We start from the raw sequence: 113,700 nt of genomic DNA, 5'->3' as shown, positions 1-113,700 counted from the left end.
GCCGGCGCGCTCGACGAGATCGCCGAACTCGACGAGCTGCTGGACTCCCTCGACCAGGACCAGGCCGGCGCCACAGTGGACGACGTCGACGTAGACGCGGTGGCCCGGACCCTGGGCCGCGACGCCGCCGACGACGTGCGCCGCCTGCGCGACCTGGAACGCGAGTTGCGCCGCCAGGGCTGGGTCGACCGGGACGCGGACGGGCTGACGCTCAGCCCGAAGGCGCTGCGCCGGCTCGCCGGCACCGCGCTGCGACGGGTCTTCGCCGACCTGACCGCCGGCCCGCGCGGCCAGCACGACCTGCGTACGGCGGGCGCGGCCGGCGAGGTGAGCGGCAGCTCCCGCCAGTGGGAGTACGGCGACGAGCAGCCGCTGGACGTGGTGCGCACCCTCACCCGCGCGGTCCGCCGGGCCGGTCCCGGCGTGCCGGTGCCGCTCGCGGTCGAGGACTTCGAGGTGGTGGAGACCGAGCGGCGCGCGTCGGCGGCGGTGGTGCTCTGCGTCGACCTGTCGTACTCGATGATCTCGCAGGGGCGCTGGGGGCCGATGAAGCAGACCGCGCTGGCCCTGTCGCACCTGATGGCCACCCGCTTCCCGCAGGACGCGTTGCAGATCATCGGCTTCGGCCGGGAGGCGATGCCGCTGACCCAGCAGGAGTTGGCGGCGGCGGAGCCGGACATGCAGCAGGGCACCAACCTGCAGCACGCGTTGCGGCTGGCCGGCCGGCACCTGCGCCGCCACCCCGGCGCCGAGCCGGTGGTGCTGGTGGTCACCGACGGCGAGCCCACCGCCCACCTGGACCCCGACGACGGCGAGGCGTACTTCAACTGGCCGCCGCTGCCGGAGACGATCCAAGCGACGATCCGGGAGGTGGACCGGCTGACCCGCTACGGCGCGACGCTCAACCTGTTCATGCTCGGCGACGATCCGGGGCTGCGCCGGTTCGTGGACGCCGTGGCCCGGCGGTCGAAGGGCCGCATGTTCACGCCGGACCTCGGCGACCTCGGCGAGTACGTGGTCTCCGACTACCTCCGCGCCCGCCACGGCCGCCGCTGAGGTGTAAGGAGGGGCTCCCTGTTAACGCATTCTGCATAGGAGGGGCCCCCTCCTAACACCGCAGCGCCCGGCCGCGCAGATACGCCAGCCCGCGCCACCCGCCCCGTCCTCCCTGATGCCCTGACGCACTCAGGATGTGCCGGGTGGAACGTCCCCGGTGTCTGCGAGGGCGTCAGGGTGTTCCAGTGACGCTTCGGTGGAACGCCGTGGGTGTCTGCGAGGGCGTGAGACACCCATAGCGTTCCACTCGCGGCGCTTGCCGGGCGTGGGTGGAACGCCATGGGTGTGTGCCGGGCGTTGAGACACCCGTGGTGTTTCAGTCGTGGGGCGGATTGTGGTGGGTGGAACGGGGTGGGTGTCTGCGGGGTCGGGATGTGGCCCGGGGCATTCCGGTTGGGGGGTGATGGAGCGTGCTGGCTGTTGCGGGCGGCTCGCGGGTGCCGGTGCTGCGCCGTCGGGTGTTCCGAATGGGGTGAGGTGTCCGGTTCGGGGGTGGTGGGCGGCACCCTGGCGGTGGAATCGTCGCGGGGTGCGGGGCGTTGTAACCCGGTGAACGACCGAGGAAGGCGAGCGCACCCCCGCGCCGCCACGCCCGGAGGCAGGCCGACCCCGCGAGTCCCCCGACTGCACCCCGCAGCCCGCATCCCCCGTGGTGACGGTCCCGGGAATGACGGTGGCCGCCCGGTCGTTACACACACTCCCGGCACCGCGACGAGGCACCCTCCTGCCCCGCGAGCAAGCCGGATCCCCCGAAGACTTCTTGAGCGCCTGACGGTGCCCGCACCCCGTCCCCCGGGTGCGTCGACCCCCGAATGGAGCCCTCACCATGAACACGATCCTGCGCAAGAGCATCCTCGGTATCGCTGGTCTGGCCTTCACCGGTGGTGTGTTCGCCGGTCCGATCGCCGCCCACGCCGACACCCCCGCCCACGCCGCTGGCAAGCCGGTCGCGGTCGCCACGGTGCAGGGTGAGCAGTCGACCATCAGCCTGAACGACGAGCAGACCGCCAACGTCAAGGCGATCATCGCCGCGACGAAGAAGGCCGGCCTGCCCGAGCGCGCCGCGATCATTTCGATCGCCACCAGCTTGCAGGAGTCGAAGCTGGAGAACCTCGGCCACCTCGGCGACAAGAACGATCACGACTCGCTGGGCCTGTTCCAGCAGCGCCCCTCCTCCGGTTGGGGCACCCCGGAGCAGATCACCGACCCCGAGTACTCCACCCTGTCCTTCCTCAAGGGGCTGAAGCAGGTCGACGGCTGGCAGGACATGCCCCTGACCAAGGCCGCCCAGACCGTGCAGGTCTCCGCCTACCCCGACGCCTACGCCCAGTGGGAGAAGCAGGCCACCGACCTGGTCAACAAGCACTGGACCAAGTAAGCACAACGTGTGAAGGCCGGCACCCGAACGACGGGTGCCGGCCTTTCCGCGTACCCGGAACGGGTGAACCGGGCCGGGTAGCCGTGGTGCGGCCGGCGGCGACCGGGGTTGGATGCGGGCATGGACGAGGTGGACGCCGCCGACCTGCGGCGGGCGTACGACGAACTGCTCGCGGAGGTGGACGCGGGCGGGTTCGGGCCGCCGCCGGAGGGTGAGCTGAGCGCCGAGCAGATCGTCGCGCACCTCGCCGCCAACGACGAGCTGATGAGCGAGGCGACCGAGGCGGTGCTCGCCGGCTCGCCGTTCGCCTACTACGACGTGGACACCGTCCACCGCCCGCAGCTCGACGCGTTGGTCTCCGAGTGCGGCGGGCTGGACGGGCTCGCCACCCTGTTGCGGGCCACCAGTCAGAAGCTCTGCTCGTTGGCCGAGCGGCTCGGCCCGGCCGCCGACACACCGGTGGAGACCGTGCTGCGGGAGGGCCTCGACCTCGACGTGGACGACTCGCTGCCCTGGGGGCGGGCGCTGGACCTGCACGTCCGGGTGCACCTGCCGCTGCACCTGACCCAGCTACGCGCCCTGCGCCGGCAACCCCACCTGGCCTGACGGCACGGGCGCGCGGAAGGTGCGGCGGTAGGCCGTCGGTGCCACGCCCACCCGGGTGTGGAAGTGCTGGCGCAGGGCGGCGGTGGTGCCGAAGCCGGCGTCGCGGGCCACCCGGTCGACGCTCAGGTCGGTGGTCTCCAGCAGCACCCGGGCGTGTTCGGTGCGTTGCTGGAGCAGCCACTGCGCCGGGCTGAGCCCGGTCTCGGAGCGGAAGCGCCGGGTGAACGTGCGGACGCTCATCCGCGCGTGCGCGGCCAGCTCCCGCAGCGTGACGGGTTCGTGCAGGCGCTGCCGGGCCCACTCGCGGGTGGCGGCGGTGCCGGTCTCCGCGACCCGGGGCACCGGGCGTTCGATGTACTGCGCCTGCCCGCCGTCGCGCCACGGCGGCACGACGCAGCGCCGGGCCGCCCGGTTGGCCACCGCGCTGCCGTGGTCGGTGCGGACCACGTGCAGGCAGAGGTCGACACCGGCGGCCACCCCGGCCGAGGTGAGCATCCGGCCGTCGTCGACGAAGAGCACCTCGGGGTCGAGCCGTACGCCGGGGTGCAGCCGGCGGAACCGGGACGCGTACGCCCAGTGGGTGGTGGCGGGTCGGCCGTCGAGCAGGCCGGCGGCGGCGAGCACGAACGCGCCGGTGCAGATGGACATGATCCGGGCGCCCCGGTCGTGGGCGGCGCGCAGCGCGGTCGCCACCTCGTCGGCCACCGTGCCGTCGTCGAGCGGCGGCCCGGCGTGGATGCCGGGGACGATCACCGTGTCGGCGGTCTCCAGCAGGTCGAGCCCGTGGTCGGGGAGCACCTGGAAGCCGGCGGTGCTGCGGATCGGCCGACCGCCGGCGGTGCAGGTGGTCACCGCGTACAGCGGGGTCCGGTCGTCGGTGCGGGCGGCGCCGAGGACCTGGGCCGGGGTGCCGAGGTCGAGGGCGACCACGCCGTCCAGGGCGAGGACGGCGACGCGGTGCGGTACGACGGTCATGGCCCGATTATTGCGTACGATGGCTTTCCGGCCACTCGTCCAACCCCTCCCGGCCGTCCGAGACTCGGTGGGTGAGAAGACTGCATCCGGCCTGGCTCGTCGCCGCGGTCGCCTTCGTGGCGCTGGTCGGCGCCGCCGGCTTCCGCGCCACCCCCGGGGTGCTGCTGCACCCGCTGCACGCCGAGTTCGGCTGGCCGCTCGCCACGATCTCCGCCGCCGTCTCGGTCAACCTGCTGCTCTACGGCGTCACCGCCCCGTTCGCCGCGGCGCTGATGGACCGGTTCGGGATCCGCCGGGTGGTCGCCTGCGCGTTGCTGCTGGTGGCGGCCGGCAGCGGCCTGACCGTGGCGATGACCGAGAGTTGGCAGCTCATCCTCTGCTGGGGCGTGCTGGTCGGGCTGGGCACCGGCTCGATGGCGCTGGCGTTCGTGGCGACCGTCACCGGGCGCTGGTTCGTGCGACGCCGGGGCCTGGTCACCGGCGTGCTCACCGCGGGCGGGGCGGCCGGTCAGCTCGTGTTCCTCCCGCTGCTCGCGGTGCTGGTGCGCGACCACGGCTGGCGTGCGGCGGCGCTCGTCGTCGCCGGGGTCGCGCTGGCGGTCGTACCCCTGGTGGTGTGGTTGTTGCGCGAGCACCCGGCGGACCTGGGCCGGCCGGCCTACGGCGCGACGGCTGTCGTCCCGCCGGCGCGGCCGGAGGGCGGCGCGGCGGCCCGCGCGGTCGGCGCGCTGGCCGCCGCCGCGCGGACCCGGCCGTTCTGGCTGCTCGCGGGCGGCTTCGCGATCTGCGGCGCGACCACGAACGGGCTGGTCGGCACGCACTTCGTGCCGGCCGCGCACGACCACGGCATGCCGGAGACGACCGCCGCCGGCCTGCTCGCGGTGGTCGGGCTCTTCGACATCGCCGGTTCGATCGCCTCCGGCTGGCTCACCGACCGGGTCGACGCGCGGCTGCTGCTCGCCGCCTACTACGCGTTGCGCGGCGCGTCGCTGCTGGTGCTGCCGAGCCTGTTCGCCGGTTCGGCCCGGCCGAGCATGCTGGTCTTCATCGTCTTCTACGGGCTGGACTGGGTGGCGACCGTGCCGCCGACCGTGGCGTTGTGCCGGGAGTGGTTCGGCGCGTCCGGGGCGGTGGTCTTCGGCTGGGTGTTCGCCGCGCACCAGGCGGGCGCCGCGATCGCCGCGACCGGTGCCGGACTGGTCCGCGACCGGCTCGGCGACTACGCGGTGGCCTGGTACGTGGCCGGCGCGCTGTCGGTCGGCGCGGCCGGGCTCTCCCTGCTGCTGCGGCGGCGCGGTGACGCGCCGGCGTTCGCGCTGCCGGTGCCGGCCGCCCGGCGGGCCTGGAGCTATCGGGGCTGACCGGTCAGCCGAGCGCCCACTGCTGCTCGGCGGCGCCGGTGCACGGTGCCTGTTCGAGCTCCCGCCCGGCTTCGGTGCCGGCGTCGTCGACCTGCGCGCACTTGCCGCTGTGCACGGCGACCAGGAGCACCGGGCCGGCGCCGGTCGGGTTGAGCTTCCACTGCTGGTTGGGCTGCCCGTTGCAGGACCACTGGAGCACGTCGGCGCCGTCGTCGCCGCTGGCGGCGTTGACGTCCAGACACTTGCCGCTGGCCGCGTTGACCAGCAGATAGGTGTCGGCGGCGACCGGCGTGACCACCCACTGCTGTTCCGGCCCGCCGGTGCAGTCGGCGAGCGCGGCCTGCGCGCCCTCCGGCTCGTCGCCGGTGACGCCGACGCAGCGCCCGGACGGCACGCCCCGGATCACCTTCGGGGTGGCGACCGGCGCGGCGGGCGTGGTCGGTTCGGCGCTGGGCGTGGGCGACGGCGCGGCAGGCGTCGTCGGCGGCGGGGCCGCGCTCGACTCGCTCTCCGCCGGGGTCGGCACGGCCGCCGCCGGCACCACCTGCCGGTCGGCCCCGCCGCCCAGCACGCCGGTGGCGAAGAAGGCCCCCAGGAGTACGCCGACCAGGGCGACGCCCAGCGCCACGCGCATCAGCGGGTCCCGGGGCAGGCGGACGCCACGGGCGGGGCGGGCCCCGTAGACGGTGCCGGGCGGGGCGGTGTGCGGGTCGGCCATGGGGGCATCCTGACCCACCGGGGCATCCGAGGGCCAGTCGACCCGGCGGGCCGGTGACTCAGTCGACGACCTGGACGTCCTTCCAGAACGCCACCCGGTCACGGACCATCTCCGCGTCGGGCTTCGGCTCCGGGTAGTACCAGACCGCGTCCGCGCTGGTGGCGCCGTCGTGTTCGAGCGTGTAGTAGGAGGCGGTTCCCTTCCACGGGCACACCGTGTGCGTGTCCGAGGAGCGGATCAGGTCCTCGCGCAGGGCGGACCGGGGAAAGTAGTGGTTCCCCTCGACCAGCACGGTGTCGTCGCTCTCCGCGACGACCAGGTCGTTCCAGACGGCTTTCGGCATGTCCTCCACGCTATGCCGGCGGCCGCGCGCCGGCCACCGTGGACATCCCACGAACTGTCGTACCCGGGCGTAAAGTGATCTCATGCGAGCTGTCCGTGATCATGAACGGGCGGTGGACGCGCTCCGGCGGTCCTACGCCGCGGTGCCCGCCGGCGAGACGGTGCGGCTGGCCAAGCAGACCTCGAACCTCTTCCGCCCCCGGTCCGCACCCCGCACCCCGGGCCTGGACGTGAGCGGGCTGACCGGCGTGCTCGCCGTCGACGAGGCGGCCCGCACCGCCGACGTGCAGGGCATGTGCACCTACGAGGATCTGGTCGACGCGACGCTGCCGCACGGGCTGATGCCGCTGGTCGTGCCGCAGTTGCGCACCATCACGCTGGGCGGTGCGGTGACCGGGCTGGGCATCGAGTCCACCTCCTTCCGCAACGGGCTGCCCCACGAGTCGGTGCTGGAGATGGACGTCCTCACCGGCGCGGGGGAGCTGGTCACCACCCGACCCCAGGGCGAGCACGCCGACCTGCACCGGGCGTTCCCCAACTCGCTGGGCAGCCTCGGCTACACCACCCGACTGCGCATCGAGCTGCAACCGGTGGGCCGGCACGTGGCGCTGCGCAACATCCGGTTCACCCGGCTGGAGGAGCTGGTCGACGCGATCGGCGAGGTGGTCGACAAGGGCGCCTACGCGGGTGAGCCGGTCGACGCGATGGACGGGGTGGTGTTCAGCCCCGGTGAGTCCTACCTGGTGCTCGGCGCGTTCACCGACGAGGCCGAGGGCCGCCCGTCCGACTACACCGGGCAGGAGATCTACTACCGCTCGCTGCGCCGCCGCACCCGCGACGTGCTGACCGCGTACGACTATCTCTGGCGGTGGGACACCGACTGGTTCTGGTGCTCGGCGGCGTTCGGGGTGCAGCACCCGGTCGTCCGGCGGCTCTGGCCGCAGCGCTACCGACGCAGCGACGTCTATCACAAGATCGTGCGGCTGGAGCACCGGCACCGGGTGGCCGCCCGGGTCGACAGGTGGCGGGGCCGGCCGGCGCGCGAGCGCGTGGTGCAGGACGTGGAGATCCCGCTGGACCGCACGCCCGAGTTCCTCCGCTGGTTCGCCGGGAACGTGAAGATGAACCCGGTGTGGCTCTGCCCGCTGCGGCTGCGCGAGCCGTCCGGCCCGGGTTCGGCCCGGGCCTGGCCGTTATATCCGCTCCAGCCGGGCGAGACGTATGTGAACATCGGCTTCTGGGGGAGCGTGCCGATCGTGGCGGGCGCGGCCGACGGCGACGTCAACCGGCGGATCGAGCACATGGTGTCGGAGTCGGGCGGGCACAAGTCGCTCTACTCCGACGCGTACTACGACCGGGCCGCGTTCGACCGGCTCTACGGCGGGGAGACCTGGCGCGCCGTGAAGGACCGCTACGACCCGGATCACCGACTCACCGGACTGTACGAGAAGGCGGTATCCCGAGCATGAGTCTGACCGACCGAACACCGGGGGCGGCGAGCGCCTCCGCCGGACCGCCGCCGGCGGGCGGCCGGCGCACCGGACCCACCGTGGCGGACGTGATCCGCGCGGTCACCACCGGCGACCTGCCCGTGCGGGTCACCGGCTACGACGGCAGCGCGGTGGGCCCGGCCGACGCCGGGATCACCCTGTCGATCCGCACCGAGCGGGGCCTGTCCTACCTGCTCACCGCGCCGGGCGACCTGGGCATGGCCCGCGCCTACGTCAGCGGTGACCTGGGGCTGGACGGCGTGCACCCGGGCGACCCGTACGAGGCGTTGCGAGTGCTCAAGGACGAGATGCCGTTGCGGATGCCGCCGGTGGCCGACGCGGTGGCCCTGGTCAAGGGGCTGGGCTGGGAGCGGCTGCGACCGCCGCCGCCCCCGCCGCAGGAGGCGGCGCCGCGCTGGCGGCGGGTGATGACCGGGCTGCGGCACTCGAAGGTCCGGGACAGCAGCGCGATCTCGCACCACTACGACGTGTCGAACGCCTTCTACGAGAAGGTGCTCGGCCCGTCCATGACGTACACCTGCGCGGTCTTCCACAGCCCGGGCGACACGCTGGAGGAGGCGCAGCGGGCCAAGTACGACCTGGTCGCCGGCAAGTTGGCGCTCAAGCCGGGGATGCGGCTGCTGGACGTCGGCTGCGGCTGGGGCGGCATGGTCCGGCACGCGGCCCGGGAGTACGGCGTGCGGGCGCTGGGCGTGACGCTGTCCCGGGAGCAGGCCGAGTGGGCGCAGGCCGCGATCGAGCGGGAAGGGCTGGGCGACCTGGCCGAGGTGCGGCACCTCGACTACCGGGACGCGCCGCGCGAGCAGTTCGACGTGATCTCCTCGATCGGGCTGACCGAGCACATCGGGGTGCGCAACTATCCGGCCTACTTCGGCGCGCTGCGGTCCCGGCTCAAGCCGGGCGGGCGGCTGCTCAACCACTGCATCACCCGCGCCGACAACCGGGCGCCGCACCGCTCCGGCGCGTTCATCGACAGGTACGTCTTCCCGGACGGTGAGCTGGCCGGCCCGGGGCGGCTGATCAGCGAGATCCACGACGCCGGGTTCGAGGTGCACCACGAGGAGAACCTGCGCCAGCACTACGCGCTGACGCTTGCCGGCTGGTGCCGCAACCTGGTCGACAACTGGGACTTCTGCGTCAACGAGGTGGGCGCGGGCACCGCCCGGGTGTGGGGCCTCTACATGGCCGGTTCCCGGATGGCGTTCGAGCGCAACGGCATCCAGTTGCACCAGGTGCTGGCCACGCAGAACGGCCCGGAGGGGGTCAACGGCTATCCGTTGCGTCCCGACTGGACGCCCTGACCCGTACCGACGAGTGGCCGCGCCGACCGCGCGGCCTCTCGTCGTTCCTATTGACAAAGAAGTTTTGTACGTACAAACTTGTTTTTGCCATGAGAGACGTCCTGTACCTGGAAGAGCGCGAGCAGGCCGAAGCCCTGCTCAAGCCGCAACGCATCGAGGTCCTGCGGCAACTCGCCGAGCCCCGCACCTGCACCGAGGTCGCGGCCCGGCTGGAGCAGACGCCGCAGCGCGTCTACTACCACGTCAAGCAACTGGTCGCGGCCGGGCTGGCCGAGCAGGTCGCCGACCGGCGGGTGCGCGGCATCACCGAGGGCATCTACCAGGCCGTCGCCCGGTCCTACTGGCTCTCCCCGAAGCTGGTCGGCCGCATCGGCGGCGGGCGCCGGGTGCGCGACGAGCTGAGCCTGGGCTACCTGCTCGACCTGATGGAGGAGGTCCAGGCCGACATCGCCGCGCTGGACCGCGCCGCACCCGAACTGCCCTCGATCGGGGTGTCCGGCGAGATCCGGGTGCCCGCCGAGCGGCGCCAGGAATTCCTGCACGACCTGCAGTCGACGCTGCGGGACCTGTTCACCCGCTACGGCGGCGCCGAGGGAGACGCCTTCAAACTCGCCGTGGCCTGCTACCCGAAAGGTGACCACCATGAGTGAGCCGCTGACCGTCCGCGCCCGCCTCGCCGCCGACGTGGCGACCGTCCGCCGGGCCCTCACCGACCCGGCCGAGCTGCGCGTGTGGCTGGCCGAACACGCCGAGGTCGACCTGCCTCGGCGCTACGAGTTCTGGGGCCGCTTCACGCCCGAGGGCGACGCGCCGCACCAGCGGCTGCTGCACGTCGACGACAAGTCGCTGCGCTTCGCCTGGACGCTCGACGGGGTGGAGACCACCACCGAGTTCGAGCTGGCGCCCGACGGCGACGCCACGATCCTCACGCTGCGGCAGAGCCACTTCAACTTCGAGGAGGCGATGAGCGGCAGCACCATCCGCGGCGCGCTCCAGACCTACTGGGCGCTGTGCGTCGCCAACCTCAACGCCCACCTGGAGGGGCGCCCGCTGCTGCCGCGCACCGACTTCACCTCCGCCGACCTGCGCGGTGAGCTGCTGATCGACGCGCCGGTCGACAAGGTGTGGACCTCGCTGACCGACTCGGAGCAGGCCAGCGCCTGGTTCGGCTACCCGATCGGGATCGAGCCCTGGGTCGGGGGCCGCTACGCGATGGGCGGCTTCGACGCCGGCTACGCGGCCAAGGTGCTCGACGTGACGCCGGGGCGCGCCCTTTCCGTCGACTGGGGACCCACCGGCGTGACCAACTGGGAGCTGGCCGAGTCCGACGGCCGGACGAAGCTGACGTTCGTGCAGTCCGGCTTCGACGAGGGCAACCCCCCGTACGCCGCCTGGACCGGCACCGTGGCGGGCCTGGCCGAGCTGCGCCGCTTCCACGAGGTCCCCGCCTGGCAGCCCATCTGGCTCTGAGGTGTAAGGAGGGGCCCCCTGTTAACGCTTTAGGTAGAGGAGGGGGCCCCGCTTAACACCTGCCGCCAGTGGGTAATGGCGGGCGATGTTCTTCATCTTCGGGCTGCGGACCAAGGTCGACCGATCCGGCGTCGTCAACCAGGTCTGCCGCCACTGCGGGAACCAGGCGGCCCAGGTGATCACCCGGCGGGTCACCAAGTTCAGCCTCTTCTTCATCCCGCTGATCCCGGTACGCACCCGCTACGCGCAGCAGTGCACGTTCTGCGGCGCCCAGTACGACATCTCCCGCGCCGAGGCCGAGCGCCTCCCGGTCGGCTGACCGTGGCCCGTTTCCTCTGCTGGCTGATCGGGCGGCAGCTGGTCACCCCGCCCGCCGTACCGGTGCACACCGCCGCCCGCCCGCCGTGCACGCCCGGCCGCCGGCACCGCCGTCGCAGCCGCCCGACGGCGGGCGCGCTGTCCCCCCGCTCCCCGTGGAACCGTTCCGCCGGGCGCTGAGCCGGCGGCGCGGGTGTTAACAAGGGCCCCCTCCTCTACCGGAGGCGTTAACAGGGGGCCCCTCCTTACACTTCACGGGTGGAAGATCGGCTGGGGGAGATCCGGGGTGGGGGGCCGCCGAAGCGGCACAACGCCCGCACCGTCGCGGCGCTGACCGGTAACCCCGGGTGCACCCGGCGCGCCGTGCTGGACAGCGCCGGCGCGGACAAGCCGGCGCTCGCCGAGCGGCTGGGCTTCCCGGCCCGGTTCGGCCAGTCCCGGTTCGCCATCACCCGGGGCAACGCGTTCGAGGCGCAGCTCAAGGCGGACGGCGGGGTGGAGCTGCTGCGCCTGGTGGCGGAGCGGCTCGGCGTACCGGTGCCGGCCGGCGCGACCTGGACGGATCTGGGTGGCGACGACGACCGGCCGGAGCGGTCCCGCGCGGCGTTGACCGCGGGCGGTGTCGGCCCGGCGCTCTTCGACCATCCGCTGCTCGGGCTGGACGTGGCGGGGCGCCGGGTGCATCTGGAGCCGGATCTGGTCGCCGCCCGGCTGGCGGGCCGGTTCCACGTCGTGGAGATCAAGTCGTTCCCGGTGATCGACGGGCAGGCCGACCCGGCGAAGGTGGCCGCCGCCGCGATCCAGTCCGCGGTCTACGTGCTCGCGCTGCGCGAGCTGTTCGCCGCCGAGGGGCGCGATCCGGAGTCGGTCTCGCACGAGGTGGTGCTGATCTGTCCGCGCGACTTCGGCAACCGGCCGGTGGCGAGCCTGCTCGACGTGCGCAAGCAGTTGCTGGTGCTGCGTCGCCAGCTGGCCCGGATGGCCCGCGTCGACGCCCTGCTGGCGACCGTGCCGGCCGGTTTCACCGCCGATCCGGCGGCCGACCCGGCGGCGCTGGCCGCCGGGCTGCGCCAGGTGCCGGCCCGCTACGCGCCGGACTGCCTGGCCGTCTGCGAGCTGGCCCACTTCTGCCGGCACGAGGCGCGCGGCCACACCGGGGCGCTGGGCCGGCCGGTCCGGGAGGCGCTCGGCGGCATCGTCGAGGTGGCGGACGTGCTGGCGCTCGCCGAGGGTGGGCGCGCCCCCGAGCCGGAGCAGGCGGAGGCCGCCGCGCTGCTGCGGGCCGCGGCGCGCCTGCGCGCCGACGCCCTCGCCGGAAACCCCGCATGAGTACGCCCCGAAGCGCGCGACACCGGACGGGGGCGCTGCGGTGAGCACGCTGCGAGCGCTGGCCCGGGCGCAGGCGGTCGCCGCCGGGCGGGCCCAGCCGGTGGCCACGGTCCGGCACCTGCACCTGTCGGAGCGGCCGCTGGTGCTGGTGCCGCTGGCCCTCGCGGGGGAGGCGAACGCCCCGCTGGCCGCGCTGGTCGGCGCCGCGCCGGACGAGGCCCGGCTGCTGCTGGTGCCGCAGCCGCGCAACCGGGACCAGCGGTTCGCGTTCGCCGCCGAGCTGGCCGGCGTGCTGCTGCCGTACCTGGACTCGTTCCGGGGCGTGACCGAGGCGGTGGCGGTGGACCGGGGTCGCGACATCCGCCACCGGTACGTCGACGCCCCGCAACTGCTGGTGCCGAACCCGGCCGGGATCACGTTCCTGCGGTTGTTCGGCCGGTCCACCCGGTTCCGGCGGCCGGACGGAGACCATCCGGTGCACCCGTCCGTGCCGGTGCTGGGTCGCTGGCTGACGTTCTTCGCCGAGCGCGCCGAGCAGCCCGGCTCGGCGGCGCTGCTGGCGCTCACCGACGCGTTGACGCTGCACTGGGCGACCGGGCAGAGCGCGGTGGAGGATCTGCACCTGCCGGCGGTGCTGGGCTGGCTGGATCCGCCGCCGGGGTCGACCGGCGCGGAGGCGGCGGCCCGGGCCGAGGATCCGGCGGTGTGCCCGCCGGCCGGGCCGGCCACCGACCCGGACTTCGACAACCACCGGCTCGCCCCGGCGATCGAGGCGTACGCCGCCGCCGAGGACGACCCGGTTGCCCGCGCGGCCGCGTACGACGAGCTTGCCGGCCTGCTGCGCGACCAGCTCGCGCCGACCTGGGAGCTGATGTGGCGCGGGGTCGGGTTGTTGCGGGCGGTGCCGCCCGGCGCGCGGGTGGCCGGCCGGTGGGCGGGTGACCGGGACGCGTTCACCGCGCACGCCGAGCACGTGGACGCCGGCGGCGGCCCGCAGCCGCGCCGCGACGGCGCGGTGGCGGCGGCGCTGCGGTTGCAGCGGCTGGAGCGGGCGCTGACCGGGTGGGCGGTGCAGCGGGCGTACGACGATCCGCTGGTGATGGCCGAGCACCGGCTGGCCGGGGAGGCGTTCGTGGGCGAGGTGACGCTTGCCGACCCGAGGCGGGTGGACGACTCGGGGAAGCGGCCGGTGCTGCGGCCCCGGATCCAGGTGGTGACCACCGAGCCGGTGCCGATGCCGGTGGGCGCGACGCTGTTCTCGCCGGCCCGGCCGGGGCAGAAGGCGAAGGTGGTGTTCGTGACGCCGGGCGCGGACGGCAAGACCGATGTGGTGCTGGAGTTGTCCGGCGGGATGGGGCGGGGGTTGACCGCGCCGGCGGGCAGCGTGCCGGAGGTGGGGGAGCGGATCTGTCTGACCAGCCTGTCGGACGGGTTCCTGCCGGGTGGCGCGTTCCCGGCGCCGGAGGAGACACCGTGGACGCACGGCGGCCCGCCGGAGCATCACGAGGAGTAGTCGTATCAATTCATTTACATGCTTGAAACTTAACCGGTTCAGGAGTGCACTGGTGGCAGCCACACCACCACCGTCCTGACCCGAAAAGGTGACCCATGCGAAGCAGCAGGTTCCGCCTCGCGTCGACCGCCGCCGCCACCGTCCTGGCCGCCGCCACCGCGCTCTCCGTCGTCACCCCGGCCGAGGCGCACACCGTCTCCCCGGTCAACGCCAACGCCTCCACCGCCACCCGCAACGTGCTCAACTGGCTGGCCCACCTGCCCAACCGGAGCAGCAACCGGATCGCCTCCGGCTTCTTCGGCGGCTACAGCAACAGCGGCTTCTCGCTCAGCCAGACCGAGGAGCTGCGCGCCGCCACCGGCCAGTACCCGGCGATCCTCAGCTGCGACTACGGCTCCGGCTGGGCGACGAACAACGACATCACCGCGCTCGTCGACTACTCCTGCAACCCGTCGCTGAAGTCCTGGTCCGCCGCCGGCGGCCTGGTCACCATCAGCGTCCACCTGCCCAGCCCGGCCAACGCCAACGGCGGCGGCCTGAACACCCCGATGGGCAACTTCGCCGACCTGCTCAACCCGTCCACCGCGGCCGGCGCCCGCTGGCGCCAGCTCCAGGACAAGATGGCCGCCGGCCTCCAGGACCTGGAGAACGCCGGGGTGCCGGTGCTGTTCCGGCCGTTCCACGAGGTCAACGGCGACTGGTTCTGGTGGGGCAACCGCGACCCCAACACGTTCAAGCAGGTCTGGCAGCAGATGTACGGCTACCTCACCGGCACCAAGGGGCTGGACAACCTGCTCTGGGTCTACTCCGCCGACTTCAGCCGGGGCAACCGCACCGCCTACTACCCCGGCGGCGCCTACACCGACATCGTCGGGATGGACGCCTACGACGACAACCCGCAGGTCTCCGGCATCCAGTCCGCGTACAGCGAGCTGGTCGGGCTGGGCAAGCCGTTCGCGTTCGCCGAGATCGGCCCGGACAGCCAGGGCTCCTTCGACTACGGGCGCTGGGTCACCGCGTTCCAGCAGAGCTACCCGAAGACGTCCTACTTCCTGGCCTGGAACGACGGCTGGGGCCCGGCCCGTAACCCCGGCGGCAGCACGCTGTTCAACAACTCCTGGATCGCCAACCGGGGCGAGGTCGACCTCGGCAACGTCACCGAGCCGGGCGGCGGTGGCACCACCACCCCGCCCCCGTCCGGCGGGACGCTGCTCAACGGGTTCGAGTCCGGCACCGAGGGTTGGACCGGCACGAACGTTGCCGGCGGGCCGTGGCAGGTCACCGAGTGGGCGTCGCAGGGCACCCGGTCGCTGAAGTCCGACGTCAACCTGGCCGCCGGGGCCGCGTACCTGAAGAAGACCGCCACCACCAACCTGAGCGGGCGCGGCACGCTGCGGGCCACCGCGCGGGTCGCGCCGTGGGGCAGCTTCGGCGCCGGCAGCCAGGCCAAGCTGTACGTCAAGACCGGCGCCGGCTGGCAGTGGTTCGACGGCGGCACGGTGGCCGTCACGTCGGCCGGCGTGAACCTGTCACTGCCGCTGTCCGGCGTGGCCAACCTCGGTGACGTCCGGGAGATCGGCGTGCAGTTCGTGCCGGCCGGCGGCGCGAGCGGCACCTCGGCGATCTACGTGGACAACGTCACCGTCCAGTGAGGACGGGGGTCCGGCCCGGCCGCCGGGCCGGGCCGGACCCGCGCGCCCGCGCAGGTCCGGTGACCGACAGCGCACGACTCTGGCGGCGACTCCCGGCGCTGACTAGGCTTGCGCCGTTCGTCGTCCGCCGTCCGGTCCTCGTCGCCGAGGGCGCACGTCTGGAAGAGAGCCGGAGCGCATCGTTGTCCCCCAGCACGACGTGAGCCTCGCCGTCGCGGCGCCGGCCCGTCACCCGCTCGTCGGCCGTGTCGGACTCGTCGCGGCCGCCGTCGTCGTACTCGGGGAGATGGTCTGGCTCGTCGCCGCCCTGCCCGGCGCGGCGCTGGTCAGCGACCTCGGCGCGATGACGGTCTCGACCTGGGCGGCGGTGCTCTGCGCCGGCGCGGCCCGCAAGCACCCGGCCACGCTGCGGCGGTTCTGGGGGCTCCTCGCGGCCACCATGCTGCTCGCCGCGCTCGGCCGTACGGTGTGGACGGTCGAACGCCTCGACGGCATCGACCTGCCGCACACGCCGCTGGTCGGTGGCCTCTTCACCGCCGGCATCGTCACCGGCACCGCCGCGCTGCTCTGCTCCCGGGCCGGCCCGCGCAGCGTGGTCGGGCAGGCCCGCACGCTGCTCGACGGCGTGATCGTCGCGCTGGCCCTCATCCCGGTCGGCTGGGTGGTGGTGTTCCGCGACCTCGCCGACGCCGACCTGGCCGACCCGCTACGCACGTTCGGGCTGCTCTACCCGATGTTCGACCTGATGCAGCTCACCATCCTGGTCGCGGTCGCCGGGCCGGGCCGGCACATGTGGCGGGCGCTCACCGTGATCGGCGCCGGGCTGGCGATCCGGGCCGGCGCCGACGCGGTCTACGTCTCCCTCGTCGCGCACGGCAGCTACGCCCCGGGGCACCCGGTCGACGTCTGCTGGCCGCTGAGCTACCTGCTGGTCGGGCTCGCCACCCGCTACCCGCCGCCGGGCGGCGGGGACGCCGACGACGACGCCGGTGAGTCGCCGCTGCCGCCGTGGTGGCGGGTCGCCCTGCCGTACCTGCCGGTGGGCGGCGCGATCGTCGCGGTGATGCTGTCCCGGCGGCCCACCGGGCAGACCCCGCACCTGGTCTTCGTCGGCATGATGGCGCTGCTCGGGGTGCTCGCGCTGCGTCAGGGGCTGGCCGCCAACGAGAACCTGCGGCTGGTCGCCCGGCTGCGCCGGCTCGCCTACTCCGACCAGCTCACCGGCCTGCCCAACCGGCTGACCTTCATCCGGCGGCTGCGTCGCGCGCTGCGCGACGACGGGCCGGTCGCCGTGGTGCTGCTCGACCTGGACGGCTTCAAGCAGGTCAACGACCGGTTCGGGCACGCCGCCGGGGACCGCCTGCTCACCACCATCGCGGAGCGCATGCGGGACGCGATCGGCCCGGACGGGATGATCGCCCGGCTCGGCGGCGACGAGTTCGCCGTGCTGGTCGCCGGCGACCGCCCGGTCGCCCCCGAGCGGCTCGCGGTCCGGCTGCTCGCCGCACTCGAACCGCTGCCCGGCGAGGAGGACCTCGGCGTCCACCCGTCGGCCAGCATCGGCATCGCCGAGTACGGCCCGCAGCACAGCTCGCACACCGACCTGCTCCGCGACGCCGACATCGCGATGTACGCGGCGAAGGCGGCCGGCAAGTCCGCGTGGCGCACGTGCACGCCGGAGCTGCGGGAGTCGGCGGTCAGCCGGGCCGAGCTGATCGCCGACCTGCGTAGGGCGGTCGACGAGGGCCAACTGCTGATGGAGTTCCAGCCCATCGTCGACCTGGCCACCGGCACGGTACGCAGCGCCGAGGCGCTGGTCCGCTGGCGGCATCCCCGCCTCGGCGTGCTCACCCCGGCGAGGTTCCTGCCGTTGGCCGAGGAGACCGGGCTGATCCTGGCCATCGACCGGTGGGTGATCCACGAGGCGTGCCGGGCGGCGGCGACCTGGCGCGAGCAGGCGCCCGAGGTGACCGTGGCGGTCAACATCGCCGCCGCCCACCTGTGCCGGCCCGACCTGATCGCCACGGTCACCGGCGCGATGGGCGCGGCCGGCCTGCCGCCCCGCGCGCTCACGCTCGAACTCACCGAGTCGGCGCTGATCGAGGGCAGCGAGGCGGTGCTGGACCGGCTGGCTCAACTGCGTGACCTCGGCATCCGCATCGCCATCGACGACTTCGGCACCGGCTACTCGTCGTTGAGCTACCTGCACCGCATCCCGGCCACCGAACTGAAGATCGACAGGTCGTTCGTGTCCCGGCTGGACGCCGGCGACGCCCGCGCGTACGCCACCGTGGAGATGGTCAACCGGCTGGCCGGCGCGTTCGACCTGGCGGTGGTGGCCGAGGGGGTGGAGACCGGCGCGCAGCACGCGGCGGTCACCGCGATCGGCTGCCGGCAGGGTCAGGGCTGGCGGTACGGCCGCCCGACCGCCCTGCCCGACCTGCTGCCCACGCTGACTCCCGCCGACGTCACCCGCTGACCGACCCGGATCGACGCGGGCCGAAGGTCCCGGGCGGGACGGGGGGTTCGGCCCTGCTCCGGGCACCCCGGCCGCCGCCACGATGGTTCCCGTCAACCCCCTCCAGCCGGGAGCCAGAGATGAAGCGACGGACGCTCGACCTGTTGTTCAGCATCGGCGGACTGGGCCTCGCGGTCCTGCTGCTCGTCGTCGGCGTCGTCCTGACGACGAACGCCAACTTCGCCAACAACTACGTGCACGACCAGTTGGCCGCCCAGCACATCAGCTTCAAGCCGGCCGGCCAGCTCACCGACGAGGAGAAGAAGTCGGCCTGCCTGCGCGAGTACGCCGGTCGGCAGCTCACCACCGGCAAGCAGGCCGAGTGCTACGCCAACGAGTTCATCGGCCTGCACCTGACGTCGATCGCCGGCGGCAAGACGTACGCCGACCTCGGCGAGCCGCAGACCGCGCTGCGCGAGCAGGTGGCCCAGGCCGAGCAGGCCAAGGCCGCCAACCTGGCCGACCTGCAGAAGCAGCTCGCCGACGTGAGCGCCCAGCGGGACACCGTGTTCAAGGGCGAGACGCTGCGCGGCCTGCTGCTCACCTCGTACGGCTTCAGCGAGTTCGGCCGTAAGGCCGAGCAGGGCGCGCTGGCCATGTACCTGGGCGCGGCGCTGCTCCTGCTGCTCTCGGCCGCCGGCCTGGTGCACGCGGTGCGCACCCCGGCGAACGCGGCCTTCGCCGCCCCGGAGCAGGAGAGAATCACGAACTGACTTGACCCTCACGCTGCGGGAGGCGGGAGCCTCGGTCGTGGAAGGGAGGGAACCATGGCGTACACGGTGGGACAGGTGGCGCGTGCGGCCCGGGTGACGGTCCGCACGCTCCACCACTACGACGAGATCGGGCTGCTGCGGCCGAGCGGGCGTACCCCGGCGGGCTACCGCCGCTACGACGACGCCGACCTGGACCGCCTTCAGCTCATCCGCTACTACCGCGAGCTGGGGTTCCCGCTGGAGGAGATCGCCGAGATCCTGGACGACCCGGCCGCCGACCCGGCGGCGCACCTGAGTCGGCAGCACGAGCTGCTGTCCGGGCGGATCGGCAAGCTCCAGGAGATGGTGGCGGCGATCGAACACGCGATGGAGGCGAGAAAGTTGGGGATCCAGTTGACGCCGGAGGAGCGGTTCGAGGTGTTCGGGGACTACAACCCGGACGAGCACGCCGAGGAGGTCGAGCGGCGCTGGGGTGACACCGAGGCGTACCGGCAGTCGCAGGAGCGGGCCAGCCGCTACTCGAAGGAGGACTGGCTGCGCAACAAGGAGGTGAACGAGGACTGGGGCCGGCGCTTCGCCGCGCTGATGGACTCGGGCGCGCCGGCCGACGGGCCGGAGGCGATGGCGCTGGCCGAGGAGCACCGGCAGCTCATCACCGAGTGGTGGTACGACTGCCCGCTGGAGATGCACACCGGGCTGGCCGACATGTACGTGGCGGACCCGCGGTTCACCGCGTACTTCGAGACGATCCGGCCCGGGATGGCGGCCTACCTGAACGAGGCGATCCACGCCAACGCGATCAGCCGGGCCTGACCCCGCGTCGCCGGCACTGCTGGCACGATGACCGGCATGTTCATCGTCGCCGGCACCCTCTACGTCGATCCGGCCCGGCGGGACGCCTACCTGGCGTCCTGCGCGGAGGCCGTCCGCGCGGCCCGCGCCGCCCCCGGCTGCGTGGACTTCGCGGTCAGCGCTGACCTGGTCGAGCCGGGCCGGATCAACGTGTACGAGCGGTGGGAGTCCGACGAGCAGTTGCTCGCGTTCCGGGGCTCCGGACCCGACGCCGACCAGGTGACGGCGATCCTCGGCGCCGAGGTGCACAAGTTCCGCATCTCCGGCGTCGAGGCCCCCTGATTCGGGCGTGTCGCGTCAGGAAAGGGAGCGGATCCGAGTGCCGTATACCTCAGAGTCATAATTATGACTCTGAGGTATACCGCAGAAAAGCACACATCGATCCGGGAGCCGTCACGCAGCGTGAGGCGGGCCGGCCCTAGACGAAGACGTCGAGCAGGAGGACGCCGAGGAAGCCGACCACCGAGATGATGGTCTCCATCACCGACCAGCTCTTGATGGTCTGCCCCACGGTCAGCCCGAAGTATTCCTTGACCAGCCAGAAGCCGGCGTCGTTGACGTGCGAGAAGAACAGCGAACCGCAGCCGACCGCCAGCGCCAGCAGCGCCACCTCGGGGCCCTGGAGCGTGCCGGCCAGCGGCGCGACGATGCCGGCGGCGGTGATGGTGGCGACCGTCGCCGAGCCGGTGGCGACCCGGATGCCGACCGCGACGAGCCAGCCCAGCAGCAGCGGCGACAGGTTGGCGCCCTCGGCCGCGTCCGCGACCAGGTTGCCCACGCCGGCGTCGACGAGCACCTGCTTGAAACCGCCGCCGGCGGCGACGATCAGCAGGATGCCGGCGATCGCCGGCAGCGAGCCGCCCAGGAAGCCGGAGACCTGGCTGCGACTGAAGCCGTTGCGGTAGCCCAGGAAGATCATGGCGAAGATGACGCCGGCGAGCAGGGCGACGATCGGCGTGCCGGCGATGTCCAGCGCCTTGCGCCCGGCGGTGTCCTCGCCGAGGGTCAGCTCGCCGACGGCCCGCAGCAGCATCAGCGCCACCGGCAGCAGCACGGTGACCACGGCGGCCCAGAGCGCGGGCGCGCGGCGGGAGCGCGGCCCGGCCGGCTCGTCGATCGACGCGCCCGGACGCCCGGCGCCCGGGTTGACCAGGTCGTCCTCGGTGACCAGGTCGCCGTCGGCGTCGACCCGGCCGTCACCGGGGCGGGTCGGGCTGCGGTCACCGGCGACCGCCAGGTCGCGGCGGGTGGGCAGCAGCGCCTCCGGCGCGGTGGCCGGCACGTACCGGGCGATGATGTTGCCGAAGACCGGACCGGCGATGATCACCGTGGGGATCGCCACCAGCAGGCCCAGCGCGAGCGTCTGGCCGAGGTTGGCGCCGAGCGCGTCGATCGCCACCAGCGGGCCCGGGTGCGGCGGCACCAGGCCGTGCAGCACCGACAGGCCGGCCAGCGCCGGGATGCCGATCTTCATGAGCGGCACGTCGACCCGGCGGGAGACCAGCAGCACGATCGGCACCAGCAGCACCACGCCGACCTCGAAGAAGAGCGGCAGGCCGATGAGCGCGGCCACCCCGGCCATGGCCCACGGCAGCGCGCCGCCGGAGACCCGGCCGACCACCCGTTCGACGATGCTGTCCGCCCCGCCCGACTCGGCGAGCATGCCGCCGATCATCGCGCCGAGCGCGATCAGCAGGCCGACGCCGCCGACCGTGGAGCCGACCCCGCCGCTGAACGAGGTGACGATCTTGTCGGCGGAGACGCCGGCTACCACGCCCAGCACGGCGGCGCCGAGGATCAACGCCAGGAACGGGTGCACCTTGCCCCAGGCGATGAGCAGCACCACCGCGGCGATGCCCAGCAGGGCGGCGACGACGAGTTGGGTGTTACCGGCGTTCGTGAGTGGTTCCGCCGGAGCGGCGAGCAGTGTGACCACGGCTATCACGACCTCTGTTCGGTCATTTGGGTGGGGCGGTGGGTGGTGGCTCCGGCGGCAGGCTCGGGGCCAGCCGTCGCAGCGACGCGAACGTGGGCACGAGCGCGTCGTACAGCTCGGAGAAGAGTGGGAGCAGCGCCGCGTAGGTGGCGGCGGCGGCCGGATCGGGGTGGACCGTCTCGTCGATCCGGACCAGGTCGGCGGCGACCTCGACCGAGGAGATCAGGCCGAGCGCCTGCATGCCGAGCAGCGCGGCACCGAAACCGGACCCCTCGTGCCCGGCCGGGAAGCGCACCGGCATGCCCAGCGCGTCGGCGAGGATCTGCCGCCACAGCGGGCTGCGGGCGAAGCCGCCGCTGGCGCGGACCTCGCGTACCTCGTTGCCGGCCGCGCGGACCGACGCCAGGACCAGCGCGAGCTGCTGGCAGACCCCCTCCAGCGCGGCCCGCACCAGATGGGCGCGGCCGTGGCCGTGGGTCAACCCGATGTACGCGCCGCGCGGCAGCGCGCTCCAGTGCGGCGCCCGCTCGCTGAGCAGGTACGGCAGCATGATCAGCCCGCCGGAGCCGACCGGCGCCTGCGCGGCCAGGCCGAGCAGTTCCTCCTCGGCGTCCTCGCCCAGCTCCGGGGCGAGCGCGTCGTGCGCCCACTGGAGCACGATCCCGCCGTTGTTGATCGCGCCGCCGACCACCCAGCGGTCCTCGGTCAGCGCGTAGCAGAACACGCCACCGAGCGGGTCCACGCCGGGGCGTTCCACCATCACCCGCATCGCGCCGCTGGTGCCGATCGAACAGGCGACCACGCCGGGGCGTACCGCGCCGAGGCCGAGGTTGGCCAGCGGGCCGTCGCCGGCGCCCACCACCAGCGGGGTGTCCGCGGGCAGGCCGGTGGCCACGGCGGCGTCGGCGGTCAACCCCTGCAGCACGTGCGTGGTGGGGACGAGCTGGGGGAGCTGCTCCTCGGTGATGCCGGCGACGCGCAGCGCCTCGGTGTCCCAGGCCAGCCGGTGGATGTCCATCAGCCCGGTGGCCGAGGCGACCGAGTGGTCGGTGACCAGCGCCTCGGCCAGCCGCCGCAGGACGAGATCCTTGATGCCGACCCAGTGCGACACCCGCTCGTGCAGCTTCGGCTCCTGCTCGGCGAACCAGACCAGCTTGGGCAGCGGCGCCATCGGGTGCACCGGGGTGCCGGTGCGCCGGTGCAGCGCCAGCCCGGACGGCGCGGCGCGCAGCCGCTCCGCCTGCGCGCTGGCCCGGGAGTCGGCCCAGGTGATCGACGGGGTGAGCGGGTTGCCGTCGGCGTCCAGCCCGATCAGGCTGTGCATGGCGGTGCTGAAGGACAGGCCGGCGACCGGCCCGCCCAGCTCGTCGACGACGGCGCGGATCACCCCGAGCACCGCCTGGTAGATGAGGTCCGGGTCCTGCTCGGCCCAGCCCGGGTGCGGCTCCTCCAGCGGGTAGCCGATCGAGTGGCTGGCCAACTGCCGGCCGTCGGTGTCGAACGCGACCGCCTTGCTGCTGGTGGTGCCGATGTCCACGCCCACCACGACGGTCGGGTCGCCCACCGGTGCACCTCCACTCGCCTCGCCGGGTGGGTACGCCCCGCCCTGCGGCTGACGTTACCGACGCCTCCCGCGGCCCGCATGGCGAAGCGGAGCGACCGTCAATCAACCAATCGGTCTAATTAGTGACTTTCGCGTGTCTTCGTACCCCTACTCGGCCGTTGTGCACAGTGACACCCCGATTGGTGGGCTCGCGCGGCGGAGGAGTCGGCGTGGCGATGACTGATTCGACGGGTTCCACATGGCGTTACCGGTGGGCGCACCGGCAGAACGAGCGGCGGCAGCGCGCGTTCCGCGCGGCCGACGAGGCGTGGCGACGCCGCGACGACGAGCTGCGTCGCCTGCGTACCCTCGCGGTTTCCTTCCACGGGTCGGAACGGGCCGGCGTGGGGCTGCCGATGGAGCTGTCCCCCGGCGAGGTGGTCTTCTGGACGCTGCCGGCGGCGCAACTGGTCGAGGTGCGGCACACCGCGGTGCTGCCGGCCCCCGACCTGGCCGTCGACCCGGACCCGCCGGTGCTGCGCCCGCGCCGCCCCGAGGGGGTTCGGGTCGTCGACGCCGGGCTGGCCGTGCTCACCAACCGGCGCCTCGTGCTGCTCGGCGGGCGCGGCCGGCGCGACTGGACGTACGGCAGGATGACCGGACTGTCCCACGACCCGGCGGCGCCGGTCACCCTGATCCAGGTGCTGGACCGGCGGCGTACCTCCGGCCTGCTGCTGCCCACCGGCGCGGCGGCCGACTTCCGGTTCACGCTCACGCTCGCCTTCGCCGACGCGATCGAACAGCGCGCCGCGGTCGTCGCCGAACTGGACGAGCTGCTCGCCGAGCACGCCGAGCTGCGCCCGCAACGCCCGGCGGTGCTCACCCCGGCCCAGGCCCGGTTCTCCGCGCGGCTGCCCGGCGGCCGGCGGACCGTGGCGGTCGGTGCGGCGCTCGCGCTGGCCGTGCCGGCGATGCTCGTCGAGTCCAACCCGCCCACCCGGGCCGGGTCGGAACGCGCCGCCGCGGCCACCCCGGCGGCCACCGCCTCGCCCGCGCCGCCGGCGGTCGCCCCCGCCGTCCGCACCCGGCCGAGCACCAGCCCGGAGCCGCGCCGCAGCCGGTCCGCGCCGGGCGGCACCGACCCGCAGCCGGCCGCCGAGCGCCGCTGCGGCGCGCCGCCCAACCCCTTCGGGTACGACTACTGCGGCGGGCAGCGGATCCGCAAGCCGGCCGCCGGGGTCTGCGACTGGTTCGAGTGCGTGCCCGGGTTCTGGTCCGGCCGGGGCTGGCTGGTGCAGTGCCGCGACGGCGCGGTCAGCCGCACCGGCGGGCAACGCGACGCGTGCGCCGGCCACCGCGGCCTGCGCCGCACCGTGTGGATGTAAGGAGGGGCCCCCTGTTAACGCTTCCGGTATAGGCGGGGCCCCCGCTTAACACCCCGGGTGCGCAGCGGCAGCAGACCGGCCAGGACCAGCGCGGCGCCGACCGGCAGCAGGTCCAGGTTCACCGCGATCGCCACGAACCCGAGCAGCACCAGCACCGGCGCCCACACCGGCAGCAGCCGCGTCGCCGCCGCCCGGTACAGCAGCACCAGCAGGCCCAGCTCGAACAGCGCCGGCCCGCCGAACAGCACCACGCCGGGGGTGTCCACCGCGTCGGCGAAGCGGGGGAACAGGTCACCGAGGATCACCCAGACGAACGCGGCGGCGCCGACCAGGCCGGCCAGCGCCGCCACGTCGTCCAGCGTCCGCAGCCGGGTCGACCGGGTACGCAGCAGACCGTGCAGCCCGACGATCAGCGCGGCGAACCCGAGCACGCCGACCAGGAACAGGGTGTGCCCGGTGTTCCACGCCCAGGCGCCCTTGTCGCTGTGCCCGTCCAGGCGATCCAGCAGGCGCAGCAGCCCGTAGCCGAGCAGCAGCGACGCCGACGTCACACCGACCGGCCGCAACCAGCGAAACGCCGCATGCGTCGGGGAATCGAGGAGGTTCATTGCCTCAGCCTGTCCGCCGAGGGTCGCCGGGACATCAGGGGTCGGCCCCGCACCGCTCCCGGATCAATCCGCTGGCCTCCCGTAGGGGTGCTCGGTTAGCGTCCGGCCGTGTCCCGCACCGTGACAGTGGTCCTGGTCGACGCCGCCGGCCGGCCGCTCGGCGCGCTGCCCCCGTTCGAGGTGCCGGACCCGTGGTGGCAGCAGGTGGCCTCGGTCGTCGACGGCGCCCGCCGGCGGCACGGCGTCGACGTGGCCGTGCTGCGGCTGCTCGACGCCGACCGCCCGCACCCACCCGGCGGCCACGTCCGCTACCTCGCCCAACTCCTCGGCCCGCCCGCCGGGCACGGCAGGTCGGAACGCGGCCCCGCCGGGCACGGTACGCCGGAACGCGATGCCGGCGGGTGGGGCACGTCGGGACGCGGCCCCGCCGGGCACGGCACGCCGGAACGCGATGCCGCTGGTGGCGTACCCCTGGAACCGGCGGCGGTGGACCTCGCGCCGCATCCGCTGCGCCAGCCGTGGGCGGAGCCGGGCGGCCCGGCCCGCAGCGTCGCCTGGGCCACCGAGGAGCTGCGCCGCCTCGGCCGTCCGGTGACCGCCGTGGCGCAGCAGCGCACCTGGAACCTCTCCGCCATCTGGCGCCTGGACACCCCGCACGGCCCGGCCTGGCTGAAGCAGCTCCCGGTGTTCGCCCGCCACGAGCCCACGGTCCTGACCTGGCTGGCGACCCTCCCGGCCCTCCCGCCCTCGGCCTCCCCCACTGATCAAGGAGTTTGCGTCTCGGGTGATCTCCCTGCCGACACGAACTCCTTGACCACCGGCGCCGGGGTCGGGCCGGTGGTGCTGGCGGTGGGCGGGGAGGGGCGGGTGCTGGTGGCGGACGTGCGGGGGGAGGACCGGTACGGGGCGGGGGAGGCCGAACGGGCCGGGATCGCGGTGGCGCACCACGCGGTGCAGGTGCGGGCCGTGGGGGCGGTGGATCGGCTGGTCGCGGACGGCGTACCCGATCTTCGGGGGGTGCGGCCGGCGGGGTGGATCCGGGCGCGGCTGGCCGGGCACGACGTGTCGGTCGCCGCGCGGCTGCTCGACGGGCTCGACGAGCGGCTGCGGCGGGTCCGCGACTGCGGGCTGCCGGACACGCTCGTGCACGGCGACCTGCACCCCGGCAACGTGCGCGGCGACGGCACCCACGCGGTGACCATCGACTGGGCGGACGCGTTCGTCGGGCATCCCGCGTTCGACATCCTGCGCCTCACCGAGGGCCTCGACGACCCCGCCGCCGCCCGGCTCGTCGAGGCGTGGGCCGACCGGTGGCGGGCCGACGCGCCCGGCTGCGACCCGCGCCGGGCCCTCGACCTGCTCCGGCCGGTCGCGCCGCTGCGGCTGGCCGCCGTGTACGCGATGTTCCTCGCCGGCATCGAGCCGGCCGAGCACCCCTACCACGTACACGACGTGCCGGCCGCGTTGGCGCAGGCCGCAGCCGAGGCGCGACGCTAGGCCCGGCGCACCGGGATCCACAGCTCCGCGTCGGCGGTGTCGCCGCCCTCGGCGATCCGCACCTGGGAGATCTCCGGCCCGGGCCGGATCTCGTACGGGTTCGACGGGAACCACTGGGTGAACACGTCCCGCCACAGGTGTTGCAACGCCTGCGGGAACGCGCCGGAGCTGCGGAAGACCGCCCAGTCGCCGGCCTCCACCGGCAGGCTGTCCAGCCCTTCCGGCACCTCCGCGCCGGTCACCACGGCGTGCCAGTAGTCCAGCTCGGTGCCCTCCGCGCGGGAACCGGCCAGGTCGTCGCTCACGTTGACGATGCCGCGCGGCTCCTGGTCGGACAGCGCCTCGATCCGGCGTACCGTCTCCGGGTCCACGCTCTTGAGGAACGCCACGATGTGCGGGTTCATCCCCTCGTGGACCAGCGGCACCCGCGCCTTCACCCCGGCGAGCCGGAAGGCCTCCTTGGTCACGATCCGATAGTCCATGCTGCTGCTCCCTTCGACGACGAGCCGGAAGGACATCCGGGGCTGGGACCGCAGCACCGACCCGGCGCGGCGGGCCTCGGCCGGGCCGACGCCGTGCACGGCCCGGAACGCGCGGGCGAACGCCTCGTTCGAGCCGTACCCCCAGCGGACCGCCACGTCGAGCAGCGACTCCCGGTCGGCGAGCACGTCGGCGGCGGCCACTGTGAGCCGGCGGCGGCGCACGTACTCCGACAGCGGGATCCCGGCCAACGCCGAGAACAGCCGCCGGAAGTGGTGCTCCGACACACAGGCGACCCGGGCCAGCGCGGCCACGTCGAGCGGCTGGTCGAGCCGTTGTTCGAGGTGGTCCATGGCCTGGTTGAGCCGATCCAGCACCGGATGCTCCTTCCTGATGACGCCTACGACGCTAGGGTGCCCGCCGCCCGTCGACCCGACCTCACCGGACCCGATCCGATCGGCTGAGCCTCCGCTGGCGGGGGTGTCGCACCATGGCGTCGTGATCATTCGGAAGCGGCACCACAGGAAGAAGAAGCACCGGGACTGGTGCGACTGCGACTGCGACCTGGTCGACTGTGACGGCCCCGGTTGCTGCGACCTCGGGCTCTTCTCGACGCTGCTCACCCTCGGCTCGGTGACCGCAGGCATCGCGCGGACGCCGGTCGTGGACCGGGCCGGGCGGGCCGCCATCCTCGGCTACCGGCGGTGGCTGTCGCACCGCTGGCCCGGGACCTGCCGCTACACGCCGACGTGCAGCACGTACGGGCTGGCCGCGGTGGAACGGCACGGGTTGGCGGTGGGCGGCCGGATGGCGGCCGAGCGGGTGCGCCGCTGCCGCCCCGACGTGCCGCGCGGCACCCACGACCCGCTGCCCTGACCGTGCTCCACTGTCCGCCCCGGCTGCCGGCGGCGGGACGGTCCCGCAGGCTTGGTCCGGGCTGCCGGCCGGGTCGGTTCCGCCAGCTCGTTTCGTGCTGCCGGCCGGGTCGGTTCCGCCAGTTCGGCGAGGTGGCGGTATCCCGTGCGATTGATCCAGCCACTTCGCCGAGCTGGTGTCGATCATGGCGGGATCGGGCCGCGCTGACCGGACCCGACCGGACCGCACCGGACCGGACCCGACCGGACCGCACCGGACCGGACCCGACCGGACCGCACCGGACCGGACCCGACCGGACCGCACCGGACCGGACCGGGCTGGACCGGGCCGGACGGGACCGACCGGGCCGGGCTGGGCTGGTAGGTCAGGGGAGCGGGGTGGGGCCGCCGAAGACAACCGGGACGCCGGGGGAGTGCAGCACGCTGACCGGTGGGCCGTCCGGCGCGGGCAGGCCGGCGGCGGTGACCAACTCGTCGTCCAGGTGCAGCAGCTCGGCGCGGTGCAGCGGCCACTGCGGATGCCAGTTCGGCAGGTGAAGGGTGCGCCCGTGGGCCCGGGTGTGCAGGCCCCAGCGGGCGGTGAGGAAGTGCTCCAGCGGCGTCGGCTCGGCTATCGGCGCGCCGACGCGGACGGTCATCCGGCTGGACGCGCCGGCCGGACCGGGCCAGCGGCGTCGGCAGCGGTAGGTGAGCGTGTCGCCGGCGCGGTCCAGCCGCATCGCCGACCACTTGTAGGGCAGGCGGAGGCTCAGTTGGGCGACCAGCACCGGCACCAGCCGGGACGCGTCGAGGGAGCGGAACACCACCGCCCGCCGGCCGGCGCCGTCGACGGAGTAGAGCCGCACGTTGGTCTCCCAGAACGTGCCGAAGTAGGGGATGCCCGGCCCGCGGCCGAACCCCAGGGCGACCATCCGGAAGCCGATCAGCCCGACGTAGGTGAGCCCGTCTATCGTGTCGGGCCGGGTGCCGGCCGGCAGCAGCGGCGCGATCCGCTCCGGCGGGGCCGCCCAGTGCAGGAACGTCAGGTCGTGCCAGCGCTGCGCCAGCCAGGCCCGGCGGATGGCGCGGACGGGTGCGTGCTCGACCGGCTCGATCTCCACAGGCCCATCCTGCCTCCCACCGGGCCGGCGGGTCACTCCGGCCGGTGGCAGACCGCCTCGACGTTGTTGCCGTCGGGGTCGCGGACGAACGCGCCGTAGTAGCCGGCGTGGTATTCCGGCCACACCTTCGGCGCGTGCAGCACCTCGGCGCCGGCCGCCACCGCCGCGTCGTGGAACGCCCGCACGGCCGCCCGGTCGGGCGCGGTGAACGCGATGTGCACCGGCGCGGGGGCGGAGTCGGCCGGTGCGGGCTCGACCCAGAAGTCGGGCGCGTCGACGCCGTAGCCGATCGGGCCGGGCTCCATGATCCGCCGCCCGCCCAGCGGGGCGAGCACCGTGTCGTAGAAGGCGGCGCTGACCTTCAGGTCACGCACCGCTACGGAGAAGTGGTCGAGCACGTCGCCTCCCGCTGATCGCCGATGACCGCGCCAGCCTACGAGCCGGCTGTGACACTTCCCGGCTCACCGACCTCGCCCCGGCCCGCGACCCCGGCTTCCGCCAGGCGCCCGGGCCCGTCCGCGACCGCCCGCCCGCCGGTTCGGCGGGCAGCGCGACGCCGCCGGGCCGTCCGCACCGCGATCAGCAGGCCGGGGAGCGCCCCGAGCAGCCAGATCACGCCCACCGGCCAGTGGATCAGCGTGCCCGCCGCGCCCCGCACCCGCGGCTCGTCACCCAGCACGTAGGACGCCTGCGGGTCCGACGAGCGGCAGCTCATCGCCCATTCGCCGGCCGCCGGCACCCGCACCGACGCGATCCAGGCGAACGTGGCGGCGTCGCCGCCGTAGCCGCCGGGCGGCACGGAGACCGGATCGTCCGCCCGGACCGTCGCGCCGTCGCCGGTGAGCCGGCAGTCCGCGCCCGCCGGGGCGTCACCCACCCCGAAGACCGCGTACGCCCCGGGCGCCGGCACCGCGACCCGCCCGGCCGGCGCCGCGTAGGGGCCGGTCCCGCCGTACTCCCGTGGGTGTTCCCCGACCGTGCTGCCCTCGGCGCCGAGCCGGACCGCGGACTGCGCCAGCAACGCCCCGAACACGACGGCGAGGCAGCCGACCAGGTAGCCGCGCCGCGACGCCGGGCGGGCCCGCTGGGTGAGGCGCGCGCCGGCGGCGTACCCGATCAGGGCCCCGACCACCGCGAGCGCCAGGCCGCCGAGCAGTGCCCGCCCCCAGCGGGCGTCGCCGGCCAGCGGCGCCACCCACCTGAAGAAGGCCAGCGACGCGGCCAGCAGCACGGCGGTGACCAGCGTAGACACGGCGACCGCGAGCGCGACGCCGGCCGGACCGCGACGGCGGGGCTGACCGGCCGCGACCACGGCGGCGAGCACCGGGGACGCGAGCACCGGCCACCACAACGCGGGGGCGACCGTCGGGTCCTCCTCCCAGCGGTGGGTCCACTCGAAGAAGAGCAGCGGGAGCGGAATGGTCGCCAGCAGCCACGCCGCCACCAGCTCTGCGCGTGCCGTCCGAAAAGGATTGGTCACCGACGGTAGGATACCCGGTGACACAGTCGAACACACGGGGGAAACGATGTTCGAGCGACTGGGCAGGTTCGTCGTCGGCAAGGCCTGGTGGGTGATCGGCGGGTGGGTCCTCGCCGCGATCGCGATCGTGGTCACCAGCCCGTCGCTGAGCGACATCACCTCCGCCGACCAGGAGAGCTTCCTGCCGCACTCCTACGAGTCGGTGCAGGCCACCGAGCTGGGCAGCAAGGCGTTCCCGCAGGCGGCGACCGCCACCGCCACCATCGTGGTCAAGCGCGGCGACGGCAAGCCGCTCACCCCGGCCGACGAGGCGCGCGTCGGGCAGCTCGCGCAGGCGCTCAAGGGGCGGAACATCCCGCAGACCGCCGGCTACCTCACCGGCCCGCAGGCCGTCGCGCCGGACAAGTCGGTGCAGATCATCTCCGTCGGCCTGGACGCCGACACCCCGGACGACCCGAAACTGCTGGACGCGGTACGCGACCTGCGCGCCGGCCTCGGCCCGGACCTGGCCGGCAGCGGCCTGACCGCCGGGGTGGCCGGCGACGTGGCGAGCTTCGTCGACAACGAGGACACGTTCAACTCGGCGTTCGCGATCGTCGGGGTCGCCACCATCATCCTCATCATCGGGCTGATTCTGATCATCTTCCGCAGCCCGATCGCCGCGCTGCTGCCGGTCGTGGTGATCAGCGTGGTCATGTCCGTCACCACCGGCCTGGTCGCCGCCGCCGGCAAGGCGTTCGACCTCAACGTCAGCCAGGACCTGCAGACCATCCTGCTGATCGTGCTGTTCGGCATCGGTACCGACTACATCCTGTTCCTGCTGTTCCGCTACCGGGAACGGCTGCGCGCCGGCGACGACAAGCGCACCGCGATGATCGTCACGGTGCAGCGGGTCGGCGAGGTCATCACGTCCGCCGCCGGCGCGGTCATCGTCGCGTTCCTGGTGCTGCTGCTCGCCTCGCTCGGCTTCTTCGGCTCCCTCGGCCCGGCGCTCGCCATCGCCGTCGGCGTCATGCTGGTCACCTCGCTGACCCTGATCCCGGCCGTCGTGTCGCTGCTCGGCCGGTGGGTGTTCTGGCCGTCGAAGGCGTGGCAGCGTACGCCGAAGGCAAGCCTGTCCCGACGGCTCGGCGCCGCCGTCGGCCGCCGGCCCGCGGTGGTGGCCGCGGCCTCCGGCGCGCTGCTCGTCGCGCTCGCCGCCGGGGTGCTCAGCTATCAGGCCGACTACGACTTCAGCGCCGGCTTCCCGCAGGACACCGAGTCGGCGCGCGCCGCCAAGGACCTCCAGCGCGGCTTCGCCGCCGGCGCGCTCGCGCCCACCGAGGTCTACCTGACCACCGGCAACGGCAGCCCGCTCACCGACCAGCAGGTCAACGACTTCGCCGCCGCGTCGGCCGACGCGCCGGGCGTGGCCCGGGTGCAGCCGGCCGAACGCAGCACCACCGACGCGAGCGTCGCCCGGATCAACCTGCTGCTCGACGAGAACCCGGTCTCCAACGAGGCGATCACCCTGGTCCGCGACGACCTGCGGGACGCGCTGCACGACAAGGCCCCATCGGGTACGAAGGCACTGGTCGGCGGCCCCACCGCGATCTTCGCCGACATCAACTCGGCGAACAACCGCGACCTGTCGGTGATCCTCCCGGTGGCCGCCGGCCTGATCGCGCTCATCCTCGCGCTGCTGCTGCGCAGCCTCGTCGCGCCGATCTACCTGGTGATCGCCGTGCTGCTCAACTTCGCGGCCACGCTGGGCGCGACCGTCTACGTGTTCCAGGGGCTCCAGGGCAACCCGGGCGTCACGTTCCAGCTCCCGATCATCCTCTACCTGTTCGTGGTGGCGATCGGCACCGACTACAACATCCTGATGATCGCCCGACTACGCGAGGAGGCCCGGGAGGGCCACGAACCGCACCAGGCGGCGGCGATCGGCGTGGAGCACGCCGGGCCGACGGTGGCCGCGGCCGGGCTGATCCTGGCCGGGACGTTCGGGGTGCTGATGCTCGCGCCGATCTCGTTCCTCCAGCAGATGGGGTTCGCGGTGGCGATCGGGATCGTGCTGTCGGCGTTCGTGATGTCGATGTTCTTCGTACCGGCGTTGACCGGGTTGATCGGGCACAAGGCGTGGTGGCCGGGGCACGGGGACGAGCGGCGTGACGGTGGGGGACGGCATGCGGCGGCGGAGCCGGTGGGCGCGGCCGAGGTGTAGCGGGCGGCGCGGGAGTGCAACCCGGACCGGTGTGCGGGCGTCCCAAGGAGGTGGAAACAGTGAGGACCCGTCGGGGCCGGATTATTCTTTGGATCACGGCCGTCGCCCTGCTCGGCGGTTGTGGGGTCCGCCGGGAACAGTCTGGCCGTCGAGCCGCTCGACGGGCTGCGCCAGCAGGCGGGCGAGGCCCTGACCCGGTACGACCAGGCGGTTCGGACCGCGGGAGGCGCTCCCTTCGTTCCGGTGGGGGAGCTGACTCGCCAACTCGGCGACTGGGAGCCGGCGAACGGTTTCTTCAAGGAGAGCCTGTCGGCCGGCCGCGTCGGCCGCCTCGACGCTGCCCGTAGCTGCCCCAGCAGGCCGGCACCATCGTCTGGGCCAACGGCATCCATCAGGACGTGCCGTTGATATCGGCGGACGAGGCGTTGGCGCAGCTGCGCGCCGCGGGGACGGGCGACTGTTCCGGTTGCGCGCCGCTTAAACTCACCGGCGCTCGCCTGACCACGATGACGGTCAAGACCACCCGTGGCCCGGTCACCGCCCCGACGTGGGAATACACCATCGACGGAACGAGCGTGCGGCTGACGCGAGTGGCGGGGGATCCCTCGGCCGTCGTCCGGGTGACCCCACCGCCCCGGGACGCCAGCCACCCACACGAGGGGCTGGCGGTCGAGTCGGCGACCATCACGACCACGGGCAGCGAGTTGACCGTAGCCTTCACCGGCGTGCCCGGCCCCAGCAGCAAGCCGTGCGGAGCCGACTACGGCGCCGAAGCGGCCGAGTCGGACCTGGCAGTCGTCGTGATCGTCATCGAGTACCGGCACGCCAAGGACGAGGCATGCCCAGCAATCGGAGCGCAGCGCAGCGCCACCGTCGAGCTGTCCCGACCATTGGGGATCGGGCGGTCCTCGAGGTGACGCAGGGCCTGCCCGTGGAGCTGACCATGAAAGGCTGACCGTCATGCTGTCCGGCTCGGCGCCGGACGCTCCCGCCGCCCCTGTCCGCCGTCCAATAAGTCGCTTCACCGCTTGAACGCTGGTGGCCGACCGACAGGTCGGCGGCCACCAGCGTGTGAAAGGCCGGCCGAACTGAGTGGGCTGACGCCGCTGGTACCGGAGTGCGATCGGGGAGCGAGAGGGGTTGGGGCTGATGGCCGAGGGGTGGCCGAACAGGGCAATTGCCGGTCATCGCCGCTGGCAACGGCAGCGCGGTTGATGTGCAGCCGGGGCAAAACAGCGATGCTGTCGGCCTGGCAGAACGGGCGTAGCGTTGTCGGATTTCGGACAGGCCTCCGTGTACATCGACCGTTGCTGGCGATCTGTGGCGGTGGCTCGGTCCGCAGGGCGGGAGCCGGACGCGGCGGTGACCAGCGAGAATGCCACCCGCCGCTGACTGATTGTCTTAATGCAATATCAACAGCCGGGTTAGTTGACAGCGCAGATAGGCGAGCGTGGACCGGCTGAACAGCCGAGCACTTGGGGGTCCCGCTAGCAGGACCCGGGGCGATAGGGTCCGAAACCATCAATGGAAAGTGGGGTGGCGGTGCTTACCGAACTGGCGCTGCCGCATGGGGTGAAGGCAGAGCGTGTGGACGCGGCGGTCCTTGCCGACCCGCGTCCGGGTAGACGTCGGGCCGTCAGGGTGGACTCGACGCCTGCGGCCAGCACATTGGCCCTCGATCTGCCCGGCGGTGGGGCTAGCCGCCATTGGCCGCCCTCTGGTCTTCATCGCGCAGACGAACGAGGCAGTCGACCGCCAGCATCCGGGCGAAGGTCCTCGGCCCCGACGTGACCGACCGGTCGGCGTCGCTTCCTGATGGCTGAGATGCCGACGAGTCCATGCTTGCTCCCCTCTACCAAACGAGCTTGATGTAGGCGGAAAAGATGAACCCCACCTGTGTCTCCGGCAACGGTTCACCCATCGCCGCACACGGTCTGTCGCACAACCACCTACCGTGTCGTGCTCACTCATCGAGGTCACCCAAGCCTTTAGGTGGGACGAACAATGAGTGAGAGCCGTGATTGGGGACAGTTCGACCCCGGCCTCGCGCAATGGATCGATGACCATCGTTGTCGGGTCGTGAAGGCCTACAGCGCCGACCCTCTCTTGATCCCTGAGCATGCCAATCAGGAGGACAGCTATCGAACCGGTGGGTACGCGCAGCGTCAGCTGTTGGAACTGGTCCAGAACGCCGCAGATGCCCTGCACCGCAGCGGCACCCGGGGGCGGGTGGAGCTCCATCTCTCACGCGACTCGCTCTACTGCGCGAACGAAGGCGAAACCTTCACGCAGGCGGGGCTCGAGGCGATCTGCCATGCCTTCTTAAGCGCGAAGCGGGGCGAAGAGATCGGCCGTTTCGGACTGGGCTTCAAGTCGGTCCTCGGCGTCAGCCGGAAACCGGCCGTCTTCAGCCGGTCGATCTGCTTCGACTTCGATGCAGCGAGGTCACGAGCTGAGCTCCTCGCCATCGCGCCGGACGCCCCGCGGTTCCCTGTTCTACGTCTTCCGTCGCTCGTTGACATCGAGCACGAGATGCAGATGGACGAGACTCTGCGGGATCTCGCTTCCTGGGCCCAGACAGTGGTCCGTCTTCCGCTGTCGAGCGACCGCACTCGCCTCGAGCAAGAGATGCGGGACTTTCCCCGCGAGTTCCTGCTCTTCGTGCCTAACGTGTCCGCCCTGCACCTTGTGATCGACGGAGGTGTCGACTCGAGGTTCGAAGTCGTGCACAAATGTGTGGAACTGCCGTCCGGTGACCTGCGTCTTGAAGGCGAAACCGGCCAGCAAGCCGACTGGCGGGTGTGGCACCGTACTCACCGTCCATCGGACGAGGCGTTGGGTGAAGTCGGCGAGGCGGTGCGGCGCGAGGAGGTCCGCGTCTCGTATGCGGTTCCGCTGGCGGACGCGCAGCAACTCGGGCGGTTCTGGGCCTACTTTCCACTAGCGGATGAGACATCGGCCCGCGGAATCATCAACGCGCCGTGGCGAGTCAATGACGACCGCACCAACCTTCTCACCGGAGTCTTCAACAACGAGCTTTTCGACGTCGCTGCAGAGATGATCGTCGCCGGAGTACCCACTCTGACGACAGCCGAGGACCCGGCCAGACACTTCGACTACCTCCCTGCACGTGGACGGGAGGCGCATAACGACGCAGACCGTTACCTGACCGAGCGGGTACCGCGCATAGCTGTGCGGACGCGCTGCGTGCCGGACGCGGACGGGCAGCTACAACTCCCGAGTAGTCTGCGCTTGCCGCATTTCGATCTGCGTCTGGAGCTCCCTACCCATCGCGCATGGCAGGAGGTTCCGGGCAGGCCGGCGCAAGTGCCGCATTGGTCCTGCTACCAGACAGCCACACGACGGGCCCGACTGCGCTCGCTCGTTCGAGTGGAAGACATGAAGGTCTCAGACTCGGAGGTCGGGGCAGGCGAATGGCTCGAGTTGATCGTGCCCGACGGCACGGACGAGCAGTGCAAATCCGCCCTACAGATCTTGGCGACCGTCAGGGATGATTTGACCCGCCGAGACATGCAGGCTGCGAGAGTGTTACCGGATACCTCCGGTCATCTGCGGCGACTCGACGAGACGGACCAGGTCTTCCTGCGAGGCCACGTGCTGAGTTCCACCGCTGGTCTCAGCCTGGCCCGCGGATCGTTCTTAGACGGCCGGGGCGTAGAAGATGCCTTACGCAACCTCGGATTCCGCGATGTCGACCCGACGCTGGAGCTGCGGAAACTCCTCAAGAAATCAGGGAGGGACTGGGGCGACTACGAATGGACCGGATTCTGGAAGCTCGTCGATGAGGTGTCCGTCGCCGACGCGCAGCGCCTGCTAGAGGAACACGTTGCCCTCGGCGGCCGCCTCTGTGTTCGATGCCTGGATCGGTCCTGGCATGTGGTGGGGAACGTCGTCGTCCCTACGGTCGTGGAACCCCGCGGGGCCTCGCTCGCCCTAGACACCGAATTTCATGATTTGCATCTGGCTATTCTTCGCGCCGTTGGCGTGGATGCTCGGCCAACCGTTACCCGTGCGGCGCTGCATGACCCGACGTACATGGAGTACGTGCGGACCGTGCGAGAGCAGCATGTGTGCGACTTGCCGCCTCTGGGACGCCCTGACCCGGGCCTGCTGCACTTCGATGACGAGGCGGTCGGTCCCCTGCACATGCTTCGACGCTTCGCCGACACGGATGATCCGGTGTCTCAGGAGGCGTGGACGCGTGAGCTGCTCATTGTGGACGCGCCGGAACGCGCACGCTTGAGGCACCGTAACCACCGCCTCTTCCCTAACGTACGGGAGGTACAAGCGCCCCACCTTTGGGCCGCAAGGACGTACGGTCTTTTCGCCACTGATTGGGGACCCCGCCGAGCGGAGGAAGCCGTCGGTAGAGGGCTGGCCGGGTATTCGCCTGTACTTCCGGTCGCGCACTGGGAGTCGACGGCCAAGCTTTCGCTGCCAAAGACGCTCGTCGACGTACCCGCCGTTGTCTGGCGCGAGTTCCTCACGCGCGCGCCTGTCGGGGCTGACCCATGGGCCCTCGGTCAGTTGCTGACCGAGGCGGCGCGGTGCCTCGTCGGGGAGACGCCCTTGCAGGTACCTGCGCTGTCCGAAGCGTCAGGGGTGCTGGCGGCGCCGGACGAGGTCCTCCTCGCCCGCACAGAGGAGGAACTCCGCGCGTTGTCGGGACGTCGCTTGCCCTACGTCGCCGTAGCGAAGGACGAGGATGCTGATCTGCTGATCGACAGATGGGGTTGCCGGGAGGCTTCCGCGCAACTTCGCGTAGAGATTGTCGCGGAGATGCCCGGGGAGCCGGTGGTTCTCCTGGACCGGTTCCGGGCCCTGCGCGCCCTCGCCAGCGGGGTTCTGGACGGGTTTGAACTCGTCGAGTGCCAAGGCCTGGCGAGGGAGATAACGGCCGCCGGTGGTATCGATCGGGAACCCATCGACGTCGCACAAGACGGGAACACAGTCTTTTACCTGGCGAGCCTCGAAGACGAAGAGCTTCTGGAGAGGCTCGCGGGAGAGTTCGATCTACACCTCACGACAATGAGCATAGGGCGGATCCTCAGCGACGCGCAGGACGAGCAGATCAGGTCACGCATGGCGACGTGCCGGGTCGAGCGCGATCCCGCCAAGAAGCTCCTGACGCTTGTCCACCCGCGCGTCCTGGAGTCGAAGCTGCCCGCTGGCCTGCTTCGAGCCGTCCGGCACCTCGGGGACAGCGGAGGCGATTACCAACTGGCGGAGCTCCTGCTGCACGTGCATGGGTATGACGTCCTGCGCGAACTCCGCCATGAACTGCAGGAAGCAAGGTTCCCGGTCCCAACGCAGTGGGCAGGTTCTGCTCCAGCTATCAGCTTCGTCAGACAACTCGGCTTTCCCGCTGAGTACGCTGGCGAGCGAGGGCAGCGACTTGAAGCTGACCTTACTGTGCCGGGCCCACCCGACTTGAACGCCTTGCACCCCTACCAGGAGAAGTTGGCTGGGGATATTCGGCAGCTGATCAAGGATCCCGATCGGGCGCTGCTGTTCCTGCCGACGGGGGCCGGGAAGACACGCGTCACGGTTCAGGCCTTGGTGCATGCCTTCGTCGAAGACGGCCTGAATGGACCGCTGCTGTGGATCGCGCAGAGCGAGGAACTCTGCGAGCAGGCAGTCCAAACCTGGAGCGTGGTCTGGAGGCAGTTCGGCGACCGCAGGCCACTTCGACTTTCCCGTCTATGGGACCGGAACGAGGTGGCCCCCAGCGACGACGAGGTCATGGTGGTGGTCGCGACCGACGCTAAGCTCGCGATCTGCCGGGACAAGGACGACTACGACTGGCTAAGTCAGCCGTCTATGGTTGTGATCGACGAAGCCCATGTGGCAACGGGGAAGGACTACACCGCGACGCTGAAATGGCTGGGGCTGGACCACCGTAGAACAACGCGTCCGCTCCTCGGCCTGACGGCGACTCCGTTCAAAGGTACAGGCGGCGAAGAAGCGAACATACGGCTGGCCGCGCGGTTCAACAGGCGTCTGCTGGACGCACTCGGGGAAGACCCGTATGCGGCACTACAGGCTCAGGGCGTCCTCTCGCGGGTAGAGCACCGCATTCTCGACGGCGCGAACCTAGAGCTCGATGCGCAAGAGCGGGATTATGCTCTCAGAACCCGGCAGCTCCCGCAGGGCGCGCTGGATCGTTTGGGCAAGGATCAGGCTCGCACACAGCGGTTACTGGAGGACATCGCGTCATTGCCCGACGAGTGGCCCATCCTGGTGTTCACCGCGTCGGTGTTGTCGGCACAGGTCCTCGCCGCGCTGCTTCGTGTGCGCGGCATAGGCTCGGCAGCCGTCAGTGGGGCGACCCGTACACAGGAGCGGCGCCGTAGCATCGAGGCGTTCCGCGCGGGCGACATTAGAGTTTTGACTAACTGCAATGTGCTCACTCAGGGATTCGACGCGCCGAGTGTCCGGGCCCTGTACATCGCCCGGCCCACCTTCAGCCCGAACGCCTACATACAGATGGTCGGACGTGGCTTGCGAGGACCAGCGAACGGCGGCAAAGAGGAGTGCTTGGTCGTCAACGTCGCAGACACCTTCGGCCAGTTCGGCGAACGCCTGGCCTACCAGAAGTTCGACTACCTCTGGGAGCGGCAAGGGGGTCGGCTTCGGTGAGGCTGATTCCTGACCTCGACCGTCTCGGTAGCGTCGGAAGCACCGCGGAGCTTCGCCTTGCGAAGCTGCTCGCACAGGCCGAGTTGCCGGAGCCGGCGACGTGCCTGTACTCGGTGCATCTGCCTGCCCATGAGTACAAGCGGATGTCGGAGGTGGACTTCCTGGCCGTGTGGGACGACACAGTCCTGGTGATCGAGGTCAAGGGTGGCCGGCTGGGGCGACACGGCGGGACGTGGACCGTGACGGATCGGTACGGCGATGTAACGGAGAAACGCGAAGGGCCGTTCGAGCAAGCACGTTCGGCGATGTTCGCGCTGGAAGCGCGGTTGCAGGAGCGGATCCCCGCCTTGGACGTCGCGTTTGGTTATCTCGTCGTCACACCGGATCAGGAACTTGGGGACGATCTCGAGTGGGAGCCTCAGCAGCACGTGGGTTTCCGGTCGATGACCGTCTCGGGCATCGAGAAGGCCCTCGAGGAATCACGCCGTTTCTGGAAGTTGCGGGCCCGCAGACCAGTCCGCGGGGGAGCGTACCGAGAACTGCTGAGGGTGCTACGCCCCGACTTCGACCGTCTCCCGACCCTGCGAAGCAGCATGGTCAACCTCGAAAGTGAGTACGTCCGGCTGGCCGATCGGCAGTACGACCTGTTGTTGGGCGCCGAGCGCAATCCGCGGGTCCTGTGTATCGGCGGGGCGGGGTCGGGCAAGACTCTGCTGGCGGTCGAGACGGCCCGGCGCGCGGCCCGTCAGGGCTATCGTGTGATGCTTACCTGCCGCTCCGAACCACTCGCGCGGATGCTCGGGGAACAGCTTCGCGACACGGACGTCGTCTGCGTTTCCTTCGACGGCGCACTCGGCGGTGGCACCGTCGATATGCTCGTCGTCGACGAGGCGCAGGACATTCTGAACGTCGAGTCGCTGCTGGAGCTGGATGAACTGGTCGATGGCGGCTGGTCCGGCGGACGATGGCGCGTCTTCTGCGACCCGAACAACCAGGCGAACGTGGACGGGACGTTCGACCGCGTCTGCTTCGACGAGCTGGCAGCACTTTCGTCGGTCGTCGAGCTGCCGTTCAACTGCCGGAACACCGCGACCGTCGTTCACCAGACGCAGATGGTTACGGCCGCCGACCTGGGGGTCGCCCGGGCGGGCGAGGGCCCGCCTGTGGAATACAAGCGGTGTTCGGACAAAAGTGCCGTTGCAGCTGTGCTCGACGCCCAGCTCAAGCGCTTGCGAAAGGACGAGGTCGACCTGGCTGAGGTCGTCGTTGTGACGATGTGTGACAGGGTCTCCGACAGTTCGGCGACGGCTAGCAAGGCCTACCAGACCGGGCGACTCGTCGCGGCGGCGGAGGGCTTCGAAACGACCGCAAACGCCGCGCGTCTGGTCACCGCCGCCGAGATCAAAGGGCTGGAAGCCCTACATGTTTGCGTCGTCGACGTGGACGACGTTAACGACCCCGTGTCCAGGGCACGGCTGTACGTCGCGATGACCCGACCACGAATCAGCCTCTGGCTCGCGCTGTCGGACCAAGCTTGGCGACAAATTGCGGAGGGCCCGAGCGCTGGAGGAGCAAACTGATGCATGCCTACGACCCCGTCGCAGTCCGGGACGACCTGGTGCAGTACCTCCGAGAGCAATACCTCGGACCGGCGAGCGAAGAGGAAGTCGTTCAAGGGCGGCCCGACCGGATCTATCTCGTAGGCACCCTTTACCCCCGTGGCCGGTCCGCAGAGCGACCTGACGGCAGTGTCTTGGGCGACGATTCACACGACGAGGAGCTGGACGAGCCCGTCGAGCTCGCCAACGCCTGGCACCCCGCCTCCGCGGCCATCTCGTTCCTCCACGACGCTGTCACTCTGCGATGCACCGTCAAAGCAGCGGTCTACGAGCCGGACGTCACCGACGGTGGCGAAGGTGGCAGGGATCGCTGGCGACGACGAAGGTTGGTTCAGGAACCGGTCGAGATCTCGGCCGGTGCAGGTCCGCCAGTCAAGAAACAGAACGTTCTGGAAGATCGGGCCCGACTCGTGTCGGTGTGGAGGCCCGTCGGCGAACGGTGGCTCGTAACCGTCGCACTGGAGAACCGGGCGGAACATGACGAGGCCGACTCCCCGCCGCCTACCGAGCAGTGCCTCTTCCAGGTCAACGTGCGGTGCGAGGCCGTGGGAGGCAGCATTCTGCCCTATCCGAGCAGCCAGGAGCTCAGCACCGACGAGGAAGACGAGGAGCTCCGCCTGCTCTATCGCGCGCGCCGCGCGTACGGCGTCGGCCACGGCTGCTCGGTGAGCTGGGACCCCGGGCCCGACGGCACCGCCACCGCCGTTTCAACGGACATGCTTCCAGCGACCACCGTTCCCGCCGTCAGGGCAAAAGGTCTAAACCTCCCGATTCTCTCTCTGGCCCGTCTGGGCGACGAGACCCTGCCGGTCAGACGCCTGTGCACCGAACTGAGCGAATTTGTCCTCGCCTACGAGGAGTGGATCGGGAAACAGGAGACAGAGGCGAAAGGGCTCGAGGAGCCATACCAGCCAGCCGCCGAGCGCTTGCTGGAACGTATGCGGCGCGCCGCTCACCGGATGAGGGAGGGCATCCAGCTGCTGGGCGACGACCAGGACCAACGGCCGTTGCTCGCCTTCAGGCTCGCGAACGCCGCCATGCGCGAGCAGATGCTGCAGAGCGGCCACGTGAGGAAATCGCCGGGCAATCGTGGTGCTCCGCTGCCGGTGCGGCAGCTGCCCGCCACGGAACCCGCCTGGCACCCGTTCCAACTAGGATTCCAGCTGCTGGCTCTTGCTTCGACCGCCCTGGCTACGCATGACGACCGGGAAACCGTCGACTTAATCTGGTTTCCGACGGGTGGCGGCAAGACGGAGGCCTACCTCGGCCTCGCTGCATTCGAGATGATCCGACGCCGTCTGTATCGGGGGATCCACGGCGGGGGCACGGCCGTCCTGACCCGGTACACCCTGCGGCTGCTGACCGCCCAGCAGTTCCAACGCGCCGCGACGCTGATCTGTGCCTTGGAGCAACTGCGGGAGACGAGGCCGGAGCTTCGAAACACACCGCCGTTCAGCATCGGCCTGTGGGTGGGCGGTGAGACCACGCCCAACAGCTTTGAGGACGCCCACCAGCTCACGACCGAGCTGAGAAAGGCTCAGGAACCGGAAAGCCCGTTCCAAATACAGTCCTGTCCGTGGTGCGGCACCCCGATCCTGCCGAGCGCCAAGCAACAGGACTCGGGAGCGTACGGCGTTCGGACGACCAAGCACACCTTCGAGCTGTTCTGCCCTCACGGTGAATGCCCCTTCCATGATCTTTTGCCCGTAAGCGTCGTCGACGAGCAGATGTTTCAGGACCCTCCGACGCTGCTCGTCGCGACGGTGGACAAGCTGGCACGTCTCCCCTGGGTCACGGACGCGGGATCGCTGTTCGGTCTCGGTAACGTGCCCTACGACGCGCCCAGCTTGGTGATTCAAGACGAGTTGCATCTGCTGTCCGGCCCGCTGGGCACGACGGTGGCCCTCTACGAAGCCGCCGTTCAGAGCTTGATTGGATGGCAGGGTTCACGCCCTAAGGTCGTCGCATCCACCGCAACGATTCGGGCGGCTGATCACCAGGTTCGTGGGCTCTTCGGCTCGAAGGTTGCTCTTTTTCCGCCCAGCGGCCTCACCGCCGACAACAGCTTCTTCGCTGAGATTGATCATGACGTCCCGGGGAGGCTTTACCTCGGTCTCATGCCGCAGGCGCACACACAAGCCTTCGCGACTGTCCTTACCTGCGTCGCTTTGCTGCAAGGACCGCGCTACCTCGGCCTGGAAGACGACGCGCTGGACTCATACTGGACCGTCGTGGCCTATCACAACAGCCTGCGCGAGCTCGGCCGTACCGTGACCATCGCTCGGGACGACGTCGAGAGCATGCTCCGTGCCCGGGACAACAGAGACCGCCCGTCACGTAGCCTGCGTCGCGACGGGGTCGTCGAGCTCACGAGCAACGTGCCGGCCAACCAGCTTCCCAAGCTGCTGGCGCGACTGGAGCGGCCGGTCCAGCACCCCGAGGCGATCGACCTCGTTGCAACGACCAACATGCTCTCGGTGGGTATCGACATCAGCCGGCTAGGGCTGATGCTGATGAATGGGCAACCCAAGACCACGTCCGAGTATATCCAGGCGACCAGCCGCGTAGGGCGGGCGAACGTGCCCGGACTCGTCGTGACGTTGCTGAGAGCAAGCAAGCCCCGCGACCGCTCGCACTACGAGGCGTTCCGCGCGTACCACCAGGCGCTCTACCGCTACGTGGAGCCGACGAGCGTCACCCCCTGGTCCTTGGCATCACGCCGCAGGTCTCTTCCGGCGGCGCTCGTCCTCCTCGTCAGGCATGGCGCAGGCTTGCGCGCAAACGATGACGCCGGCGACTTCCGGACCGGTGATCCGCTGGTGAGGGCAGCTGTCGAGAAGCTGTGCGCCATTGCCCGCAAGGCCGACCCTGAAGAAGCGCAAGAGGTCGAAGCTGACGTGCGGCAGCTGGTCAACGATTGGGAACACCGTAGCCGGCGTGCAGAGGAAATGGGCGAGCGGCTGAAGTATGACTCCAAGACCGGCCCGGCCCTGCTCAAGGACTTCGGGGAGCAGCGGGACGGATGGGCACTGATGCACTCGATGCGATCGGTCGATCGGCAGGTCCGGGTGGTAGCCGTGGGGGAGTCGCTGTGACGAAGCGGGGTAGGTCCAGTATGAGGATGGTCAGGCTCAGCCAGGTCGTGTCCCCGTTCGGCGTGGGTGCTGTCTTCGACGTCCTCGGAGAATCCCTGATGGGCGTTGACATCAGCGGGTGGGCGTACAACAAGAGCGCAAAGGTGGAGTCACGACGGCTAGAGCAAGCTCTTGGCGTAAAGGAGCTGCGCTCGCCGCCGAGCGTCCCTTCTTACCCGTCCAAGCACACTCCAGGCATTCCCTACCAGCGCTTCCCGCGTTGGCTTTTCTGCCAGAATTGCCGACGCATGCGATACATGCTCGGTGCTGAGGAAACCGGCGGGGCGCCGAGGTGCGCGCACTGCGGTGCGCACATGGTCCCCATGCGATTCATCGCGGTGTGCGCCAAACGCGGCCATGCGATGGACGTTCCTTGGGACCGATGGGCTCACTCGCAGTATGAAACCGAGGACCAGAAGCGGTGCCGCAAGCAGGAGCTGCGCTTTGAAACGAGGAGCGCCGGGTCCGAGGGGCTGTCCAGTCTGGTCGTGCACTGCATGACCTGCAACGCGTTCCGGCACCTCGGTGAGTTGCCGAGCCGGGACTCCCTGAAGAGAATCGGCGTGCGGTGCTCCGGAACGCAGCCGTGGCAGCGGGGCAACTTTTCGTGCGACGAACGGGTCGAGGTCCTCCAGCGTGGCGCCACGAACGTCACGCTTCCAGAGGCGACTACTGCGTTGGACATCCCGGAACCGACCGCTCCGGCCCGCGACCTCGAGGCCGACATCCGGCAGCATCGCAACTTCGACGATGTTCGTACCGCTCCCGACGGACCGCGGGCTAGTGTTCTCGTCGAATTGATCTCCGAGGATCTGGGGGTGCCCAAGGACCTCGTGTTGCACGTGGCGCGAGGTGGCGGTGGTACGGACTCGGCGGAGGGCTTGCGCGAAACCCGGGCAGGCTTGCTCAACGGTGAGTGGCGGGCGTTCATGCAGGCCACCGACGTCAACGGTGAGGCCATCGGGACTCCGAACTTCATCGTGTCTTCCACCGAGCTGGTGGCGGGCGCGGGCAGTGAGGTATACGACTTGCTCGCCGAGAAGGTCCAGGACGTCGTGTTGGTACACCGCCTGAGGGAGGTCCGCGTCCTCCACGGGTTCCGGCGGTACGACCTTGCGGCGGACGTCGTTCCGGTCGACCTTGGACCCCGCGGACGCGAGCGCTGGCTGCCAGCGATCGAGTCGTTCGGAGAGGGCATTTTCCTGTCGCTCGACCAGCAGCGGCTCGCCTCCTGGGAGCAGATCGACGCCGTTGTCGACCGCGCGGAACTCCTTGAGCGACGCCGCCGCGACAGCCACATTGGATCGCGATTCCCGGAAGTCTCGCCGAGGTCGGTTCTCCTTCACACGCTTGCACATTTGCTGATCCGTCGGCTGGCCTTCTCCTGCGGCTACTCGGCGGCCTCTCTGCGCGAGCGCATCTACGCCGGCGTCGGGCCGGACCCGGAAGCCGGGTTTTTGATCTACACAGCGGCGGGCGATGCCGAGGGCACCCTTGGCGGGCTCGTCCGGCAGGGCGAACATCCCCGTCTTGCGCAAACGCTGCTCGCCGCACTGGAGGAAGCAGCTTGGTGCTCCGCCGACCCAGTATGCCGAGAAAGCCGAGGGCAGGGGCTGAACAGCTTAAACCTCGCTGGCTGCCACGGCTGCTGCCTCGCCGCAGAGACGTCGTGCGAACGATCGAATGTGTTGCTCGACCGGGTTCTGGTGGTCGGTGACGACCAGACACCAGGATTCTTCGGCGATGTAATCGAAGCCCTTCGAGCTGCCTCCGTGGCGCAGATATGAGGGCCGCGGAGGAGTCAGCCTGCGAAGGCCATCGGACGGGCGCACTGGCGAAACGACTAAAGGACCCCCGACAAGTCGAGCTGGCACCCTGGCAGCTCGACGCTGTCGAGACGTGGGCCAGCGGCGGCGATGGACCCGCGTACCGCGGAACGCTGGAAATTTTCACAGGTGGCGGCAAATCCCTGATCGCGGTGGAGTGCATCCGCCGCGCGGCGCTCCTCGAACCGCAACTCCACGTCGCCATCGTCGTGCCGACGCTCGCACTCGCCCGGCAGTGGCACGACGTCGTGCTACGACACACGGCGCTGAACCCACGGGACGTCGGCCGGCTCGACGGCGAGCACAAGGACGACCTGCAATCCAAGAGAATTCTGATCAGCGTCCTCAATACGGCCGCCGAGCGGCTACCCGAGCTGGCAGCAACTGCCGCATCCCCGCTCATGCTCATCGTCGACGAGTGCCACCGAGCGGGAGCGCCTCGTTTCTCGCGCGTGCTGAAAACCAAAGCGTCGTTCCGGCTCGGCCTCAGCGCCACCGCAGAGCGCGACGACGTCGATGAGCAAGGCCTGCCGATCCAGTACGACGACCACATACTCGGTGAAGAGCTCGGCCGCCTGGTCTACCGCTTCGATCTCCGTGCCGCCCGGAAAGTCGGATGGCTTCCCGAGTACACCGTGCACCACCACGGGGTCGAGCTGATGTCGGAGGAGCGCCGCCGCTACGAACAGCTAACACGGCGTATCGACGACCTGTCGGAGCGACTCGACGACTTGGGTGTGCCGAGTTCATTGGCGCGGCAGGCGTCAGGGCGGCCTGGTGAAACGGGGGCGCTGGCCCGTAGTTATGTAGGGACGGTGGCGCAACGGAAAGACCTGCTCTACCGAGCGGGCGAGCGTGCACGTGTTGTGGCAGAGATTATGTGCAGCTTGGTCGACCGAGCGGACACACCGCGCGCCTTGTTGTTTCACGAGCGCATCGACGAGGCGGTCGACTTGCACCGCCAGCTGACTGACGCTGGCCTTGGATTCCCGATCGGTCTGGAGCACTCCGGACTGCCCGAGGCGCAACGACGGGATGCGCTCGCACGCTTCGCACAAGGCTCGACACCCGTCCTTGTCAGCGTCAAGTCGCTCATTGAAGGCATTGACGTGCCGGACGCCGACGTCGGCGTATCCGTCGCTTCGTCATCGAGCGTCAGACAGCGGGTGCAGGCGCTCGGTCGAGTCTTGCGAAGGCGTTTCGACGGCGGCAGCAAACACGCCGAGATGCACATCATCTACGTCCACGACACGGTCGACGAGGCTATCTATGCCAAGGAGGACTGGTCCGACCTGACCGGGGAGGCCGTCAACCGGTACCGGCTATGGCGGGGCGGAACTGCAGCACCGGAGGAACGCCATGGGCCGCCGAGGACGCCGCGACCCACCGAGGACCAATTTTGGGAGGGCCTCGGCCGCAAGGTGCCGCCGGAACCGGTGTTGTGGACGCCCGACCTGCCCGTTTCGGAATGGAGCTTGGATTCCCGCGGCTCCGTCACGACCGTTACCGGCACGTTGGTCGCGAATGTCCAGGATGCGGCTCGGCGGGTCGCTCTGATCAAGAGCGGCGGTGGAAGGTTCCGTATTTCGAGTCGGCACCGATTGATCGTGGTGCCTGATTTTGAGGGCGGGGAGACGCGAGCCTGGCTAGTTGGCCGGCTCGAAGAGCCGTTCGAACTCGCCGCATCCGTGGACTCGGAGACCCAGTCGTCTGCTCTTGCCGAGGAGCCCGAACCCGGAGCTCCGTATTCCGGTCCGAACGACCGGAAGGGCGGCAGTTACCACCTCCGACAGAAGGCTGGCGGCGTCATCGAGCGGCGCGTTGCCGAAGGCCGGGAGTGGGCTGCGGTCGACCCGTCCGACGGTCCGGCCGAACTGGTCGACAACGCCGTTCGGCTGCTGCATGCGTGGCGCCGAACGGGGGAGAGCGGCCTCCAGTTCCACCTCAACGAAGCCGGGGACGCCTACTACGTGAGCGGTGGACAAATCCGCTTCCTCGCCCGCGTACCCGGCGGCTTCGCCTGGCCAGGCTAGCTCGGAATTTCCAACCCCAACTACAACTGAAGGTGACAGTGACGGTACCTAAGCAACGGCGGCAATACCCCTGGCTCGAGCCGTCGTCGGCCAAGACCGACGCCAAGTACCGGGTAACCGCCGATGGGCATATCCGACTCGTCTATGTAGTGGACAGGCGGGAACGAGCCCTCTTGACCACTGACCAGCACTCGCGACTCGTTGAGATGGTGGCCGAAGTGAAAGGAGAACATGGAGAGCCTCCTTCCGGCGTGTTCTACATTAACGAGTGGCGGCATGTGCTCGTAAAGGCCGGTGGCGGGACCTGGTATGCGGGGCGCTACGACCGGCTTCTGGAGTTTGATCTGGACGGAACGAGGATCTCCCCGGCCGCGCCCGGCCACCTATCCCCAGGCGACCGCTGGGCTGGTCCGCGTGTCGGCGTCAAGTACACGCTGAAGGCGTCCGGAGACGACATCTACTGCCGCCGACAGATCCGGCCTGGGCGGCAGCGCGACGAGTACCTGTCGGACTACCTAGCGTCGGCCAACGAGGTCGTGCGCCGATGGTCCAAGTACAAGAGGGCGGGGGGCGGCATCTACATCAACGAGGCACGTGAGCTGTTCGCGCCGGTCGGTGCCGACGTCGTCGCGTACACCTATCTCGGGCGCGTCCCGCTCGACAGCTGGTTCCCGCGGCCCAACGTCGCCGACGAATACTGAGCCCAGCGATCGTGGTCGGACCCGGCAACGCCCGTGGGAGGGCCGGGCCGACCACGAGGGGGCGGCATAGGCTTGACGGTACAGTTGGTCGCCGGGGTTCCAGGCTGCGGATGAGGCGGGTAGAGCATGGTGTCGGCCGAGCAAGCTGTGGCGCCGCCGCTTCCCATGGTGCCCTCGTCGCCTATGGTTTCGGCGCAGATGAGTCGCCTCCCGCGTCGGGACACCGGGCCGGAGATTCAGCTACGCCGGATGTTGTATGCCCAGGGCCTCCGCTATCGGGTGCAACTGCCCGTACCGGGTTGGCGACGTCGGACGATCGATATCGCCTTCACGCGCGTGAAGGTGGCCGTCTTCGTCGACGGCTGCTTTTGGCACGGCTGCCCCGAACACGGCATGGTTCCGCGGAGCAATCAGGCGTGGTGGGCGTCCAAGTTCGAAGGAAACCGACGCCGGGACACGGAGACGACCGCACACCTCCAATCTCGTGGTTGGAGGGTCCTTCGCTTCTGGTCCCATGAAAACATTTCTGACATGGTCGTAGCAGTCACACGAGCCGTGCGTACGGCCGCAACTTCGGCCTGAGTCCGCTAAGCGGCGAGAATCTCCCCATTCTTATCCACGAATTCCGCCTGCTCGTCGTCTTCGCGAAGATCCGCCACGGAAAGGTGCTCCATCTGGAGGACTTGTGCGGCAATGCGTTCCGCGAGTAGGCTGGGGACCGCATTTCCTACTTGCAGTGCCATTGCATCGTGGGTGCCGCACAGCTGCGCTTTCCGCGGGAACGTCTGCAGCAGCATCGCCTCGCGCAGTGTGATCGCACGGTCCTGTTCGGGATGAGCGAAACGGCCCCGCGTCACGTTGGTGCAACCAGAGGTCAGAGTAGGTGCTACCCGGTCCCACCACATCCGGCCGTAAATGTCATAATGGCCGTTGTGATTCTTGTGGCAGTCGAGCACGAGATCCTCGGGCAAATCTGCCCGACCGCCGCCCTCAGGGATGTGGGCCAACCTGCGCAGGGCGATCTCGCTGTGGCGGCGGGCCTTATGAAAGGGATCGTGCGGATCAACTTCGCCCGGGGCCAGGTCCGGTAGGCTGTAGATCGCCTGCCGCACTGTGGCGTACGATTGCTTACCCCCTTTGGGGCCGTGCGTGGCCTCAGGAAGCTGCGGTTCGACGACCCGGCTGCCGATGACGAGAACTCGCCGGCGTCGTTGCGGCACACCGTAGTCGGCCGCGTCGATCACGTCCCACGCGATCCGGTATCCCATCGCGTCGAGCTTCTCTCGAAAAATTTCGAAGTACGTCGACCAGCGGCCGTTTACAAGGCCAGGGACGTTCTCGAAAGCGATGTGGCGGGGCTGCAAACCTTCGACAAGTCTGAGATATTCGAAGATCAGGGAGTTTCGCCGCAGGTCGTGGTCACTGTCAGTGCTTCCCCTGCGAAGTACGGTGAAACTCTGGCATGGGGGGCAGCCAAACAAGAGCGTCAGCTCCCCTGGTTGGACGCCAGATGCCTGGAGCTCCTCGACAGACACGTCGCGGATGTCTTTGACCATCGGCTTCACGCCGACATTCAAGGAGAAGGCTGCCGCGGCGTCCTCATCGATCTCGATCGCGGCGAGCGTCTTGAAGCCGGCCTTCTTGAATCCCATGGATCCGCCGCCGCAGCCCGCGAACAGGTCGACAACGGTATGCATGTGTTCCGCTCCGCTCCGTGCTTCCGAGCCGTCCTAGGTCATGATCGGCTTGAAGCTAGACGATAGCTGGCGCTGGCTGGGTGGGCGCAAGGGGACGCGCTGGCGGGTTCACGCACCCGCCAGCAGCCAATAGGTAGCCGTTCGCACCACCCTCGGGTCTGCTGCACCGATAGGTGACATTTGAGATGGCTTGCCCTGACGGCGAGCTGGAAGGATGTCGCTGTGCCCAAGCCCTATCCCCGAGAGTTCCGCGACGATGTCGTGCGGCTGGTCCGTGACCGCGATCCGGGCGTGACGGTCGAGCAGATCGCCAAGGACTTCGGAGTCCACCCGATGACGTTGTTCAAGTGGATGCGCCAGGCTGCCATCGACGCCGGAACCAGACCGGGTGCCGGCGGCGGCGAGTCAGCCGAGCTGCGTGAGGCCCGTAAGCGGATCAAGCTGCTGGAGCAGGAGAACGAGGTCCTGCGCCGGGCTGCGGCCTACCTGTCGCAGGCGCATTTGCCGGGAAAAGGCTCTACCCGCTCGTGAGCGAGCTGGCCGCCGACGGGGTCCCCGTGGCGGTGACGTGCCGGGTATTGAAGATCGCTCGTCAGCCCTACTACCGGTGGCTTGCCCGCCGTGTCACCGACGCCGAGTTGGCTGCGGCATATCGGGCGGACGCGTTGTTCGACGCCCATCGCGACGACCCGGAGTTCGGATATCGGTTCCTGGCCGATGAGGCCTGCGCTGCCGGTCAGCCGATGGTCGAGCGCACCGCCTGGAAGATCTGCTCCGGCATGGGCTGGTTCAGCGCGTTCAGCAAGCGCAAGCGTCGGGGTAAGGGCGGCAAGGTCGGTCCGCCGGTGCACGACGATCTGGTGCGCCGCGACTTCACCGCGGACGGCCCGAACCGGTTGTGGCTGGCCGACATCACTGAACACCGCACCTGTGAGGGCAAGCTGTACCTGTGCGCGATCAAGGGCGTGTGGTCCCACCGGATCGTCGGCTACTCCATCGACTCACGGATGAAGTCGAGACTGGTCAACGCCCTGCACAACGCCGCAGCCCGCCGTGGTGACGTGGCCGGCTGCGTGCTGCACACCGACCGCGGGTCGCAATTCCGAAGCCGGAAATCCGTCCACGCCCTCAACCAGCACCATGTGACCGGGTCGATGGGCAGAGTCGGCGCCGCCAGCGACAACGCTGCCATGGAGTCGTTCTTCGGGCTGCTGCAGAACAACGTCCTCGACCGCCGAACCTGGACGACCCGGCAGCAGCTGAGGACCGCGATCGTGACCTGGATCGAGCGGACCTACCACCGCCGCCGACGCCAACGATCCCTGTCCCGGTTGATCCCTATCGGGTACGAGACCATCATGACCCGACCGGCCAGTCAGGCCGCGTGACCGAAACTGTCACCTCTCGGTGCAGCAGACCCTGCCGGCCAGCGCGGCACGAAGGACGGCGAGGACTTGCTGGTAGAGGGTGCCGGCGATGGTGGGGTCGTCGGCAGTGAACTCGGCGGCGGCGAGGGCACGCAGGGTGGTGCGGGTGGTTGCCAGGTCGGCTAGGGCCTAAGCGCGATTGTTCTCCATCAATTCGGCATGATCGACTTTGTCCGCACCTCGAACAGGGGCGCACCGTCCCAGGGCGGCCGGAGCCGCCCGACCGGCTGCCACCCCCATGCGTCATACGCATGCTGGGCAGCGGTGTTGTCCGGCCGCACGAGCAACGCCGCCCGTTCCTCAGCCCGGCTGCCCATCAACTCGTCGTGCAGTGCCCGAGCGATACCTCGGCGCTGCCAAGAGCGCCGCACCACCAACTCGCTGACGCCAAAGGTCCGTCGGCCGTTCTCATCCGTGAAGCCGGACGACATCGACCCCTGAATGCCGTCCCACCATCGGGTGTCCGCGCCGAGCGGAAACCCATAGATGTAGCCGACCAACTCGTCACCGGCCCAAGCCGTCACGGATGCCCAGCCCGGGCGGGGCAAGTGCGCCGCGAGCTGCCGCTCGTACCGTTCGGCTGTATAGAGCGGCCCATCGCCGGCGTGCGCGTCGAGATACACGTCCACGAGCTGGGCCAGCACGGTCTCGGCTTCGATGGCCGAGTAGTGGCGCAAGCGAACGTTGGGCACCATCACGCCAGCGAGCCGTCGTAGACGTCGAAGAACTGCCGCGCCTCGGAGACCGCGCGATGTGCATCAAGGCCGGACCGCACCTCGGCGAGCACGCGCAGGGTCCGCCCGGAACGCACCTGGTGAAGCTCAGGCAGGACAGCCAGCGCGGCGTGGGCTGCGCCCGGCACATCGCCTTGGCGAATCGAAGCCCGGGCAAGCTGAGCCGTGGAGTAGACCCGGTTACGTCGGTGCGCGTCAGGAGGGCTGGCCGTGATTGCCCGGAAGCAGGCTGCGGCTCGATCCGGCCGATCGAGCGCAAGGTACGAGAGCCCGTTGATGGCGGTGACCTCCTGCTCGGTCACGAAGGAGATGAAGGGCAGGTCATCTTCGTGGCTGCCTCCTTCGAATGCGCGGCGAGCCTTGGTCATCTCACGCTCGAAGCCGAACGTGTCTCGAAGAATGGCGTGGGCATGAGCTGAGCGGAGGTGGAGCAGCGTAGTCAGGCGCGGCGTTGTCCAGCCGGCGGCGGCACGCAGTGCTGCTTCGGCGCAGTGCATCGCTTCGGCCGGCCGATCCTCTCGGAGCAGCAGTGACATGCAGGCGAGAGCACGTACCTCGACGCGAGCGTCGTCGGCGATGCGCGCTCGCGCGATTGCCTCATTCGGGTAGGGCCTCGCCCCGGGGCGGCGGTCCGCATCGATAGCGAGCCACGCTGCCTGAATCGCCAGATGTGCCAGCGCGCTTTGCAGCGCCTCGCCCACCGACCGGCTGTATGCGGTCTGTTCAGCCCAGGCAGAGAGACGCTGGTGCACCTGCATGGCGATGTCACAGAGTGCGTCCGCGCCGACCGCCGCATCCGCCGTCCGGAACTGGTCGACGAGTGAGGCCGCGTAGCGCACCTGTTCCATACCGAGGTTCGGTGGCGGCTCAGCACCCGCTGTCAGCAGGTCCAGGCCGCTACTGGCCTGGATGCCAGCGAGCGCGGCCAGAGCGTGGAATTGCCGGCGATTCGTACGACCACCTTCTTCAACGCGTGCGCCTGACACCACTGTAGGGGCCGACTCGCCCGGCAGGGCAAACCACAGACGAGCTGGCGGTATCCGGAGCAACGTGGCCCAGTGCGCCAGGCGGTCGAGATGCACCATCGCCGGTCCGCTCTCGATCCGACTCAACTGCGCCTGCGTGATCCCCAACCACGCCGCCACCACGCTCTGCGGCAGCGGGTGCCGCCCGTGGTACGGATGACACCGGTACGCCCGGATGACCCGTCCCAGATGTCGTGACGCGAGCGCGTGCCGCACGGGCCCGTGTTCCCACAACGACTCCGGCACCACCGGCGGCGCGCTCAGGCGGTCGCGCTCGGCGGCCTGGCAGGGCGCGCAACGACCGCTGTCGTTGTCGCGGGCCAGGCGTCCGCCGCAGCGGGGGCAGTTCGCGTGTGTCACCGGCAACCTCGCTCCACGCGGGTGGCTGTGTCCGAAATCGAGCCTAACCATTCAAACCGTTTCGCGGGGTGACGGTATGCGTGCCGCGCATATCGACGACGATCCCCGCAACATGGTCCGCGCCGGTCGGCGTACCGAATCTGGGGGCACCCCTGACGGAAGGAGCACGATGCTCACGATTGACCGGGTCAGCGCCGGCCGGGCGCTCGTTTCGGCCGAGCTGTTCGACGCGCTGACCGCCCGCATCGCCCGCGACCATCCCGACCTCGCCGCCGACCTGCCCGCTCGCATCATGGACCAGGCGCTCGCCTTCCTCGGCGCGTGCGCCACCGCGACCGTGCCGCTCGGCCCGAGCGAGCTGGTCGACGTCGGCTGGCACACGTTCATCCTGCACACCCGCGACTACGCCGACTTCTGCCAGCGCATCGCCGGGCGGTTCATCCACCACCAGCCCGACCCGCCGGCCGAGGAGAGCGGGCCGGCAGTGCCGGAGCCGTTGGGCGTGCCGATCTCCCGGGCGGTCGACGCGATCGTCGCCGCCGGCTTCGCGCTCGACCGGGAGTTGTGGGCGGTGGCGGCGGAGTGCCAGACCAAGTGTCATCAGTGCCACGCGGGGTGTCACGACAGCCCGACCGGGTGACACGTCGCGCGGTGGTCCCGGGCCTACGCTGGCCGGGACCACCGCCGGCGAAGGGCACACCAATGGCGCACCGCCACCACTGGGACGAGCTGCCCGTGGCGGTGCGGCGCGACATCGCGCGGCAGGCCGGTGACGTCCTCCGCGTCGACCCGGTGCCGGATGGTGCCGCCTGCGAGTTCGCCGCTGTCGTCGACACCGCGTACGGCCGGATCTTCTGCAAGGGCGGGCCTGTCGACGGACCGAAGGGTTGGGCGTACCGCAGGGAGGCCCGGATCAACCCGGTCCTGCCCGACGCGGTGCCCCGGCTGCGGTGGACGGTCGAGCGTGACGGTTGGCTGCTGCTGGGCTTCGCGTACGCGCCCGGCCGGTATCCCCGACTCGAACCCGGCTCGCCGGACCTGGACGCGGTCGTTGGGCTGCTGTCGACGCTGGCCCGCCGGCTGACGCCCAGCCCGTTCGTCGAGGCACAGCCGTTCACCGAGCGCTGGCGCGGCCTGGTCGATCCCGAGCTGGTCGACGGGGACACGCTGCTGCACACCGACATGACGCCCCGCAACCTCCTCCTCGACGGTGACCGGCTGCGGTTGGTCGACTGGTCCGCACCCTGCCGCGGGGCCGCCTGGATCGACACCGCGTTCATGCTGGTCCGTCTGGTACGCGCCGGCCACGATCCGGTTGCGGCCGAGCGGTGGGCGTCCCGGGTGCCGGCGTTCGCGGACGCGCGCCCGGACGCGGTCACCGCGTTCTCCGTGGCGCTGGCGCGGCTCTGGGAACGCCGGCAGCACACCTCACCCGCCCCGCACCGTGGGGCGCTCCTCGACGCCGCCCGCCGCTGGCGCGACCACCGGGAGAGTCGCCGCCTCGCCTCGTCCTGAGTGTCACCGTCCGTATACCTAGCGTGCATGATGGCGAAGATCGCGGGGTCATACGCACGCCACCGGCCAAGGTCGACAGTCGGCGCATGGCCCGGGGCGGGTGCCGGGCTCCGGCGGTGCCGCGTCCCCGATCGCGGCTGCCCGCCGACCCCGCCCGCCCCGGCGCCACTCCACGACCCGAGCCCGACCCCGGAGGCGCCCACCGATGTCCGCCGCACTCGCCGACTTCCCCGCCCGCACCCCGGTCACCGACGGGAGCCCGCCGGCCGTCCGCGCCCACGTACCCGAGCGCCGGCCGCCGGACCCGCTGTGCGGCGGCAGAGCGTCCGGTTCCGGCGCGGGCGCGGCGCGGTGACCGGGGAGGCGGGCCGGTTCTGGGTGGCGGTGCAGGATCGCTGTCCGGGGTTGCTGCCGGAGCGGGACGCGCCGCTGTTGCACGCGTCGCTGTTGCGGCTGCTGGAGGGTGGCGACGACCGGGCGGGGCGGCTGGCGTTGCTGCGGGCGCTCGGGTGCGCGTACCGAAGCTTCGGTCTGCGGCCCTGGCACGCGGCGGCGGTCGGCGACGCCCTGCTGCCCGCGCCCGGCCTGCGCTGGTGGCGGGCGTGGCGGCTGATCGAGCGCACCGCCGCCCGCCTCGCCGACGGGCCGGCGTGGTGGCCGGTCGAGGTGGTCGACCACGACCGCGCCGCCGACACGATCGCCATCCTGACGGTACGACCGTGGCGGCGGCTGGCGTTCCGTGCCGGGCAGGCGATCCCGGTCAGCACACCTCGGCGCGCCGGCCGATGGCGGTGGCTGTCGCCGGCCAACGTCGCGCGCCCGGACGGCACGATCGAGTTCCACGTCCGGGCCGTCGGTTCCGGGTCCGTCTCCCACAGCCTGGTCCACGAGGTACGCCCCGGCGAGCTGCTGCACCTCGGCGCGCCGCAGGACTCCGGGTTGGAGCTGGTCGACGGCGGTGACGATCTTCTGCTGGTGGCCGGCGGGACGGGGCTGGCGCCGCTGCGCGCCCTGACCGAGCAGGTCGCCGCCGCGCCCGACGGCCGGCGGGTCACCCTGATCGTGGGTGCTCGCGCGTTCGCCGACCTGTACGACGCGATCGCGCTGGACAAGCTCCAACAGGCCCACGACTGGCTGAGCGTCGTGCCGGCGTTCTCCGACGACCCCGAGGCCACACCGGCCGAGCAGGGCACCGCCATTGCGCTGGCCACCTACCACCACCGGCCCGGGCAGCACGTGCACGTCTGCGGCCCGCCCGCCATGCTCGCCGCCGCCCGCCGCTGGCTCAGCCTCGCCGGCGTCCCCGCCGACCACCAGCACCTACCCACGATCGGGCAGCGGTGATGACCGTCTACCGCAGCCGCCACGCCCTCGCCGGGCCGCTCACCCCCGGCCGGATCGAAGCCATCCGCCTGCCGCTGACGTCGCGACTGCGACGCGGCTACCGCGTCGAGGACGTCGACGCCGTCCTGCACCGCTTCGCCCACGAACTCGCCGAACGCTCCCACCAGCTCCACCTGGCGCACGACGAGAACCGCCGGATCAAAACTGCGTTGCGCAATTGGCAGTCGGAACGTGCCGACGTTGGAAATTCCATCGACTGAGCGGCGCAGAAATATCGGCGCGGCAGCCACATTGTGTGGCACGGGGCCTGGTGATCAGGGAAGACGCCTTCCTATTCTGTTCGAGCAGAGACAGCGGTAATTGTCTTCGGGGGGGTGCGGCATGGCCTTTTTCCGTGCGTACAGAATGGTGGTGGCCGCCGTCCTCGGCGGCTTCCTGATCGCGGCGGCCGTGCCCGTTCCGTCGCCGGGAATGGCCGCCGCGAACCGCGAGATGACCGACTACCTGGCGGCCCACCCGGGTGGCGTGCCGGTCGGCGCCGACGAGATCAGCTACGGCGGCGGCGCGGTGCTGGTCACGCTGCACGCGCCGGCCGGCGCCTACGCGCTGGCCGACTGCCCCCGGAACTGGTTCTGCTTCTACGACCGGCCGAACTTCGGCTACCCCCGGGGCAAGCTCTCCTCCTGCGGCCGGCAGGACCTCGCCACCTGGCAGTGGCAGTTCCGGATCGGGTCCGCGCACTACAACATGTCCAGCGGCTCGGCGACGTTCTACTACAACGACATGGCGCTGTTCAGCGTCGGCCTCGGCAACCCGGTCCGCGCCGACGCCGCGCCCTGGCGGGACTGGGCCAACTTCGTTACTCGTGGATGTTGACCGCCGTCGCGCCGGCGCACCGCGCGTCGGCGATGGTGTCGGTCCGGTCGCTGCGTAGGAACAGGTAGTAGCTGACCAGGTAATCGTCGGGGCTGGTCGTCTGGTGGCTGAGCAGCCGGCCGGTTTCCTCGTCGAACTGGAGCGTCTCCCGCCGGCCCGCGCCGTCGACCGCGCTGATCGCGTAGCCGTACCGGTTGGCGCGGTCGGGGTACCGGCCCTGCTGGACGATGCCGTCGGTCTCGGCGAGCAGCCGCAGCAGCGTCGCGCGCTGCGGGGCGGTCAGCGGCCGGAACTGGTAGATCCAGGAGACCACCATCAGCGTGCCGGCCGCGTTGCGGACGTCCGGCGGCCGCTGCCGCACCAGCTCGTCCACCTGCGCCCGCAGCTCGGCCAGGTCCACCGACGGGTCCGGCGGCACGTCGGTCAGGTCGCCCCGGTCGTATCGGACGTCCTGGGGCTGCGACCGCCGGCCACCGTCGACGTCGAGGACGGTACGCCGGCCGGATCCTTCCCGGGTCCACCAGAGCCACTCCTCCCGATAGCGCGTCAGGTCGTCCGAGCCGAGCGTGAGTTCCGCCGGCGACCACACGCGTAGCCAGGTGCACGCGAACCGGCCCTGACGCGGCGGCTCCGCCCGCCGGGCCACCCGGTCGGCCATCTGGTCGAGCTTCGGGCCAGGGTCCACCGGCTCCGCCGGCGCCGGTTCGCGTGGGCCGCCGCGGCCGGGCGACGTCTCGGTCCGGCTGGGCGGCGGCACCGTTATCGGCGGCCGGCCGCCCTGGTCCGATGCGCCTTCCGCCACGAGGTACACCACCAGGCTGCCGAGCGCGGTAACGAGCGTCAGGGGCAGGACCAGGCGTCGCCTGCGAGGCCACGTGCCGGCGGTCGCCGCGATGTGCCGGCCCCGCGTCCCGCCGACCGGCCGCACGACGCCCGGCCGGCCGGTGCGTCCCCCGTCGCCACCGGCGGGGGCCGGCTCGCGGAAGCGACGCGCCTCGTACCCGCGCGGTCCGGGCGCGTGCCACGGACGCGGGACCAGGTCGACGATCGGCGCGTCGGCGAGGAACGACGTGTCGACCGACGGCGACGGCGACCGGGGCGGCGGTGGCGGCGACGAGGGCGGCGGCGGCGACGGGGGCGGCGGCGGGGGCGTCGGCGCGGCCACCGGGTCCTCGTGGTGCGCCTTCGCCGCGCAGGCGGCCAGGCGGAAGCACCAACGGTGGCCCTCCGACCCGAGGTTGTCGTGGGTGACGGCGGTGAGCGCCTGAGAGATCAGCGACAACCGGTACTGCCGGCGCCACTCCCGCCGCCAACCTCCGGACGTGGCATACCGCTGCCCGACCTCGTAGGTGAGGCTTACCAGCCGGGCCATCACGGGCGGCAGGCTGCTCGGCTCGATCGGGCCGGGGTGGACCAGATAGTTCAGCAGGGTGTCGGCCTGTTTCGGTGGCAGGCCGGGCGGTCGTCGCCCGTCCGGGCCGGGGCGGGGCGCCACCCAGCGCAGGACCGTGGAGAGCAGCAGTGCCATCAGGTCACGGGTCAGCGGGGCGTCGTTCTCGTACCTGTCGAAGTCGATCAGGGTGAACGTGTTCGGGGAGGCGGTGCCGTCGGGCCGCGCGTCGAAAAGGATATTTCCCCCGTGCAGGTCTCCGTGGGCCAGGCCGTGCACGTAGTCGATGTCGTCGCCCGACTCGCCCGGTTCGGTCAGGCGCAGCGGGTTGGGCAGCTCCTCGCCGTCGAAGACCACGTGTTTCCCGCCCAGGTCGCCCAGCCCGAGCCGGCCGGCCGCTGCGGTCACCTCCGACAGCGCCCCGGTCACCGCCAACTCGCGTGTGACGTACTCCCGCACGGTGGTGGGCGCGGTCGACCGGACGGATTCGGTCCCACCGTTCCAGTCGTCGAGCAGGGCCACGACGACCGCGCGGTAGGCCTCGACGAGCTGGTCGTCGTCGTCGATCTCGTCCAGCGTGCGGACCGGGTCGCCGCCGTTGGCGACGTCCTGGAAGGAGAGGTGACGGCCGTCGGCCACCGGGTAGGAGCCGTGGTGCTGCTCGACCATGTGCCGCGCGGCGAAGCCGGGCGCGTCGGCCCATGCCTCAGCGTGCCGGCTCGCCTCCGGCCGCTGGCCCCCGCCGGCCGGGTGGACCTTGACCAGCAGCTTCTGACTGCTCATGCGGCCCCGGCCCGCCGGCCTGTTCAGTTTGATCACGAACAGCCGCGCCCCGCTGTAGCCGCAGATCGGGCCGTGCGACAGCACCTCGACCGCGCCCCGGCTGGCCGCCCACTGCTCCAGCGCCTCCCACACCAGCGGGTCGTCCCGCTGGAGCCACACCGGTCTGTCGCCTGGGCGGTCGTCCATAGTGGTATGAACCTTCTGGCCTGGAGGGATGGGAAGGCGCGGGTGACCGGGGTGTGGCCGCCGGGAGGTGCGCTGGTGGCGTCGGTGGAAATCTACCCGGAACTTCCGACGAAGCCGGTGGTACTCGACGCCTGGGGAGAAACCTTACTTTTCGGAAACCGCTCTCGCGCCGACAGGTAACATTTGGCTACTCGCCGTCACATCTAGCAGATTGAATGTATTCTCGGTGCGGGGGACCGGAGGGTGGTGTGACGGACCGGACTGATTCCCTGCTCAGACGCCAGACCGAGCCGGCCATGATGGCGATGCTGCGCGCCATGTCGGTCTGCCACAGCCGCGCCCAACGCCTCGACGCGCTACGTACCTCGGTCTCCGTGACCATCGCCGGCGCCGGCGCGGTCGTCGCCTTCCTCGGCGTGTCGGCCACCGCCGTCACCGCGCTCGGCGCACTCTGGGCCGTCGTCAACGCGCTCGGGCTCGCCACCTGGTCACGCGGGCAACTCCGGCGGGCCGCCACCATCCAGGAGATGTTCGACGTCGACCTGTTCGGCCTGCCCTGGAACGAGGTCGCGGCCGGGCCGCGCGTCGCCGCGCCCGAGATCAGCCGGCTCGACCGCGCGTTCCGGGGCACCGAACGCTACCTGCGCGACTACTACGAGATCCCGGAACTGCCCGCGCCCTTCGACGTGCTCGCCTGCCAGCAGCAGAGCCTCGGCTGGGGCGCCCGGCTGCGCCGCCGCTACGCGTACACCGTGCTCGCCGCCGTCGCGGCCTGGGCGGCGCTCGGCGTCGTCTACGGCGTGCTCGGCGGCCTGACCGTCGCCCACCTGCTGCTCGCCTGGTTCGTGCCGTCACTCGGCGCGCTGCTGCTCGGCGTCGAGATCTACCGCGGGCAGCGCGACGTCGCCGTCGAACGCGACCGGGCCGGCACCGTCGTCCACCACCGGATCACCTCCGCCGTCCGCGACCCGTCGGCCGCCGCCGACCTGCTCGGGCTGGCCCGGCAGGTGCAGGACCTGCTGTTCCGCACCCGCTGCACCCAGACCCGCGTGCCGAACTGGTTCTTCCGCCGCTTCCACGCCGCCGACCGGGTCGACTTCCAGTCCACCATGACCGGCCTCGGCCAGCTGCTGGCCCCGGTGCCCCGCGCCGACGGGTGAGCGCCCCGTCACGCCAGGTCGCGCGGGGCCACGCGAGGCTCGGCACGCCGGTACCGTCCGTCGCGTGTCGCACACCGAAGACCTGCTGGCCGGGTTCACGCCGTCCCGGCCGTACACCAAGGACGTCGTCGCCGGCGCGCCCGCCGCGCCCGGCGTGCACCTGGTGCTCGACGGCGGCGTGGTCGCCTACGTCGGCTACACCGGCGACCTGCGCGCCCGACTTCGGCAGCACCTCACCGGCAACCGCGACTCGTCGGTGCTGCACGACCAGGTCGGCCAGCTCCTCGACACGCCGGGCCGCGCCGCGACCCGCGACGACATCGCCGGGTGGCTGGGGCGGTGCGAGGTCCGCTGGCAGGAGACCGACGACCCCGAGGGTACGAAGGAAGCGCTGGTCCTGGCGCTACGTCCCCGCTTCAACCGGCAGGTGCCCCGCCCGCTTCGTCAGCCCTGAGCCGACTCGCCGAGGAAGTCGGTGATGAGGGCGGCCAGTTCCGCCGGGCGCTCGGCGTCCATCGCGTGCGTGGCACCGGCCAGGTGCACCACCCGCAGGCGCGGGTTGTCGACGGCCGCGAGGCGTTCGGCGGTGGCCCGCCGGTACGCGGCGTACACCTCCCGGAACGGCGCCTGCTCGGGGATGTCCTCGGTGGCGAGGACGAGGAGCAGGGGAGACCGGGTGTCCCGGTAGGCGGGGGTCAGATCCAGCGACTCCATCGCCTCGCGCAACTGCCCGGTCAACTCCGGGCCGGGGCGCAGCCGGGCACGGCCGTCGTCGCCCGGCACGAGGTTGCGTTCGAAGGCCGCCACCCAGTCCTCCGGGTCGGCGCCGTACCGCTGGGCCATCGCCCGCTGCCCGGCCCGCATTGCGGTGAGCTGTTCGGCGGTGAGCGGTGCGGCCAGCATCGCGGCGATCCCGTCGAAGGCAGCCCGCAGCTTGGCCAGTTCCGCCTCCGCCTGGGCCGGGTCCATCCCGGCGAGTTGCTCCGGGCGGCCCAGCGTCGGGTTGCCGTCGAGGCTGACGGCGCCGGGGCATTCCGGGTGGCGTCGGGCCCAGAGCGAGGCCAGCATCCCGCCGAGGGAGATGCCGACCACGGCGGGCCGGTCGAGGCCGAGCCCGTCGGCGACGGCCGCCAGGTCGTCCAGCACGTCGTCCCATCGCCACGGGCCGTCGCCGGAGTGTCCGTGGCCGCGCAGGTCGACGGCGACCACCCGGTGCGCCGGCCGTAGGTGCCCGGCCAGCGTCTTCATCTGGGCGAGGTTGCCGCCGGCGCCGTGCAGCAGCAGCAACGGGCGTCCGTCGCCGCCGAAGTCGCGGTAGGCGATCGGCACCCGGCCGGAGTCGATGACGGGATCAGGCATGTCGGTTCCCCTCCTGGAGCAGTCGGTCGCGGACGGCGGCGGACAGCACGCCGCCCTCGGGGTGGCGGGGGAGCTTGCCGCGGGCCGCCAGGTCGTGGACGCCCTGGCGGGTGATGCCGAGCATGGCGCCGGCCACCGCGTAGGACACCGCCTCGGCGGTGGGGTGGCCCATCCGCCGCGCGACGATCTGGCCGAGCGGGGTGCGCCACCAGTCGACAGGTGGCTGGAACGGGCCGTCGCCGGGATAGAGCGTCGAGATGGCCCGGACGATGACGGCACGGGCTGCCGCGTCGTCGCCGTGGACCATGGTGGCGGCCCAGGAGCGCGCCCGTTCCCGTACGACGGTGCGGAGCGAGTCGACGGCGTCGTGGCCGTCGACCAGGATCTCCAGCGGATCGAGCAGCCTTATGTCGATCAGCCTGATGAGTTGCGCGGCGAGTTCGTCCACGACGCCCCCTTACTTGACACTCATCGTCAAGCGCTTGACGGCCGTTGTCAAGTAGCGTGGGGCCGGGCGATGCGCAGCGCGTCGACCACCACCGCCCAGCGGCTCGGCGTCATCTCGTCCGGCGCGCGCAGCACGTCCCCCTCGTGCACCACCACGCCGGCGTCGCGCAACCGCCGCAGGTTGGGCCGGTAGACCGGATGCGCGGCCAGCGCGGCGTTCACCCGGGGGAACACGTGGATCGGCAGCCCGCTGCCGAGCAGTTCGTTGAGCACGCCCAGGGCCAGCGTGTCGCTCGCCCCGGCCGCCCACTTGTTCAGCGTGTTGAACGTCGCCGGCACGACCGCGGCGGCGTGGGCCGGCGGGTGCGGCTCGGGGTCGCCGGGGCGGCGCCACTCGGCGCGTACCTGATGGCCGGTCTGCGCGGCGAGCGCCTCGCGGTCGAGCCAGGTCGCGGCGGTCGGGGTGGCGATCAGGCAGACCCGCCAGCCGTCGGCGGCGAGCAGCTCGGCGAGGTCGCCGATCCGCTGGGCCGGGGGAGCGGCGCAGACGACCAGGTGCAGCACCGGCGCTTCACTCATGCCCGCAGTTCTACCCGGAAACGGCCCCGCCCGAGCACCGTGTGCGGGTGCTCGGGCGAGGCGGGGTGTTGCGGGTGTTAACAGGGGGCCCTTCCTATACCGGAGGCGTTAAGAGGGGGCCCCGCCTTTCTGCACCACGCCGTTGACCTTGAGGGTGTACGGGGCGTACTGCTGGACCTGCTCGGTGGGCTCGTCGTAGGCGACCACGGCGACCACCTTCGGGAACAGCGCGAGCAGCGCGAGCTGCAGCCGGTTGAGCGTCAGGCTCGACTTGCCGTCGAACTCGAACTGCCAGGCCAGCGAGTGCTTCTCGTCCAGCCCGATGAGCCGCACGTTCCAGTTGGCGACGGCGGTCGGCTTGATCTCGGTGGGCGAGTCGAACGCGGCGAGGCTGCTGCCGTCGCTGACCGTGGTGCCGCCGACGGTGACGTCGTCGACGAGCAGGCCGCCCTCGTTGACACCGCCGTCGCTGACGTAGCGGAAGCCGAGCAGGATGTTCTTCCCGGCGTACGCGGACAGGTCGAAGCTGTGCGGCTCGAACCCGTCGGTGGTGCCGTTGAGCGCCGGGCCGAGCGGACCGTCGATCGTCTTGTCGCCGGCGATCGCCGTGTAGGTGGCGCCGCCGTCGGTGGAGACCACCACGTAGCCGTAGTCGAAGCCCAGCTCCGCGCCGTACTTGGCGACGAAGCGCAACGTCGGGTCGGCCGTCGGCACGGTCACCGGGGTGACCGCGGCGGCGTCGGTGTTGTTGGCGTTGCCGGAGAACAGCACCGGGTTGCCGGGACGGTCCGGGTCGTTGTTCACCACGGTCCAGGCCAGCGGCAGCGCCGGCAGCGTCTTCGCGCCCTGGAACGACAGTGACCGCAGGTCGAGGCCGCGCAGCGGGGTGCCGTCGGCCTTCGACAGCGTGACGTAGTCGGCGCCGTTGGGCGCCGCGCCGGGCGTGGCGTACGCGGCCGGGTTGGCCAGGTTGACGGTCGAGCGCAGGCTCTTCGTGGTCACCCGGCTCTTCGGTACGCCGAGCATGATGCCCTTGCGCGACTCCCCGACGATCTTGTCGACCAGCGTCATGGTCTGGTAGTCGTGGATCACCTGGTACATGTCCTTCGCGCCCTCGGCATCGAGCGCCGCGTCCAGGCTGGCCAGCCCCTGCAGGTCGGCGTCGTTGTGCAGCCGGTGCACGATGTCGTTGCCGTAGCGGTCGTACAGGAACTGGATGAACGCGTACGCGTTGCCGTAGTCGGCGAGCACCGCGTTCGGGTTCGGGCTCTCGCCCCACAGGTTCAGCGAGTTCTCCGGCCCGCCGCAGTCACGCGGGTTCGCGTTGTACGGCGTCTTGACCGTGCCGAAGCCCTGCTGGCAGTAGAGGTGGCTGTCCGCGCCCCGGTCGAAGACGGTCGCCTTCGTGTCCACGTACCCGGTGAGGGTCTGCGCGAAGTCCGACAGGCCCTCGTTCATCCAGGTGGTCTCGAACGGGTCCGAGTAGTAGTGCGCCAGGTGCTGCCACTCGTGGGCGAACGTGCCCTCGTAGCTGAACGGGCGGGCCGGGCGGCTGGTGCACAGGTCGTCGGTCGGCTCGTCCGGCGGGTTCGCCCCGGTGCGGTGCAGCCAGTCGAACGCGTCGACCGTCATCACGTTGCGGTCGAACAGCTCGTTGAGCTGCGCCGAGAAGAAGCCGGCGATGTAGGTCGGCGCGGCCGGGAAGTCGTAGAAGTTGTCGTCCCGGACGTTGTCGATCAGGGTGACCGTCTTGTTGCCGCCGCCGGAGTAGTCGCCGCCGTTGCCCTGCGCGTCCGGCGGGATCTGCGAGTTGGTGCCGTCGCGGTCCGGCGGCCGGCTGAACGCCACCGTCTCCTTCGGGTACATGTTCGTGTCGAACTCGTGCACGAAGCTCTGCACCTGGGCGTCGGTGATCTGCGTCGACGTGGGGATCTGGTTGCGGCAGTCGTCGGCCGGGAACGCGATGTCGTTGGCGACCCACACCTCCACGTTGTCGCCGACGCCGCGCAGCGTGTAGTCCTTGCGGTAGTAGCTGCCCTGGAAGTCGTCCATGCCCAGCCACTGCCGGACCGTGCCGACCGGCGGGGTGGTGCCCGCGGCGGCCTTCGACCGCGACTGGGCGCGCTTCTGGTAGCGGGCCGGGGTCTTCACCGGCTTGCCGTCGAGCGTGAAGTCCTTGCGGGTCAGCTCGCGGGTGTCGTCGACGACCGGCTTGGCCTTCGCCTTGGCCGGTGCGGCCGACGCGGACGTGGCGGGCAGGACGCCGAGGAACGGTAGGACGAGTGCGATGGCTGCGGTACCGGCGATCCGGCTGCGTGCCATTGGCCCCCCTTGTCGGGTGTGCGGATCCGGCCGACGGGGTCACCGTCGTATCCACCGGAGTGACATTCACGTCGTTCGTACGCCACACCGTTGCCTTTGGCAACCAGTTGAACGTGTTAAGAAGGGGCCCCGCCTATACCGAATGCGTTAAGAAGGGGCCCGGCCTTGCACGTCATCGAAAGTGTGCTGAGCGATGTGCGCTCCGGTGCCCACCGCGGCGTGGTAGTCGACTCGCCGCCCGGCGCCGGCAAGAGCACGCTCGTCGTGCGCGCCGGCGCGGAGATCGCCGCCACCGGTGACCCGCTGATGATCGTGGCGCAGACCAACGAGCAGGTCGACGACCTCGTCGACCGGCTCGCCCGCAAGGCGCCCGAGCTGCGCATCGGCCGGCTCTCCGCGGCCGACTACCAACCGTCCGAGCGGGTCCGGGGGCACGCGACGGTCCGGGTCGCCGCGAAGGTCGCCGACCTCGGCGGGCCGGCCGTGACCATCGGTACGGCGGCCAAGTGGGCCACCGTCACCGAGGGCGCCTGGCCGTGGGCGATCGTCGACGAGGCGTACCAGATGCGCGCCGACGCGCTGCTGCGCGTGGCCGGGCGGTTCGAGCGGGCGCTGTTCGTCGGCGACCCCGGGCAGCTCGACCCGTTCTCCACCGTCGAGACCGCCCGCTGGACCGGCCTCACCTGGGACCCGATGCAGTCCGCGGTGGCCACGCTGCTGCGGCACAACCCGGAGCTGCCGGTGCACCGGCTGCCGGTGTCGTGGCGGCTGCCCGCCTCCGCCGCCCCGGTCGTCTCCGCCGCGTTCTACCCGTTCACCGGGTTCCGCGCCGGCACCGGGCCGGCCGACCGGGCGCTCACGTTCACCGAGGCGGGCCCCGGCGACGGCTACGACGCCTCGGTCGAGCTGGCCGCCGCCACCGGTTGGGCGCTGCACGAGCTGCCCGCCCGGCACACCGTGCGTACCGACGCCGAGGCCGCCACGGCCTGCGCGGAGCTGGCGCTGCGGGTGCTGGCGCGCGGCGCGGTCGCGGTCAGCGAGGCCGCGCCCGGCGGCGCGCCGGTCACCGCCGACCGGATCGCCGTCGGGGCCGCCCACCGCGACCAGGTCGCGGCCATCCGCTCCCGGCTGGGCGCGGCCGGGGCGGGCATCACCGTGGACACCGCCAACCGGCTCCAGGGCCGGGAGTACGACGTGACGATCGTGCTGCACCCGCTCTCCGGCCGGCGCGACGCGACCGCGTTCCACCTGGAGTCGGGGCGGCTGTGCGTGCTGGCGTCCCGGCACCGGCACGCCTGCGTGGTGGTGGCCCGGGCCGGCATCGGCGAGCTGCTGGACGCCTACCCGTCGACCGAGCGGGTGCACCTGGACGTGCCGGTGAAGTTCCCGGACGGCTGGGAGGCCAACCAGACCGTGCTCACCCTCCTCGACGCGCACCGGGCCTGAGTACGCGCACCCGGGTACGCGCACCGGGGCGGAAGCGACGGTGGGCCGACCCGGGCGGTCCGTTCGGATCTTCCGACGGTCGCGGGTGATGGGCAGGATGGCCGCGTGCATCCTCACGACCCTTATCAGCCTGATCCGTACCAGCCGTACTATCCGCCGCAGTACCCGCCGCCGGAGCCGGAGGGGATCAACTGGTCGACGGTTCTCTGGGTCGCGGTGCCGGCGCTGCTGGTGATCCTGTGCTGCGCCGGGTGCGTGGTCTCCGGGTTCGCCGGGGGGTTCATGGACGGCTTCGAGGAGGGCTACTCGTCGTCGTAGGCGGGCCGGCCCTCGCCGCGCGTGGCTGGCGGCGGTGCGTTAGACAGGGATCATGACCTTGAGCGTGCTGCCCTGGCTGGGCGGGGCCGTGGTGGCGGTGGCGGCCGGTTTCCTGGCCGCCCTGCTGCCTCGGCGACGCGCCCGCGCCGACGGCCGGAAGGTCGCGTGGTCGTCGGCGCGGGCGGCGATCCACGACGCCACCGTCAGCCGGGACGCCTCGGCCAGGCCGGTGCCCGAGGCGGAGCGGCTGCTGGCCCGCGCCGAACTGCTCGCCGCCGCGCCCAGCGGCGGCACGGACGCGGCCCGGGAGGCCGCCGCGCACGCCCGCCGCGCCGACGAGCTGTGGCGGGCCGGCGCGTGAGGGTACGCCGGGAGCTGCTGCGCTGGTCGCTGCTGGCCGTCGCGGCGGCGGTGCTGGTGGTGTTCCTGGTCGCGCAGCGGCAGAGCGTCGAGGTCAGCTACGGGCGGTCGCCGTCGTCGGCGTCGCTGCCCGGGGAGGGGTCCGCCGGCGAGCTGAGCGACGCGAGCGTGCCCTCGGTCGAGGAGATGACCGCGCGGGTGGCGGCCGAGCCGATCGTCCGACTGCCCGGCGCGGTCGCGCGGTGGGACGAGGGGCGGGTGCGGGCGGCAGCCGGCCCCGGCGGCACCCGGATCCTGGTCGCCCCGCCGGGGCTGGACGAGGCGGAACGCCGACGGGTGAAGGACGTGCGGAACGCCGAGATCCGGATCGTCGGCACCGAGGTCAGTGGTGGTGTGCTGGCGGCCACGCCGGACGACCTGCCGGGCTGGCGGGCCCAGTTCGCGACCGGTGACGTCACCGACCAGGTGCTCACGCTGCTCGCCGCGCTGCGCAAACAGCCGTCCCCGCCGGACCGCGACGACCTGCGCTGGCGGGAACCGACCGCCGCCGAACTGACCCCGGTGACCGCCGCGCTGCGGGCCACCGGCCGGTGGGTCGCCCCCGGCGCCACGCTGCCCCGGCTGCCGGAGAAGTCTGCGTCGGAGGCGTTCCCGGGCGGGGCCTGGTTCGTCGTGCTGCCGACGCAGCCGTACGGGACGCCGCTACCCGCGTACGGGCCGGCGCTGCACCGGCTCGCCCCGGACCGGCCGGTGGTGGTGATGTACGGCGGCTGGATCGAGTACCACGGTCCGGGCGCGTCCGAGTTCGCCGAGGTGGCCGGCGCCAGCTTCTACGCGCAGTACGGCAGCCGACTCAGCCGCTACTCGTACCCGCAGCTCAACGTGCTCGGTGCGTACCTGGCCCGGGTCACCGACGTGCGCTACGCGGGGCTGTTCGACAGGCCGCTGCCGTACCGGCCGTTCGACCCGCTGCGGGTGGCGCTGCCGGCGCTGCCGTGGCTCTTCGCCGGCTGCGTGGCCGGGTTCGTGGCGCTGTCGATCCGGACCGCGCGGGGCGGACGCCGGAGGCGGCCGGGCGACCTCGGGCCGGGCGGCACGCCGGCGCGGCTGGCCGCGCTCTCCGCGCTGGCCGTGGAGCTGTCGTTGCTGACCGACACGCGCAGCGACCCGGCGCTGGTGCGGGGCATCGGCCGGCTGCGCTCGGCCCGGTACGCGCTCGACGACGGGCTGCCCGACAAGCACGTACGCGGGCTGCTGGCCGATGCGGAGGCCGAGCTGGACGGCGTGGCCCGGGACGTGCGGATGCCCGGCTACCGGCCGGACGTCTACCTGCGGGGGAGGCTGTCGTGACCGGCGACGTGCGCCGCCGGCTGCGCCGGCTGGTCGGCACCGCGTTCGGGCGGGCGGCGCTGGCCTGCCTGGCGCTGGCCGGCTGGGCATTGTGGTCCGGTGGTCTGTTCGACGGGCCGGCGGCCCGGCAGGTGCGTGCCTCGTCGGTCTACGCGGCGCCCGGCGTCGACCTGGACCGGGCCGCCGCCGAACGGGTCATCGGCAACCGGCGGCTGGTGGTGCTGATGATGAAGCCGGGCGCCGACCTGCCCGGGGCCTGCGACGACACCGAACGCGCCACACAGGGGACGCTGGTGCTGGCGATGAGCCGCGACGGCGACGACTGGGACACGTACGGCTGCTCCCGCCTCGGCAGCGACAGCCCGCGCGACATCGGCCGGTCCATGGTCGTGGAGACCATGATCGGGCAGGGCGCGGACGCGTTCGTGGACCGGCCGGTCGAGGCGTTGAAGGTGATCGTGCTCAACTACGACAAGCTGGTCCGGACCGGCCTGGTGCCCGACGGCGGGCGCACCATCAGCCCGTCGCTGCCCCGCTACCTGTTGGCCGGCGGCGCGCTCGGCGGCGTGGTGGCCGGCGCGGCGATGCTCTGGTGGGGCGGCCGGCGGGCCGGGCGGCTGGCCGACGCGCGGCGGGCCGGGCGGGACGCGCGCGCCGACGAGCGGGCCGCCCTCGGCGCTGCGACCGCCGTGCTGGCCCAGCAGATCATCGACCTGGACGCCACCGGCAGTCCGGCCGGTCGGCGGTTGGCCGGCGACTACGTGGGGCTGCTCGACGAGGTGTCCGGTGCGGACGCCGGGGACTCGGTGGGCCGGTTGCGCGAACGGGTCGAGGAGCTGAGCCGGCGGGCGGCGGACCTGGCCGACGACGCGGCGTCGGGTCGGGGCGTCGGCGGGGCGTCGGGTCGGAGTGCCGGCGGGGCGTCGGGGCGGTCGTCAGGCCGGCGGCCGGGCGGGGTGCCGCGGCAGTCGGGCGGCGGGCCGGCCGGGAAGGGCCGGGCGCGGACGCGCGGACGGGGCCGGCGGTGACCCGCCGACCCCGTCGATGGAGCGTTCGTCAGCGACCGGCGCCGACCACCGTGGCGGCCGGCCAGCTGCCGCTGAAGACCTGGGCGGGCGTCGCGCTGCGGGCGGCGAAGCCGAACAGCGAGTCGACCCGGGCGGCCTCGGCCGAGCTGGGGTACGGGTTGGTGCAGCTGGTGCCGGCGCTGCCGCCGGACATCAGGATGGCGCAGTTGCCGTTGTAGTTGTCCGGCAGGCCGAGGATGTGGCCGATCTCGTGCGTCATGATGCGCAGCGGCGAGTACTGCTGGGCCTGGTAGTAGTCGATGACCACGCGGCCGTTGCCGAGGCTGGTGCGCTGGGCGTAGGACCCGCCGCCGTAGGTGTAGTAGATCATCAGGTTCGACCCGCACTGGGCCATGTTGATGTTGTTGGTGTAGTTGTTCCAGATGGACGCCGCCTGCACCGCGTAGCTGGCGAACGGGCCGGCCTGGCTGGTGTTGTAGCAGACGTTGCGGACCGCGGCGGAGGCCGGTGCCGGGTTGACGGCGACCGCGCCCAGCGCCGTCAGCGTCACGGCCGCGAGGGTGGCGAGGATCCGGGACAGCTTCGGCTTACGCATTCTTCACACTCCTGGGGGATGGGGGGTGTGCCTTGACGCCGACAGCCTATAGATAGGAATTCATCGATATCAAGGTGTGCGCCTTAAGTCTTGGTTAGCCGGGGCGCGTCCGGATCGCCCGCGCCTGCCCCGCCCGGTTACGGTTCGCCGGTGACCACGCCCGCCCGCCACGCCGCCGCCCTCGCCGCGCCGCTGCTGCTCCTGCTCACCGCCTGCGGCGAGGCCACCCCGCCCGCCGCGCCGCAACCGGTCGCGGCCGAGGCCACCGCCACCCCACCGCCCGCCGCTGCCGCCGCGCCGACGCCGGGTGCGGTAGCCAGACTGGGCAGCGCCACCCCGAGCCGACCGGCCGCCAAGGCCGCCACCGCCGTGGCCCGCAACCCCGGCGGCACCGTGCGCGTCGTCGGCCCCGGGCACGCCTACCGGACGCCGTGCCAGGCCATCGCCGCCGCGGCGGCCGGCGACACCGTGCAGATCGACGCCAAGGGCAACAGCGGGTACGCCGGCGACGTCTGCGGTTGGCGCACCGACGGCCTGATGATCGTCGGCTTCAACGGCCGGGCCCGCGTCGACGCCGCCGGCCGCAACGCGCAGGGCAAGGGCACCTGGGTGATCGCCGGCGACGACACCGTGGTGGACAACGTGGAGCTGTCCGGCGCGAAGGTGCCCGACCGCAACGGCGCCGCCATCCGGCAGGAGGGCGCCGGCCTCACCGTCCGGCGCAGCTACCTGCACGACAACGAGAACGGCATCCTGGCCGGCGACAACCCGGCCAGCGACATCGTCGTCGAGTACACCGAGTTCGCCCGCAACGGCCACGGCGACGGTTACACCCACAACATCTACGTCAACCACGTCCGCAGCTTCACGCTGCGGCACAGCTGGTCGCACGACGCCAGGGTCGGGCACCTGGTGAAGTCGCGGGCGCTGGTCAACGACATCCTCTACAACCGGATCACCGGGCAGGGCGGCACCGCCAGCTACGAGATCGACCTGCCCAACGGCGGGCGCAGCCGGATCGTCGGCAACGTCGTGCAGCAGGGCGCGAAGAGCCAGAACCCCAACCTCGTCGCGTACGGGGAGGAGGGGTCGCTCAACCCGGACTCGCGGCTGTCGGTGGTCAACAACACCTTCGTCAACGACCTCGGCAAGGGGGCCGTCGTGCTGGTCGGCGGCGCGGTGAGCACGAAGGTGCTGTTCCAGAACAACGTCAGCGTCGGCAGCCCCACCCAGGTCAGCCAGTCCGGCGCCACGGTGGTCGCCACCTGCTCCGGCGACCCGAGGTTCGTCGACCCGGCCGGCTTCGACTACCGGCTGCGCGCCGGCTCGCCCTGCGTCGACGCCGGGCGCACCCCGCCGGCCGGGCTCGCGCCCACCGCCCAGTACCGCTACGACCTCGGCCGGCAGGCCCGCACGGTCACGGGCGGCGGGATCGACGCCGGAGCGTTCGAGCAGGGCTGAACTGATCGGGGTCGATCGTCCGTACCCCTGGTCGTGCGGACGACGGAGCTGGTGACATGTGCCCAGGAGCCCCGCGACCGGCTCGGCCCGGCCGCCGTGCGCGCGGCGGTGCACCGCTGGATGCGGCTGGTCGCGGCGGACGCGGAGCTGGCCCCGTACCTGCTCGGCACCGACCGCCGCCGCCTCGCCGCGCTGCTCGCCCTGGCGATAAGGAGGGGCCCCCGCTTAACGCCTCCGGTAGAGGCGGGGGCCCCGCTTAACACCTCCGGGGTGTGGCCGGCGGCGGACGGCGGGTGGTGCCGCCCGCCGCTGACCGAGGAGCAGCGGTGGCGCGTCCTCGACTACCTGGCCGCCGCGCTCTGGGCGCTCGACCTGCCGGTGGACGCGGTCGTCGACGCGCAGCGGGCGGTCGCCGGCCTGCTCCGGGCGTGACCCGGCCGGCCGGCGCGCGACGCGGGCGGCTCCGGGCGACGCGGGCGACGCGGGTGGCGCGGGTGGCGCGGGCGACGCGGGTGGCGCGGGTGGCGCGGGCGACGTGGGCGGGCGACGCGGGCGACGTGGGTGGGCGGCGCGGGTCGGCAGGCGGGCGGCGCAGGCGGGCGGCGTGGGTGCGGCGGTCAGGTGGCGGCGTGCGGGTCGGCCGCGTTCAGCGTGGCGACCACCTGGTCGTAGTCGCCGCGCGCCTCGGCGTGCCGGAGGAACTTCACCCGTTCGACCTGGATCTCGGTGGCGTCCGGCTGTGTCTCCAGCAGCGACACCACCTCGGCCACGAACTCGTCCAGCGGCATGGCGAACTCGCTGGTCTCCTGCCCGGGCAGCAGCCCCGTCCGCACCGCCGGCGGCACCAGCTCCACCACCCGTACGCCGGTCTCGGCGAGCTGGAGGCGGATCGACTCGCTGAGCATGTGGATCGCGGCCTTCGAGGCGTTGTAGCTGGGCGTGACGCGCAGCGGCACGAACGCCAGGCCGGACGAGACGGTGACGATGGTGGCGGCCGGCCGCTTCGCCAGGTGCTCGACGAACGCGCCGATCAGCCGGATCGGGCCGAGCACGTTGGTGGTCACCACCTCCTCCGCCGAGGCGAGGAACGTCTCGGGCGAGCGCCAGTCCTCGATCCGCATGATGCCGGCCATCGCGACCAGGACGTCGAGGTCCGGGTGCCGGTCCAGCACCGTCTCCGCCGCCGCCGCGATGCTCGCCGGGTCACCCGTGTCGATCCGTACGGTGTCCAGGCCCGGGTGGGCGGCGGCGATCTCGTCGAGCAGCTCGGTACGCCGCCCGCCGACGATCACCGTGTTGCCCCGGTCCCGAAGCGCGAGCGCCAGCGCCAGGCCGATCCCGCTGGTGGCGCCCGGAATGAAGATCGTGTTTCCGGAGATGTCCATGCCCCCAGCATGGTCCGCCGGCCCGGGCCGGTGCAGAGATCAGTCATCGGGGGATCGCCGATCCCTGGCTCCCGCCGCCGCGCGTCGGATACTCGGACCATGGATCGTGCCGCTCTTGCCGACTTCCTCCGCCGTCGCCGCGAAGCGCTGCGCCCCGGCGACGTGGGGCTGCCGGAGGGCGCCCGCCGCCGGGCGCCCGGCCTGCGCCGGGAGGAGGTCGCCGCGCTCGCCGCCATGTCCACCGACTACTACACCCGCTTGGAGCAGCAGCGCGGCCCGCAACCGAGCCCGAACCTGCTCGCCGGGCTGGCCCGCGCGCTGCGGTTGACCGGCGACGAACGCGACTACCTGTTCCGGGTGGCCGGGCACAGCCCGCCCGAGGCGGTCGGCACCGCCACCCACGTCGCGCCGGCGCTGCTGCGGGTGCTGGACCGACTGGCGGACACGCCGGCGTTGATCCTGTCGAACCTGGGGGAGACGCTGGTGCAGAACCAGCTGTCCGCCGCGTTGCTCGGCGACCGGTCGCAACACACCGGGCTGGCGCGCAGCGAGGTCTACCGGTGGTTCACCGAGCCGGGGGAGCGGTGGCGCTACCCGGCCGAGGACCACGACCGGCAGAGCCGCGCCCAGGTCGCCAACCTGCGCGCCGCGTACGGGTCGATGGGCCCGCGGTCCCGCGCCGGCGAGCTGGTGCGGGCGCTGCGGGCGGCCAGCGCCGAGTTCGCCGAGCTGTGGGACCGGCACGAGGTGGCGCAGCGCTTCGCCGACCACAAGACGCTGATCCACCCGGAACTCGGGCCGATCGAGCTGGACTGCCAGGTGCTGTTCACCGAGGACCAGTCGCAGGCGCTGCTGGTGCTCACCGCCCCGCCGCGCAGCGAGGGCGCGGAGAAGCTGCGGCTGCTCGCCGTGCTCGGGCACGAGCGCTTTCCCGCCTGACCGCCTCCGCGCCCGTGAATCGAGCACAGGAGCGGTGATTCACGCCGCCGGGAATCCCCGGGTTTGCTGTCAACCTCCCGTCACGCAGGGTGTTCTGCTGATCCCTTCCGGTCGATAGCGTCGATGCACTGCCGTCGACGAAGGGCCGATGATGAACGACAACGGACACCCGCTCGACCGTCGGCGACTCCTCGCCGGCGCGGCGGCGGCCTCGGCGGTCACCCTGACCGGCCTGGCCGTCACCACCACCACCGGCGCCGCCGCGGCGACCCGGACCCGTACCGGAACGCCGCCGGCCGCCCGGGACCGGATCGCCACCGCCGCGCTGCGCGCACCCGACGGCGCCGCCCGGGCGGTCGGGATCCAGGCCGACTTCCACGCCCGGCTCACCGCCTGGCTGGCGTTCTGGTCGGCGAACTCGCCCCGCGCGTGGAGCACGCCGGCGCACCTGGTCGCCCGGGTCGAGCCGGCCGGCGACGCGCTGGTGCTGCACGCGATCCGCTACCGCCGCGACGACGAGCTGCGCGACGGCTTCGCCGCCGCCCGGCGCGATGCCACGCACCTGGCCACCCTGGCCAGCCTGCACCACCACTTCCCGAGCGTACGGGCCCGGCCGGACGGCACGGTCCGGGTCGGCGACGGTCCCGCCGGCTTCACCGGCGCGTCCGACCAGGTGGCGTTCGCGGTCGCCGCCTGCCGCGAGCTGTGGGGCGACCCGGCGGCCACCGCCGGGCGCTGGCAGGAGAGTGCCGGCCGGGCCCTCGCCCGCGCCGGACAACCCACCGACGCCGCCTCGCACGTCGGCTGGGCGGCCTTCACCCGGATCAGCCTGCGTCGCGGGCTGGGCACCGAATCGTACGAGTGACCGGAGGTAGCACATGGCCCGCAACGAGTTCCGCTTCGTGGTCGACGGTGTCGACCTGACAGCCGACCAACAGACCCTGATCGCCGGCGAGATCCAGAAGGCCGGCCTGGCGGCGCTGCGTACCGCCGACGCCAAGCTCGTCAACCCGCTCACCCTCGGCCACGGCAACATCAAGCTGCGCCCCGAGTGGTACGGGCTCTGGGTGCTCGACGGCGTGCTCGCGCAGGACCTCGGCCAGAAGATCAACGACATCGGGTTCTGGATCCAGCGGTGACCGACGCCGCCCGATCCGCCGGCCCGCCGGAGCGGATGTGCCCGAGCACCCCGGCGTCCAACGCCACGGTGTTCCTCGGCATGATCACTCCGGCGGGCCGGGTGGCCTACGTGACGCCGGCCGTACCGGCCGAGGTGGCGCTCGTCGGCACCGACGACTCCGACGAGCCGATCGAGTCGCGGATGCGCCTGGCCGGCCCCTGCGTCACCTCGTCCTGCGGCTTCTGGACCGGGTCGCACTGCGGGCTGGGCGCCCGGATGGCCGCCTCGTACGCCGAGACCGCCCCGCCTGCCGAGGAGACGCTGCCGAAGTGTGCCATCCGGCGTACCTGCCGGTGGTTCGCCGAGCAGGGGCCGGCGGCCTGCCCGGCCTGCTCGCACGTGGTCACCGACGCCCGTTGAGCGCTTGACCCCGCCGCGCACCCTGGAGCCACAGGAAACCCGTGGAGGAGGACACCATGCGCTGGCTCATCGTCATCATCCTCGTCGTCGTGGTCGCGCTGGTGGCTCTGGCGTCCTGGCGTCGCATCCGGCGGAACGCGGGCGACCCGGACGGCCGGGTCCGCGACCTGGCGGCGTCGGCTGAGGCGCGTCGCCGGCTCGACGACCACCGTAACCCGACCGACGGCAGCAACCTGCGCAGCAGCGGAGGCGGCAGCCTCTGACGCTCGCCGCGAATATGGCGTTCCTGCCTGTCGGAGGTGTCGACTAGCGTCGGGAGGTCATGGAGCCGCGGTTCGGCGAGGAGATCATCGGGCGGGAGCACCCGGCCGGGTTGCTGCGCGCCGAGGTGACGCGTGTGGTCGACAGCCACGGCGGCCTGGTGCTGGTCACCGGCGAGCCGGGCATCGGCAAGACCACCCTGGTCTCGGCCGCCGCCGACGAGGCCCGTCGGCGCGGGGCGCTGGTGCTCGGCGCCGCCTGTTGGGATTCCGACACCGCCCCCGACTACTGGCCCTGGGTGCAGGTGCTGCGCCGGCTGGCCCGGGCCACCGGTGACCCGGCGCCGGCCCGCGAGGCCGCGGACGCCGGGCTGGCCGCCCTGCTCGGCGAGCGCGCCGCCGAGGGCGCCATCGTCGGCGAGCGCGCCACGGGCGGTGAGCGCGGATCCGGCGGCGACGATCCGGTCGAGCCGGGTGACGACGGCGGTCGGGCCGAGTTCGCCCGGCACGACGCGGTGACCAGCGCGCTGGTCGCGGTCGCCCAGCACCGGCCGGTCGTGGTGATCCTCGACGACCTGCACTGGGCCGATCCGGCATCGCTGCGGCTGCTCCAATTCGCCACCCAGCACACCTGGTTCGAGCGGCTGCTGCTGATCGGCACCTACCGGGACGCCGAGGTCGAGGCCGGCGACCACCGGCTGCGGCCGCTGCTGCTGCCGTTGACCGCCAAGGCCACCACGGTGACGCTGACCGGCCTGGGTCGCGACGAGGTGGCGGCCCTGATGAGTCGCACCGCGGGCCGGGAGCCCGGCGCGGGCCTCGTCGACGAGGTCCACCGGCGCACCGGCGGCAACCCGTTCTTCGTCGAGCAGACCGCCCGGCTCTGGCACACCGACGGACTCACCGACGCCATCGCCCCCGGCGTACGGGAGGCGGTGCGCCGCCGGCTCGACCAACTGCCCGCCCCGGTGGTCGAGGCGTTGACCGTCGCCGCCGTGCTCGGCCGGGAGTTCCACCGGCAGACGCTGGCCGCCTGCGTACCCGCTCCGGTCGCGCAGGCCGACCGGCTGCTCGACCGGGCGGCCGCCGCCCGGCTGGTGCTGGCCCGGGGCGGCGGCCGGTTCGCCTTCGTGCACGACCTGGTCCGCGAGACGCTCTACGACGGGCTGCCGGAGGGCGAACGCCGCGCCCGGCACGCCGCCGTGGTGCGGGCCGTCGACCGCTCCGACGCGCTCGCCGGCCGGCTCATCCCGGCCGACCTGGCCCGCCACGCCTGGCTCGCGGGTGCCGACCTCGATCCGGTACGCGCCGGTGACCTGCTGGTGGCCGCCGCGCGGGACGCCGGTGGGCGGCTGGCGGTGGAGGAGTCGGTGCGGCACTTCCGGCGCGCGCTGCGCCTGACCGACGAGCCGGCCCGCCGGGTCCGGCTGCTGCTGGAGCTGGCCGGGCTGCTGCACCACGCCGGTACCCCGGGCGAGGCCGAACAGTTGCTTGTCGACGCCGCCGCGCTCGCCCGTGGGCTGGCCGAACCGGCGGTGCTGGCCCGGGTGGCGCTCACCGCCCGCAGCCAGCATTCGGCGACCCGCCGCCGCCTCGACGCCGACGGGCTGGTCCGGGAGGCGTACGCGCGTTTGATCGGCCCGCCCGACCCGGAGCGGTCGCCCCGTGCCCTGGTCACCGACCTGATCACCGCCACCGAGACGCTGGCCCGGCACGGCCGCGACGACGAGGCGCTCACCTTCAGCCTGTGGGCCCGGCACGACACCACCTGGGGGCTCGGCACCGCGCAGGAGCGGGCCGTGGTCACCGCGGAGATCCGCGAGGTGGCCCGGCGCGGCGGCGACCGCGACACCGAGCTGTGGGCCACCTCGCTGCGCTGGGTGGCGTTGCTGGAGCTGGGTGACCCGGCCTACCGGCACGAGCTGGCGGCGTTCGTCGGCGGCTGCCGGGCGGGCGACGTGGCCCGGCAACGGATGGCGGCGGCCGTCGACAGCGGCATCATCGCCGCCTTCCGGGGCGACTTCACCACCGCCGAGGCGAACTACGCCGAGATGGAGGGCTTCGGCGAGTGGGAGCACTCCGACCACGCCTTCATGGCGCACCACCTGCGCTGGTCCCTGTTGCTGCTGCGCGGCCGCCTCGCCGAGGCCGAGGCGCTGCTCGACCAGCCCGGCGTGGCCGACCATCCGCAGGTGGAGCTGTTACGCGCGATCACCGCCGCCGAGCGCGGCGACACGGCGACCCTGTTGCGGCTCACCGGCGCGATCGAGGCCGCGGGCACCGCGTACCCCCGACCGGTGTCGACGCTGTGGCTGCGGACGCGGGCCCAGGCGGCGGCCGCGGACGGCGACCCCCGCCGCTGCGCCGAGGCGCGGGCGGCCCTGGCGCCGCACCGGGGGCGGTGGCTGGTCGCGCTGTTCGGCTGCGACATCGGCGGACCGGTCGACCTCTGGCTGGCCGGGGTGGACGCCGCGGAGCGGAGGTGGGACGCCGCGGTCGCCGGCTACGCGGCGGCCCGGGACGCCGCCGACCGCCTCGACGCCCGTCCCTGGTCGGTGCTCGGCCGGGCCGGGCTGGTGACCGCGCTGCTCGGGCGCGGCGGTCCGGGCGACGCGGCCGAGGCGGCCCGGGTGCGGGTCGAGACGGAGGCCGAGGCGCGCGAGCTGGGCATGACGCACGTGGTCGAGCGGCTGGGTGCCGCCGGGCCGCCGGTTGCTCCCGCCCGGACGGCAGGCGCCGCGGGCCACGACGGCACCGACTGGCGGGCCGGGCGGGATCGCGTGGTGGCTGCCTCCGGTGAGGACGCGTCCGGCACGGTGGTGGCCGGCTTCCCCGCGCCGGCTTCGCCGGTCGGCGCCACCGTGGCGGTCGCTCCGGGCGTGGGCGTCCGCTCCGTCCCGGCGGGTGGTCCCGGCGTCAGCGGTTGGTCCGGCGTGGCGATCGGCGCGGCCACGGGCGATCGGTCCGGCTCGGCGGGCGAGCGAGGCGCGGGCGTTCTGGGTACGGCGGGGTATCGCGTCGCGGGCGGTCCGGGTGAGGCGGGGGATCGGGTCGCGGGCGGTCTAGGTGCGGTGGGGGATCGCGTTGCGGGCGGTCCGGGTGTGGGCGGGATCGACGGCTCCGGCGAGGGCGTTCGCGCGGGCCGGCCCGAGTTCTGCTTCGACGGGTCGGTCTGGCGGCTCGCCTGGGCGGGCACGGTGGTGCACCTGCCCGACGCGAAGGGCCTGCACGACCTGCGGTTGCTGCTGAGCCGGCCCGGGGTCGACGTGCCCGCGGTGGAGCTGCTGGATCCGGCGGCCGGTGCGGAGCTGGTCGCCGCCCGCCGGCTCGGTGCCGATCCGGTGCTCGACGACGAGGCGAAGGCCCGCTACCGGCAGCACCTGCGGCGGCTCGACGACGAGATCGACCGGGCCGCGTCGCGCGACGACGAGCGGCGACTCGCCGCCCTGGACGCCGAACGCGTGGCCCTGCTCGACCAGTTGCGGGCCGCCGCCGGGCTGGCCGGGCGCAGCCGTCGCCTGGGCGACGAGGCCGAGCGCGCCCGCAAGGCGGTGACCGGCCGGATCCGGGACACGCTACGGCGGGTCCAGCAGCGGCACCCGGCGCTCGCCACCCACCTGCACGAGTCGGTCACCACCGGCCGCACCTGCCGCTACCAGCCGGCCACCCCGGTGCCCTGGCGACTCTGACTCGCCGGCCCCACCCCACCCCACCCTTGCCCTACCCCGGCCTGCCCTGCCCTGCCACTGCCCCGACCCGGCCCGGCCCGGCCCCGCCCTGGCTCGCCGATCTTGGACGTGTGGCACCTCCGATAGCGTCACGAATCAGGCATTACTGGCACCACAACTCGAAGATCGACGGGAAGGGCGGGTGGCGCCTCGCCTCCGACGCCGTGATCATGAAGTTGACGGCAGTGTTGATCTCCATTGGTGCCGCCAACTTCATGATCGTCCCCGCTTCCGCTCCTCGCCCGCCCATCGGAGCCCTCCTCGGGGTTGATCAAGGAGTTCGCGTTGGAGTCGATCTCCACGGCGACGGGAACTCCTTGATCAACCGTCCGCTTCCACCCGGCTTCACGGCGAGTTGCACCGGCGATCGGCTACCGGCTATCAGCGACCGTCCGGGTGGTCGGCGGCGGTTGCCCGTGAGGGCTGCGATCGGGGTGAAGGTGCGGTCGCGGGGCGCGGTGTCGGAAGCGTCTCCTCGAGCGGGTCGCCCGACAACCGGGTGGAACCCCAAGGGCGTCCACGGGCCACATGACACACCCATGGCGTTCCACTCACCGTCAGAGTGGCACCCGAGTGGAACGCCATGGGTGTCTGCCGGGCCGTGACACACCCGTGCCGTTCCACTCGGGCGCTGGGTGGGACGCGAGCGGGGACAGGGAGCAAAGCCTGATCACCGACCGGCGCCACCCCACTCGGTCAGTTCGCCCATCCGGCAGACCGGCCGGACAGGTGATCATGGAGGTGGCCTTGATCGACACTGCTTCGCCGAGGTGGTGGGGCCGAGGTGCGTCGGACCCCGCCACCTCGGCGAGCTGGTGTGGATCAAAGGGTCAACGGCGGTTGTAGCGGCGCATGGTCAGGGTGCCGAAGACCACCACGAAACCGGCGCTCCACAGCAGCAGCCACATCGTGTTCGTGGCGTCCGTGGAGCCGGCCATCGCGGCGCGTACCGAGGCGACCAGGTGGGTGACCGGGTTGACCTTCACGAAGGCCTGCAACCAGCCGGGCATGGTGGCCGGCTCGACGAACACGTTGCTCAGGAACGTCAGCGGGAACAGCACCATCATGCTGACGCCCATCACCGACTTCTCGCTGCGGAGCACCAGGCCGAAGAACGTCCACACCCAGGAGAACGCGAACGAGAAGACCACCAGCAGGCCGATCCCGGCGAGCACCCCGAGCAGGCCACCGTCGGGACGGAACCCGAGCACCAGCCCCACGGCCAGGATGACCACCGCGGCCAGGATGTAGCGCAGCACGTCGCCGAAGATCATGCCGACCAGCGCCGCCGGCCGCCACACCGGCAGGGTACGGATCCGGTCGAAGACACCCTTCTCGATGTCGTTGTTCAGCCCGACCCCGGTGTACATGGTGATCATCACGACGCTGGTGACCATGATGCCGGGCAGGAAGAACTGCAGGTACGCCCGCGGGCTGTCGGCGAGCGCGCCACCGAACAGGTAGGTGAACATCAGCACCATGATGATCGGGAACGCGGTCACGTCGAACAGTTGCTCCGGCACGTGCTTGATCTTCAGCACGGCCCGCCAGCCGAACGTCAGTGACGCCGACAGCGCGCTCGGCCGGGCCGGCCGCTCCCCCGGCGCGAGCACGGTGGCCAGCGCCTCGGTGGACGGCACGTAGACCGACGGCGCCCGCCCGGTCGTGGTGGTCGCGGTGTCGCTCATCGCGCCGCCTCCAGTTCGTCGTCCCGCTCGCCGGTCGCGACGGCCGGGTGGTCGGTCAGGGCCAGGAACACCTCGTCCAGGCTGGGCTGGCCGAGGGAGAAGTCGTCCACCACGATGCCGGCCCGGGCCAGCTCGCCCAGCGCGCGGGCGGCCTGCTCGCCGGCCTCCAGGTCGGTGCCGGCCTCGCCGACCCGGGCGGTCAGCGCCACCGGGTCCGCCGCGAGCTGCACCGGCACGTTCAGCGCGGTACGCAGCACCTGCTCGGCCCGGGATCGCTGCCCGGCGTCGCGAAGTCGCACGTGGACGGTGCCGGAGCCGACCGACGACTTCAACTCGCCCGGGGTGCCCTCCGCGATCACCCGGCCGTGGTCGACCACCGCGATCCGCCCGGCCAACTGGTCGGCCTCGTCCAGATATTGCGTGGTCAGCAGCACCGTGGTGCCGTGCGCCACCACCGCCCGGACGATCTCCCACACCTGGTTGCGGCTGCGCGGGTCCAGCCCGGTGGTGGGCTCGTCCAGGAACAGCAGGTCCGGCGTGTTCAGGATGCTCGCCGCGATGTCGATGCGCCGCCGCATCCCGCCGGAATATTTCTTCACCTGCCGGCCGGCCGCCTCGGTCAGCCCGAACGCGGCGAGCAGCGCCTCGGCCCGCTCCCGCGCCGCCGGGCGGGCCAGCCCGAGCAGCCGGCCGAGCAGGACCAGGTTCTCCGCCCCGGTCAGGTCCTCGTCCAGCGAGGCGTACTGACCGGTCAGGCTCATCCGGGCGCGTACCGCGTCGGCCTCGGTGACGACGTCGTGGCCGAAGACCCGGGCCGTGCCGGCGTCGGGACGCAGCAGCGTCGCCAGCACGCGCACGGCGGTGGTCTTGCCGGCGCCGTTGGGCCCGAGCATCCCGTACACGGTGCCGGCGGGGACCCGCAGGTCCAGGCCGTCGAGCGCCCTGGTCGAGCCGAACGACCGGACCAGGCCGTCGGCCTCGACGGCCAGGCCGGTGTTCCGGTTACTCATGATCATTACCTCTCTGCAGTGGGTGGTTCTCAGCAGGCGTACGGGCGTGCCGCCCGGCCCTCGCGCAGCGCCAGACCCCACCAGCACAGCTCGTCGAGGAGCACCCGGACGTCCTGCCGGAGTCGTTCCTCACCGTGCCCGGTGGGCTCGCCGTCGAGCAGGTCGACGCCGACGGTGTCCCGCACGGTCATCGCGTGCAGCGCGGTGAAGACCGTCCGGAGCTGGTCGACCGCGTGCAGGCCGACCGACCGGCAGCCGTACGACACGAAGCCGACCGGCTTGGCCTGCCACTCGTCGTACGCGAAGTCGATCGCCTGTTTCAACGAGGCCGGGAAGCTGTGGTTGTACTCCGGGGTGACCACGACGAACGCCTCCGCCGCCGCGACCTGCCCGACGAACTCCCGCATCGCCGGCGTGGGCTCGGCGGGCAGCGCGGTCGGGAAGGCGTACCCGGCCAGGTCCAGCTCGTGCACGACCAGACCGGCCCGGCCGCGGGCCTGGGCGGCGAACCAGCGACCGATCCGGTCGCCGACCCGCCCCTCCCGGGTGCTGCCGATGATCACGGCGAGCCGTAACGGCGTCATGCCACCCTCCCTCGCTGCCGGCCTCACCCCGTAGGCGCCAGAAGGCCCGCCAGATCAGATCTGGCGGGCCTTCTGTCAGGGGTTCCTGGTCCAATCGGCGGCATGACCGAGGTACGCATCGTCCGGTGGAGCACCGACGACCTGGCGCTGCTGCAGGCGCTGAACAGCCCCGCGGTGCGGGCGCACACCGGCGGCCCGGAGACGGACGACCAGGTCCGGGCCCGGCACGAGCGTTACGTGCGTGGCCCCGGCCCGCGCAGCGGGACCATGTTCGCCGTGGTCGCACCGGACGGCACGAAGGTGGGCAGCGTGGGCTTCTGGCCCCGCGACTGGCGCGACGAGCCGGTCTACGAGATGGGGTGGGCGGTGCTGCCCGAACACCAGGGGCGCGGGCTGGCGACGGCGGCGGTGCGCGCGGTGGTCGCGGCGGCATCGGCGGTGGGCGACCGGCGTCACGCGCACGCCTACCCGTCGGTGGACAACCCGGCGTCGAACGCGGTCTGCCGCCGGGCCGGGTTCACGCTGCTCGGCGAGACCGAGTTCGAATACCCGCCGGGCAGCCTGTTGCGCTCGAACGACTGGCGGATCGACCTGACCCGCTGACCGGTCAGTGCGCCGCGTCCAGCCGGGCCCGCTGCTCCGCGGTCAGCTCCAGGTCCACCGCGGCCAGGGCCTCCTCCAACTGCGCCACCGAGGAGAAGCCGACCAGCGGGATCGCCGGCACGTCCCCGCCCATCAGCCAGGCCAGCACCACCTGGTTGACCGTGGCGCCGGTCTCGGCGGCCACCGCCCCCAGCGCCGCCAGCCGCGCCGGGGTGCCGGGGTGGGCGTACGCGTCACCCAGCCGCTCCGGCTTCGCGTACGCGCCCTTGAGCAGCGGTGAGTACGCGACCAGGGTGAGCTGCGGCTCGGCCCGCAGATAACTCGCCAGGTCCGGGCCGACCCAGCCGACGTCGCCGTCCGGGTCCAGCGCGCTCGGCACGTCCACCCGTGGCGGCAGGTAGCTGCGGTGGTACTGCAGCACCTCGTATCCGGGCAGGCCGGCGGCCGCCGCGATGCCCCGGGCCCGCTCCACCCGCCAGGCACGGTGGTTGCTCGCGCCCAGCAGCCCGACCGTGCCCTCGGCGACCAGATCCGCGAAACATTCGACGGTTTCCCGCAGCGGGACGGTCCGGTCCTCGATGTGGGCGTAGAGCAGGTCGATCCGGTCGACGCCGAGTCGTTCCCGGCTGCGCTCGGCGGACTCGCGGATCACCTTCGCCGACAGGCCCTCCGGGTTGTCCAGGAAGCTGGTGCCGGGGGCGAGCGGACGGGCGCCGAGCTTGGTGGCGAACACGATCTCGTCGCCGATGCCGCGGCTGCGCCGCCACCGGCCGAGCAGTTCCTCGCTCTCCCCGCCCTGCCCGCCGTTCTGCCAGAAGGCGTAGTTGTCGGAGGTGTCGACGAACGTGCCGCCGGCGGAGACGTAGCGGTCCAGGATGGCGTACGAGGTGGCCTCGTCGGTGGCGGTGCCGAAGAGCATCGCGCCGAGGCTGAGCACGCTGACCTCGCGGCGGGTGGCCGGGTCGGTGCCGATGGTGCGGTAGCGCATGGAGTTCCTCCCCGTCGGAGCGTTTCGGCCAGCCTGCCCCTTCGAGTGCGCGCGAAGTCAAACGCGGAAGGGGCCCCGGTCGCCCGGGGCCCCTGCGGCGCGTGTCGGGTCAGCTCGGCACGTAGTCGAACGTGTCCGGGTTGGGGCCCTGCCGGCCGTCCTCGCCCTTGTCCAGCGCGGTGAGCCGCTCCATCGCGGTGTCGTCGAGCGTGAAGTCGAAGATGCCGAAGTTCTCCTCGATCCGCTTCGGGGTGGTCGACTTCGGGAAGACGATGTCGCCGCGCTGCACGTGCCAGCGCAGCACCACCTGGGCCGGGGTCCGCCCGACCTGTTCGGCGATGTCGACCACGGTCGGATCGTCCAGCACCTTGCCCTGGGCGATCGGCGACCACGCCTCGGTGAGGATGTTGTGCGACAGGTCGTACGAGCGCACCTGCTCGTTGCCGAAGTAGGGGTGCGCCTCGATCTGGTTGACCGCCGGCACCACGTCCGCCTCGGCGGCCAGCCGCTCCAGGTGCGCGACCTGGAAGTTGGACACACCGATGGACTTCACCTTGCCGTCGCGCCGGAGTTCCTCCAGCACCTTCCAGGTGGACACGTAGTCGCCGTCGTAGAGCGTGGGCAGCGGCCAGTGGATCAGGAACAGGTCGAGGTAGTCGAACTTCATCTCCCGCAGCGACTGCTCGAACGCCTTGCGGGCGTCGTCCGGGCGGTGGAAGCCGTTGTTCAGCTTGCTGGTGACGAAGATGTCGCCCCGGTCCAGCCCGGAGGCACGGACGGCCTGACCCACCTCGGCCTCGTTGCCGTACATCTGGGCGGTGTCGATGTGCCGGTAGCCGATCTCCAGCGCCGTGCCGACCGCCTGCGCGGTGTCCTTGGGTTCGATCTGGAACACCCCGAAGCCGAGCTGCGGGATGGAGTTGCCGTCGTTGAGCGAAATGTCGGGAACGCTGTTGTCGGCCATGTCGTGTCTCATCTCCGATCGTTCGAGGGTGCCCCGGAAGCGCTTCCACGCGGCGGCTCCCGGGGCGTGCCACCCGGTGTTCCTACCCGATCGGAGGGCATCCTCACGTCCGGGACGACGGTCAGCCCCAGATCGCCCGCGCCCACTCCGGGTGGTCGACGAACGGATTGCGGTTGCCCTGCCAGCGCTCGTAGATGCGCTGGTTGCGGCGCTGCTCGAAGGCGTCCGGCGGGTCCTGCGCGTGCCAGGCCAGCAGCTTCGTGAGCCGCCCGAGCCGGGGCGCGCCGCCGTTGGCCACCGAGTCGTTCGGCTCCAGGTCCGGCCAGCCGTCGTCGCCCTCGTACCGGATCGCCATGTAGAGGATCATCCGGGCGACGTCGCCCTTCACCGCGTCGCGCGGCTCGAACGAGTCGGCGTCGGTGTAGCAGCCGGGCGCCTGGGCGACCGCGCTGCCGCCGGTGTCGAAGTCCTTGTTGCCGCGGGCCGAGTTGACCGACACGTCCTCCGGCCGCAGGTGGTGCACGTCGGTGCCGGGGCCGGTGGCGGTGCCGAAGTCGCCGTGCGACTTGGCCCAGACGTGCTCCCGGTTCCAGTCGTCGACGCCCCCGCCGTTGGTGGTCTTGCTCTGCGAGCGTCCGCTGTAGAGCAGGATCACGTTGGCCGGGTTCGCCGGGTCCTGGTCGGTGTCCTTCAGCGCCTCCCACACCTGGTCGTACGTGAGCTTGGTCTGGGTCCTGATGATGGCGTGCAGGGCGGTGCGCAGCGCGGGCCCGGTCTTGCCGGCCGCCGCCGCGTAGTAGGCGGTCGGCGAGGTGGTGCCGCTCGGCGTCGGTGTCGGCGTCGGGGTGGTCCCGCCGCCCAGGCTCATCGCGGTCGGGTCCTTCAGGCCGCCGTGGCTGAAGTAGGCGGTCAGGGTGCCGGTGGCGGTCACCTGCCGGCCGCGCAGGGACGGGTTGGTGAGCAGCCCGAAACCGCTCCGCCAGGCGGCGGTGACCTGCACGTACAGCATCCGGGCGGTGCTGGTCTCGCCGGCCTGGTCGGCGATCGCGATCGCGGTGTCTCCGGTGTAGCCGGACGTGATCACCGTGTTCGTGGCGGTGGGTTGGCCGATGACCCAGCCGGTGACGGTGGCGGTGCGGCCGTCCTGGGCGGCAAGCGCCTGCGACACGGTCACTGTGGCCGCCGCCGACGCCGCGTTGGTCACCACGAGTGTGCTGGTGACGGTGACGGTCAGCACGACCGCCGCGATCAGCCGCCCGGGTCGCGAGCGGGTCACGCTCCTCATATTCATGAATGGCGATGCTAGTTGGTGCTGGGTGAACTTCGGGAGATCACGACGACAACTTTCCGTCCCGACCGGCGTCGAACAGCACCGGCCACGGTCGGGCCGCCGGGGCGAGGGGCGCCGGCCCGACCGGCGTGTCCGGCGCGGCCAGCACCTCGGCGGCGAGCCGGCCGAACATCGGCGCCGCCGGGTGCGCCGCCCGACTCGGCCAGGCCGCGGAGATCCGCCGGACCAGCGGCGCGCCGGCGAGCGGCCGCCAGGCGAGGCGTGGCTCCCGGCGGGCCAGCGTGGCCGGTTCGACGGCCACCGCCCCGCCGGCCAGGAGCAGGCCGAACAGGAACTCCGGATTGCGCGCCGGGCGGACCCGGGGCGGGACGTAACCGTGCTGCCGGCACACCGTCAGCAGGTGCTCGTGCCAGCCGGGCGCGGTGGCCGGCGGCGCGGTGACCAGATCCAGGCCGGCCAGGTCGGCAAGCGCCACCTCGCGGGCCCGGGCCAGCGGCGACACCCGGGGCAGCAACGCGCCGACCGGCACCTCCACCGGCTCACCGAACCGCAGCCCGGCCTCCTCGACCGGATGGTGCAGCAGGCCGACGTCCAGCCGTCCCTCCGCCAGCATCCGCCGCTGCTCGGCGCTGGTCAGCTCGTGCAGATCCAGGTCGAGCCCGGGCGCGCGGGCGGCCAGGCCGTCGAGCAACGCGCGCAGCGTGACGGCCGGCGTCTCCGGGGGTACGCCGGCGCGCAGCACGCCGAGCGCGCCCCGGCGTACCCGGTCGGCGAGGTGACGCATCCGGCGTTCGCCGGCGAGCAGGTCGTCGGCCTCGTCGAGCAGCAGTTGGCCGGCGGTGGTGAGGCGGACCCGCCGTTGCGACCTGTCGAACAGGGTCGTGTCCAACTCCTGCTCCAGCCGGCGGATCGACTGGCTCAGCGGTGGCTGCGCCATGCCCAGCGTCTCGGCGGCGCGGCCGAAGTGCAGTTCGCGGGCGACCACCACGAAGTGCCGCAGGTGTCGCAGCAGGTCCACAGGCGCACCCTAACCCTCGCGCTGGTTACCGTGGCGGCGTGGATGCGGCGCAGCGGGTCGAGGAGATCTTCGGGCGGGCCGGGTTGAGTGGCTGCCTGCACGTGGTCGACGTGGACGATCCGACGCGCGAGGTGGGGCTGGGGGCCGACGAGCGGGTCGTCATCGCGTCCGTCTTCAAGATCCTGCTGGTGCTGGAGTTCGCCCGCCAGGTCGCCGCCGGCCAGCTCGACCCGACCGAGCGGGTGCTCGTCGGCGCCGCCGACCGGCTCGGCGGCTGGGGCCTGGCCGGCTGCGCCGACGACGTCGAGGTGTCGCTGCGCGACCTCGCGTACTTCGCCATGTCGGTAAGCGACAACACGGCCGCCGACCTGCTGCTGCGCCGGGTCGGCCCGGACGTGCCGTCGATGCTGGCCGCCGAGCTGGAGTTGCCGCGTACCCGGATCGTCGGCGGTCCCCGGCAGCTGGTCGAGACGATGCTCGCCGACGTCGGCGCGCGGAGCGAGGCGGACTTCGCGCGGATCTTCCCCACCCTGCCGCCGGAGCGGGTCCGGGCCATGCGGGTCTTCGACCCGGAGCACACCTCCTCCAGCACCGCCCGTGAGCTGACCCGGTTGCTGTGCCTGGTGTGGCGCGACGAGGCCGGCCCGGCGGAGGCCTGCGCGACGGTCCGGGAGCTGATGGCCCGGCAGCTCTTCTGGACCCGGCTCGCGGCCGGCTTCCCGCCCGGCGTCCGGGTCGCCGGCAAGACGGGCACGCTGCCCGGCCTGCACCTGGAGGCCGGCGTCGCGGAGTATCCGGACGGCGGCCGGTACGCCATCGCGGTGGTGGTGCGCACCGAGCGGCTCGACACCCGCCGGGTCGACGCGGACCTGGCGATGGGAGAGGCCGCCCGGACGGCTGTCGAGTCACTGCGCTGACCTGCGGTGATATCGGTTCGGATATCGAACCTGCCGGCTTTCGATCTTGGACATCGCCGCCGGTCCGGTGGTGGAGTGGGCCGACCGAACCACCGATCCCGAACGGGGAGGACCACCCATGCCCGAGAACCGACCGTCCGGCTACGCCCGCCGCCGCCTCCTGCGCGACACCGCCGTCGGCGCCGCCGCCGTCACCACCGCCGGGCTCGTCGCCGGCGGCCCGGCCCGCGCCGCCACCACGGCCGCCCCGGCGGGCCGCTCCGCCGGCCGGCCCCGCCCCGGCGCGGTGAGCTTCCGCTGGTGGGGTACGGCCGGGTGGCGCATCGACATCGGCAACCGGACCGTGCTCGTCGACCCGTACCTGAGCCGCTACGACACCGGTTTGTTCACCGGCGCGTTCCGCCCGAACACCCGGCTGACCGTGGCCGCCGACGTGGTCGACCGGCTCGCCGACCGGGCCGAGAACATCCTGGTCACCCACACCCACTGGGACCACTTCAACGACGTGCCGCACATCGCCGAGCGGACCGGCGCCCGGGTCCTCGGCACGCTCACCGCCTACCACCTCGGGTTGGCGTACGGGCTGCCGACCGGGCAGCTCGCCCCGGTCAAGGGCGGCGAGGTGCTCGACTTCGACGGCTACACGATCGAGGTGGTCGGCTCGCTGCACAGCCGCAACCCCTCCTGGTCGATGGCCTTCCCCGGCGTACGGGTCAGCCCGCCGCCGCTCCCGCAGACGATCGCCGACCTGCCGGAGGGAGACACGCTCGCCTACCAGATCCGGGTCGACGGCGGGCCGTCGGTGTTCTTCATGGGTGCCAGCGACCTCGACGAGCGCAGGCTGACCGGGCTCGCGCCGGACGTGGCGATGGTCGCCTCCGCCGCCACCACGTCCGTCGCCGACTACGTGCCCCGGCTGATGGCCGCGCTGGACCACCCGAAGGTCGTGGTGCCGGTGCACTGGGACAACTTCGAGACCGAGCTGGTCAACCCGCCGACGGTGGCCGACACCGACCGCGCCCGCCTGGACGCCCTGATCGCCGAGGTGCGCCGGGTGTCACCGCGCAGCCGGGTGCTGGTGCCCGAGTACCACACCGCGTACCGGTTCTGACCCGTCAGCCGGCGGTCAGGTCGCGCAGCGCCAGCACCGACTTCCAGTTGCGGACCGTCACCACCACGCCCAACGTCTTCTCCAGGTACGCGGTGGTGAACTTCGTCCGCCCGTAGTTGCCGGCCGGGTAGTGCAGGTGCAGCTCCCGGCCGGCCACTTCGTACTCCATCTCCTCGCCGGCCGGCACGGCCAGCTCACGGGCCCGCGCCGCCGTGGGCGCGGCGGACAGGAACGCCACCAGCACCCGGGTCGGGTCGTCCTGACGCCCGGCGTACGGGCTGGCGTCGGCCACCGCGGCCAGCTCGCCGGCGTCGCGGACCAGTACCGGCACGCGCAGGCCCAGCTCGTCGGCGAGCCGCTTCGCGATGCCCTCGGCGAGCACCTCGTCGCGGGTGGGTGGGCTGGAGAACACCACGTTGCCGCTCTGCAGGTAGGTCTTGACGTCGTCGTGGCCGAGGTCGGTGACGACGCGGCGCAGGTCAGCCATCGCCAGCCGGGTCGTGCCGACGTTGACGCCCCGCAGCAGGGCGGCGTAGCGGGTCATGGCCGCCAGCCTAGGTCAGGCGGACGCCAACCGGGCGTAGACGTCGCCGGAGCGGCCGGCCGGACGGTACGTCTCCAGCAGCCGCACCAGGCCCGCCGCGTCCAGCCACTCGTCCGAGGCGAGACGCATGGTCTCCACGGGCGAGTAGTTGTAGCGGTAGCCGCCCGCCCCCGCGCCCAGCCGCTCCACCAGGTCGAGCACGGCGAGCGCCGCGTCGTGCGCGGGTGGGAGGTACTCGAAGGAGAGCGCGCGCACCGGCCGGCTCAGCCCGGCCAGCACGTCGACCTCGAAGCCCTCGACGTCGACTTTGCAGAACGCCGGCACGCCGTGCCGGGCGATCAGGTCGTCCAGCGTCACCACCGGCACCTCGACCGACCGGTCCCACCGCACCTTGGCGAAGCTCGGGTCGGCGGTGACCGAGTCGATCCAGGTCGACGACATGGTGGACACCGTCGGCGTCGCCGACGACAGCTCCAGCCGCGCCTGGCCGGGCCGGGCACCGACCGCCGTGGGCTCGATCGCCACGCCGTCGTCGCGCCCGAAGGCCAGGCGCAGCACCCGCAGGCAGTCCGGCTGCGGCTCGACCGCGACCACCCGCGCGCCCAGCCGCCGCCAGGTGCGGACCCGGCCGCCGACGTGCGCGCCGATGTCGAAGCCGAGGTCGCCGGGGGAGAGGAACTGCCCGTACAACTCCCGGGCGCGTCGGTGCTTGGCCGGCTGACCGTGGTAGATGGCCAGGGACCGGGTGATCCCCCAGGCCCGTGCGAGCATCGTCACGACGTTCCTAACTGTGAGTCCTGGACTGCGGTCCGAAGGCCCGCAGGAACCGGTCGCGGAACGACTCCATCGGCCAGACGGGGGCGTCCGGGTCGGGATTGAGGCCGTCCTGCCAGCCCCAACCGGAGATCTGGTCGAGCACGGCCGGGTCCTTGGCCACGACGGTGATCGGCACGTCCTTGCCGGCGCCCTCACCGGTGATCGCCCGGGCCGGCTGGTGGTCGCCGAGGAAGACCAGCACGAGGTTCTCGTCGCCGTACCGCTGGACGTAGGAGACCAGCGTCCGCAGCGAGTAGACGACGGAGTTGCGGTAGGCCCTCCGGGTGCCCTCGTCGGCGCGGGCCGCGCGGTTGGTGCCGGTGAAGACCGACCCGTCGCCGAGGTCGTCCCAGTCGACCAGCTTCGGCACCGGGGACCACGGGATGTGGCTGGACAGCAGCGGGATCTCGGCCATCACCGGTGCGTGCCCGGGCTTGCGCTCCGCGCGCTGGAACGCCTCCAGGGTGAACTGGTCCGGCGGGGAGGAGAAGCTGAACGTCGGCCCCCGGTAGCCGAGGTCCTCGGCGCCGTAGACCCGGTCGGGCGCGAAGAAGTCGGCCTCCGGCCAGGCCCGGGTGAGGGCCGGCATGACCAGCGAGGTACGCCACCCGGCGCGCTTGAACGCGCCGTTGAGGGTCAGCCGGTCGCTGCGCACCAGGTTGGTGTAGCGCAACTGGTTGTCGGCGCGGATGCCGCTCATCAGCGTGGCGTGCGCCAGCCAGCTGCCGCCGCCGGTGGTGGACGAGGTGAGGAACGCGCTGCGGCTGCCGTAGCCGGCCGCGGCCAGCTGCCGGGTCCCCTCGTCCAGCGCGGCGTCCACCTCACCGGCCAGCTCCGGATCCTCCACCGCCACCCGGCCGTAGCTTTCCACGAAGGCGACCAGGACGTCCTTGCCGCGCAGCCCGGTCAGCAACTGGTCGCCGGGGGTGCCGGCGAACGGGTCCCCGGCGAGTTGGTCGTCGAGGCGCTCCTGGTCGTGCAGGCCCGCGTTGACCTGCCGGGTGCGGTCCCAGACGCCGGTCGCGACGGTGTCGGCGGCCACCGGCAGCCCGGGCACGACCTGCGCGCCGAGCACGGCGCAGACCACCCAGGCGGCGGCGAACGCGGCGGCGGTGCGCGCGCTGACCAACCGGTGGTCGCCCAGCAGCCGGGCCAGCCGGCGCATCGACAGCGTCACCAGCACCGGTACGGCGACGACCGCGACCACGGCCACCGCCACGGCACCCACCTGGGCGGCCCGCCCGTACGACTCGGCCAGGAACTCCGCGCCGGCGGCGAGGAAGGCCCAGTCGGCGATCAGGTCGAAGGGACGGTCCAGCACGGTCGAGAAGCCGAGGTCGGCGAGCTTGAGGACGAGGACCAGGCCGAGCAGCGCGCCGAGCGCCATGGCCACGATCCGGCGCGGCCTCGGCGGCAGCACCAGGAGCAGGGCGACCGCGACCAGTCCCTCCACCGGGATCCGGAGGAACGCGGCGGGGGTGAGGTCGTTGACGTCGGTCGGTGCGATCAGGGCCACCAGCACGAGGGCGGCGGCCAGCACGGTGGCGGTCACGGAGCGGACGCGTCGGCGACGCCCGCCGCCGACGGTGCCCGGGGTCACGGCTGCGTCGGTCGTGGGGCCGCCGGCCGGCGGGGCGGCCGGGGACGGGGTCCTGTCGTCGTCGGTCACGGGCGGCGACCGCCGACCTCGGCGCGGCCGACCAGGACCGGAGTGCCGGGCTTCCAGCCGTTCCGGCGGCTCGCCGGAGCGGGGGCGCGACCCGCCGGCCGAGCGGCCTCCGGGCGGACCGTCGCCGGTACAGCGACCGCCGGTGCAGCGACCGCCGGCGGCGCGGCAACCGGCGGCGTGACGGCCGGTGGCGTGACGGCCGGTGGCGTGACGGCCGGCGGCGCGGCGACCGGCGGGCGGTCGGCGCCGGCGCGGTGCCGCCACAGCCACAGCACGTCCCGGCCGAACGACTCGAGCAGCAGCGCGAGCGCGCCGGCCAGCACCACGACGGCGAGCGCGAGGGGCAGCACGTCCGCCGCCACCACGGCAAGCGCGATGCCCTGGACCGCGGCGACCGTCTTGCGCCAGTAGCGCGGCGGCAGCGAGCCGTTCAGCCAGGGCAGCGCCCAGCCGGCCGCGACGAAGGCGTACCGCATCGCGCCGATCACCAGCACCCACGGACCCACCTGGCCGCTGACGTGGACGCAGAGCACCAGGACGAGGAAGGAGTCGACCTCCATGTCGAACCGGGCCCCGAGCGCGCTGACCGTGCCGGTGCGTCGCGCCACCTGCCCGTCGACCCAGTCCAGCGACAGCGCGACCGCGGTGAGCACCACCAGCACCGGCACCGCTACCGGCCGGCTGAACGAGTCCGCCACCAGCGCGGTCACGCCACCGGCCAGCGTGGCCCGGCCCAGCGTCACCCAGTCGGCCGGCCCGAGCCGCTCCGCGCCCGAGCGGCGCAGCCCGCGCCCGAGCACGACGAGCGTCACCACCCCGTAGACGAGGCCGGCCAGCCAGCCGGCCGGGCCCAGGCCGACGGTGCCGGCGAGGCCCGCCAACACCCCCACCTGGAGGATCGTCCCCGCGAATGGATCAGTCCGAACCGCTGTCACTGTGCCTCCGAGTTGCGCGCCACGACCCACCGGTCTGTACGCAGAACATGCCCGAACGGTTCGCTCTGATGCCGAAAACTCACGATCACGAGTGTCATTCGCGCCGAAGGCCCGCCCCGGATGCGCCGCTCGTGGTTCATTCGGTGCCGTGTCGCGACCCGCTGACCACGCCCGCCGGGCGCTGGCCGCCGCCGAACTGCTCGACCTCGCCGGACGTCCGGCCGAGGCCCGCGAGCTGCTCGCCGCCGAGGTCGCCGCGGACCGGACCGGCGCGGCCGACCGGGCCCGGCTGCTCGGACGGCTCGGCGCCGGGCACGGCCACGACCGGCCGTCGGTCGCGCTGGCGCAGTTACGGCTGGCCCGCCCCGGCGCCGGGCCGGAGGACCGGGGTTGGCTGCTCGCCACCGAGGCGTCGGTCGCCGCCCGGGTCGGTCACCCGGACACCGACGGCCTGCTGCGGGCCGCGGGCCGGGCGCGGGCGGCGCACCCGACGCCGGCCGCCGCCGTGCGGCTCACGCTGGCCCGGGCCGCCCGCGCGTTCTCCGCCGGGGCGGTGCCCACCGCACGCGACCTGCTCGCCGCCGTCGACCCCGGGCACCCGGCGGTACGCGGCGAGGCGGTCGCGGTCCGCGTGGACCGGATCGAGGCGCAGCTCGCGCTCGGCGGGTACGACGACGCGGCGGTCGCGCTGGACGCCGCGTACGCCGATCTGCCGGCCGGGGCGCGTCCCGCGTTGACGGCGGCGTCGTGCCGGCGGTTGCTCGCGGTCGGCGCGCTGCCCGAGGCGGACGCGCGGGCCCGGCTGGCGCTGGATCGTGCGCTCGGCGACGAGGTCCGCTCCGCCCTGGTGGCGGTACGCGTCGAGGTGGCGTACCGGAGTGGACGGCCGGACCGGGCGCGGGCGCTGCTGGCCGCCGCCGGGCCGGTCGGGGCCTGGCCGGACCGGGTTCCGCACGCGTCGCTGGGCGGTGCGGCGGCCGGCGACCCGGAACCGGCGCGGCACCGCGAGCTGCTGCGCGCCGTCGCCGACGACCTGGGCCGCACGGTCCGGCCGGTGCTGCTGGTCGCCCAGTACGGTCCCCGGCTGGTCCGGGCGTTGCTGCTGCTCGGCGACGCCCGGCGGGCCGTCGCGGTCGCCGGTCGCCTGGCCGAGGTGGCCGCCCGCACCCCCGTACCCCTGTGGTGCGGGCTGGCCGGGCACGCGGCCGGCCTGGTCCGTCGCGACCCGGCGGCGCTGCGGGCCGCGGTGCGCGCGCTGCGCGGCACGGCGGCCCGGCCGGCGCTGGCCGACGCCCTGCTCGACCTGGCCCGCTCGCCGCGGGTCCGGCTGCCCGAGGCCCACGCGGCGGCGGGGGAGCCGGCGGCGGGGTACGGTCGGGTCGGCGCGACCGGCGACCAGGAGGCCGCGCAGCGGTGGGACGGGCGGCTCGACGCGACCCGCCGGCGCCCGGCGCCCCGGCCGCCGGGGCGTGGCCCGGCCGCGTTGACCGCGCGGGAGGCGGGTATCGCCGACCTGCTCGTCGCCGGGGCGACCAAGCAGCAGGTGGCCGGCCGGCTGCACCTGTCGTTCCACACCGTCGACACGCACGTGCGGGCGGTCTACGCCAAGCTCGGCGTGCGCAGTCGGCTGCAACTGGCCCGGCTCTGGGACGCCCGCCCGGTCAACGCACCACCGGACGCTTCTCCCTCGGCAGCGCCTCGATCATCTCGCGGGGCAGGTTGAGCGTGGCGGCGCTGATCTCCGGCGGCAGGTTCGCCATCCACTGGGCCAGCGAGATGTCCGCGAACCGGGGCTTGCGGAACATCTCCAGGAACACCAGCGGCTCGTCGCCGAGGTTCTCGATGTAGTGCCCGTAGGCGAACGGCACGTAGCCGACGTCGCCGGCCCGGAAGTCGAACGTGCGGGCCACCCCGCTGCTGGCGAAGACGCCCATCCGCCCGTGCCCGGAGAGCCAGTACTGCCACTCGTCGTCGGTCGGGTGCCAGTGCAGCTCCCGCAGGCCGCCCGGCTCGATCTCCACCAGCGCAGCGCAGATCGCGGTGGACGCCGCGAAGTTTGCCGCGTCGGCGATCCGGACCGTGCCGCCGGGGAAACGCTCCGGCGCCTGGGCGAGCAGCCGGTGCTTGAACGTGCGCGGCACGTCGCCGGTGGGGCTGACCACCCGGTCCCGGTCCAGGGGCGGCGGCACCTCACCGGCGAAGATGTACTTCTCCCGTTCCGGCAGCGTCGCCATCTGCGCCTCGGTCCAGCCGAAGTTCTTGGCCAGCACGCTACGCGGCGTGTGCGCGAAGAAGTCGCTGATCAGGAACGTGCTGTTCTCCGAGAACTCCCCGTCGTCGAAGACCAGCAGGAACTCCACGCCCTCGTCGAGGGCCTGGATGTGGTGCGGGATGCCGTGCGGGAAGAACCAGAGGTCACCCTGGCGCACGTCGTCGAGGAAGTTGCGGCCCTCCTGGTCGACCGCGCCGATCCGGCAGCTCCCGGAGATGACGTACGCCCACTCGGCCTGCTTGTGCCAGTGCAGCTCGCGGTAGGCCCCGGGCTCCAGCGACATGTCCACCCCGGCCAGCTCGGTGGCGATGGGCAGCTCCCGCCGGGTGATCTCGCGGGTCCAGCCGCCGCGCTCGATCCGGACGTGGGCGTCGGAGAAGGAGAACTTCAGGTTGGGCACGGTCCCGGCGTCGGTGGGCGGCGGGGTGAGCAGGTCCGGGTTCTCCCGGTCCCGGGTCACGTCGCGCGGACCGGCGTCCCGGCCGCCGGCCCCGGCGCGCATCGGCTGCGGGAAGTCGTTCGAGGTCATGGGCCCAGCGTCGGCCGGGGAGCCGGCGCGCACATCACGCGTTCGCGCGACCCACCGATTCTCCATTTGCACGTAGCTACGTAGTTGCGTAGTTTGGTGGCCATGGCGAGCGTGGAGGAGCGGCTGGCGGCCCTGGAGGCACAGGTGGCCCGACTGGCCGGCGAGCGGGCGCCGGCACCGGCCCCCGAAGCGGCACCGACGGACGTGTTCTGGGCGCTCGACGGCCTGAAGCGGCGACTGCCGCCGGACGGCGCCGGCGCGGTGCTCTACACCGGCACCGTGCGCACCGCCGACCGCCACTACGACTGGCAGTACGGCGCCGGCGTCGACGACCTGCTCGACGGCGACTGGCCGGCGCTGGCCGGCACGCTCACCGCGCTCGCCCACCCCGTGCGGCTACGGCTGCTGCGGGAGATCCTCGGCGGCCGGCACGGCACCGCCGAACTCGCCGACCTCGACGGCCTCGGCACCACCGGGCAGCTCCACCACCACCTGCGGCAACTCGCCGCCGCCGGATGGCTCCGCAGCGGCGCCCGCGGGCGCTACGACATCCCGCCGGAACGGGTGGTGCCGCTGCTGGCCATCCTCACCGCCGCCCGCCACTGACCCGACCCACCCACCCCGACGGAAGGCAGCACCATGCGTACCCCGACCGTCCTCACCGCCGTCGCCGGCCTCGTCGCCGCGACCGCCGCCACCGGCCTGATGCCCCGGGCCCCGGAGCCCGGCCCCCGCCAGACCGGCGACGCCGACCTGGCCGCGACCGTCCGAGCCGCTGTCGACGACCCACGGGGCCTGCGCGGCCTCGCGGTGGCCTCGGTCGACGGCGGAAGGGTCCGCGTCGCCGGGATCGGCGACCGCACGCCCGGCGGGCCGGCCGTCGAGCCGGGCACCCCGTTCGAGATCGGCTCGGTGGGCAAGCCACTCACCGGCATGCTCCTGGCCCACCGGTCGGCGGCCGGCGCGGCCGACCCGGACGACCGGCTCCGCACCGTCCTGCCCGAGGTGACCGGCCCGGCCGGCGAGGCCACCCTCGCCGAGCTGGCCAGCCACCGCTCCGGCCTGCCCCGGCTGCCGACCGGCCCGGCCACGCTGGCCCGGACCTGGTGGACGTCGGTCACCGCCGGCAACGCGTACGCCGGCGACGACGTGGACCGGATCGTGGCCGACGCCCGCCGCGTCGAGCCGGACGACGACCGGGGCACCGTCTCCTACTCCAACCTCGGCGCGTCGCTGCTCGGTCAGGGCCTCGCCGCGCAGGCCGGCGTCGGCTACCCGGAGCTGCTCCGGCGCGACGTGCTGGCCCCGCTGGGCATGACCGACACGGTCGTCGCCGCCGACCCCGCCGGCCTGCCCGACGGCCGCGCCGAGGGCGCCACCGCCGGCGGCCGGCCCGCCGACGAGTGGACGGGCGCGGGGTACGCCCCGGCCGGCATCGGCGTCTGGTCCACCGCCGAGGACCTGGCCCGGCTCACCGCCGCCATGCTCGCCGGCACCGCGCCCGGCGCCGACGCCGCCACGCCGCGCTTCGACGACGAGGCCGGCCGCCGGATCGGCTACGGCTGGTTCACCAGCCGGTACGGCGACCGGGAAATCGTCTGGCACAACGGCGGCACCGGTGGCTTCCGGTCGTACGTCGGCTACGAACGCGCCACCGGCCGGGGAATCGTGGTGCTGGCCAACACCGCCCACGATGTCGACGCGCTCGGCCTGCGGCTGCTCGGCGTGCCCGGCGACGCGGCGAGCGAGTCCACCGGCCTGCCCGGCTGGATCGGCGCCGGCCTGGCGCTGGCGTTCACGTTCCTCGGCGGCCTGTCACTGCTCGGCACCGCCCGGCGCGGGACGGACCGGCTCACCGTGCTCTCCGCCGCCGGCTGGGCGGTGCTCTACCTCGGGCTCGGTCACCGGCTCGGCGACTGGTCGGTGGTGCCGGGCTGGATCTGGCCGCTCGGGGCCGCGTTGACCGGGGTCGCCGCTGCGCTCGCCGCCCGCCGCTGGCGCGACCTGCCGGTGGTGGCCGGTGCGCCGCCGTGGCGCCGGTGGACCGGAGCGGCGCTCTCCGCCGCCTTCGCCGGGTTTGCCGTGGCGGTGATCGCCGCCTGACCGAGGGCGCGGACCACGGTCGCCGGTCCGCACCACGGCTGCGCCGGCCCGGGCACGGGGCCGGGCCGGCGCGCGCTCAGGCGGCGCGACGCGGCGGCAGGCCCAGCGCGGCGCGTACCTTGGCCGCCTGCCGGACGCCGTCGTGCGCGGCGGCGGCCCGGATCTCCCGGCGCAGCACCGCGTCGCTGCCGGCGCCGGCGGCGAGCTTCCAGTGCCGCAGCGCCACCTCGTGCTCGGCGAGCAGCGCCGCGATCGGCGCCTGCGCGGCGGCCGGCCAGCGGACGGCGCGCAGCTCCTCGGCGCAGGCCGTGTTGGCGGCGGCGACCGCCTCGGCCCGCTCCCGCACCGACCGCCATGGCCGGCCCGCCTTCGCGGCCTCGGCCAGCTCGTCCCGGGCGATGTCGTACGCGGCCACCACGGCCAGGTAGCGCCCCTTCGCCTCCTTGACGGTCAGCGGCGCCGCCGACGCGCTCGGCGTGGGGCTCGCCGGCGGCGGGAGAGCGACCTGCTCCGTCTCGCCGCCGCAACCGGCGAGGAGCAGGGCCAGGATCAGGGCCGGGGGCGCGAGCCGAGGACGCAACGGGAACTCCCATCGGGCGGGCGGGGTCCCGAGTGTAGGACGGCCCCCGCCGATCGTGCCGGCCCGCGACTACCTGGGCTCGCCGTCGAGGTGCACCAGCCGCCAGTACTGCCGCTTCCCCTCGTCGCGCACCACGACGCCGAGCCGGGCCAGCTCCCCGTGCAGCTCCCGGACCTCGGCGTCGCGGCTGTCCTCGATCGCCCGCTCCCGGGCCCGCAGCAGAGCGTCGGCACCGGCCGGCAGCCCGGGCAACCCGGGCACCCACCGCCGGTACGCGTCCCGGTGCGGGTCCCCGTCGACCCATGGCCAACCCTGCCCGGTGAACGCCTCCCGCAGCCGTTCGACGGCCAGGTCGGACTTCTCCCGGGCCAGCTCGCCGCCGGCGGCGTCCAGCAGCACCAGCGCCTTGCCGTCGGCGAACACGCCGGTCACCTCGGCCCGTGCCACGTCCCGGCCGTGCCCGTCCCGGCGCAGCTCCACCGACCGGCGCCCGACCGTGACCCGCAGCCGCTCCCGCGTGCCCACCACGGCCAGCGCCACGCCGGCCAGCGCCACCGCCCCCGCGCCGAGCGGGTACGACCGCTGGTCCGGCCACCCGTCGAGCAACTCGAACACGTCCTGGAAGGGGAACCAGGCCAGCCCGGCGATCCAGCCGGACAGCGCGGTCAGCCCGGCGCCCAGGCCCGCCCCGAGCAACGGGAACCCGGCCCACATCAGCACCAGCTCGCCGACCCCGCCGTCGACCACGACGTCGCCGGGTTCCCGCACCGACACGGTCAGGACACCTCCCGCCGCAGCGTGCGGAACAGGCCGGCGACCAGCGGCAGGAGCACCCAGACGACCAACGACACCCCGAGGCGGCCCCACTGCCCGGCGGTCACGTCCGGCCCCAGCAGCGCCCCCATCGTGTACGAGGTGTCCAGCCAACGGGCCGGCCCCCGCAGCCCTTCGATCATCGCGGCCAGCACGCTCCACACGGTCGGCAGCAGCAGATAGGTGACGATCGCCAGCGGCGTGTTCAGCAGCAGCAGGCCGAAACCGGCACCGAGCAACACGCTGGCCACCTGGAACACCGCCGCGTGCGGCAGCATCTGCCAGTCGAACGTCCAGGCGCCCGCCCCGCCGGTGGCCTTGGCCGCCAGTGTGCCGGCGGCGGCGACGACGAGGCTGACCAGCACCGAGCCGAGCGCGGCCAGCACCACCGCGGTGAGCTTGGCGACGATCACCCGCTCCCGGCGGGGCACCAGCGCGAAGGTGGTCAACGCGGTGCGCTGGGACCATTCGCTCGTGATGGAGAGGATGCCGAGCACCGGCAGCAGCAGCCCGACCGGCAGCAGCGACGGCTCGAAGAACGCGCTGAAGGTCTGCTCCGCCGCGTCGGTGACGAAGAGCTGCACCACCACGATGGCGACCGCGATCAGCCCGATCGTGATCAGCAGCCAGCGTCCGGCCCGGGTGTCGGCGAGCTTGCGCAGCTCCACCTGGGTCAGCCGGGCCAGCGAGGGGCCGGTGGCGGGCGGCTCGGGCCGCGCGTGGGCGGCGGTGGGAGTGGGAGCGGTGGCGGTGGTCATCGGACGGCCTCCTTGGTCGACGCGCCGGCGGTGAGGGTGAGGAAGAGCTGTTCCAGGCCGCCGGTGCCGGCCGGACGCAGTTCGGTGAGGACCAGCCCGGCGTCGGCCGCGGCCTGGCCGACGGCCCCCGGCTCGGCCCGGACGACGAAGCCGCCGTCGGTGCCGGCGGTGGCCGGGAGCGCGGCGCGGTCCAGGGTGAGGCGCAGGGCGTGCTGGTCCCGGGCGCGGACCAGGGTGCCGGCGCCGGCCAGCAGCTCGTCCTTGCCGCCCTGGGCGACCACCCGGCCGCCGCCGATCACCACCAGCCGGTCGGCCACCGCCTCCACCTCGCGCAGCAGGTGCGAGGAGAGCAGCACGGTGCCGCCGCGGTCGGCGTAGTCGCGCAGCAGGCCGCGCATCCAGTAGATGCCCTCCGGGTCGAGGCCGTTGGCCGGCTCGTCCAGGATCAGCACCCGGGGGTCGCCCAGCAGCGCCAGCGCCAGGCCGAGCCGCTGCCGCATGCCCAGGGAGTACGCGCCGACCCGCCGCCGGGCGGCGGTGGCGTTCAACCCGACCAGGTCCAGCTTCGCGGCCACCTGCCCCCGGTCCACGCCCATGGTGCGGGCGGCCAGGGTGAGCGTCTCCCGTCCGGTGCGACCGGCGTGCTGCGCCGACGCGTCGAGCAGGACGCCGATCTCCCGTCCCGGGTTGGGCAGCTGCCGGTAGGGCCGGCCGGCCACCGTGGCCGCGCCCGAGCTGGGCGGCGTCATCCCGCAGATCATGCGCATCGTGGTGGACTTGCCGGCGCCGTTCGGGCCGAGGAAACCGGTCACCGTGCCCGGTTCGCAGCGGAACGTGACGTCCTCGACGGCGGTGTGCGGGCCGTACCGCTTGGTCAGGTGGTCAACTTGGATCATGCCGAGAAGCCTGCCGGGGCCACCCGGTGATTCGCTGCGGCCGGCGGTCGCTGCCGGCACCGACCTCGGTTCACTGCAGGCGTCGACTTTGGTAGCTGGTAGCCGGTCCGGACGGCTCCCTACCATTGGGCGGGTGAGCAGCGCCGTCGTACCCGATCACCCCTGGCTCCTGCCGGGCCAGCTGGTGCCCGCGCGGGCGCCCCGACGGACCCCTCGGGACTGGTTCGTCGACGCCCTGCTGTTCCTGGTCGCGCTGCTCTGGGTGGCGGTCGCGCACGACGACGCGACCAGCCGGGACCCCGAGTTCGCGCTCAACATCGGGCCGGACTGGCTGATCGGGATCGACCTGCTCGCCGGCCTGCTGGCGACCGCTGCGCTCTGGCTGCGCCGCCGGTGGCCGGTCGGGCTGGCCGTGGCCACCGCGCCGCTGACGCTCTTCTCCGTCACCGCCGGGGCCGCGCTGCTGATCGTGCTGTTCACCGTGCTGGTGCACCGGCCGCTGGCGGTGGGGCTGACGCTTGTCGGCTGGAACGTGGTCACCTCACTGCCCTACATCGCGCTCCGCCCCGACCCGGCCATGCCGCTCTGGGCCGCGATGGCCTGGACCGTGCTGTTCCTCGGCATCGTGGTGGCCTGGGCGCTGTTCGTCCGGGCCCGCCGGCAACTGGTGCTGTCGCTGCGCGACCGCGCCGAGCGGGCCGAGGCCGAGCAGCAGCTCCGGCTCGACCAGGCCCGCCACCTGGAACGCGGGCGGATCGCCCGCGAGATGCACGACGTGCTCGCCCACCGGATCTCGCTGCTCAGCCTGCACGCCGGGGCGCTGGAGTTCCGCCCGGACGCGCCGCCGGAGGAGGTCGCCCGGGCGGCCGGCGTGATCCGGGCCAGCGCGCACACCGCGTTGCAGGACCTGCGCGAGGTGATCGGCGTGCTGCGGGCCGAGGAGGGCTCCGAGGCCACCCCGGAACGGCCGCAGCCGACGCTCGGCGACGTGCCCGCGCTGGTCGCCGAGAGCCGGGAGGCGGGGGTACGCGTCAGCGTGGTCGACGAGGTGACCGAGCCGGCCGGGGTGCCGGCGGCGATCGGGCGCAGCGCCTACCGGATCGTGCAGGAGGGGCTCACCAACGCCCGCAAGCACGCTCCCGGCGCGGTGGTGACGGTCCGGCTGGCCGGTGGCCCCGGCGACGGGCTGGCGGTCGAGATCAGCAACCCGTGGCCGGTGGGCGGGCCCGCGACCGTGATCCCCGGCACCGGCACCGGGCTGGTCGGCGTCGCCGAGCGGGTCTCACTGGCCGGCGGTCGCCTCGACCACGGCCGCGACGCCGACGGCGACTTCCGACTGACCGCATGGCTGCCCTGGGCGGTTACCTCATGAGCGATCCGGTGCGGGTGCTGATCGTGGACGACGACCCACTGGTCCGGGGCGCGTTGTCGATGATCCTCGGCGGGGTGCCCGACCTGACCGTGGTGGGCGAGGCCGCCGACGGCGCCGAGGTGCCCGCGGCGGTCGCCGCGCACGCCCCGCACGTGGTGCTGATGGACATCCGGATGCCCCGGGTGGACGGGCTGGCCGCCACCGAGGCGCTGCGGGCGGCGGCGGACCCGCCCGAGGTGCTGGTGCTGACCACCTTCGACGCCGACGAGCAGGTGCTGCGGGCGTTGCGCGCCGGGGCGAGCGGCTTCCTGCTCAAGGACACCCCGCCGGCCGAGATCGTGGCGGCGGTACGCCGGGTCGCGGCGGGGGAGGCGACGCTGTCCCCGGCGGTGACCCGCAAGCTGATCGCCCACGTGACCGCCGTCGCGCCGACGCCCGGGCCGGATCCGAAGCGGGATCGGGCGGTGCGGCTGCTGGGCGGGCTGTCCGAGCGGGAGCGGGAGGTCGCGCTGCTGCTGGGCCGGGGGCGGACCAACGCGGAGATCTCCGCCGAGCTGTTCATGAGCGTGGCGACCGTGAAGGCGTACGTGTCGCGGCTGCTCACCAAGCTGGACCTGAACAACCGGGTGCAGGTGGCGCTGCTGGTGCAGGACGCCGATCTGATCTGACGGCGCGAAGGCTCCCGGGAGGCGGGATTGAACTCCTGCCGGTGTCCGGCCGTACCAGTGGGCGAGGATGTGGTGCGGCCGGTCCGCCGCACCGCTGCCGAGCTGCGGGAGGCCTGCCGTGCGAGTTGGTGAGCAGTCGAGGGATCCCATCGACCAGATCCTGGGCGACGTGCCGGTGCCGGCGACGTTGACCCCCGAGGACGTGCGCCTCGCGGTCCGGGCGGTGGTGGTGCACGCCGCCGAGGAATGGCCCGCGGGGCCGAAGTGCCGCAACGACGGGGCGGCGTTCCCCTGCCGGTTGCACCGCTGGGGACGGCGGGTGCTGGAGACACACGGGCTCAACGAGCGCCAGATCGACGCGCTGGTCCGGCACGGCAACCCGTTCGTGCACGTACCGTTCCCGTTCGTCCTGACCGGGCCGTCGGCGCGTGCGGGCGCGGCTCAGCCGGTCCGTCCGGGCGCGGCCCAAGCTGCCAGACCGGCCGCGGCCCAGGCTGCTCGGCCGGGAACGGCCCAGACTGCCCGGCCGGGCGCGGGTCAGGCTGCCCGGCCGGGCACCGCCGCCCCGGCGGCCCGGCTCGCACCCGGCCAGGTGCCGCGGGGACCGGCCCCGCGGGTGGCCGCCCCGCCGGTACGCCCCGGCGTCGGTCGGCCGACGCGCGGCGCCGGATCGAGCACGCCACCGGCTCCGGTGGCACGGCCACGCTGGCCCAGGGCGAGCTGACTCCCGGCGTGCGGGTCGGCGTGGCGAGGGCCGCGCCGGCCGGGCCGGGCCACGACGGCGGCCCGACGCGGGGAGCCCCCACTCCCGCGTCGGGCCGTCCGGCGTGTGCGGTCAGTTGACCCCGCAGTTCGGGGCGGACCAGTCGGCGGTGTTCGGCGACCCGTCCTTGGTGTTCTCCCGTCGGGAGTCCACGTGCACGTGGTCGCCGTGATCCGGGTAGCCGGGGCCGTAGATGCCGCTGAAGCCCTGGTCACGGGCGGAGCGGGCGACCTCGCAGAGGGTTCGGCTGCGTGAGGTCAGGTCGGCCGCGTCGCCGTACAGGTGCTGGCTGTTCGAGGCGCCGCCGACCTGCCGGTTGCAGGCGATGCTGCGGAAGCCGCTGGTGACGTAGAGCGGCTTGTCGCCGAGGCTGCGCCGCAGCGCCTCCAGCTTCCACATGGCGCGCAGCGCGTTCTCCCGGGTGGCCGATGCGGAGAGCGGGCCCCCGCTCCACCCGCCCTTGCCGCAGCCGTTGTCCAGCTCGGCGTAGCTGAAGTGCTTCGGCGTGCAGTCGTCGTCCTGGAGGGCGTAGATCCTGGCGAACGTCTGCGGGCCGGCGATCCCGTCGGCCGGCAGCCCGTACGCGGCCTGGAAGCGCCGGACGGCGGCGGCCGTCTCCGGTCCGTACCGGCCGTCGACCCGCACGATGCCGCCGTACCCGGCCCATCCGGCCACCCGGATCTGGAGCTGCCGGACGTCGGCGCCCGAGCTGCCCGTGGAGAGCGTCCGGGCCCAGGTGTAGCAGCCGTCGGCGTGGGCCGGTGGGGCGGCGACGACGGTCGCGACGGCGGCCCCGGGCAGGGCCAGCGCGAATGCGACGGCCGCCCGCTTCAGGGTGTTGACGCGCACAGGAGTCCTCCCGATGAGAGAGCGGATCTGGGGTCGGGACGGGTGGAACGACCGGTACGTCCCGTCCTTCTCACCGTGACAGCCCAGGGGGGTCTTCGTGGTGATTAGCGGAAATTGTTCTCACATTCGGTAGTGGTCGGAGGGGCGCGGTAACGTCTGCTCCCGGGCCCGGGTTCGACGGGGGAGGTGGGCGTTGGCACGTGGCGGCGTGTTCTGCGTCGAGGGGCAGTGGCATCGCGACCTCAACGAGCGCGGGTCCGTCCTGCCCACGCTCGACCTGCTCGAACGGCTGGGCCGGATCCGCTACATCCACAAGGACGCCGCCACCCGCGACGAGCTGTTCTACTTCCTCGACCGCTGGCTGCTCAAGCAGTACGCGGACCACCGGGTCGGCTTCTTCGCCATGCACGGCGAGCCGAGCCGGCTCTGCCTCACCGACTGGGACTCGGTCGAGCTGTCCGACGTGGCCGAGCGGATGGCCGGCCGCGGCGAGGGGCGGCGCCTCTACTTCGGCAGCTGCTCGGTGCTGCGGGCCTCCGACGCCACGCTCCGCGGCTTCCTCGAGGTCACCGGCGCGGCGTTGATCTGCGGGTTCACCCGCGACGTCGACTGGGTCGAGTCGGCCGCCTTCGAGACCGTGCTGCTCGACGTGCTCGCCAACGGGCAGCGGCACAACGCCGCCGAGTTGCGGATGGGCTCGGCGCACTGGGCGCCGCTCGCGGCGTACCTCGGTTTCCGGATCATCTACGCCAACGGCCGCGCCTGGCGGCCCACCGCGCGCCCGCGCGTGCCCGAGCAGGTCTCCCCGCGCCGGGCCGCCGCCCGCCCGCGCTGAGATCCGCCCCCGGGCCTGGTAGAACCGAGGGATGCCACGCAGCATCGCGCGCAACACCCGGGTCGACCGGGACGCCCTGACCGATTTCCTCCGCCCCCGACACCGGGTCGTGCTCATGACGACGCGGGCCGACGGCCGGCCGCAGTCCTCCCCGGTCTCGTGCGGGGTCGACGCCGAGGGCCGGCTGGTCATCTCCACCTACCCCGAGCGGGCCAAGGTGACGAACATCCGCCGCGACCCCCGGGTCTCGGCATGCGTGCTCTCCGACGACTGGAACGGCCCGTGGGTGCAGGTCGACGGCGTGGCCGAGGTGCTCGACCTGCCGGCGGCGCTGGAACCGCTCGTCGACTACTTCCGGAGCATCTCCGGCGAGCACCCGGACTGGGACGAGTACCGGGCCGCCATGGTCGCGCAGGGCAAGTCGCTGATCCGGGTCACCATCGAATCGTGGGGCCCGATCGCCACCGGCGGGTTCCCGGCCCGGCTCGCCGACTGATCAGTACGCGGCGGTGAACCGCGCGTTGCCGAACCTCGGGTTCTCGATCTCGTCCACGATCGCCACCGCCAGGTCCTCGTAGGTGAGCACCGACCGGCCCTGCGCGTCGGTCACCGGGTGGTCGGTGCCGGTGCGGTAGTGGCCGGTCCGCTCGCCCGGGTGGAACTCCAACGGCGGCGGGGAGACGTACGTCCAGGTCACCCCGTCGGCCGAGGAGCGGTAGAACTCCAGGGCATCGGCCTGCCCCTGCGCCGAGTCCCGGTATTCGGCGGGGAAGTCCGGCTCGTCCAGGAACCGGGTGCCGTTCGGGGTGAGCAGCGTCGCGCCGCCGCCGACATGGATCACCCGGGGCGGGTCGGGCAGGTCCCGCAGCGTGTCGACGAGCGTCCGGGCGGCGTCGCGCCACAGGTCACGCTCGCCACCGCCGACCGCCACCACCAGCACGTCCGCACCCTCGGCCAGCTCGCGTACGCTCCGCGCCGAGGTCGCGTCGCCGGTCACCGTGCGTACTCCGGGCGGCAGGTAGCCGACCGCCTCCGGGCGGCGGACCGCCGCGGTGACCCGGTGCCCCCGCTCGACCGCCTCGGCGGCGATCCGGGACCCGGCCGTGCCGCCGGCGCCGAACACGACGATGTCGCTCATGCCTCACAGGCTAGGCAGCGGGCCGCCGCGCGGGTGCCGTTTCAGTCGAGCAGCGCCGAGTAGACGAGCTGGCGCAACTGGCTGCGCAGCGGATAGGTGCTCGACGGCATGAGCTGGGTGAAGAGCAGCGCGGTGATCTCCTCCACCGGGTCCACCCAGAACGCGGTACTGGCCATGCCGCCCCAGTAGTACTCGCCCACGCTGCTGGGCACCCGCGACGGCACCGGGTCCAGCACCACGGCGAAGCCCAGCCCGAAGCCGATCCCGTCGAGCACGGTCTCGCTGAACCCCTCGGGGGAGAACGAGGCGAGGTCCCGGCCGCCGGGCAGGTGATTGCGGGTCATGAAACGCAGCGTGCGGGGGCCGAGCAGGCGCACCCCGTCCAGCTCGCCGCCGCGCAGCAGGAACTGGGTGAAGCGGTGGTAGTCGGCGGCGGTGGAGACCAGCCCGCCGCCGCCGGAGTGCCAGCTCGGCTCCGCCAGCGCGGCCCGGCCGATCTTGTCGGCGCGGACCGCCTTCCCGGTCGCCGGGTGCGGGGCGTAGAGCGCGGCCAGTCGCTTGGCGTCCGCCGGGTCCACCCACCAGCGGGTGTCGGTCATTCCGAGCGGGCGCAGGATCCGCTCGGTGAAGAACGCCGCGAGCGACTGCCCGGAGATCACCTCGACCAGCCGGCCCAGCACGTCGGTGGAGACGCCGTAGTTCCAGCTCGTCCCCGGCTGGGACAGCAGCGGCAGCCGGGCCAGGCCGGCCGAGGCCGCGGCGAGGTCGGTGCCGGGCGGCACGCCCAGGTCGAAGCCGGCCGCCCGGTAGAGGCCGTCGACCACCGAGACCTGGGCGAAGCCGTACGTCAGGCCGGAGGTGTGGGTGAGCAGGTGCCAGACGCGGATCGGCTCGGTCGCCGGCACGGTGTACGGCTTGAGCACCGAGCCCCGGTCGTAGACCCGGACGTCGGCGAACTCCGGCAGCCAGCGACTGACCGGGTCGTTCAGCTCGAACCGACCCTCCTCCCAGAGCATCATCGCGGCGACCGAGGTGATCGGCTTGGTCATCGAGTAGATGCGCCAGAGCGTGTCCGCCTCGACCGGCGTGCCGGCCTCCAGGTCGCGCTGCCCGTACGTCGAGGAGTGGGCGATCTCGCCGCGGCGGGTGACGACGACCTGCCAGCCGGCGAGCCGCCCGTCGTCGACGTAGCGGGCGAAGTGCTCGTCGATCCGCGCCAGCCGGGTGGGGTCGAAGCCGAGACGGCCGGGGTCGGTGCTCACTGCGACGCTCATCCCCGCGAACCTACCCGCCGGTACGGCGAGCCGGAAGTGTCGGCCGGCCACACTAGTCTCGGCGGCATGCCGGAGACCGCCGAGGACGTCACCTACCGCCACCAGGACTGGTACGCCGACGAACTGGTCGACCGGCACTTCCTGCGCTGCGAGTTCTTCGACGTCGACCTCACCGAGGCGGTCAGCCGGGGCGCGACGTTCGTCGAGTGCGTCTTCGGCAACGTGGCGTTCAACGCCTCCCGGCACACCGACTCGGCGTTCACCCGGTGCACGTTCACCCGCTGCAACCTGTTCGAGGCCGAGTTCACCGGTTGCAAGCTGGTCGGCAGCAGCTTCGACCGGTGCGACCTGCGACCGCTGCGCGTCGACCGGGGCGACTGGTCCTTCGTCGCCCTGCCCGGGGCCGACCTGCGCGGTGCGCGGATAACCGACGTGCGGATGCGTGAGGTCGACCTGACCGGGTCCGACCTCACCGGTGCGGTGCTCACCGGGGTCGACCTGTCCGGCGCGCAGTTGCGCGGCGCCAAACTGACCCGCGCCGACCTGCGCGGCAGCGACCTGTCCACGCTCGACCCGACCGCTGTCGAGCGCGCCGGGGCGCGGGTCGACGTCGAGCAGGCCGTGGCGCTGGCGCAGGCGCTCGGCTTCCAGGTCGGCTGACCCGACCCGACCCGACCCGACCCGGGGCCGGTGGTGCTCGGGCGTCCGGCCACGCTCAGTGACGCCGTGCGGGAAGAGTCCGCTCTCGAGCGTTATACCTCGGCGTCATAAAAATGACGCTGAGGTATAACGGTTTCCACGCAACGTCTCTCCCCGTCGCGACACGCCCGGGCCGGCCGGGCGGAAAATTGGTGCGCTTCGACGGCTTTTCGAAGATCGAAGCATGTGTCATCCTGCCCTGCGGCGAGCCACGGTGATGGCCGCCCGCGTCTGCGGCCGAGGGAGGGGCATTGGCTGAGGACGACAGCACGCAGTCCGGGATCCGGGTCGGCGGCTGGCTGCCTGCCGTACCGGCCGGGTCGGCCGCCACGCCGCCTCCGCCCGCCGGCCCGCGGCGTCTCCCCGAGGATCCGGACCTCGCCGCGCCCGAGGATCCGCACCTCCCCGCGGCCGGACCGCCGACGCCGACCGGGCCGGACGTCCCGCCACCTGCCCCCGACGTCGGCCCGTCGGACGGCACCGACGCCGGCAACCCACACGCCCCACCCGCCGGTCCCGCACTCGCCGGTCGGGCGCCGCTGGTCGGGCCCGCTCCGACCGGCCTCGGCTCGCCCGGTCCGGCGTCCGGCTGGCCGCCGGCACGGGTCGACCGGAACGCCTCGTGGCCCTCGGGCCGGTCGCGGTCGGGCGGCGCGTATCCGTCGGGCGGCGCGTCGGGGGGGCACGGAGCGACATCGGTGGCACCCGGCCGGCACACCGCCCCGGAAAGCCTCCGCGGGCGGCTCGCCGGACTGGCCGGCCCGCTCGCGGCTCGGCTGCGCGCGGCGTACCCCCGGTGGGGTGACGGTCTCCGGCCGAGGGGCGGGGCCGTCCCGGAGAGCCCGGCCACGCGGGTCGGTGCGGCCCGGGCCCGGCGCCGGCGGCGGCGGACGGTGCTGGTCGCCGCGGCGCTGACCGCGTCGGTGGTGGCGCTGGCCTACTCCGCCCGGCCGCCCGCCGCACCCCAACGTCGCCCCACCACGCCGGCGGCGGCGCCGACGGAGTCGACGCCGAGGCCGACCGCGGCGCCGCCCACTGTCGTGCCGGCGACGGGCCAACCGGTGCTGCCCGGCGGCCCGCTGCTCACGGTGGACCAGCAGGTGGTGCCGGCGGCCGTGTCGCTCACCCTGCTCGGCACGCGGGACTGGCGGCACTGGGGCGGCGCCGGCGCGGACAGCGTGCAGCGCAAGCAGCGCGGCACCGGGGAGATCCAGGACCCGGGCGGCCCTCGGCTGGAACACAACGCCGGGGTGTCGGGGCTCACCTGGACCGACGGCACCCCGACGGCCCGGGAGGAGGGCACCCGGGCGGGTGTGTTCCAGCGCGGCGCCGGGAAGTCCTTCGCGCTCGCCGTGGTCGGCAGCGGGGACCTGCGGACCGTCCGGCTGTTCGTCGGCGTGTTCTCGGCCGGGGCCCGGCTCGACGTCTCCCTCTCCGGAGGCGGCGACCCGGCCGTCCGGGAGGTGGCCCTCGCCCGGGGCGACCGCTTCCAGCAGTACGTCATCCACTTCCGCGCGCCGCGTGACCAGCGGTTGCTGATCAGATGGCGGGCCCTCACCGTGACCGGCGGGCAGAACGACGGGGTGTCGCTCGAAGCGATCACGGTAAGCTGACCGACCGCGTGGCCGGCCCGCTCGACTACCCCTTGGTAACAAACTGGAAACGCCCGTCGGCCCACATATGGCGCAAACGGCCGTCCGGTGACACCGTGAAGCCCGTCGCGCTCGGGCCGCTCCCGGCGGCGCAGCGTGACATGAAGCGGAGGCTGTGGTGGGCGAGGAGGACCGTTCGCGGACCGGCCCCGGCTCGCACCGAGAGGGTCGCCCGCACACCCGGTCCGCGCTGCGGCGGTGGCGGCGCCGGCGGCGGCTGATACTGGAGGGCCTGGCCGCGTTCCTCTGCCTGGCGGCGCTGGTGGCCTACCTCGGCACCGAGCGGCACGACACGCCCCGCGAGGAGAGCGCGGTGCTCCCGGTGGCGCCGACCGGCCGGGTCGGGCTGCCCAGCGAGGGGGACGGCGCGGTCGCCACCCCCGGGCTGCGCCCTCGCCAGCGCCCGCCGTCGCCGAGCCCGTCACCCTCCACGGTGGCGCCCACCACTGTCGCGCCGCCGACCGTCGCGGTCAGCCGCGCCGACGTTCCCGCCCTGGTCGACCTCACCGCCGTGGGCACCGTCGACTGGGTCCAGTGGGGCCTGCTCGGGGCCGACCGCACGGTCCGCAAGCGCGGCGGCTCCGGCGAGATCCGGGACGAGGGCGGCCGGGGCAGGCGGGAGAGCTACAGCAACAACCCGGAGGAGTACGCCTGGCGCGACGGCGCCCCGGTGGCATCGGCCAGCGGCACCATGTCCGGGGTCTACACCTGCGACCGGGGCAACGGCTTCCGCCTGGCGGTGACCGGCAACGGCCAACCGCGCACGGTGCACCTCTACGCCGGGCTCTGGATGGCCCGCGGCCGGCTCGACGTGCGAGTGGCCGGCGGCCCGGCGAGCACGGTCCGGATGGAGGACCCGCACACCGCGATGACCGCCGACTTCACCGTCCGGTTCCGGGCGCCACGTGGCGTGAAACTGCTGCTGAGCTGGACCGTGGAGGAGTCGCTCGGGCAGTGCGGCAACGTCAGTCTCCAGGCCGTCGCGTTGCGCTGACCGCCATTACCTCCCGGGTAATCGACTCGGCGCGGCAGATCCGCGCAGAATCGGTGGCACCTGCCGCGCCGGCACACCGGCGCCGTCACCGGGGAGGAAGACCGTGCCCGCCTTCGCGCTCGCCAACCTGCGTCCCGCACAGCTCAACGAGGAGATCCTGGAGTACATCGAGAAGGTGCAGTCGACGTTCGCGCCGTTCGGCGGGCGGTTCCGGGTGCACGGGGCCGACCCGGAGGTCCTGGAGGGACAGTGGCCGGGCACCGTGGTCATCGTCGAGTTCCCGGACGTCGAGCGGGCCCGGGCCTGGTACGCGTCCCCCGCGTACCAGGAGATCCTGCCGTTGCGGACGCGCAACATCGAGGGTGAGACGATCATCCTGGACGGGGTCGGCCCGGACTACGACGCCGCGCGTACCGCCGCCCGGATGCGCGCCTCGCTCGGCTGAGCCACCGGGACAGTTTGTCCGTCGCGGGTCGGGGCGGGCGTCGTACGTTCTCGATGTCCCGTCCGACCATCCTCTGTGGAGGCCCGCCCGATGAGCCGCCCCGCGCCCGTAGCCCTCGCCCGTCAACCCGCCGACGGCGGTGTGCTGCGGGAGATCCCGCTGCCGCCGTACGTGACGGTCGAGGACGCCCAGTTCGCGGTGCGGGCGGTGGTGGTCCACGCGCCGCAGACCTGGTCGGGCGGGACGATCTGCCGCAACGACGCCAGCCCGTACCCGTGCCGGCTGCACCGCTGGGGGCGGCGGGTGCTCGCCCTGCGCGGGCTGCCGCCGGCCGAGATCGACGCGCTTGTCGAGCGGGGTGACCCCACCGCCGATCCGCGCCCGTACCGGCCCGGCGCCTGAGCGTCGGGCCGGCACGGACCTTCTCAGCAGCGGACCGGCTTGACCCAGGAGCACTCCCGCCCCTCCGGCACGCGCGGCGAGTCGGGCGCGGTCGGCACCGTCCGCCGGGCCGTCGCCGTCTCCTTCTCGGTGTACGTGGCCAGCGCGATCGCGATCTGATCCTCCAGCCCCTTGACCGACGACGTCAGGTAGTTGTTGAGGACGATCGAG

Annotated in this window: 107 protein-coding genes (2 of these 107 cut by a window edge); 67 read left to right on the top strand and 40 right to left on the bottom strand. The window is 72.6% G+C overall.

Annotated elements, in window-relative coordinates; genetic code table 11:
• The 3 genes from O7598_RS24440 to O7598_RS24430 form a co-directional block, all read left to right on the top strand.
• A protein-coding gene (locus O7598_RS24440; protein WP_269693618.1) for a VWA domain-containing protein crosses the window boundary here: on the top strand, window positions 1–1,056 show its 3' portion. It extends 897 nt beyond the left edge of the window; only the last 1,056 of its 1,953 coding nucleotides appear in the window; the start codon falls outside the window, past its left edge; the stop codon is at window positions 1,054–1,056.
• An 826-nt stretch (window positions 1,057–1,882) separates the two neighbouring features.
• Window positions 1,883–2,434 (top strand): hypothetical protein, encoded by a 552-nt coding sequence (locus O7598_RS24435; protein WP_269693617.1) that lies wholly within the window; start codon window positions 1,883–1,885, stop codon window positions 2,432–2,434.
• A gap of 129 nt (window positions 2,435–2,563) precedes the next feature.
• Window positions 2,564–3,040, top strand: a complete 477-nt coding sequence (locus O7598_RS24430) for a hypothetical protein (RefSeq protein WP_269694961.1) — start codon at window positions 2,564–2,566, stop codon at window positions 3,038–3,040.
• Here O7598_RS24430 and O7598_RS24425 read toward each other — a convergent pair.
• Window positions 3,005–4,015: a GlxA family transcriptional regulator gene (locus tag O7598_RS24425; RefSeq protein ID WP_269693616.1), complete on the bottom strand. Its 1,011-nt coding sequence runs from the start codon at window positions 4,013–4,015 to the stop codon at window positions 3,005–3,007. The genes O7598_RS24430 and O7598_RS24425 overlap by 36 nt on opposite strands.
• A gap of 71 nt (window positions 4,016–4,086) precedes the next feature.
• Between O7598_RS24425 and O7598_RS24420 the strand changes: the two genes are divergently transcribed.
• Window positions 4,087–5,376, top strand: a complete 1,290-nt coding sequence (locus O7598_RS24420) for an MFS transporter (RefSeq protein WP_269693615.1) — start codon at window positions 4,087–4,089, stop codon at window positions 5,374–5,376.
• A gap of 4 nt (window positions 5,377–5,380) precedes the next feature.
• Here the strand turns inward: O7598_RS24420 and O7598_RS24415 are convergent, their stop codons facing one another.
• Window positions 5,381–6,094 carry an RICIN domain-containing protein gene (locus O7598_RS24415; protein ID WP_269693614.1) on the bottom strand — a complete coding sequence of 238 codons (714 nt, stop codon included), beginning with the start codon at window positions 6,092–6,094 and terminating at the stop codon, window positions 5,381–5,383.
• Between the two features lie 58 nt (window positions 6,095–6,152).
• Complete coding sequence (locus tag O7598_RS24410; RefSeq protein WP_269693613.1) at window positions 6,153–6,437, bottom strand: DUF427 domain-containing protein; 285 nt, start codon at window positions 6,435–6,437, stop codon at window positions 6,153–6,155.
• A gap of 82 nt (window positions 6,438–6,519) precedes the next feature.
• On the opposite strand from O7598_RS24410, the gene O7598_RS24405 reads away from it, so the two are divergent.
• The 13 genes from O7598_RS24405 (at window position 6,520) to O7598_RS24345 (ending at window position 19,895) form a co-directional block, all read left to right on the top strand.
• Entirely contained in the window at window positions 6,520–7,905 is a 1,386-nt protein-coding gene (locus O7598_RS24405; RefSeq protein ID WP_269693612.1) for an FAD-binding oxidoreductase, read from the top strand.
• The gene (locus O7598_RS24400; protein ID WP_269693611.1) at window positions 7,902–9,248 is read left to right on the top strand and encodes a class I SAM-dependent methyltransferase; all 1,347 of its coding nucleotides are present in this window, start codon (window positions 7,902–7,904) and stop codon (window positions 9,246–9,248) included. The genes O7598_RS24405 and O7598_RS24400 overlap by 4 nt, the downstream gene beginning before the upstream one ends.
• 89 nt (window positions 9,249–9,337) lie before the next feature.
• Window positions 9,338–9,898 carry a helix-turn-helix domain-containing protein gene (locus tag O7598_RS24395; RefSeq protein WP_269693610.1) on the top strand — a complete coding sequence of 187 codons (561 nt, stop codon included), beginning with the start codon at window positions 9,338–9,340 and terminating at the stop codon, window positions 9,896–9,898.
• Window positions 9,891–10,718 carry an SRPBCC family protein gene (locus O7598_RS24390; RefSeq protein ID WP_269693609.1) on the top strand — a complete coding sequence of 276 codons (828 nt, stop codon included), beginning with the start codon at window positions 9,891–9,893 and terminating at the stop codon, window positions 10,716–10,718. Before O7598_RS24395 ends, O7598_RS24390 begins: the two co-directional genes overlap by 8 nt.
• Before the next feature lie 85 nt (window positions 10,719–10,803).
• The gene (locus O7598_RS24385; RefSeq protein ID WP_269693608.1) at window positions 10,804–11,037 is read left to right on the top strand and encodes a zinc-ribbon domain-containing protein; all 234 of its coding nucleotides are present in this window, start codon (window positions 10,804–10,806) and stop codon (window positions 11,035–11,037) included.
• Between the two features lie 2 nt (window positions 11,038–11,039).
• Entirely contained in the window at window positions 11,040–11,216 is a 177-nt protein-coding gene (locus O7598_RS24380; RefSeq protein ID WP_269693607.1) for a hypothetical protein, read from the top strand.
• Window positions 11,217–11,294: 78 nt separating this feature from the next.
• A complete protein-coding gene (locus O7598_RS24375; protein WP_269693606.1) occupies window positions 11,295–12,365 on the top strand; it encodes a hypothetical protein in 1,071 nt (356 codons plus the stop codon).
• Window positions 12,366–12,405: 40 nt separating this feature from the next.
• A complete protein-coding gene (locus O7598_RS24370) occupies window positions 12,406–13,878 on the top strand; it encodes a hypothetical protein (RefSeq protein WP_269693605.1) in 1,473 nt (490 codons plus the stop codon).
• 95 nt (window positions 13,879–13,973) lie between these two features.
• Window positions 13,974–15,530, top strand: coding sequence for a glycosyl hydrolase (locus tag O7598_RS24365; RefSeq protein ID WP_269693604.1), 1,557 nt, complete (start codon window positions 13,974–13,976; stop codon window positions 15,528–15,530).
• Between the two features lie 199 nt (window positions 15,531–15,729).
• Complete coding sequence (locus O7598_RS24360; RefSeq protein ID WP_269693603.1) at window positions 15,730–18,009, top strand: putative bifunctional diguanylate cyclase/phosphodiesterase; 2,280 nt, start codon at window positions 15,730–15,732, stop codon at window positions 18,007–18,009.
• Between the two features lie 119 nt (window positions 18,010–18,128).
• Window positions 18,129–18,761: a hypothetical protein gene (locus O7598_RS24355; protein ID WP_269693602.1), complete on the top strand. Its 633-nt coding sequence runs from the start codon at window positions 18,129–18,131 to the stop codon at window positions 18,759–18,761.
• A 54-nt stretch (window positions 18,762–18,815) separates the two neighbouring features.
• A complete protein-coding gene (locus tag O7598_RS24350; protein WP_269693601.1) occupies window positions 18,816–19,574 on the top strand; it encodes a MerR family transcriptional regulator in 759 nt (252 codons plus the stop codon).
• Window positions 19,575–19,610: 36 nt separating this feature from the next.
• Entirely contained in the window at window positions 19,611–19,895 is a 285-nt protein-coding gene (locus O7598_RS24345) for a putative quinol monooxygenase (protein WP_269693600.1), read from the top strand.
• 136 nt (window positions 19,896–20,031) lie between these two features.
• Here O7598_RS24345 and O7598_RS24340 read toward each other — a convergent pair whose 3' ends face one another.
• Together O7598_RS24340 and O7598_RS24335 are read right to left on the bottom strand one after the other, a co-directional pair.
• Window positions 20,032–21,549, bottom strand: a complete 1,518-nt coding sequence (locus O7598_RS24340) for a GntP family permease (protein ID WP_269693599.1) — start codon at window positions 21,547–21,549, stop codon at window positions 20,032–20,034.
• 22 nt (window positions 21,550–21,571) lie between these two features.
• Entirely contained in the window at window positions 21,572–23,113 is a 1,542-nt protein-coding gene (locus O7598_RS24335) for a gluconokinase (protein WP_269693598.1), read from the bottom strand.
• A 209-nt stretch (window positions 23,114–23,322) separates the two neighbouring features.
• On the opposite strand from O7598_RS24335, the gene O7598_RS24330 reads away from it, so the two are divergent.
• Window positions 23,323–24,477 (top strand): hypothetical protein, encoded by a 1,155-nt coding sequence (locus tag O7598_RS24330; protein ID WP_269693597.1) that lies wholly within the window; start codon window positions 23,323–23,325, stop codon window positions 24,475–24,477.
• 14 nt (window positions 24,478–24,491) lie between these two features.
• On the opposite strand, the gene O7598_RS24325 is transcribed toward O7598_RS24330, so the two are convergent.
• Window positions 24,492–25,085, bottom strand: a complete 594-nt coding sequence (locus O7598_RS24325; protein WP_269693596.1) for a hypothetical protein — start codon at window positions 25,083–25,085, stop codon at window positions 24,492–24,494.
• A gap of 108 nt (window positions 25,086–25,193) precedes the next feature.
• Between O7598_RS24325 and O7598_RS24320 the strand changes: the two genes are divergently transcribed.
• Window positions 25,194–26,582 (top strand): phosphotransferase family protein, encoded by a 1,389-nt coding sequence (locus O7598_RS24320; protein WP_269693595.1) that lies wholly within the window; start codon window positions 25,194–25,196, stop codon window positions 26,580–26,582.
• On the opposite strand, the gene O7598_RS24315 is transcribed toward O7598_RS24320, so the two are convergent.
• Window positions 26,579–27,439, bottom strand: a complete 861-nt coding sequence (locus tag O7598_RS24315; protein ID WP_269693594.1) for an AraC family transcriptional regulator — start codon at window positions 27,437–27,439, stop codon at window positions 26,579–26,581. The genes O7598_RS24320 and O7598_RS24315 overlap by 4 nt on opposite strands.
• Window positions 27,440–27,560: 121 nt before the next feature.
• On the opposite strand from O7598_RS24315, the gene yidD reads away from it, so the two are divergent.
• Window positions 27,561–27,938 carry a membrane protein insertion efficiency factor YidD gene (gene yidD, locus O7598_RS24310; RefSeq protein WP_269693593.1) on the top strand — a complete coding sequence of 126 codons (378 nt, stop codon included), beginning with the start codon at window positions 27,561–27,563 and terminating at the stop codon, window positions 27,936–27,938.
• Window positions 27,939–28,302: 364 nt separating this feature from the next.
• Here yidD and O7598_RS24305 read toward each other — a convergent pair whose 3' ends face one another.
• The 3 genes from O7598_RS24305 to O7598_RS24295 are packed head-to-tail and all read right to left on the bottom strand — an operon-like array spanning window position 28,303 to window position 30,517.
• The gene (locus O7598_RS24305; RefSeq protein ID WP_269693592.1) at window positions 28,303–29,037 is read right to left on the bottom strand and encodes a YqjF family protein; all 735 of its coding nucleotides are present in this window, start codon (window positions 29,035–29,037) and stop codon (window positions 28,303–28,305) included.
• Window positions 29,038–29,069: 32 nt separating this feature from the next.
• The gene (locus tag O7598_RS24300) at window positions 29,070–29,435 is read right to left on the bottom strand and encodes a VOC family protein (RefSeq protein WP_269693591.1); all 366 of its coding nucleotides are present in this window, start codon (window positions 29,433–29,435) and stop codon (window positions 29,070–29,072) included.
• Between the two features lie 35 nt (window positions 29,436–29,470).
• Complete coding sequence (locus tag O7598_RS24295; RefSeq protein ID WP_269693590.1) at window positions 29,471–30,517, bottom strand: hypothetical protein; 1,047 nt, start codon at window positions 30,515–30,517, stop codon at window positions 29,471–29,473.
• A 46-nt stretch (window positions 30,518–30,563) separates the two neighbouring features.
• On the opposite strand from O7598_RS24295, the gene O7598_RS24290 reads away from it, so the two are divergent.
• The 9 genes from O7598_RS24290 to O7598_RS24250 all read left to right on the top strand — a co-directional run bounded on the left by O7598_RS24290 (window position 30,564) and on the right by O7598_RS24250 (window position 49,278).
• On the top strand, window positions 30,564–32,723 hold the full coding sequence (locus O7598_RS24290; protein WP_269693589.1) for an MMPL family transporter: 2,160 nt from the start codon (window positions 30,564–30,566) through the stop codon (window positions 32,721–32,723).
• Window positions 32,724–33,229: 506 nt separating this feature from the next.
• Window positions 33,230–33,640, top strand: a complete 411-nt coding sequence (locus tag O7598_RS24285; protein WP_269693588.1) for a hypothetical protein — start codon at window positions 33,230–33,232, stop codon at window positions 33,638–33,640.
• A gap of 1,087 nt (window positions 33,641–34,727) precedes the next feature.
• Window positions 34,728–39,383: a DEAD/DEAH box helicase gene (locus O7598_RS24280; protein WP_269693587.1), complete on the top strand. Its 4,656-nt coding sequence runs from the start codon at window positions 34,728–34,730 to the stop codon at window positions 39,381–39,383.
• Window positions 39,380–40,963 (top strand): nuclease-related domain-containing DEAD/DEAH box helicase, encoded by a 1,584-nt coding sequence (locus tag O7598_RS24275; protein WP_269693586.1) that lies wholly within the window; start codon window positions 39,380–39,382, stop codon window positions 40,961–40,963. The genes O7598_RS24280 and O7598_RS24275 overlap by 4 nt, the downstream gene beginning before the upstream one ends.
• Entirely contained in the window at window positions 40,963–44,097 is a 3,135-nt protein-coding gene (locus O7598_RS24270) for a helicase-related protein (RefSeq protein WP_269693585.1), read from the top strand. The genes O7598_RS24275 and O7598_RS24270 overlap by 1 nt, the downstream gene beginning before the upstream one ends.
• Window positions 44,025–45,923 carry a DUF1998 domain-containing protein gene (locus tag O7598_RS24265; protein ID WP_332367389.1) on the top strand — a complete coding sequence of 633 codons (1,899 nt, stop codon included), beginning with the start codon at window positions 44,025–44,027 and terminating at the stop codon, window positions 45,921–45,923. Before O7598_RS24270 ends, O7598_RS24265 begins: the two co-directional genes overlap by 73 nt.
• The gene (locus O7598_RS24260) at window positions 45,920–47,995 is read left to right on the top strand and encodes a DEAD/DEAH box helicase (protein ID WP_269693583.1); all 2,076 of its coding nucleotides are present in this window, start codon (window positions 45,920–45,922) and stop codon (window positions 47,993–47,995) included. The genes O7598_RS24265 and O7598_RS24260 overlap by 4 nt, the downstream gene beginning before the upstream one ends.
• A gap of 173 nt (window positions 47,996–48,168) precedes the next feature.
• Entirely contained in the window at window positions 48,169–48,696 is a 528-nt protein-coding gene (locus O7598_RS24255) for a hypothetical protein (protein ID WP_269693582.1), read from the top strand.
• Between the two features lie 126 nt (window positions 48,697–48,822).
• Window positions 48,823–49,278, top strand: coding sequence for a very short patch repair endonuclease (locus tag O7598_RS24250; RefSeq protein ID WP_332367388.1), 456 nt, complete (start codon window positions 48,823–48,825; stop codon window positions 49,276–49,278).
• Between the two features lie 5 nt (window positions 49,279–49,283).
• Here the strand turns inward: O7598_RS24250 and O7598_RS24245 are convergent, their stop codons facing one another.
• Entirely contained in the window at window positions 49,284–50,393 is a 1,110-nt protein-coding gene (locus O7598_RS24245) for a DNA cytosine methyltransferase (protein ID WP_269693580.1), read from the bottom strand.
• Window positions 50,394–50,615: 222 nt separating this feature from the next.
• Here O7598_RS24245 and O7598_RS24240 point away from each other — a divergent pair.
• Window positions 50,616–51,781, top strand: a protein-coding gene (locus O7598_RS24240) for an IS3 family transposase (RefSeq protein ID WP_269693579.1) whose coding sequence is annotated in 2 segments (ribosomal slippage) — window positions 50,616–50,900 and window positions 50,903–51,781 — 1,164 coding nt in all. Because the reading frame shifts where the segments join, the coding sequence is not laid out codon by codon here.
• A gap of 188 nt (window positions 51,782–51,969) precedes the next feature.
• On the opposite strand, the gene O7598_RS24235 is transcribed toward O7598_RS24240, so the two are convergent.
• Together O7598_RS24235 and O7598_RS24230 are read right to left on the bottom strand one after the other, a co-directional pair.
• A complete protein-coding gene (locus O7598_RS24235) occupies window positions 51,970–52,515 on the bottom strand; it encodes a GNAT family N-acetyltransferase (protein ID WP_269694960.1) in 546 nt (181 codons plus the stop codon).
• Window positions 52,515–53,939: a helix-turn-helix domain-containing protein gene (locus O7598_RS24230; RefSeq protein WP_269693578.1), complete on the bottom strand. Its 1,425-nt coding sequence runs from the start codon at window positions 53,937–53,939 to the stop codon at window positions 52,515–52,517. Before O7598_RS24230 ends, O7598_RS24235 begins: the two co-directional genes overlap by 1 nt.
• Window positions 53,940–54,108: 169 nt before the next feature.
• Between O7598_RS24230 and O7598_RS24225 the strand changes: the two genes are divergently transcribed.
• The 6 genes from O7598_RS24225 (at window position 54,109) to O7598_RS24200 (ending at window position 57,674) form a co-directional block, all read left to right on the top strand.
• Window positions 54,109–54,579, top strand: coding sequence for a glycine-rich domain-containing protein (locus tag O7598_RS24225; RefSeq protein WP_269693577.1), 471 nt, complete (start codon window positions 54,109–54,111; stop codon window positions 54,577–54,579).
• A 62-nt stretch (window positions 54,580–54,641) separates the two neighbouring features.
• Window positions 54,642–55,454 (top strand): hypothetical protein, encoded by an 813-nt coding sequence (locus O7598_RS24220; RefSeq protein WP_269693576.1) that lies wholly within the window; start codon window positions 54,642–54,644, stop codon window positions 55,452–55,454.
• A gap of 205 nt (window positions 55,455–55,659) precedes the next feature.
• Entirely contained in the window at window positions 55,660–55,809 is a 150-nt protein-coding gene (locus O7598_RS24215; RefSeq protein WP_269693575.1) for a hypothetical protein, read from the top strand.
• Window positions 55,806–56,798 carry an FAD-binding oxidoreductase gene (locus tag O7598_RS24210; protein ID WP_269693574.1) on the top strand — a complete coding sequence of 331 codons (993 nt, stop codon included), beginning with the start codon at window positions 55,806–55,808 and terminating at the stop codon, window positions 56,796–56,798. The genes O7598_RS24215 and O7598_RS24210 overlap by 4 nt, the downstream gene beginning before the upstream one ends.
• On the top strand, window positions 56,798–57,058 hold the full coding sequence (locus O7598_RS24205; RefSeq protein ID WP_269693573.1) for a hypothetical protein: 261 nt from the start codon (window positions 56,798–56,800) through the stop codon (window positions 57,056–57,058). The genes O7598_RS24210 and O7598_RS24205 overlap by 1 nt, the downstream gene beginning before the upstream one ends.
• Before the next feature lie 121 nt (window positions 57,059–57,179).
• Window positions 57,180–57,674 (top strand): hypothetical protein, encoded by a 495-nt coding sequence (locus tag O7598_RS24200; RefSeq protein WP_269693572.1) that lies wholly within the window; start codon window positions 57,180–57,182, stop codon window positions 57,672–57,674.
• Here the strand turns inward: O7598_RS24200 and O7598_RS24195 are convergent.
• Window positions 57,658–60,033 (bottom strand): hypothetical protein, encoded by a 2,376-nt coding sequence (locus O7598_RS24195; protein WP_269693571.1) that lies wholly within the window; start codon window positions 60,031–60,033, stop codon window positions 57,658–57,660. The genes O7598_RS24200 and O7598_RS24195 overlap by 17 nt on opposite strands.
• A gap of 248 nt (window positions 60,034–60,281) precedes the next feature.
• On the opposite strand from O7598_RS24195, the gene O7598_RS24190 reads away from it, so the two are divergent.
• Window positions 60,282–61,193: an S-4TM family putative pore-forming effector gene (locus tag O7598_RS24190; RefSeq protein WP_269693570.1), complete on the top strand. Its 912-nt coding sequence runs from the start codon at window positions 60,282–60,284 to the stop codon at window positions 61,191–61,193.
• A gap of 64 nt (window positions 61,194–61,257) precedes the next feature.
• Window positions 61,258–61,647 carry a hypothetical protein gene (locus tag O7598_RS24185; protein ID WP_269693569.1) on the top strand — a complete coding sequence of 130 codons (390 nt, stop codon included), beginning with the start codon at window positions 61,258–61,260 and terminating at the stop codon, window positions 61,645–61,647.
• Here the strand turns inward: O7598_RS24185 and O7598_RS24180 are convergent.
• The 4 genes from O7598_RS24180 to O7598_RS24165 all read right to left on the bottom strand — a co-directional run bounded on the left by O7598_RS24180 (window position 61,638) and on the right by O7598_RS24165 (window position 65,900).
• Window positions 61,638–62,552 (bottom strand): alpha/beta fold hydrolase, encoded by a 915-nt coding sequence (locus tag O7598_RS24180; RefSeq protein WP_269693568.1) that lies wholly within the window; start codon window positions 62,550–62,552, stop codon window positions 61,638–61,640. The genes O7598_RS24185 and O7598_RS24180 overlap by 10 nt on opposite strands.
• Window positions 62,545–63,000: a hypothetical protein gene (locus O7598_RS24175; protein ID WP_269693567.1), complete on the bottom strand. Its 456-nt coding sequence runs from the start codon at window positions 62,998–63,000 to the stop codon at window positions 62,545–62,547. The genes O7598_RS24180 and O7598_RS24175 overlap by 8 nt, the downstream gene beginning before the upstream one ends.
• 47 nt (window positions 63,001–63,047) lie before the next feature.
• Window positions 63,048–63,578 carry a flavoprotein gene (locus O7598_RS24170; protein ID WP_269693566.1) on the bottom strand — a complete coding sequence of 177 codons (531 nt, stop codon included), beginning with the start codon at window positions 63,576–63,578 and terminating at the stop codon, window positions 63,048–63,050.
• A 108-nt stretch (window positions 63,579–63,686) separates the two neighbouring features.
• Window positions 63,687–65,900: a choice-of-anchor J domain-containing protein gene (locus O7598_RS24165; RefSeq protein WP_269693565.1), complete on the bottom strand. Its 2,214-nt coding sequence runs from the start codon at window positions 65,898–65,900 to the stop codon at window positions 63,687–63,689.
• 174 nt (window positions 65,901–66,074) lie between these two features.
• Here O7598_RS24165 and O7598_RS24160 point away from each other — a divergent pair, with 174 nt between their 5' ends.
• The 5 genes from O7598_RS24160 (at window position 66,075) to O7598_RS24140 (ending at window position 70,402) form a co-directional block, all read left to right on the top strand.
• Window positions 66,075–67,346, top strand: coding sequence for an AAA family ATPase (locus tag O7598_RS24160; RefSeq protein WP_442929936.1), 1,272 nt, complete (start codon window positions 66,075–66,077; stop codon window positions 67,344–67,346).
• Window positions 67,347–67,451: 105 nt separating this feature from the next.
• Window positions 67,452–67,664 (top strand): hypothetical protein, encoded by a 213-nt coding sequence (locus O7598_RS24155; protein WP_091063318.1) that lies wholly within the window; start codon window positions 67,452–67,454, stop codon window positions 67,662–67,664.
• A gap of 52 nt (window positions 67,665–67,716) precedes the next feature.
• Window positions 67,717–68,025, top strand: a complete 309-nt coding sequence (locus O7598_RS24150; protein WP_269693563.1) for a DUF6403 family protein — start codon at window positions 67,717–67,719, stop codon at window positions 68,023–68,025.
• Entirely contained in the window at window positions 68,022–69,374 is a 1,353-nt protein-coding gene (locus tag O7598_RS24145) for a hypothetical protein (protein ID WP_269693562.1), read from the top strand. Before O7598_RS24150 ends, O7598_RS24145 begins: the two co-directional genes overlap by 4 nt.
• Entirely contained in the window at window positions 69,371–70,402 is a 1,032-nt protein-coding gene (locus O7598_RS24140) for a hypothetical protein (RefSeq protein ID WP_269693561.1), read from the top strand. The genes O7598_RS24145 and O7598_RS24140 overlap by 4 nt, the downstream gene beginning before the upstream one ends.
• Before the next feature lie 28 nt (window positions 70,403–70,430).
• On the opposite strand, the gene O7598_RS24135 is transcribed toward O7598_RS24140, so the two are convergent.
• Complete coding sequence (locus tag O7598_RS24135) at window positions 70,431–70,997, bottom strand: snapalysin family zinc-dependent metalloprotease (RefSeq protein WP_091063329.1); 567 nt, start codon at window positions 70,995–70,997, stop codon at window positions 70,431–70,433.
• Window positions 70,998–71,147: 150 nt separating this feature from the next.
• Between O7598_RS24135 and O7598_RS24130 the strand changes: the two genes are divergently transcribed.
• Window positions 71,148–72,458 (top strand): hypothetical protein, encoded by a 1,311-nt coding sequence (locus tag O7598_RS24130; RefSeq protein WP_269693560.1) that lies wholly within the window; start codon window positions 71,148–71,150, stop codon window positions 72,456–72,458.
• A gap of 33 nt (window positions 72,459–72,491) precedes the next feature.
• On the top strand, window positions 72,492–72,890 hold the full coding sequence (locus O7598_RS24125) for a globin (RefSeq protein WP_269693559.1): 399 nt from the start codon (window positions 72,492–72,494) through the stop codon (window positions 72,888–72,890).
• A 185-nt stretch (window positions 72,891–73,075) separates the two neighbouring features.
• On the opposite strand, the gene O7598_RS24120 is transcribed toward O7598_RS24125, so the two are convergent.
• The gene (locus O7598_RS24120; protein WP_269693558.1) at window positions 73,076–73,843 is read right to left on the bottom strand and encodes an SDR family oxidoreductase; all 768 of its coding nucleotides are present in this window, start codon (window positions 73,841–73,843) and stop codon (window positions 73,076–73,078) included.
• 99 nt (window positions 73,844–73,942) lie between these two features.
• Here O7598_RS24120 and O7598_RS24115 point away from each other — a divergent pair, with 99 nt between their 5' ends.
• The 6 genes from O7598_RS24115 (at window position 73,943) to O7598_RS24090 (ending at window position 80,271) form a co-directional block, all read left to right on the top strand.
• Window positions 73,943–74,782, top strand: a complete 840-nt coding sequence (locus O7598_RS24115; protein WP_269693557.1) for a helix-turn-helix transcriptional regulator — start codon at window positions 73,943–73,945, stop codon at window positions 74,780–74,782.
• A 148-nt stretch (window positions 74,783–74,930) separates the two neighbouring features.
• Entirely contained in the window at window positions 74,931–75,647 is a 717-nt protein-coding gene (locus O7598_RS24110; protein WP_269693556.1) for a hypothetical protein, read from the top strand.
• A 13-nt stretch (window positions 75,648–75,660) separates the two neighbouring features.
• On the top strand, window positions 75,661–75,921 hold the full coding sequence (locus tag O7598_RS24105) for a hypothetical protein (RefSeq protein ID WP_269693555.1): 261 nt from the start codon (window positions 75,661–75,663) through the stop codon (window positions 75,919–75,921).
• Window positions 75,918–76,322: a hypothetical protein gene (locus O7598_RS24100; RefSeq protein WP_269693554.1), complete on the top strand. Its 405-nt coding sequence runs from the start codon at window positions 75,918–75,920 to the stop codon at window positions 76,320–76,322. Before O7598_RS24105 ends, O7598_RS24100 begins: the two co-directional genes overlap by 4 nt.
• Before the next feature lie 56 nt (window positions 76,323–76,378).
• Window positions 76,379–76,585 (top strand): hypothetical protein, encoded by a 207-nt coding sequence (locus tag O7598_RS24095; RefSeq protein WP_269693553.1) that lies wholly within the window; start codon window positions 76,379–76,381, stop codon window positions 76,583–76,585.
• Window positions 76,586–76,644: 59 nt separating this feature from the next.
• Window positions 76,645–80,271, top strand: coding sequence for an AAA family ATPase (locus O7598_RS24090; protein ID WP_269693552.1), 3,627 nt, complete (start codon window positions 76,645–76,647; stop codon window positions 80,269–80,271).
• A gap of 869 nt (window positions 80,272–81,140) precedes the next feature.
• Here the strand turns inward: O7598_RS24090 and O7598_RS24085 are convergent.
• Genes O7598_RS24085 through O7598_RS24075 form a run of 3 tightly spaced genes read right to left on the bottom strand, consistent with a single transcriptional unit; the run spans window position 81,141 to window position 83,592 of the window.
• On the bottom strand, window positions 81,141–81,998 hold the full coding sequence (locus O7598_RS24085; protein ID WP_091063356.1) for an ABC transporter permease: 858 nt from the start codon (window positions 81,996–81,998) through the stop codon (window positions 81,141–81,143).
• A complete protein-coding gene (locus O7598_RS24080; RefSeq protein WP_269693551.1) occupies window positions 81,995–83,008 on the bottom strand; it encodes an ATP-binding cassette domain-containing protein in 1,014 nt (337 codons plus the stop codon). The genes O7598_RS24085 and O7598_RS24080 overlap by 4 nt, the downstream gene beginning before the upstream one ends.
• A gap of 29 nt (window positions 83,009–83,037) precedes the next feature.
• Window positions 83,038–83,592 (bottom strand): NADPH-dependent FMN reductase, encoded by a 555-nt coding sequence (locus tag O7598_RS24075; RefSeq protein WP_269693550.1) that lies wholly within the window; start codon window positions 83,590–83,592, stop codon window positions 83,038–83,040.
• Between the two features lie 102 nt (window positions 83,593–83,694).
• Between O7598_RS24075 and O7598_RS24070 the strand changes: the two genes are divergently transcribed.
• Window positions 83,695–84,195, top strand: a complete 501-nt coding sequence (locus tag O7598_RS24070) for a GNAT family N-acetyltransferase (protein ID WP_269693549.1) — start codon at window positions 83,695–83,697, stop codon at window positions 84,193–84,195.
• 4 nt (window positions 84,196–84,199) lie between these two features.
• On the opposite strand, the gene O7598_RS24065 is transcribed toward O7598_RS24070, so the two are convergent.
• The 4 genes from O7598_RS24065 to O7598_RS24050 all read right to left on the bottom strand — a co-directional run bounded on the left by O7598_RS24065 (window position 84,200) and on the right by O7598_RS24050 (window position 88,456).
• Complete coding sequence (locus tag O7598_RS24065; protein ID WP_269693548.1) at window positions 84,200–85,183, bottom strand: aldo/keto reductase; 984 nt, start codon at window positions 85,181–85,183, stop codon at window positions 84,200–84,202.
• Window positions 85,184–85,292: 109 nt separating this feature from the next.
• Window positions 85,293–86,147, bottom strand: coding sequence for an aldo/keto reductase (locus O7598_RS24060; protein ID WP_269694959.1), 855 nt, complete (start codon window positions 86,145–86,147; stop codon window positions 85,293–85,295).
• 121 nt (window positions 86,148–86,268) lie between these two features.
• Complete coding sequence (locus O7598_RS24055) at window positions 86,269–87,432, bottom strand: endonuclease (RefSeq protein ID WP_269694958.1); 1,164 nt, start codon at window positions 87,430–87,432, stop codon at window positions 86,269–86,271.
• A 46-nt stretch (window positions 87,433–87,478) separates the two neighbouring features.
• Window positions 87,479–88,456 carry a LysR family transcriptional regulator gene (locus O7598_RS24050; protein ID WP_269693547.1) on the bottom strand — a complete coding sequence of 326 codons (978 nt, stop codon included), beginning with the start codon at window positions 88,454–88,456 and terminating at the stop codon, window positions 87,479–87,481.
• Between the two features lie 38 nt (window positions 88,457–88,494).
• On the opposite strand from O7598_RS24050, the gene O7598_RS24045 reads away from it, so the two are divergent.
• Together O7598_RS24045 and O7598_RS24040 are read left to right on the top strand one after the other, a co-directional pair.
• Window positions 88,495–89,373 carry a serine hydrolase gene (locus O7598_RS24045; protein ID WP_269693546.1) on the top strand — a complete coding sequence of 293 codons (879 nt, stop codon included), beginning with the start codon at window positions 88,495–88,497 and terminating at the stop codon, window positions 89,371–89,373.
• Between the two features lie 118 nt (window positions 89,374–89,491).
• Entirely contained in the window at window positions 89,492–90,484 is a 993-nt protein-coding gene (locus O7598_RS24040; RefSeq protein WP_269693545.1) for an MBL fold metallo-hydrolase, read from the top strand.
• Window positions 90,485–90,488: 4 nt separating this feature from the next.
• On the opposite strand, the gene O7598_RS24035 is transcribed toward O7598_RS24040, so the two are convergent.
• The 4 genes from O7598_RS24035 to O7598_RS24020 are packed head-to-tail and all read right to left on the bottom strand — an operon-like array spanning window position 90,489 to window position 94,403.
• Window positions 90,489–91,028, bottom strand: a complete 540-nt coding sequence (locus O7598_RS24035) for a DUF1697 domain-containing protein (RefSeq protein WP_269693544.1) — start codon at window positions 91,026–91,028, stop codon at window positions 90,489–90,491.
• A 15-nt stretch (window positions 91,029–91,043) separates the two neighbouring features.
• Window positions 91,044–91,799, bottom strand: coding sequence for an FkbM family methyltransferase (locus O7598_RS24030; protein ID WP_269694956.1), 756 nt, complete (start codon window positions 91,797–91,799; stop codon window positions 91,044–91,046).
• Between the two features lie 13 nt (window positions 91,800–91,812).
• On the bottom strand, window positions 91,813–93,513 hold the full coding sequence (locus tag O7598_RS24025; protein ID WP_269693543.1) for a sulfatase: 1,701 nt from the start codon (window positions 93,511–93,513) through the stop codon (window positions 91,813–91,815).
• Complete coding sequence (locus O7598_RS24020) at window positions 93,510–94,403, bottom strand: CDP-alcohol phosphatidyltransferase family protein (protein ID WP_442929890.1); 894 nt, start codon at window positions 94,401–94,403, stop codon at window positions 93,510–93,512. The genes O7598_RS24025 and O7598_RS24020 overlap by 4 nt, the downstream gene beginning before the upstream one ends.
• Before the next feature lie 193 nt (window positions 94,404–94,596).
• Between O7598_RS24020 and O7598_RS24015 the strand changes: the two genes are divergently transcribed.
• Window positions 94,597–96,171 (top strand): helix-turn-helix domain-containing protein, encoded by a 1,575-nt coding sequence (locus O7598_RS24015; protein WP_269693542.1) that lies wholly within the window; start codon window positions 94,597–94,599, stop codon window positions 96,169–96,171.
• On the opposite strand, the gene O7598_RS24010 is transcribed toward O7598_RS24015, so the two are convergent.
• Window positions 96,110–97,249, bottom strand: coding sequence for an oxalate decarboxylase family bicupin (locus O7598_RS24010; protein ID WP_269693541.1), 1,140 nt, complete (start codon window positions 97,247–97,249; stop codon window positions 96,110–96,112). The two genes, O7598_RS24015 and O7598_RS24010, sit on opposite strands and share 62 nt — an antisense overlap.
• 102 nt (window positions 97,250–97,351) lie before the next feature.
• Between O7598_RS24010 and O7598_RS24005 the strand changes: the two genes are divergently transcribed.
• Both O7598_RS24005 and O7598_RS24000 read left to right on the top strand, forming a co-directional pair.
• Window positions 97,352–97,855: an ArsR/SmtB family transcription factor gene (locus tag O7598_RS24005; RefSeq protein WP_269693540.1), complete on the top strand. Its 504-nt coding sequence runs from the start codon at window positions 97,352–97,354 to the stop codon at window positions 97,853–97,855.
• Between the two features lie 33 nt (window positions 97,856–97,888).
• The gene (locus tag O7598_RS24000; RefSeq protein ID WP_269693539.1) at window positions 97,889–99,352 is read left to right on the top strand and encodes a serine hydrolase domain-containing protein; all 1,464 of its coding nucleotides are present in this window, start codon (window positions 97,889–97,891) and stop codon (window positions 99,350–99,352) included.
• Between the two features lie 76 nt (window positions 99,353–99,428).
• Here the strand turns inward: O7598_RS24000 and O7598_RS23995 are convergent, their stop codons facing one another.
• From O7598_RS23995 to O7598_RS23980, 4 genes are all read right to left on the bottom strand, one after another.
• A complete protein-coding gene (locus O7598_RS23995; RefSeq protein ID WP_269693538.1) occupies window positions 99,429–99,932 on the bottom strand; it encodes a hypothetical protein in 504 nt (167 codons plus the stop codon).
• A gap of 69 nt (window positions 99,933–100,001) precedes the next feature.
• Complete coding sequence (locus O7598_RS23990) at window positions 100,002–100,706, bottom strand: YqeB family protein (RefSeq protein ID WP_269693537.1); 705 nt, start codon at window positions 100,704–100,706, stop codon at window positions 100,002–100,004.
• Window positions 100,707–100,708: 2 nt separating this feature from the next.
• Window positions 100,709–101,503: an ABC transporter permease gene (locus O7598_RS23985; RefSeq protein ID WP_269693536.1), complete on the bottom strand. Its 795-nt coding sequence runs from the start codon at window positions 101,501–101,503 to the stop codon at window positions 100,709–100,711.
• Window positions 101,500–102,399 carry an ABC transporter ATP-binding protein gene (locus O7598_RS23980; RefSeq protein WP_269693535.1) on the bottom strand — a complete coding sequence of 300 codons (900 nt, stop codon included), beginning with the start codon at window positions 102,397–102,399 and terminating at the stop codon, window positions 101,500–101,502. Before O7598_RS23980 ends, O7598_RS23985 begins: the two co-directional genes overlap by 4 nt.
• 133 nt (window positions 102,400–102,532) lie before the next feature.
• Between O7598_RS23980 and O7598_RS23975 the strand changes: the two genes are divergently transcribed.
• The 3 genes from O7598_RS23975 (at window position 102,533) to O7598_RS23965 (ending at window position 105,163) form a co-directional block, all read left to right on the top strand.
• Window positions 102,533–103,771, top strand: a complete 1,239-nt coding sequence (locus O7598_RS23975; protein WP_269693534.1) for a sensor histidine kinase — start codon at window positions 102,533–102,535, stop codon at window positions 103,769–103,771.
• The gene (locus O7598_RS23970) at window positions 103,768–104,439 is read left to right on the top strand and encodes a response regulator (protein WP_269693533.1); all 672 of its coding nucleotides are present in this window, start codon (window positions 103,768–103,770) and stop codon (window positions 104,437–104,439) included. The genes O7598_RS23975 and O7598_RS23970 overlap by 4 nt, the downstream gene beginning before the upstream one ends.
• Before the next feature lie 118 nt (window positions 104,440–104,557).
• On the top strand, window positions 104,558–105,163 hold the full coding sequence (locus tag O7598_RS23965) for a hypothetical protein (protein ID WP_269693532.1): 606 nt from the start codon (window positions 104,558–104,560) through the stop codon (window positions 105,161–105,163).
• A gap of 111 nt (window positions 105,164–105,274) precedes the next feature.
• Here O7598_RS23965 and O7598_RS23960 read toward each other — a convergent pair whose 3' ends face one another.
• On the bottom strand, window positions 105,275–106,051 hold the full coding sequence (locus O7598_RS23960) for a D-Ala-D-Ala carboxypeptidase family metallohydrolase (RefSeq protein WP_269693531.1): 777 nt from the start codon (window positions 106,049–106,051) through the stop codon (window positions 105,275–105,277).
• Window positions 106,052–106,244: 193 nt separating this feature from the next.
• Between O7598_RS23960 and O7598_RS23955 the strand changes: the two genes are divergently transcribed.
• Together O7598_RS23955 and O7598_RS23950 are read left to right on the top strand one after the other, a co-directional pair.
• On the top strand, window positions 106,245–106,886 hold the full coding sequence (locus O7598_RS23955) for a DUF6642 family protein (RefSeq protein WP_091063419.1): 642 nt from the start codon (window positions 106,245–106,247) through the stop codon (window positions 106,884–106,886).
• A 31-nt stretch (window positions 106,887–106,917) separates the two neighbouring features.
• On the top strand, window positions 106,918–107,382 hold the full coding sequence (locus O7598_RS23950) for a PPOX class F420-dependent oxidoreductase (protein WP_269693530.1): 465 nt from the start codon (window positions 106,918–106,920) through the stop codon (window positions 107,380–107,382).
• Here the strand turns inward: O7598_RS23950 and O7598_RS23945 are convergent, their stop codons facing one another.
• Together O7598_RS23945 and O7598_RS23940 are read right to left on the bottom strand one after the other, a co-directional pair.
• Window positions 107,383–108,024 (bottom strand): NAD(P)-dependent oxidoreductase, encoded by a 642-nt coding sequence (locus O7598_RS23945; RefSeq protein ID WP_269693529.1) that lies wholly within the window; start codon window positions 108,022–108,024, stop codon window positions 107,383–107,385.
• A gap of 41 nt (window positions 108,025–108,065) precedes the next feature.
• Window positions 108,066–109,298, bottom strand: a complete 1,233-nt coding sequence (locus O7598_RS23940; RefSeq protein ID WP_269693528.1) for a serine hydrolase domain-containing protein — start codon at window positions 109,296–109,298, stop codon at window positions 108,066–108,068.
• Window positions 109,299–109,364: 66 nt separating this feature from the next.
• Here O7598_RS23940 and O7598_RS23935 point away from each other — a divergent pair, with 66 nt between their 5' ends.
• From O7598_RS23935 to O7598_RS23915, 5 genes are all read left to right on the top strand, one after another.
• Window positions 109,365–109,958, top strand: a complete 594-nt coding sequence (locus tag O7598_RS23935; RefSeq protein WP_269693527.1) for a pentapeptide repeat-containing protein — start codon at window positions 109,365–109,367, stop codon at window positions 109,956–109,958.
• Between the two features lie 737 nt (window positions 109,959–110,695).
• Window positions 110,696–111,610 carry a hypothetical protein gene (locus tag O7598_RS23930; protein ID WP_269693526.1) on the top strand — a complete coding sequence of 305 codons (915 nt, stop codon included), beginning with the start codon at window positions 110,696–110,698 and terminating at the stop codon, window positions 111,608–111,610.
• Between the two features lie 157 nt (window positions 111,611–111,767).
• On the top strand, window positions 111,768–112,643 hold the full coding sequence (locus O7598_RS23925; RefSeq protein WP_269693525.1) for a hypothetical protein: 876 nt from the start codon (window positions 111,768–111,770) through the stop codon (window positions 112,641–112,643).
• A gap of 103 nt (window positions 112,644–112,746) precedes the next feature.
• Window positions 112,747–113,088: a DUF1330 domain-containing protein gene (locus tag O7598_RS23920; protein WP_269693524.1), complete on the top strand. Its 342-nt coding sequence runs from the start codon at window positions 112,747–112,749 to the stop codon at window positions 113,086–113,088.
• A 90-nt stretch (window positions 113,089–113,178) separates the two neighbouring features.
• On the top strand, window positions 113,179–113,490 hold the full coding sequence (locus tag O7598_RS23915; RefSeq protein ID WP_269693523.1) for a hypothetical protein: 312 nt from the start codon (window positions 113,179–113,181) through the stop codon (window positions 113,488–113,490).
• Window positions 113,491–113,513: 23 nt separating this feature from the next.
• On the opposite strand, the gene dacB is transcribed toward O7598_RS23915, so the two are convergent.
• A protein-coding gene (dacB, locus tag O7598_RS23910) for a D-alanyl-D-alanine carboxypeptidase/D-alanyl-D-alanine endopeptidase (RefSeq protein ID WP_269693522.1) crosses the window boundary here: on the bottom strand, window positions 113,514–113,700 show its 3' end. It continues 1,397 nt past the right edge of the window; 187 of the gene's 1,584 nt are visible here — the last part of the coding sequence; the start codon falls outside the window, past its right edge; its stop codon occupies window positions 113,514–113,516.

The organism is Micromonospora sp. WMMC241, from assembly GCF_027460165.1.
Classification (GTDB): Bacteria; Actinomycetota; Actinomycetes; order Mycobacteriales; family Micromonosporaceae; genus Micromonospora; species Micromonospora humi.
The sequence above is the reverse complement of the archived record's forward strand: the minus strand, read 5'-3'. Positions and strand labels throughout refer to the sequence as shown.

Coding starts and splice junctions, on each gene's coding strand:
- O7598_RS24435 (WP_269693617.1), top strand. CDS start 1,883: ATGAACACGATCCTGCGCAAGAGCATCCTCGGTATCGCTGGTCTGGCC.
- O7598_RS24425 (WP_269693616.1), bottom strand. CDS start 4,015: ATGACCGTCGTACCGCACCGCGTCGCCGTCCTCGCCCTGGACGGCGTG.
- O7598_RS24415 (WP_269693614.1), bottom strand. CDS start 6,094: ATGGCCGACCCGCACACCGCCCCGCCCGGCACCGTCTACGGGGCCCGC.
- O7598_RS24410 (WP_269693613.1), bottom strand. CDS start 6,437: ATGCCGAAAGCCGTCTGGAACGACCTGGTCGTCGCGGAGAGCGACGAC.
- O7598_RS24405 (WP_269693612.1), top strand. CDS start 6,520: ATGCGAGCTGTCCGTGATCATGAACGGGCGGTGGACGCGCTCCGGCGG.
- O7598_RS24400 (WP_269693611.1), top strand. CDS start 7,902: ATGAGTCTGACCGACCGAACACCGGGGGCGGCGAGCGCCTCCGCCGGA.
- O7598_RS24395 (WP_269693610.1), top strand. CDS start 9,338: ATGAGAGACGTCCTGTACCTGGAAGAGCGCGAGCAGGCCGAAGCCCTG.
- O7598_RS24390 (WP_269693609.1), top strand. CDS start 9,891: ATGAGTGAGCCGCTGACCGTCCGCGCCCGCCTCGCCGCCGACGTGGCG.
- O7598_RS24385 (WP_269693608.1), top strand. CDS start 10,804: ATGTTCTTCATCTTCGGGCTGCGGACCAAGGTCGACCGATCCGGCGTC.
- O7598_RS24365 (WP_269693604.1), top strand. CDS start 13,974: ATGCGAAGCAGCAGGTTCCGCCTCGCGTCGACCGCCGCCGCCACCGTC.
- O7598_RS24355 (WP_269693602.1), top strand. CDS start 18,129: ATGAAGCGACGGACGCTCGACCTGTTGTTCAGCATCGGCGGACTGGGC.
- O7598_RS24350 (WP_269693601.1), top strand. CDS start 18,816: ATGGCGTACACGGTGGGACAGGTGGCGCGTGCGGCCCGGGTGACGGTC.
- O7598_RS24345 (WP_269693600.1), top strand. CDS start 19,611: ATGTTCATCGTCGCCGGCACCCTCTACGTCGATCCGGCCCGGCGGGAC.
- O7598_RS24325 (WP_269693596.1), bottom strand. CDS start 25,085: ATGAACCTCCTCGATTCCCCGACGCATGCGGCGTTTCGCTGGTTGCGG.
- O7598_RS24290 (WP_269693589.1), top strand. CDS start 30,564: ATGTTCGAGCGACTGGGCAGGTTCGTCGTCGGCAAGGCCTGGTGGGTG.
- O7598_RS24285 (WP_269693588.1), top strand. CDS start 33,230: ATGACGGTCAAGACCACCCGTGGCCCGGTCACCGCCCCGACGTGGGAA.
- O7598_RS24280 (WP_269693587.1), top strand. CDS start 34,728: ATGAGTGAGAGCCGTGATTGGGGACAGTTCGACCCCGGCCTCGCGCAA.
- O7598_RS24270 (WP_269693585.1), top strand. CDS start 40,963: ATGCATGCCTACGACCCCGTCGCAGTCCGGGACGACCTGGTGCAGTAC.
- O7598_RS24265 (WP_332367389.1), top strand. CDS start 44,025: ATGGGCACTGATGCACTCGATGCGATCGGTCGATCGGCAGGTCCGGGT.
- O7598_RS24260 (WP_269693583.1), top strand. CDS start 45,920: ATGAGGGCCGCGGAGGAGTCAGCCTGCGAAGGCCATCGGACGGGCGCA.
- O7598_RS24250 (WP_332367388.1), top strand. CDS start 48,823: ATGGTGTCGGCCGAGCAAGCTGTGGCGCCGCCGCTTCCCATGGTGCCC.
- O7598_RS24245 (WP_269693580.1), bottom strand. CDS start 50,393: ATGCATACCGTTGTCGACCTGTTCGCGGGCTGCGGCGGCGGATCCATG.
- O7598_RS24235 (WP_269694960.1), bottom strand. CDS start 52,515: ATGGTGCCCAACGTTCGCTTGCGCCACTACTCGGCCATCGAAGCCGAG.
- O7598_RS24225 (WP_269693577.1), top strand. CDS start 54,109: ATGCTCACGATTGACCGGGTCAGCGCCGGCCGGGCGCTCGTTTCGGCC.
- O7598_RS24220 (WP_269693576.1), top strand. CDS start 54,642: ATGGCGCACCGCCACCACTGGGACGAGCTGCCCGTGGCGGTGCGGCGC.
- O7598_RS24215 (WP_269693575.1), top strand. CDS start 55,660: ATGTCCGCCGCACTCGCCGACTTCCCCGCCCGCACCCCGGTCACCGAC.
- O7598_RS24205 (WP_269693573.1), top strand. CDS start 56,798: ATGACCGTCTACCGCAGCCGCCACGCCCTCGCCGGGCCGCTCACCCCC.
- O7598_RS24200 (WP_269693572.1), top strand. CDS start 57,180: ATGGCCTTTTTCCGTGCGTACAGAATGGTGGTGGCCGCCGTCCTCGGC.
- O7598_RS24195 (WP_269693571.1), bottom strand. CDS start 60,033: ATGGACGACCGCCCAGGCGACAGACCGGTGTGGCTCCAGCGGGACGAC.
- O7598_RS24180 (WP_269693568.1), bottom strand. CDS start 62,552: ATGCCTGATCCCGTCATCGACTCCGGCCGGGTGCCGATCGCCTACCGC.
- O7598_RS24170 (WP_269693566.1), bottom strand. CDS start 63,578: ATGAGTGAAGCGCCGGTGCTGCACCTGGTCGTCTGCGCCGCTCCCCCG.
- O7598_RS24165 (WP_269693565.1), bottom strand. CDS start 65,900: ATGGCACGCAGCCGGATCGCCGGTACCGCAGCCATCGCACTCGTCCTA.
- O7598_RS24150 (WP_269693563.1), top strand. CDS start 67,717: ATGACCTTGAGCGTGCTGCCCTGGCTGGGCGGGGCCGTGGTGGCGGTG.
- O7598_RS24135 (WP_091063329.1), bottom strand. CDS start 70,997: ATGCGTAAGCCGAAGCTGTCCCGGATCCTCGCCACCCTCGCGGCCGTG.
- O7598_RS24120 (WP_269693558.1), bottom strand. CDS start 73,843: ATGGACATCTCCGGAAACACGATCTTCATTCCGGGCGCCACCAGCGGG.
- O7598_RS24115 (WP_269693557.1), top strand. CDS start 73,943: ATGGATCGTGCCGCTCTTGCCGACTTCCTCCGCCGTCGCCGCGAAGCG.
- O7598_RS24110 (WP_269693556.1), top strand. CDS start 74,931: ATGATGAACGACAACGGACACCCGCTCGACCGTCGGCGACTCCTCGCC.
- O7598_RS24105 (WP_269693555.1), top strand. CDS start 75,661: ATGGCCCGCAACGAGTTCCGCTTCGTGGTCGACGGTGTCGACCTGACA.
- O7598_RS24095 (WP_269693553.1), top strand. CDS start 76,379: ATGCGCTGGCTCATCGTCATCATCCTCGTCGTCGTGGTCGCGCTGGTG.
- O7598_RS24090 (WP_269693552.1), top strand. CDS start 76,645: ATGGAGCCGCGGTTCGGCGAGGAGATCATCGGGCGGGAGCACCCGGCC.
- O7598_RS24085 (WP_091063356.1), bottom strand. CDS start 81,998: ATGAGCGACACCGCGACCACCACGACCGGGCGGGCGCCGTCGGTCTAC.
- O7598_RS24080 (WP_269693551.1), bottom strand. CDS start 83,008: ATGAGTAACCGGAACACCGGCCTGGCCGTCGAGGCCGACGGCCTGGTC.
- O7598_RS24075 (WP_269693550.1), bottom strand. CDS start 83,592: ATGACGCCGTTACGGCTCGCCGTGATCATCGGCAGCACCCGGGAGGGG.
- O7598_RS24070 (WP_269693549.1), top strand. CDS start 83,695: ATGACCGAGGTACGCATCGTCCGGTGGAGCACCGACGACCTGGCGCTG.
- O7598_RS24065 (WP_269693548.1), bottom strand. CDS start 85,183: ATGCGCTACCGCACCATCGGCACCGACCCGGCCACCCGCCGCGAGGTC.
- O7598_RS24060 (WP_269694959.1), bottom strand. CDS start 86,147: ATGGCCGACAACAGCGTTCCCGACATTTCGCTCAACGACGGCAACTCC.
- O7598_RS24055 (WP_269694958.1), bottom strand. CDS start 87,432: ATGAGGAGCGTGACCCGCTCGCGACCCGGGCGGCTGATCGCGGCGGTC.
- O7598_RS24040 (WP_269693545.1), top strand. CDS start 89,492: ATGCCCGAGAACCGACCGTCCGGCTACGCCCGCCGCCGCCTCCTGCGC.
- O7598_RS24035 (WP_269693544.1), bottom strand. CDS start 91,028: ATGACCCGCTACGCCGCCCTGCTGCGGGGCGTCAACGTCGGCACGACC.
- O7598_RS24030 (WP_269694956.1), bottom strand. CDS start 91,799: ATGCTCGCACGGGCCTGGGGGATCACCCGGTCCCTGGCCATCTACCAC.
- O7598_RS24010 (WP_269693541.1), bottom strand. CDS start 97,249: ATGACCTCGAACGACTTCCCGCAGCCGATGCGCGCCGGGGCCGGCGGC.
- O7598_RS24005 (WP_269693540.1), top strand. CDS start 97,352: ATGGCGAGCGTGGAGGAGCGGCTGGCGGCCCTGGAGGCACAGGTGGCC.
- O7598_RS24000 (WP_269693539.1), top strand. CDS start 97,889: ATGCGTACCCCGACCGTCCTCACCGCCGTCGCCGGCCTCGTCGCCGCG.
- O7598_RS23985 (WP_269693536.1), bottom strand. CDS start 101,503: ATGACCACCGCCACCGCTCCCACTCCCACCGCCGCCCACGCGCGGCCC.
- O7598_RS23980 (WP_269693535.1), bottom strand. CDS start 102,399: ATGATCCAAGTTGACCACCTGACCAAGCGGTACGGCCCGCACACCGCC.
- O7598_RS23970 (WP_269693533.1), top strand. CDS start 103,768: ATGAGCGATCCGGTGCGGGTGCTGATCGTGGACGACGACCCACTGGTC.
- O7598_RS23950 (WP_269693530.1), top strand. CDS start 106,918: ATGCCACGCAGCATCGCGCGCAACACCCGGGTCGACCGGGACGCCCTG.
- O7598_RS23945 (WP_269693529.1), bottom strand. CDS start 108,024: ATGAGCGACATCGTCGTGTTCGGCGCCGGCGGCACGGCCGGGTCCCGG.
- O7598_RS23940 (WP_269693528.1), bottom strand. CDS start 109,298: ATGAGCGTCGCAGTGAGCACCGACCCCGGCCGTCTCGGCTTCGACCCC.
- O7598_RS23935 (WP_269693527.1), top strand. CDS start 109,365: ATGCCGGAGACCGCCGAGGACGTCACCTACCGCCACCAGGACTGGTAC.
- O7598_RS23915 (WP_269693523.1), top strand. CDS start 113,179: ATGAGCCGCCCCGCGCCCGTAGCCCTCGCCCGTCAACCCGCCGACGGC.